General features: G+C 58.1%; 100 protein-coding genes and 5 pseudogenes (2 of these 105 cut by a window edge). 59 read left to right on the top strand and 46 right to left on the bottom strand.

Going from position 1 to position 115,343, the window contains the following annotated elements; all coding sequences use genetic code 11:
- On the top strand, window positions 1-36 hold the 3' end of the coding sequence (locus tag C471_RS10225; RefSeq protein ID WP_049909298.1) for an HIT family protein. The gene continues 384 nt to the left of window position 1, outside the view; the window shows 36 of its 420 coding nt (coding positions 385-420); the start codon falls outside the window, past its left edge; its stop codon occupies window positions 34-36.
- Between the two features lie 84 nt (window positions 37-120).
- Window positions 121-933: a cell division inhibitor gene (locus C471_RS10220; protein WP_004048700.1), complete on the top strand. Its 813-nt coding sequence runs from the start codon at window positions 121-123 to the stop codon at window positions 931-933.
- A 66-nt stretch (window positions 934-999) separates the two neighbouring features.
- Here C471_RS10220 and C471_RS10215 read toward each other — a convergent pair whose 3' ends face one another.
- Window positions 1,000-1,545 carry a DUF7858 family protein gene (locus C471_RS10215; protein WP_004048699.1) on the bottom strand — a complete coding sequence of 182 codons (546 nt, stop codon included), beginning with the start codon at window positions 1,543-1,545 and terminating at the stop codon, window positions 1,000-1,002.
- Window positions 1,546-1,707: 162 nt separating this feature from the next.
- Between C471_RS10215 and C471_RS10210 the strand changes: the two genes are divergently transcribed.
- Window positions 1,708-2,682: a transcription initiation factor IIB gene (locus tag C471_RS10210; RefSeq protein ID WP_004048698.1), complete on the top strand. Its 975-nt coding sequence runs from the start codon at window positions 1,708-1,710 to the stop codon at window positions 2,680-2,682.
- 125 nt (window positions 2,683-2,807) lie between these two features.
- Here C471_RS10210 and C471_RS10205 read toward each other — a convergent pair whose 3' ends face one another.
- Both C471_RS10205 and C471_RS10200 read right to left on the bottom strand, forming a co-directional pair.
- Window positions 2,808-3,797: an arsenic resistance protein gene (locus C471_RS10205; protein ID WP_004048697.1), complete on the bottom strand. Its 990-nt coding sequence runs from the start codon at window positions 3,795-3,797 to the stop codon at window positions 2,808-2,810.
- 377 nt (window positions 3,798-4,174) lie between these two features.
- Window positions 4,175-5,023, bottom strand: coding sequence for an HFX_2341 family transcriptional regulator domain-containing protein (locus C471_RS10200; RefSeq protein ID WP_004048696.1), 849 nt, complete (start codon window positions 5,021-5,023; stop codon window positions 4,175-4,177).
- A gap of 263 nt (window positions 5,024-5,286) precedes the next feature.
- Here C471_RS10200 and C471_RS10195 point away from each other — a divergent pair, with 263 nt between their 5' ends.
- Complete coding sequence (locus tag C471_RS10195; protein ID WP_004048695.1) at window positions 5,287-6,951, top strand: GTPBP1 family GTP-binding protein; 1,665 nt, start codon at window positions 5,287-5,289, stop codon at window positions 6,949-6,951.
- 41 nt (window positions 6,952-6,992) lie between these two features.
- Here the strand turns inward: C471_RS10195 and C471_RS10190 are convergent, their stop codons facing one another.
- The 7 genes from C471_RS10190 to C471_RS10160 all read right to left on the bottom strand — a co-directional run bounded on the left by C471_RS10190 (window position 6,993) and on the right by C471_RS10160 (window position 15,366).
- Window positions 6,993-7,559, bottom strand: a complete 567-nt coding sequence (locus tag C471_RS10190) for a DUF7529 family protein (RefSeq protein WP_004048694.1) — start codon at window positions 7,557-7,559, stop codon at window positions 6,993-6,995.
- A gap of 49 nt (window positions 7,560-7,608) precedes the next feature.
- Window positions 7,609-8,013, bottom strand: coding sequence for a DUF7555 family protein (locus C471_RS10185; RefSeq protein ID WP_004048693.1), 405 nt, complete (start codon window positions 8,011-8,013; stop codon window positions 7,609-7,611).
- Window positions 8,014-8,015: 2 nt separating this feature from the next.
- Window positions 8,016-9,383, bottom strand: a complete 1,368-nt coding sequence (locus C471_RS10180; RefSeq protein WP_004048692.1) for an ABC transporter ATP-binding protein — start codon at window positions 9,381-9,383, stop codon at window positions 8,016-8,018.
- The gene (locus C471_RS10175; protein WP_004048691.1) at window positions 9,380-10,741 is read right to left on the bottom strand and encodes an ABC transporter ATP-binding protein; all 1,362 of its coding nucleotides are present in this window, start codon (window positions 10,739-10,741) and stop codon (window positions 9,380-9,382) included. The genes C471_RS10180 and C471_RS10175 overlap by 4 nt, the downstream gene beginning before the upstream one ends.
- A complete protein-coding gene (locus C471_RS10170) occupies window positions 10,741-12,483 on the bottom strand; it encodes an ABC transporter permease (RefSeq protein ID WP_004048690.1) in 1,743 nt (580 codons plus the stop codon). The genes C471_RS10175 and C471_RS10170 overlap by 1 nt, the downstream gene beginning before the upstream one ends.
- Complete coding sequence (locus C471_RS10165) at window positions 12,480-13,550, bottom strand: ABC transporter permease (RefSeq protein WP_004048689.1); 1,071 nt, start codon at window positions 13,548-13,550, stop codon at window positions 12,480-12,482. The genes C471_RS10170 and C471_RS10165 overlap by 4 nt, the downstream gene beginning before the upstream one ends.
- A 994-nt stretch (window positions 13,551-14,544) precedes the next feature.
- Window positions 14,545-15,366: an IS5 family transposase gene (locus C471_RS10160; protein WP_004048688.1), complete on the bottom strand. Its 822-nt coding sequence runs from the start codon at window positions 15,364-15,366 to the stop codon at window positions 14,545-14,547.
- Between the two features lie 253 nt (window positions 15,367-15,619).
- On the opposite strand from C471_RS10160, the gene C471_RS17150 reads away from it, so the two are divergent.
- Complete coding sequence (locus C471_RS17150) at window positions 15,620-15,907, top strand: hypothetical protein (RefSeq protein ID WP_160163145.1); 288 nt, start codon at window positions 15,620-15,622, stop codon at window positions 15,905-15,907.
- 1,068 nt (window positions 15,908-16,975) lie between these two features.
- Window positions 16,976-18,250, top strand: a complete 1,275-nt coding sequence (locus C471_RS10155) for an AAA family ATPase (protein ID WP_049909296.1) — start codon at window positions 16,976-16,978, stop codon at window positions 18,248-18,250.
- A gap of 831 nt (window positions 18,251-19,081) precedes the next feature.
- Here C471_RS10155 and C471_RS17460 read toward each other — a convergent pair.
- Window positions 19,082-19,351 carry a hypothetical protein gene (locus tag C471_RS17460; protein WP_143421036.1) on the bottom strand — a complete coding sequence of 90 codons (270 nt, stop codon included), beginning with the start codon at window positions 19,349-19,351 and terminating at the stop codon, window positions 19,082-19,084.
- Window positions 19,352-19,765: 414 nt separating this feature from the next.
- Between C471_RS17460 and C471_RS10150 the strand changes: the two genes are divergently transcribed.
- From C471_RS10150 to C471_RS10130, 5 genes are all read left to right on the top strand, one after another.
- Complete coding sequence (locus tag C471_RS10150; RefSeq protein ID WP_004048685.1) at window positions 19,766-20,119, top strand: helix-turn-helix transcriptional regulator; 354 nt, start codon at window positions 19,766-19,768, stop codon at window positions 20,117-20,119.
- Window positions 20,120-20,238: 119 nt separating this feature from the next.
- Window positions 20,239-21,213, top strand: coding sequence for a deoxyhypusine synthase (locus C471_RS10145; protein WP_004048684.1), 975 nt, complete (start codon window positions 20,239-20,241; stop codon window positions 21,211-21,213).
- 232 nt (window positions 21,214-21,445) lie between these two features.
- Window positions 21,446-22,540, top strand: a complete 1,095-nt coding sequence (locus C471_RS10140; protein WP_004048683.1) for a hypothetical protein — start codon at window positions 21,446-21,448, stop codon at window positions 22,538-22,540.
- Window positions 22,537-23,433, top strand: coding sequence for a hypothetical protein (locus tag C471_RS10135; protein WP_004048682.1), 897 nt, complete (start codon window positions 22,537-22,539; stop codon window positions 23,431-23,433). The genes C471_RS10140 and C471_RS10135 overlap by 4 nt, the downstream gene beginning before the upstream one ends.
- A gap of 183 nt (window positions 23,434-23,616) precedes the next feature.
- Window positions 23,617-27,429 (top strand): helicase-related protein, encoded by a 3,813-nt coding sequence (locus C471_RS10130; protein ID WP_049909270.1) that lies wholly within the window; start codon window positions 23,617-23,619, stop codon window positions 27,427-27,429.
- Between the two features lie 42 nt (window positions 27,430-27,471).
- Here C471_RS10130 and C471_RS10125 read toward each other — a convergent pair whose 3' ends face one another.
- The gene (locus C471_RS10125; protein ID WP_004048679.1) at window positions 27,472-31,101 is read right to left on the bottom strand and encodes an Eco57I restriction-modification methylase domain-containing protein; all 3,630 of its coding nucleotides are present in this window, start codon (window positions 31,099-31,101) and stop codon (window positions 27,472-27,474) included.
- A gap of 143 nt (window positions 31,102-31,244) precedes the next feature.
- On the opposite strand from C471_RS10125, the gene C471_RS18115 reads away from it, so the two are divergent.
- A complete protein-coding gene (locus C471_RS18115) occupies window positions 31,245-32,057 on the top strand; it encodes a uracil-DNA glycosylase family protein (protein ID WP_004048678.1) in 813 nt (270 codons plus the stop codon).
- A gap of 413 nt (window positions 32,058-32,470) precedes the next feature.
- Here C471_RS18115 and C471_RS16585 read toward each other — a convergent pair whose 3' ends face one another.
- Window positions 32,471-35,728 (bottom strand): KAP family P-loop NTPase fold protein, encoded by a 3,258-nt coding sequence (locus C471_RS16585; protein WP_004048677.1) that lies wholly within the window; start codon window positions 35,726-35,728, stop codon window positions 32,471-32,473.
- 265 nt (window positions 35,729-35,993) lie between these two features.
- Between C471_RS16585 and C471_RS17145 the strand changes: the two genes are divergently transcribed.
- The 3 genes from C471_RS17145 to C471_RS10105 all read left to right on the top strand — a co-directional run bounded on the left by C471_RS17145 (window position 35,994) and on the right by C471_RS10105 (window position 42,495).
- Entirely contained in the window at window positions 35,994-36,665 is a 672-nt protein-coding gene (locus tag C471_RS17145) for a hypothetical protein (protein ID WP_152421888.1), read from the top strand.
- Window positions 36,666-37,063: 398 nt separating this feature from the next.
- A complete protein-coding gene (locus C471_RS10110; protein ID WP_049909267.1) occupies window positions 37,064-39,649 on the top strand; it encodes a PD-(D/E)XK nuclease family protein in 2,586 nt (861 codons plus the stop codon).
- Window positions 39,646-42,495 (top strand): UvrD-helicase domain-containing protein, encoded by a 2,850-nt coding sequence (locus C471_RS10105; RefSeq protein ID WP_004048675.1) that lies wholly within the window; start codon window positions 39,646-39,648, stop codon window positions 42,493-42,495. The genes C471_RS10110 and C471_RS10105 overlap by 4 nt, the downstream gene beginning before the upstream one ends.
- A 114-nt stretch (window positions 42,496-42,609) precedes the next feature.
- Here the strand turns inward: C471_RS10105 and C471_RS10100 are convergent, their stop codons facing one another.
- The 4 genes from C471_RS10100 to C471_RS16580 form a co-directional block, all read right to left on the bottom strand.
- Entirely contained in the window at window positions 42,610-43,284 is a 675-nt protein-coding gene (locus C471_RS10100; RefSeq protein WP_004048674.1) for a helix-turn-helix domain-containing protein, read from the bottom strand.
- A 213-nt stretch (window positions 43,285-43,497) separates the two neighbouring features.
- Window positions 43,498-44,004 (bottom strand): hypothetical protein, encoded by a 507-nt coding sequence (locus tag C471_RS10095; RefSeq protein ID WP_004048673.1) that lies wholly within the window; start codon window positions 44,002-44,004, stop codon window positions 43,498-43,500.
- Window positions 44,004-44,996 (bottom strand): ParA family protein, encoded by a 993-nt coding sequence (locus tag C471_RS10090; RefSeq protein WP_049909292.1) that lies wholly within the window; start codon window positions 44,994-44,996, stop codon window positions 44,004-44,006. The genes C471_RS10095 and C471_RS10090 overlap by 1 nt, the downstream gene beginning before the upstream one ends.
- Before the next feature lie 1,615 nt (window positions 44,997-46,611).
- Window positions 46,612-47,433 (bottom strand): IS5 family transposase, encoded by an 822-nt coding sequence (locus C471_RS16580; RefSeq protein WP_004048671.1) that lies wholly within the window; start codon window positions 47,431-47,433, stop codon window positions 46,612-46,614.
- A 67-nt stretch (window positions 47,434-47,500) separates the two neighbouring features.
- Here C471_RS16580 and C471_RS17140 point away from each other — a divergent pair, with 67 nt between their 5' ends.
- The gene (locus C471_RS17140; protein WP_152421887.1) at window positions 47,501-47,992 is read left to right on the top strand and encodes a hypothetical protein; all 492 of its coding nucleotides are present in this window, start codon (window positions 47,501-47,503) and stop codon (window positions 47,990-47,992) included.
- Between the two features lie 88 nt (window positions 47,993-48,080).
- Here the strand turns inward: C471_RS17140 and C471_RS10080 are convergent, their stop codons facing one another.
- The 3 genes from C471_RS10080 to C471_RS10075 all read right to left on the bottom strand — a co-directional run bounded on the left by C471_RS10080 (window position 48,081) and on the right by C471_RS10075 (window position 49,361).
- Window positions 48,081-48,281: a hypothetical protein gene (locus C471_RS10080; protein WP_004048670.1), complete on the bottom strand. Its 201-nt coding sequence runs from the start codon at window positions 48,279-48,281 to the stop codon at window positions 48,081-48,083.
- A gap of 94 nt (window positions 48,282-48,375) precedes the next feature.
- A complete protein-coding gene (locus C471_RS17455) occupies window positions 48,376-48,885 on the bottom strand; it encodes a hypothetical protein (protein ID WP_160163144.1) in 510 nt (169 codons plus the stop codon).
- A gap of 182 nt (window positions 48,886-49,067) precedes the next feature.
- Window positions 49,068-49,361, bottom strand: a complete 294-nt coding sequence (locus C471_RS10075; RefSeq protein WP_049909290.1) for a hypothetical protein — start codon at window positions 49,359-49,361, stop codon at window positions 49,068-49,070.
- A gap of 182 nt (window positions 49,362-49,543) precedes the next feature.
- On the opposite strand from C471_RS10075, the gene C471_RS10070 reads away from it, so the two are divergent.
- The 4 genes from C471_RS10070 to C471_RS10055 all read left to right on the top strand — a co-directional run bounded on the left by C471_RS10070 (window position 49,544) and on the right by C471_RS10055 (window position 53,989).
- Window positions 49,544-51,214 (top strand): transposase, encoded by a 1,671-nt coding sequence (locus tag C471_RS10070; protein ID WP_049909263.1) that lies wholly within the window; start codon window positions 49,544-49,546, stop codon window positions 51,212-51,214.
- A 499-nt stretch (window positions 51,215-51,713) separates the two neighbouring features.
- A complete protein-coding gene (locus C471_RS10065) occupies window positions 51,714-52,295 on the top strand; it encodes a DUF7342 family protein (protein WP_004048667.1) in 582 nt (193 codons plus the stop codon).
- 3 nt (window positions 52,296-52,298) lie between these two features.
- Complete coding sequence (locus tag C471_RS10060) at window positions 52,299-52,757, top strand: hypothetical protein (protein WP_004048666.1); 459 nt, start codon at window positions 52,299-52,301, stop codon at window positions 52,755-52,757.
- Window positions 52,754-53,989 carry a phage integrase SAM-like domain-containing protein gene (locus C471_RS10055; RefSeq protein WP_049909261.1) on the top strand — a complete coding sequence of 412 codons (1,236 nt, stop codon included), beginning with the start codon at window positions 52,754-52,756 and terminating at the stop codon, window positions 53,987-53,989. Before C471_RS10060 ends, C471_RS10055 begins: the two co-directional genes overlap by 4 nt.
- A 36-nt stretch (window positions 53,990-54,025) precedes the next feature.
- Here C471_RS10055 and C471_RS10050 read toward each other — a convergent pair whose 3' ends face one another.
- Genes C471_RS10050 through C471_RS10040 form a run of 3 tightly spaced genes read right to left on the bottom strand, consistent with a single transcriptional unit; the run spans window position 54,026 to window position 56,847 of the window.
- Window positions 54,026-54,679, bottom strand: a complete 654-nt coding sequence (locus C471_RS10050; RefSeq protein WP_004048663.1) for a hypothetical protein — start codon at window positions 54,677-54,679, stop codon at window positions 54,026-54,028.
- A 28-nt stretch (window positions 54,680-54,707) separates the two neighbouring features.
- Window positions 54,708-56,627: a heavy metal translocating P-type ATPase gene (locus C471_RS10045; protein WP_004048662.1), complete on the bottom strand. Its 1,920-nt coding sequence runs from the start codon at window positions 56,625-56,627 to the stop codon at window positions 54,708-54,710.
- 4 nt (window positions 56,628-56,631) lie between these two features.
- Window positions 56,632-56,847, bottom strand: coding sequence for a heavy-metal-associated domain-containing protein (locus C471_RS10040; RefSeq protein ID WP_004048661.1), 216 nt, complete (start codon window positions 56,845-56,847; stop codon window positions 56,632-56,634).
- Window positions 56,848-57,048: 201 nt separating this feature from the next.
- Between C471_RS10040 and C471_RS10035 the strand changes: the two genes are divergently transcribed.
- Window positions 57,049-57,573: an ArsR/SmtB family transcription factor gene (locus C471_RS10035; RefSeq protein WP_004048660.1), complete on the top strand. Its 525-nt coding sequence runs from the start codon at window positions 57,049-57,051 to the stop codon at window positions 57,571-57,573.
- Window positions 57,574-57,602: 29 nt separating this feature from the next.
- Here C471_RS10035 and C471_RS10030 read toward each other — a convergent pair whose 3' ends face one another.
- Window positions 57,603-59,069, bottom strand: coding sequence for an amidohydrolase family protein (locus C471_RS10030; protein ID WP_049909259.1), 1,467 nt, complete (start codon window positions 59,067-59,069; stop codon window positions 57,603-57,605).
- 328 nt (window positions 59,070-59,397) lie between these two features.
- Between C471_RS10030 and C471_RS10025 the strand changes: the two genes are divergently transcribed.
- The 7 genes from C471_RS10025 to C471_RS10005 all read left to right on the top strand — a co-directional run bounded on the left by C471_RS10025 (window position 59,398) and on the right by C471_RS10005 (window position 64,114).
- The gene (locus C471_RS10025; RefSeq protein ID WP_004048658.1) at window positions 59,398-60,786 is read left to right on the top strand and encodes a permease; all 1,389 of its coding nucleotides are present in this window, start codon (window positions 59,398-59,400) and stop codon (window positions 60,784-60,786) included.
- Window positions 60,787-60,911: 125 nt separating this feature from the next.
- Window positions 60,912-61,493, top strand: coding sequence for a helix-turn-helix transcriptional regulator (locus C471_RS10020; protein WP_004048657.1), 582 nt, complete (start codon window positions 60,912-60,914; stop codon window positions 61,491-61,493).
- Between the two features lie 33 nt (window positions 61,494-61,526).
- Complete coding sequence (locus tag C471_RS17135; protein WP_152421886.1) at window positions 61,527-62,231, top strand: DUF7546 family protein; 705 nt, start codon at window positions 61,527-61,529, stop codon at window positions 62,229-62,231.
- Window positions 62,232-62,503: 272 nt separating this feature from the next.
- On the top strand, window positions 62,504-62,821 hold the full coding sequence (locus C471_RS10015; protein ID WP_004048656.1) for a hypothetical protein: 318 nt from the start codon (window positions 62,504-62,506) through the stop codon (window positions 62,819-62,821).
- A gap of 63 nt (window positions 62,822-62,884) precedes the next feature.
- Complete coding sequence (locus tag C471_RS16570) at window positions 62,885-63,232, top strand: SHOCT domain-containing protein (RefSeq protein WP_049986201.1); 348 nt, start codon at window positions 62,885-62,887, stop codon at window positions 63,230-63,232.
- A 105-nt stretch (window positions 63,233-63,337) separates the two neighbouring features.
- Entirely contained in the window at window positions 63,338-63,754 is a 417-nt protein-coding gene (locus C471_RS10010) for a DUF302 domain-containing protein (RefSeq protein WP_004048654.1), read from the top strand.
- Between the two features lie 6 nt (window positions 63,755-63,760).
- Window positions 63,761-64,114: an SHOCT domain-containing protein gene (locus C471_RS10005; protein ID WP_004048653.1), complete on the top strand. Its 354-nt coding sequence runs from the start codon at window positions 63,761-63,763 to the stop codon at window positions 64,112-64,114.
- Between the two features lie 420 nt (window positions 64,115-64,534).
- On the opposite strand, the gene C471_RS10000 is transcribed toward C471_RS10005, so the two are convergent.
- Window positions 64,535-65,791: an RNA-guided endonuclease InsQ/TnpB family protein gene (locus C471_RS10000; protein ID WP_004048652.1), complete on the bottom strand. Its 1,257-nt coding sequence runs from the start codon at window positions 65,789-65,791 to the stop codon at window positions 64,535-64,537.
- Between the two features lie 144 nt (window positions 65,792-65,935).
- Here C471_RS10000 and C471_RS18225 point away from each other — a divergent pair.
- Both C471_RS18225 and C471_RS18105 read left to right on the top strand, forming a co-directional pair.
- Window positions 65,936-66,091, top strand: a pseudogene (locus tag C471_RS18225) (plastocyanin/azurin family copper-binding protein); the annotation flags it as partial.
- 171 nt (window positions 66,092-66,262) lie between these two features.
- Window positions 66,263-66,502 carry an SHOCT domain-containing protein gene (locus C471_RS18105; protein WP_239638656.1) on the top strand — a complete coding sequence of 80 codons (240 nt, stop codon included), beginning with the start codon at window positions 66,263-66,265 and terminating at the stop codon, window positions 66,500-66,502.
- Window positions 66,503-66,637: 135 nt separating this feature from the next.
- Here C471_RS18105 and C471_RS09995 read toward each other — a convergent pair whose 3' ends face one another.
- From C471_RS09995 to C471_RS16555, 7 genes are all read right to left on the bottom strand, one after another.
- Entirely contained in the window at window positions 66,638-67,390 is a 753-nt protein-coding gene (locus tag C471_RS09995) for an ABC transporter permease (protein ID WP_049909288.1), read from the bottom strand.
- Window positions 67,387-68,124, bottom strand: a complete 738-nt coding sequence (locus C471_RS09990) for an ABC transporter permease (protein ID WP_004048650.1) — start codon at window positions 68,122-68,124, stop codon at window positions 67,387-67,389. The genes C471_RS09995 and C471_RS09990 overlap by 4 nt, the downstream gene beginning before the upstream one ends.
- A complete protein-coding gene (locus C471_RS09985) occupies window positions 68,117-68,848 on the bottom strand; it encodes an ABC transporter ATP-binding protein (protein ID WP_049909257.1) in 732 nt (243 codons plus the stop codon). The genes C471_RS09990 and C471_RS09985 overlap by 8 nt, the downstream gene beginning before the upstream one ends.
- 339 nt (window positions 68,849-69,187) lie before the next feature.
- Window positions 69,188-69,559 (bottom strand): DUF411 domain-containing protein, encoded by a 372-nt coding sequence (locus tag C471_RS16560; protein ID WP_239638655.1) that lies wholly within the window; start codon window positions 69,557-69,559, stop codon window positions 69,188-69,190.
- A 374-nt stretch (window positions 69,560-69,933) separates the two neighbouring features.
- Window positions 69,934-70,935: a DUF63 family protein gene (locus C471_RS09980; RefSeq protein WP_004048647.1), complete on the bottom strand. Its 1,002-nt coding sequence runs from the start codon at window positions 70,933-70,935 to the stop codon at window positions 69,934-69,936.
- Window positions 70,936-71,173: 238 nt separating this feature from the next.
- Window positions 71,174-73,780: a heavy metal translocating P-type ATPase gene (locus C471_RS09970; RefSeq protein ID WP_004048645.1), complete on the bottom strand. Its 2,607-nt coding sequence runs from the start codon at window positions 73,778-73,780 to the stop codon at window positions 71,174-71,176.
- Between the two features lie 94 nt (window positions 73,781-73,874).
- Window positions 73,875-74,465 (bottom strand): AsnC family transcriptional regulator, encoded by a 591-nt coding sequence (locus C471_RS16555; RefSeq protein ID WP_080505591.1) that lies wholly within the window; start codon window positions 74,463-74,465, stop codon window positions 73,875-73,877.
- A gap of 134 nt (window positions 74,466-74,599) precedes the next feature.
- Here C471_RS16555 and C471_RS16550 point away from each other — a divergent pair, with 134 nt between their 5' ends.
- On the top strand, window positions 74,600-74,797 hold the full coding sequence (locus C471_RS16550) for a heavy-metal-associated domain-containing protein (RefSeq protein ID WP_080505595.1): 198 nt from the start codon (window positions 74,600-74,602) through the stop codon (window positions 74,795-74,797).
- A gap of 54 nt (window positions 74,798-74,851) precedes the next feature.
- On the opposite strand, the gene C471_RS16545 is transcribed toward C471_RS16550, so the two are convergent.
- Entirely contained in the window at window positions 74,852-75,367 is a 516-nt protein-coding gene (locus C471_RS16545) for a S16 family serine protease (RefSeq protein ID WP_160163143.1), read from the bottom strand.
- Window positions 75,368-75,766: 399 nt separating this feature from the next.
- Here C471_RS16545 and C471_RS09965 point away from each other — a divergent pair, with 399 nt between their 5' ends.
- Entirely contained in the window at window positions 75,767-76,300 is a 534-nt protein-coding gene (locus C471_RS09965; protein ID WP_123624173.1) for a hypothetical protein, read from the top strand.
- Window positions 76,301-76,356: 56 nt separating this feature from the next.
- Here C471_RS09965 and C471_RS18385 read toward each other — a convergent pair whose 3' ends face one another.
- Entirely contained in the window at window positions 76,357-76,992 is a 636-nt protein-coding gene (locus tag C471_RS18385) for a cupredoxin domain-containing protein (RefSeq protein ID WP_004048641.1), read from the bottom strand.
- A 164-nt stretch (window positions 76,993-77,156) separates the two neighbouring features.
- On the opposite strand from C471_RS18385, the gene C471_RS09955 reads away from it, so the two are divergent.
- From C471_RS09955 to C471_RS09935, 6 genes are all read left to right on the top strand, one after another.
- The gene (locus C471_RS09955) at window positions 77,157-77,507 is read left to right on the top strand and encodes an ArsR/SmtB family transcription factor (protein WP_004048640.1); all 351 of its coding nucleotides are present in this window, start codon (window positions 77,157-77,159) and stop codon (window positions 77,505-77,507) included.
- Between the two features lie 2 nt (window positions 77,508-77,509).
- Entirely contained in the window at window positions 77,510-77,803 is a 294-nt protein-coding gene (locus tag C471_RS09950; protein ID WP_049909250.1) for a DUF7521 family protein, read from the top strand.
- A 3-nt stretch (window positions 77,804-77,806) separates the two neighbouring features.
- Complete coding sequence (locus C471_RS18470; protein ID WP_049909249.1) at window positions 77,807-78,082, top strand: DUF7521 family protein; 276 nt, start codon at window positions 77,807-77,809, stop codon at window positions 78,080-78,082.
- Between the two features lie 96 nt (window positions 78,083-78,178).
- Entirely contained in the window at window positions 78,179-80,959 is a 2,781-nt protein-coding gene (gene acnA, locus C471_RS09940; RefSeq protein WP_004048637.1) for an aconitate hydratase AcnA, read from the top strand.
- A gap of 119 nt (window positions 80,960-81,078) precedes the next feature.
- Window positions 81,079-81,474, top strand: coding sequence for a hypothetical protein (locus C471_RS16535; protein WP_080505588.1), 396 nt, complete (start codon window positions 81,079-81,081; stop codon window positions 81,472-81,474).
- 209 nt (window positions 81,475-81,683) lie between these two features.
- Entirely contained in the window at window positions 81,684-83,699 is a 2,016-nt protein-coding gene (locus C471_RS09935; RefSeq protein WP_049909247.1) for a copper-translocating P-type ATPase, read from the top strand.
- A 320-nt stretch (window positions 83,700-84,019) separates the two neighbouring features.
- Here the strand turns inward: C471_RS09935 and C471_RS09930 are convergent, their stop codons facing one another.
- Both C471_RS09930 and C471_RS16530 read right to left on the bottom strand, forming a co-directional pair.
- The gene (locus C471_RS09930; RefSeq protein WP_004048634.1) at window positions 84,020-84,907 is read right to left on the bottom strand and encodes a hypothetical protein; all 888 of its coding nucleotides are present in this window, start codon (window positions 84,905-84,907) and stop codon (window positions 84,020-84,022) included.
- Between the two features lie 53 nt (window positions 84,908-84,960).
- Entirely contained in the window at window positions 84,961-85,257 is a 297-nt protein-coding gene (locus C471_RS16530; RefSeq protein WP_004048633.1) for a PadR family transcriptional regulator, read from the bottom strand.
- 134 nt (window positions 85,258-85,391) lie between these two features.
- Between C471_RS16530 and C471_RS09920 the strand changes: the two genes are divergently transcribed.
- The 4 genes and pseudogenes from C471_RS09920 to C471_RS09910 all read left to right on the top strand — a co-directional run bounded on the left by C471_RS09920 (window position 85,392) and on the right by C471_RS09910 (window position 87,434).
- On the top strand, window positions 85,392-85,559 hold the full coding sequence (locus C471_RS09920; RefSeq protein ID WP_004048632.1) for a DNA-binding protein: 168 nt from the start codon (window positions 85,392-85,394) through the stop codon (window positions 85,557-85,559).
- A 75-nt stretch (window positions 85,560-85,634) separates the two neighbouring features.
- On the top strand, window positions 85,635-85,766 hold the full coding sequence (locus C471_RS18220; RefSeq protein ID WP_275039942.1) for a hypothetical protein: 132 nt from the start codon (window positions 85,635-85,637) through the stop codon (window positions 85,764-85,766).
- Window positions 85,767-86,060: 294 nt separating this feature from the next.
- Window positions 86,061-86,207: a DUF2080 family transposase-associated protein gene (locus C471_RS17130; RefSeq protein ID WP_139246813.1), complete on the top strand. Its 147-nt coding sequence runs from the start codon at window positions 86,061-86,063 to the stop codon at window positions 86,205-86,207.
- A 3-nt stretch (window positions 86,208-86,210) separates the two neighbouring features.
- Window positions 86,211-87,434, top strand: a pseudogene (locus C471_RS09910) (RNA-guided endonuclease InsQ/TnpB family protein).
- A gap of 29 nt (window positions 87,435-87,463) precedes the next feature.
- Here C471_RS09910 and C471_RS09905 read toward each other — a convergent pair.
- The 5 genes from C471_RS09905 to C471_RS18380 all read right to left on the bottom strand — a co-directional run bounded on the left by C471_RS09905 (window position 87,464) and on the right by C471_RS18380 (window position 91,257).
- Complete coding sequence (locus C471_RS09905; RefSeq protein WP_239638653.1) at window positions 87,464-88,084, bottom strand: MarR family transcriptional regulator; 621 nt, start codon at window positions 88,082-88,084, stop codon at window positions 87,464-87,466.
- Window positions 88,059-89,108, bottom strand: coding sequence for a hypothetical protein (locus tag C471_RS17875; protein WP_004048629.1), 1,050 nt, complete (start codon window positions 89,106-89,108; stop codon window positions 88,059-88,061). The genes C471_RS09905 and C471_RS17875 overlap by 26 nt, the downstream gene beginning before the upstream one ends.
- Window positions 89,095-89,796 carry a hypothetical protein gene (locus tag C471_RS16515; RefSeq protein WP_080505587.1) on the bottom strand — a complete coding sequence of 234 codons (702 nt, stop codon included), beginning with the start codon at window positions 89,794-89,796 and terminating at the stop codon, window positions 89,095-89,097. The genes C471_RS17875 and C471_RS16515 overlap by 14 nt, the downstream gene beginning before the upstream one ends.
- On the bottom strand, window positions 89,793-90,179 hold the full coding sequence (locus C471_RS16510) for a DUF7344 domain-containing protein (RefSeq protein ID WP_204365939.1): 387 nt from the start codon (window positions 90,177-90,179) through the stop codon (window positions 89,793-89,795). The genes C471_RS16515 and C471_RS16510 overlap by 4 nt, the downstream gene beginning before the upstream one ends.
- Before the next feature lie 646 nt (window positions 90,180-90,825).
- The gene (locus C471_RS18380; protein ID WP_394295192.1) at window positions 90,826-91,257 is read right to left on the bottom strand and encodes a winged helix-turn-helix domain-containing protein; all 432 of its coding nucleotides are present in this window, start codon (window positions 91,255-91,257) and stop codon (window positions 90,826-90,828) included.
- Between the two features lie 629 nt (window positions 91,258-91,886).
- Between C471_RS18380 and C471_RS16500 the strand changes: the two are divergent.
- Window positions 91,887-92,111, top strand: a pseudogene (locus C471_RS16500) (IS5/IS1182 family transposase); the annotation flags it as partial.
- 1,421 nt (window positions 92,112-93,532) lie between these two features.
- Here the strand turns inward: C471_RS16500 and C471_RS09885 are convergent.
- Together C471_RS09885 and C471_RS09880 are read right to left on the bottom strand one after the other, a co-directional pair.
- Window positions 93,533-93,952, bottom strand: a complete 420-nt coding sequence (locus C471_RS09885) for a hypothetical protein (protein ID WP_204365938.1) — start codon at window positions 93,950-93,952, stop codon at window positions 93,533-93,535.
- A gap of 350 nt (window positions 93,953-94,302) precedes the next feature.
- Window positions 94,303-97,782, bottom strand: a complete 3,480-nt coding sequence (locus C471_RS09880; protein ID WP_204365937.1) for an ATP-binding protein — start codon at window positions 97,780-97,782, stop codon at window positions 94,303-94,305.
- A gap of 196 nt (window positions 97,783-97,978) precedes the next feature.
- Between C471_RS09880 and C471_RS09875 the strand changes: the two genes are divergently transcribed.
- From C471_RS09875 to C471_RS09860, 6 genes and pseudogenes are all read left to right on the top strand, one after another.
- Complete coding sequence (locus tag C471_RS09875) at window positions 97,979-98,269, top strand: hypothetical protein (RefSeq protein ID WP_004048621.1); 291 nt, start codon at window positions 97,979-97,981, stop codon at window positions 98,267-98,269.
- Window positions 98,269-98,364: pseudogene (locus tag C471_RS18465) on the top strand (DUF7558 family protein); the annotation flags it as partial. The gene C471_RS09875 and the pseudogene C471_RS18465, both read left to right, overlap by 1 nt.
- A gap of 137 nt (window positions 98,365-98,501) precedes the next feature.
- Window positions 98,502-99,794, top strand: a complete 1,293-nt coding sequence (locus C471_RS09870; RefSeq protein WP_049909237.1) for an RNA-guided endonuclease InsQ/TnpB family protein — start codon at window positions 98,502-98,504, stop codon at window positions 99,792-99,794.
- Window position 99,795: 1 nt separating this feature from the next.
- Window positions 99,796-99,975 (top strand): annotated as a pseudogene (locus C471_RS16495) (DUF7558 family protein); the annotation flags it as partial.
- A 49-nt stretch (window positions 99,976-100,024) separates the two neighbouring features.
- Window positions 100,025-100,618 (top strand): DUF7437 domain-containing protein, encoded by a 594-nt coding sequence (locus C471_RS09865; protein WP_004048619.1) that lies wholly within the window; start codon window positions 100,025-100,027, stop codon window positions 100,616-100,618.
- Window positions 100,615-101,124 carry a hypothetical protein gene (locus tag C471_RS09860; protein WP_004048618.1) on the top strand — a complete coding sequence of 170 codons (510 nt, stop codon included), beginning with the start codon at window positions 100,615-100,617 and terminating at the stop codon, window positions 101,122-101,124. The genes C471_RS09865 and C471_RS09860 overlap by 4 nt, the downstream gene beginning before the upstream one ends.
- Before the next feature lie 2 nt (window positions 101,125-101,126).
- On the opposite strand, the gene C471_RS09855 is transcribed toward C471_RS09860, so the two are convergent.
- A complete protein-coding gene (locus C471_RS09855; protein ID WP_004048617.1) occupies window positions 101,127-101,387 on the bottom strand; it encodes a MarR family transcriptional regulator in 261 nt (86 codons plus the stop codon).
- 121 nt (window positions 101,388-101,508) lie between these two features.
- Between C471_RS09855 and C471_RS09850 the strand changes: the two genes are divergently transcribed.
- Window positions 101,509-101,769 (top strand): HalOD1 output domain-containing protein, encoded by a 261-nt coding sequence (locus C471_RS09850; protein WP_049909235.1) that lies wholly within the window; start codon window positions 101,509-101,511, stop codon window positions 101,767-101,769.
- A 482-nt stretch (window positions 101,770-102,251) separates the two neighbouring features.
- Here the strand turns inward: C471_RS09850 and C471_RS17120 are convergent, their stop codons facing one another.
- Complete coding sequence (locus C471_RS17120; protein WP_152421885.1) at window positions 102,252-102,641, bottom strand: hypothetical protein; 390 nt, start codon at window positions 102,639-102,641, stop codon at window positions 102,252-102,254.
- A gap of 256 nt (window positions 102,642-102,897) precedes the next feature.
- Here C471_RS17120 and C471_RS17695 point away from each other — a divergent pair, with 256 nt between their 5' ends.
- From C471_RS17695 to C471_RS09835, 4 genes are all read left to right on the top strand, one after another.
- Window positions 102,898-103,074: a hypothetical protein gene (locus C471_RS17695; RefSeq protein WP_004048615.1), complete on the top strand. Its 177-nt coding sequence runs from the start codon at window positions 102,898-102,900 to the stop codon at window positions 103,072-103,074.
- Window positions 103,071-104,312, top strand: a complete 1,242-nt coding sequence (locus tag C471_RS09845; RefSeq protein ID WP_004048614.1) for an IS200/IS605 family transposon protein TnpB — start codon at window positions 103,071-103,073, stop codon at window positions 104,310-104,312. The genes C471_RS17695 and C471_RS09845 overlap by 4 nt, the downstream gene beginning before the upstream one ends.
- A gap of 861 nt (window positions 104,313-105,173) precedes the next feature.
- Window positions 105,174-106,253, top strand: a complete 1,080-nt coding sequence (locus C471_RS09840; protein ID WP_004048613.1) for a transcription initiation factor IIB — start codon at window positions 105,174-105,176, stop codon at window positions 106,251-106,253.
- A gap of 361 nt (window positions 106,254-106,614) precedes the next feature.
- A complete protein-coding gene (locus C471_RS09835) occupies window positions 106,615-107,034 on the top strand; it encodes a hypothetical protein (RefSeq protein ID WP_152421884.1) in 420 nt (139 codons plus the stop codon).
- Window positions 107,035-107,616: 582 nt separating this feature from the next.
- Here C471_RS09835 and C471_RS16485 read toward each other — a convergent pair.
- The gene (locus tag C471_RS16485; protein ID WP_080505585.1) at window positions 107,617-107,868 is read right to left on the bottom strand and encodes a sporulation control protein; all 252 of its coding nucleotides are present in this window, start codon (window positions 107,866-107,868) and stop codon (window positions 107,617-107,619) included.
- 287 nt (window positions 107,869-108,155) lie between these two features.
- Between C471_RS16485 and C471_RS16480 the strand changes: the two genes are divergently transcribed.
- The 5 genes from C471_RS16480 to C471_RS17115 all read left to right on the top strand — a co-directional run.
- Window positions 108,156-108,620: a hypothetical protein gene (locus tag C471_RS16480; RefSeq protein ID WP_080505584.1), complete on the top strand. Its 465-nt coding sequence runs from the start codon at window positions 108,156-108,158 to the stop codon at window positions 108,618-108,620.
- A 422-nt stretch (window positions 108,621-109,042) separates the two neighbouring features.
- On the top strand, window positions 109,043-110,071 hold the full coding sequence (locus C471_RS09825) for an outer membrane protein assembly factor BamB family protein (protein WP_004048611.1): 1,029 nt from the start codon (window positions 109,043-109,045) through the stop codon (window positions 110,069-110,071).
- The gene (locus C471_RS09820) at window positions 110,064-111,353 is read left to right on the top strand and encodes an outer membrane protein assembly factor BamB family protein (protein WP_004048610.1); all 1,290 of its coding nucleotides are present in this window, start codon (window positions 110,064-110,066) and stop codon (window positions 111,351-111,353) included. The genes C471_RS09825 and C471_RS09820 overlap by 8 nt, the downstream gene beginning before the upstream one ends.
- Window positions 111,354-113,198: 1,845 nt before the next feature.
- Window positions 113,199-114,098 carry a hypothetical protein gene (locus C471_RS09815; RefSeq protein ID WP_004048609.1) on the top strand — a complete coding sequence of 300 codons (900 nt, stop codon included), beginning with the start codon at window positions 113,199-113,201 and terminating at the stop codon, window positions 114,096-114,098.
- Between the two features lie 213 nt (window positions 114,099-114,311).
- Window positions 114,312-115,343: the 5' portion of a homing endonuclease associated repeat-containing protein gene (locus tag C471_RS17115; RefSeq protein WP_152421883.1), read on the top strand. 102 nt of this gene lie beyond the right edge of the window; 1,032 of the gene's 1,134 nt are visible here — the first part of the coding sequence; its start codon is at window positions 114,312-114,314; its stop codon lies beyond the right edge, outside the window.

Here is a 115,343-nt window from a genome sequence, read left to right as displayed (position 1 = left end):
GAGCTGGACGCGGTCGCCGAAGCGATCGCCGAGTGAGCCGGCCGCGCCGCGACCGGTGAGCGGTCGGCCGGCGACCGGCGTGCAACAGAGTTAACAGCCGAACCGCGAGTAGCCGAGCGCATGCAGGCGACGACGCTCGCGCTCGTCGGTGCGACCGGCGGGGCGGGGACGACGCGAACCGCGGTCGAACTGGCGGCGCTCGGCGCGCGCGACGGTCGCGACGTGGCCGTCGTCGACGCCGCGTTCACGACGCAGGGGCTCTCGGAGTACGTGTCCGGCCGGATCGGGACCGACCTCACGACGCTGATCACGGACGAGACCGGCGCGTCGCTGTCGGCGGCGGCGTACCCGATCGCCGCGGGAGGCGGGCACACGGGGACCGCGGGGGACGCCGGCGGCGACGGCGACGCCCCGGACCTTCCGGGCCGCGCCGACGCGATCCCGGCCCGCGCTCCCTTCGAGCGCGTCGCGCGGGCGAAGACCGCGGAGGCGGCCCGGAAGCTCGAGCGCCGGATCGACGAGGCCGCGACGAGCTACGACGCCGTGATCGTCGACGCCGCGCCCGTCGGCTCGAACGAGGCGGTCGCGGGAGTCACCGCGGCGGACCGGACGGCGGCGGTGTACCCGGCGACGACGCATGGACGCGACGCCCTCCAGCGGCTCCGCGGCCGCGTCGCCGACGTGGGCGCCGGGGTGGACCGGTCGATCGCGGTGGCACGCGGTGACGACGGGGAGAACGCCGACGGAGGAGCCGAGAGCGACGCGGACGTTCGCCTCCCGCCCACCGATCCCGCGGTGGCGAGCGCGCCGACGGCGGCGACGGGGGACAGGGAATACGTGCGCGCCGTCGCGGCGGCGTTCGAGGACGCCTTCGACGCGACGGTCGGGCTCGAGTTCGAGGAGCCCGGACTGGTCGATCGGCTGACGCCCTGAGCGAAGCGGGCGGAAGCGAGGAACAGGAGGGTGAGGCGAGGGAAAGCGACCGGGTGAGCGCGGCGCTCAGCGGAGCCCGTCGGGCGACCCGAGCGCGCCGCCGAGCGCGTCGTCGTCGCTTCCGGCGGACCCGGAAGACCCGGCGGAACCGCCGCCGATCGGGGCGGACCCGGCGACGTGGGCGTCGACCGCCTCGACGATTTCCGACGGCGGGTCGTGGGTCTCGACGTACGTCGCCAGCGCGAAGTCCGCCTCGTCGCCGCCGGCGAGCGCGACCGCCTCGCTGCGCGCGATCCGACCGTCCAACCAGTCGCGGACCACCTCTCGGCGGGTCGGCGCGAGCGGGCAGATGCCCTCGACGCCGCAGCGGTGGAGGGCCTTCGCGCCCGTCATCGGCGTCACGCCCGCCTCGCGGGCGGCGTCGCCGACGCTCCGCCCAGCGGTGTAGGCGTCGACGAGGGTCGCCGTCGCCTCCGGGGTACACGGGAGGGCGTCCGCGTGCTCCGCGAGCCGGTCGACGAGCGGGGTCTCCGTGTCGTCCGCGACGGCGACGCCCCGGTCGCGCTGGCTCGCGGTCACTTCGAGGCCGTCCGCGATCTCCGACAGCGTCATGCGAACCACTGGCTCGCTCGGGTGGTTAAAACCACCGTACTGCGGCGGAGTGATCGGGAGATCACCGATCGGTTACCGGTCGGTTCGAGCGCGCCGATCCGGCCGATCGACCCCGAATTCTCCCGGGTTTAAGTAAGGTATCGGGCCCGAGTTCGACGTGTGATGAGTGAGGCACGCTCGACCCAGACTCGTTCGCCCCGCACCGAGACCGACGACGCCGCGACCGCGGACCGCGCCGCGGCGATCGACACCAGCGAGGTCACCGACACGGACGAGACCGCCGCCCGCGAGACCTGTCCCGAGTGCGGCGGTCGGACGCGCGTCGACGCCGCGGAACGCGTCTGCGCCGACTGCGGGCTCGTCGTCGAGGCCGACCGGATCGACCACGGCCCCGAGTGGCGGTCGTTCGACGACGACGACACGAACCCCAAGCGCACCGGGGCGCCGCTGACGCGCTCGCGCCACGACCGCGGGCTCTCGACGGAGATCGGCCGCTCGACGAAGGTGAAGGGGCGCAAGCGCCGCCGGCTCGCTCGGATGCGGACCCAGCACAACCGCGCACAGATCTCGACGAAGCGCGACCGCAACAAGGTGTACGCGTACACCGAGATCCGGCGGCTGACCGGGGCCTTGGAGCTCCCCGACAGCGTCCGCGACACGGCCTGCACGCTGTTCGACTCCGCGCAGGACGAGAGCCTGCTCCGCGGCCGGTCGCTGGAGGGGTTCGCGGCCGCCTGCCTGTACGTCGCCTGCCGCACCGCGGACGTGGCCCGCACCGTCGGCGAGATCTGCGCCGAGGCGAAGGCGACGGAGGCCGAGCACCGGGCCGCCTTCGACGCGATGAACCGCGAGCTCGGGCTGCCGATCGCGCCGACCGGCCCCGCCGAGTACCTCCCGCGGTTCGCGAGCGACCTCGACTGCGACGCCGCCGTCGAGCGCCGCGCCGGCGAGCTGGCCGAGCGCGCCGTCGAGGAGGGGATCGCGAACGGCCGCAACCCGGTCGGCGTCGCCGCCGCCTGCCTGTACACCGCGGCCCGCGAACTGGACGCCGAGTGCACGCAACGGGAGGCCGCCGACGCCGCCGACGTGACGCCCGTGACGGTCCGTCGGACGTACGTCGATCTGACCGAGGAGTGAGTCGGAGGAGAGGTGCGGCCGTGGAGTGATCGGAGCGATCGTCATCTTCTGCGCCGGGGGTCGAAATCCGCCGAGCGCGTGAGCGCGAGCCGAACGGAGTGTGCGTACCAGCGCGAGCCGTCGGTCTATCGGTCGCTCCGCGAGGCGTCGAACCCGGCCGTCCACCGCTCTCTGACCGCGAGGTGAATCTGCGAGATGAGCCCTAAGAGCGGGAGTTCAAGCAGGGGGCCGATCACGAGCGCCAGCGGGATCAGCGGCTCGTCGGGGAACGCGACGACGGCGATGGCGAGCGCGGTGGGAGAGTTCCGCGAGAGGATTGTGTTGTTGAAACACACCAGCTCGCCGTACGAGAAGGAGAGCGCGCGGCCGGCGGCGAACCCGACGGCGAGGTTGATGGCGTAGAACAGCGCCACGGGGACCGCCATCAACGCCAGCAGGCGAGGGTTCGCGACGATCACCGCGCCCTGCGACGCGAACATCGCCCCGATGGCCAGCGCGAGGAAGACGATCTGGACCGGGCTCAGCCGCGGGAGGAACCGCTCTCTGAACCACGCCGCCCCCTTCGTCCGGGTGAGCCACCACCGAACGACGCCGCCGAACAGCAGCGGGACGACGAGGACGAGCAGGACGCTCTCGGCCAGCAGCGCGAGCGGCAGGTCGACGAGCGTCCCCGCGAACGCATAGAGGTACACCGGGAGCAACACCAGTTGGAGGACGAGGTTGTACGGTAACACCGAGGTCGCCAGCGGCACGTCGCCGTCGGCGACGTCGGTGAACACGAGGTACCAGTCCGTACACGGCGTCACGAGGAGCATGACGAGCCCGACCCAGAGCGCGGGTTGGTCGCGGAGGAAGAGGGCGCCCAGCCCGACCGCCAGAAGCGGGCTCCAGACGAAGTTGACCAACAGGCTGGATCCCGCGACTCGGCGGTTCCCGAACGCCTCCCGAAGCCGGGAGAGAGGGATCCCGACGAACGCGGCGAACAGAATGACCATCAGGAACGGGACGATGAGCCGGTCGGCGACCGGAGGGACGCCGTCGATCTGCCCGACTGCGAGGCCGACGGCGATGGCGGCGAGGACGAGCGCCGACTGGTACTTCTCGACGAGATCCATCGTCTCCGTCCTACGTCGGCGGCGTGCTAAGGCTGTGGATTCGCGTCGATCAGCGCGTTCGGGAAGGAAAAGCGACGGCGAGGCCGTCGTTTCGTGACGGTCCGCGGGGCGACCGCGGCGGCGTCAGCGGGACCGTCGCCGGTCGAAACCCTGCGACGGGGTGCCGGGGGCGGTCGGCCGCCACCGAGAGAGAGGCGGTGACGGCCGACAACCGCCGGCGGGCGAACGCGGTGGAGGGCGGGAGGGCACCGCGACCGCCCGGCGGGCGTCACGCATCCGAATCGAGGAGTGGAACCCCATTCTACGTTAGCCGTGTATAGTCCGGATCGAGCGTACAATCCGGGGCGATCGGAGGAAGCGCGTCACCGGTCCCTCGCTCACTCCTCGCCGAGTTTGTGCTTGAACGCGAAGAAGACGCGGCGACCGGTTTCCGTCAGTCGGACGGTGTCGGAACGCCCCACGTCTTCCAACTCGACGTAGCCGCGGTCGCGGAGCGGCGAGAGCACGTGCGTCTCCAACGCGCGGTACTTCGCCGTCCGGCTCGCGCCCGCCTCGCGCAGGAACGAGAGGTCGCGCTCGCGCGCCCACTCGATCAGATTCCACTTGTCGGTCGTCACGTTGTCGTCGGCTCGCTCGTGGAGTCGGCCGAGCACCGCGACCTGATCGGTCGTCGGCGCGTCCATGGGGTAGAGGGGGAGGTCGACGGTGCGGTCGACGCCCTCGGTGAGCGGCTCTGAGCGCACGTCGTGGCGGTGGCGCTCGGGCTCGACGCTGTAGGGGCGGGCGCCGACGATCATACACGCCATCGCGACGCCGACCGCGGCGATCCGCGGCCCGGTCGAGACGTTGGCGAACAGCCGGTCGCCGTCCTCCTCGCCGGCGCCGTGGCGGGCGGCGACCGTCGTCGTCACGCCGAGCACGTCGTACACGTCGGCGAGCTCGACCGGGAGCGCGCGGACCGACGCGAACTCCGCGGCCGCGGTCCACGCGTCCCGCTGATAGTCGGTGAGCCGGTCGAGGTCGACGCGGGTGTCCACCGGGTCCGCGGCCCCGGCCGCCTCGAAGTCGACGGCGCCGCGCGGGGCCTCGCGGTCGGGGGCGTCCGCGAGCAGGTACACCACGTCCGCGCCGTGGCGACGGAGGGGCTCGACGATCCGGTCGCGCTCGTGGCCGAGCGGCGCGACGTGAACGCGCCGTTCGGCGACGCTGGGGACCGATGTGTCCATACACCCGTTCCCTCCGGCGGTCGCTTAAAGGGTGCGTCGCGGACCAACGATCGGCGGCACTCGGGAGCGGTCCGGAGAGCCCGTCGGTGCTCGGGAGGGGTCCGGAGAGCCCATCGGTGCTCGGGAGCGGTCCGGAGAGCCCATCGGTGCTCGGGAGCGGTCCGAACGGCCCCCAGCCGACCCCGAGCCCTCGGCCCCACCCGAGTGATGTGGGGAGCCATACCACGAAAACCGTTAAGCCCGACTGTCGCCTACGAGCGGACATGAGCGCTGACCGGTCCGCCCTCCGGCGGGCCATCGAGCGCGGCGAACGGGACGGCGGAGAGATCGAGTTCAAGGAGCGGCTGACACGCGAGGTCCACCTGGCCGAGGGCCGGATGGAGTCACTCGTGGCCCAGCTCCGCCATCGCGTGCTCTCCGGGGACGGCGAGGCCACCTACGTCCTCGGCGTCACCGACGACGGCGGGCTGGCCGGGATCTCGCCCGCCGCCTTCTCCGAGACGATGGACGTGCTCTCGCTTCTGGCCGACGAGGCCGACGCCCACATCGCCGACGTTGAGACGTGGAGCGCCGGCCCCGCCGGAAACGGCAGTTCGGAGGGGCTCGTCGGCCTCGCCACCCTCCGCGACGGCGGGATGTTCGAGACCGACGACGATCACCTCGTGATCGGAACGGCCGGCCACGTCGACCACGGCAAGTCGACGCTCGTCGGCACCCTCGTCACCGGTCGGGCCGACGACGGGCAGGGCGGCACGCGCGGCTTCCTCGACGTGCAGCCCCACGAGGTCGAACGGGGGCTCTCAGCCGACCTGTCGTACGCCGTCTACGGCTTCGACGACGACGGCGACGAGCCGATCCGGATGGACAACCCGCACCGCAAGTCCGACCGCGCGCGGATCGTCGAGGAGGCGGACCGGCTGGTCTCGTTCGTCGACACCGTCGGCCACGAGCCGTGGCTCCGGACGACGATCCGCGGGCTCGTCGGCCAGAAGCTCGACTACGGGCTCTTAGTCGTCGCCGCGGACGACGGGCCGACGAAGACGACCCGCGAGCACCTCGGGATCCTGCTGGCGACCGAACTGCCGACGATCGTCGCGATCACGAAGGCGGACGCCGTGAGCGACGAGCGGCTCGCGGAGGTGGAGCGCGAGACCGAGTCGATGCTGCGGGACGCCGGCCAGACTCCGCTCCTCGTCGACCGCCACGGGATCGACGCGGCGGTCACGGAGGTGGGCGACGGCGTCGTCCCCCTGCTCCGGACCAGCGCGGTGACGAAGGAGGGGATCGGAACCCTCGACCGGCTGTTCGAGGCGCTCCCGAAGCGGGCGACCCCGGAGCGCGCGGAGTTCCGGATGTACGTCGACCGGAGCTACAAGGTGACCGGCGTCGGCGCGGTGGCGTCCGGAACGGTCAACTCCGGCACCGTGGAGGCCGGCGACGACCTCCTCTTGGGACCGATGGCCGACGGCTCCTTCCGCGAGGTGGAGGTGCGCTCGATCGAGATGCACTACCACCGGGTCGACAAGGCCACCGCCGGCCGGATCGTCGGCATCGCGCTGAAGGGCGTCGACGAGGAGGAGATCGAGCGCGGGATGGCCCTGGTTCCCCGGGGGAGCGATCCCGATCCGGTCCGCGAGTTCGAGGCGGAGGTGATGGTGTTGAACCACCCGACGCGGATACAGGAGGGGTACGAGCCGGTCGTCCACGTCGAGACCGTCTCGGAGGCGGTCGTCTTCGCCCCCGAGGGCGGGCGGCTCCTCCCCGGCGACACCGGGCGAACCACGGTCCGATTCAAGTTCCGACCGTACCTGATCGAGGAGGGACAGCGGTTCGTCTTCCGAGAGGGGTCGAGCAAGGGCGTCGGGACCGTTCAGTCGATCGAGGGCGGGGGAGGCGACGAGGAAGACGTCGACGACCGCGAGGAGTGAGTGCCGCGGAGTGACGCCGTCGGTCGCGTCGTCGTTGTCGATCAGGCGTCGCCGTCGTCGGTCGCGTCGCCGACGGTGGCCACGCTCGTGACGCTCTCCTCGTTCGGGGGCGCGACGAGCGGCTCGAACTCCTCGTAGCGGAAGCGACCGAGGGTCTCTCCGGAGATGGTCTTGAAGTGGCTGTACAGCGCGCCCTCGTCGAGGGCAGACTTCGTCATCCCCTCCGCCATCGTCATGTCGTACTTACACGGGACGAGGATCGACCGCTCTTCCTCCGGGTCGATCAGCTCGATGGCGACGTACATCACCCCGTCGATGGCGTCCCCGTACACGAGGTACTCGGCGTACGCCTCCTCGTCGTACGCCTCGACGAACGCGTCGGCGTAGTTGTCGGGGACGACGTGCATCAGCCCGAACCGGTCGTGATCCTTCATGTCCCTGCTGACCGTGTCGGTGTGCGGGACCATGACGACGGTCGTCTCCCAGCCGTCTGCGCGGCGCTCCTCGGCGAGCATGTCGGTCTCTTCGAGGGTCCGCTCCCACGCGGTGATATGCTCCTCGCCGAACCGCTCTCGCTGACGGACGAAGGCGTCCTCCTCGGGGTCCATTGCTGTGTGCGACTGGTCGCGGGAGGAAGATAACTCTTTTCGAGCCCGCTCAGACGACGCCGAACGCCGTTTCCATCACGAGCGATCCCGCGAGCGTGACGACGCCGGCGAGGAACACCTTCCCGGCGACGCGGACCCGCTCCGGCGGCGCCGGGAGACGGATCCACCGGAGCGGCGGAACCGCGCGAACGAGCCCTTCGAGGCGCGTCCCGCGCGAGCTCACCGACGGGCCGTCGAGGTCGTCGACGGAGGTCGGCCACAGCCGCACCGTGGCGTAGCCGACGAGGAGCCAGCCGGCAGCGAACGCCAGAACCTTCCCCCGGACGAACCCCCCGCCCGTCGCGAGCCCGAGCGCCAGCGCACCGGAGGTCACGGCGACCGCGACCGCGACCGCGTACGCGAACGCGTCGAGCCACGCGCGAGCGCGCTTCGAGAGCCGCCGGGAAACGGGCATGGCTAGCTGCGGTTGTCGAGCACGGTCGCCGTCTCCCGGTGCTCGTCGTCGTGACGGTGACAGTAGCTCAGACGGCCGCTGTCGCTCACCTCGTAGTACTCGGGCTCGACGGGGTCGTCGCCGCCGTCGGGGTCGACGCCGTCACAGACGCTCCCGAACTCGGTGTTGAGCCGGTCGAGCGCCTCTCGTTCCTCGTGGTTCCCCGCGGCCTCGGCCACCTCGGTGAGGACGGCCTCGACGTCGTCCGGCACCGTGAGGTCGCCGAACAGCTCGTCGTACGTCTCGTCGATCGTGGCGAAGCGGGTCTCCCAGCCGATTCGCTCTCGGAGGCGCTCTCGGATCGAGCGGTCGGCGCGCATGCGCTCGCGGATGATCTCGCGGAACCCGTTGATCCCCTCCCAGACCTCGTCGTCGAGCTCCTCGTGCTCGTCGGGGCGAATACGGGTAGGACACCGAGTGCTGAACGGACAGCCGGCCGGCGGATACCGCGGGTTTGGTGGCGTTCCGTGGAGCGTGATCCGGTCGCGGCTCGCGGTGGGATCCGGCTTCGGGATCGCCGAGAGGAGCGCGTGGGTGTACGGGTTCGCGGGGTCCGTGAACAGCTCCTCGGTCGGACCGATCTCCATGATGTTGCCGAGGTACATCACCGCGACCCGGTCGCAGATGTGCCGGACGACCGAGAGGTCGTGGGCGATGAACAGGTAGGTGAGGTCGAACTCCTCCTGGAGGTCTTCGAGGAGGTTGATGATCTCGGCCTGCACGCTCACGTCGAGCGCGGAGACCGGCTCGTCGAGCACGATGAACTCGGGGTTCAACGCGAGCGTCCGCGCGATGCCGATCCGCTGGCGCTGTCCGCCCGAGAACTGGTGCGGATACCGGTAGTAGTGCTCGGGCGAGAGCCCGACCTCGTCCAGGAGGGACTTGACGCGCTTCCGGCGGTCGGCGGACGTCTTCCACTCGTGGACGTCGAGCGGCTCCCGGATGATCTCGCCGATCGTCATCCGGTCGTTGAGGCTCGAGTCGGGGTCCTGGAACACCATCTGGGCGTTCTGTCGCCACTCGTAGAGCTGGTCGCCGCGAAGCGACGTGATGTCGGTGCCGTCGAACAGGACCTCGCCGTCGGTCGCCTCTTCGAGCTGGATGAGCGTCCGGCCGAGGGTGGTCTTCCCGCAGCCGGACTCGCCGACGAGCCCGAGCGTCTCGCCTCGCTGGATGTCGAAGCTGACGCCGTCGACGGCCTTGACGGGCCGGTCGTCGAACAGGCCGCCGCTGTCGTAGTACGTCTTCAGGTTCCGCACCTTCACCATCGTGTCGGGCGCGGTCTCCGCGGCGTCGCGGTCGGGCGTCGTCGAAACTGTGTTCTGACTCATTCTCGATCACCTCGTCGGTCCCGCCCCCGATGGCGCGCGACGGCCTCCTCGGTCGGAACGTCGTCCGGGTACAGCAGACACGCGGCCGTGTGGTCGTCAGTCTCCTCGTCGACCGGGGTCGGGACCGGGTGGACCGACTCGCACTCGTCGAACGCCTTCGGACAGCGGGGCGCGAACCGGCAGTACGTGGCCGGCTCGTTCGGCGTCGGGACGCTCCCGTCGATCGTCGAGAGCTTGTCGCCGACCTGCCCGCCCGGGATCGAGTTGAGGAGGCCGTTCGTGTACGGGTGTTTCGGGTCCGCGAACAGCGGCTTCACGTCCGCGGACTCGACGATCTCGCCGGCGTACATCACGTTGACGCGGTCGGAGACGTCGGCGATCACGCCCATGTCGTGGGTGATGAACATCACGGCCACGTCTTGGGACTCCTGGATCTCCGCGATCAGGTCCAGGATCTGCGCCTGGATCGTCACGTCGAGCGCGGTCGTCGGCTCGTCGCAGATCAGCATGTCGGGATCGCACGCCAGCGCCATCGCGATGACGGCCCGCTGGCGCATCCCACCCGAGAACTGGTGCGGGTACTCGTTGACCCGGCGGCGGGCGTCCGGGATCCCGACCGCTTCGAGCAGCTCCGCGGCCTCCTGTGTCGCCTCCCGTCCGGAGAGGCCCTGATGGAGCTCCAGCGCCTCTTCGATCTGGTTCCCGACCGTGTAGACGGGGTTGAGGCTGGTCAGCGGGTCCTGGAACACCATCGCGATCCGACCGCCGCGCATCTTGCGCTGCGCCTCGCCGGAGAGGCGAGTGACCTCGATGAAGCCGTCGCGGATCGACTCGGGCGAACCGGCGTCACCGTCGAGGACGAAGACGCACTCGTCGCCGTCGGTGATCCCGACCTCGTCGGTGTAGCCGGCCGCGGCCACGTCGGTCACGGGCACGTCGGCGGGGTCGTCGTAGCCGAACTCCTGCGGGGTGGCGTCGGTCTGCCCGAACAGCTCTGCGGGGTCGTACCGCGCGTCGAGCGCCTCGACCGCGACCGTCCGCTTCGAGAACGTCCGGGCGAACTCGCGGACCGCGTCGAGGTCCCGGTAGCGGACGCTGCTCCCGCGGAGCACGCGCCCGGGCGACTCGATCAGTCCCATCAGCGACCGGGCGGTGACGCTCTTCCCGCTCCCGCTCTCGCCGACGATGCCGACCGTCTGGCCGGAGTCGATCTGGAAGTCGATCCCGTCGACCGCTCGGATCGTCTCCTTGTCGGTGAAGAAGGCGGTCTGGAGGTTCCGAACGTCGATGAGCGGGTCGTCGTCTCGACCCCCCTCGGTCGACGCGGCCGCGGACGTGGACCGCTCTTCGGCGGCCATCAGGCACCACCTCCGGTGGCGGCGGCCTCGCTCTCGTCCACGTCGGCCTCCGGATCGATCGCGTCGCGGATCGCGTCACCGAGCGCGTTGAACGCGATGACGACCAAGACGATCGCGACGCCGGGGATGGTCGCGACGTGCCAGGAGTCGGTCGAGACGTACGACTGCCCGCCGTCGATGAGCCGTCCCCACTCGGGGGTCGGCGGATTGATCCCGAGCCCGAGGAAGGTCAGCGCGGCGGTCGAGATGATCACGCCGCCGATCAGAAGCGATCCGTAGATCAGGATGTAGCCGGCGATGTAAGGTGCCATGTGTTTGCGCATCGTCTGTAGGGGCGTCTGACCGTAGCTCTTCGCGGCGTCGACCCACTCCTGTTCGGACACCTGCAGCGATGGACCACGTATCGAACGCCACATCCCCGGCCAGTAGGCGAACGCGAAGATCAACGCCAACAGCAGCCCGCCGTCGAGCGGTTGGGCGATCGGATGGTCCGCCTCCTGGAAGACGACGGAGACGAGCATGATGAGGAGCAGGGCCGGGACGGCCTGAATGGTGTCGCTCGCCATCACCGTCGCGATATCGGTGATCCCCTTGTAGTACGACGACAGCAGCGAGAGCACGACCGCGATGAGCGCCCCGAGCCCGATCGCCGTCACGCCGATGACGAGCGAGGTCCGGGCGCCGTGCGAGAGGTGCGTCATCATGTCTTGGCCCCTGTTCGTCGTCCCCAAGGGCGCCCACCTCCCGTAGTCGTCGTAGCTCATCGGCCCGATCGTGTTCTGGCCGTCGGAGCGGCTCTGGAGGTTCGCGAACACGTGGGTGGTGGAGGTGACCTCGCCGTCGTCGGAGAGGTACTCGAACTCGTGGGCGTTCGGCTCGTAGATGTTGTGCTGGGCCTCGACCGGGCTCACCGCCGGCGCCCACAGGGCCAGCACGACGAACACGAAGACGATGGCGAAGCCGAACAGCCCCCAGTAGTTGTTGCGGAAGCGCCGGACCGTGTCGTCCCGCGGCGTCCAGTCGGCGAGCCGATAGTGCGTCCGGTAGACGTCGAAGCCGCGCCACATCCAGGCGAGGAACGCGGTCGCGTACGCGAACACGAGCCCCGTTCGGATCGCCCAGGCGACGGCCGGCGAGAGGCCGAGGAACGTCCCCTCCCAGCCGCCCTCCGGCAGTCGGTGGCCCGTGTTCGGGATGAGGTCCCGGCTGGTGATCGCGGGAAGCGACGAGGCGAGCGCGTCGACGCCGCCGGTGATCGCGCCGATCAGCGCGGAGAAAACGCCGCCGAACGGCGTGTACGCGATGAGACCGGCGAGGGCGACGAGGACGAACGTCAGCTCGGCGCGCTTCGCCCAGCGGTGCCCCCGCCGCGAGAGGTCGAGCCCGAGGACATCGACGGCGCCGTCGGGGACGCTCCCGGCGACGGGAACCGTGATAGCGAACGCCATCAGGATCGCCGTGATCGCGGTCGCGACGAACCCGGCCGCGGAGCCGAGCGTCCCACCCACGTTGCCGCCGACGGATGTCGGGACGCTCGCGAGGAGCTCGACGGTGAACCCGACGATGCCGAACAGCTGGCCGACGCCGGCGAACACGCGGCCGATCTCGAGCAGGAGCAGCACCGCGAGCCCGCCGAGCCACACCATCGCGGGGCGCGGGTTCTCCCGGATTCGGTCTCGGGACAGCGTGTCGTCGTCCGGTTCCTCGAATTCGTCCGTGGAATCGCGCTGTCTCGTACTCATTGGTTGTACCCCACGCGGGGGTCGATGACGGTGTACAGGAAGTCCTGGAGGATGTTGAGTCCCAAGATGATCACCGTAAAGAGGAACAGCAAGGCCCCGGCCATCGGCAGGTCGCCCTGCGTGAGCGCCTGGAAGAAGATCCGCCCGAGCCCGTTGATGTTGAAGATCTGTTCAACGATCACGGATCCGCCGATGAGCAGGAACGCCTCGCTCGTGATGACCGGCAGCAGCGGGATCAGGGCGTTCCGGAAGATGTGCTTCCAGACGATCACCCGGCTGGAGAGCCCCTTCGCCTTCGCGGTCTCGACGAACTTCGAGTTGACCGTCTCCAGCATCGCGGTCCGTCCGATGCGCAGCTCCGCCGCCATCGACGCCGACCCGAGAATGAGCGCCGGCGGCAGGATGAGCTTGATGTCGATCGCCAGCGCCGTCCAGTCGCTAATGTACGGCACCGGGAACATGAGGATATCGGTGGTCGAGAACCACTCGAGTCGCGGGGTCCCGGTGATGCTGATGTCTCGGGCCGCGAAGTCCGGACCGAGGGTGTACCAGTTGATGCCGAGCAGCTCGCCGCCCTCGCGGGTGCGTCGGAGCACCGCCAGCGCGATCACGCACAGCCAGAAGTTCGGCAGCGCCTGCCAGATGATGCCGCCGAGGGAGGCCGCGTAGTCGCCGAGGGTGTTGGGGTTGAGCCCGGCGTAGAAGCCGAGAGGGATCCCGATGAACAGCGGCAGTAGGATCGCCCAGAACCCGAGCCAGAGCGTCGCCGGCGCGGCGCCGACGGCGATGTCGAGGATGTCGCGCTCGGCTTGCACCACCCACGACTGGCCGAAGTTGAAGGTGATGAAGTCGGTGATGAAGTCGACGTACTGCTCCCAGAGGGGGTCGTTGAGCCCCAGCCGCTCCCGGAGCTGTGCCCTGTCCGCCGCGCCCGCTTGAGGTCCGAGCCGCGCGGCTACCGGATCGATCGGTCCGGTCCGGAGCATGATGAACAGGAAGGTCAGCACGGAGAACAACACCGGGACGGTGAGCAGTAGCCGCTTGACGAAGTACTCCCAGCGGCTCATGGCGTCTTACGGTCTCTTGGGGTCGTGGTGGGCATGGATCGACTCAATATTTGAGGGTAACTCGTGCAATAACTAAATGCATCGATAACGGGAGGCCGAGACGGTCTATTCGGCTTCTTCCTCGAGGTGGGTCTGCCAGTCGAGATAGAACGGCTCTGTTGAAATCCTCTTCTTCAGACATATTCTTCGCAGGAACAGATGGTTACAAAGATCCGTACTCATCTAGATAGTTGACCGCCATTGTNGGCTCTGTTGAAATCCTCTTCTTCAGACATATTCTTCGCAGGAACAGATGGTTACAAAGATCCGTACTCATCTAGATAGTTGACCGCCATTGTCGTTATTATATCACGAGGAGGACATTTATATCGCTGTATTGAATACTTGCTGTTATGCGTTATCGATCCCTCCTCATTGGTGAATTTCCTTTTTCCATCTATACACTCATGGCAACAGCTCTCCTACTGGCTATCTTTTCTCTTGGGTTTAGTGCGGGCGTTGAGCTCGCGTCTGGCACGCTCCTCACGCTGTGTATGTCTACGATCGCGCTGTATGCTGGAGTCAAGTGCGGTGGATTGTTGATAGCACAGGTTTCCGTCTTCTCTGCTATCTTCTGGCGCGCTGTGTTTCCACCTCTTATCGGATACTTTCGGNAGTGCGGTGGATTGTTGATAGCACAGGTTTCCGTCTTCTCTGCTATCTTCTGGCGCGCTGTGTTTCCACCTCTTATCGGATACTTTCGGTGGGATGATTCTTCCCAGTACCGTACCATCAGAAGTGCAGATATTTACCTTGGGCCAGAAGGAGAACTTATGTGGGGTATTGAAGCTGGCATTCTGTATGGGGTTCTTGCCGGAGTCTTCCTTGGTAGTGCTGCCTACGGTATCGGCGCACTATACCGACATCTCCGGCGTGACGATCCATCCACCTATCCGGGGATTATATAACAACCACATCTGTAGATAATGCCACTTAGACACCCTGTATTAACCGCTCAGAGTGATCGGTCGATGTTGTGACTGAGACAGGCGATGGTGAGTTCACGGAACTGCTTCCACCAGCGTCGTGATCGGACGAACGCCCCGTACTTCCGCTTAAGCGTTGAGTTGACCGCCTCTGATTGACTCCGCTGGCCGTAGAGATCAGCGTCTAAGCGTGCGTTCCATGCTTTGTGGAGTGATGTGAACTCACGATGCTTAATCAGTGGTCGAACCTCGTGTTGCCGGGCGAGCCGTCTGATTTTCTGATCGTCGTAGCCTTTGTCTCCAAGGAGAATATCGATACACTCGGGGTTGCGCTTGATCAACGACGGAGCGATCTGGCTATCATGTTTTCGAGTCGTCGTCACGTGTAGATCGAGAATTGCGTTCACCTTCGCATCGACCAGCAACGTCACCTTGAGCTGCTGAATCGTGAGTTCAGCACGTTTCGTGTAGTGTTTCGAAGCGTGACTACGGTCGAACCCCGACGCATCAACACCAACAACTCCGCTTGTCGGAAGTAACGTCGCTGAGAGAGTCAAAATGATCCGCCACACAGCCATATCAAGCCGGTTGAACGCCTTACACAGCGTTGAAGCAGTAGGAAGCTCGGTTAGCCCGAGAACACGACGGATGCGTGGCATCTCGATCAGTTCGTCAAGTAGGCCACGGTAGGTCGTGTTCTTCCGCACTTTGAGACAGAGCAGAACAACGTGCTGCGGGAGTGTATAGCGGTGTTTGGAGAACTTCGAGGAGTATCGAGAAACTGCTCGGCGGGCCAGATGGATCGCCTTCTCAGTAAACCGGAGAATCTGCGACTTCGGGAGGGGCTTCATCTCGTCGAATTATACGGTGAACATGTAACTCTCTGAGGATTTCAACAGAGCCNTAAACCGGAGAATCTGCGACTTCGGGAGGGGCTTCATCTCGTCGAATTATACGGTGAACATGTAACTCTCTGAGGATTTCAACAGAGCCCGATTTCTGTATACCCTCCGGCACAGCGGGTTCTCAGGCCCGATTGACACGGCGATGAAGGGGCTTCATCGGGTCGTACTGAGTGAAATTCACTACGTGATTCGGGGTATTGTGCCAACCGGACTTCGGGCTCCGGAAGAGTTCGTGACGTATCTCACGTCGATGGCGACACAGACGCTCGCGTTACTCTGGGAGTTCACTGATCTGGGTGTTGGAGAGATTCGTGGAAAGGCTGAGGAGATCGTCTCTGAGTATCGAGAATTTGTCGGAGAGACGTATGAGGTGGTGGCTGCTGATGTGGATCTTGATGCAGTAATTAGAAACGTTGTCGCACAATTCAGAGGAGAGATCGATCTCTTCAGATTAACATCCCCGTATGCGGATGTGAGTACTGTGTAGATTTGCCTACCCCACTACTATCCCGCGCTCACCACCAAGTCTTAACCAACAGATCCGCAGTAGAACCCGTAGTGTTGGTTAAGAACCACGACCTCGAACACTTTTCGATGGTCGGTCGACGAACGGCACAATGGCCGAAACCTTCGACGTAGACTTCCTCAGCATCTTGCGTGCTGATGTCGACCGTCGCGCTGATCCCACACGAACAGTGGATGCCGACGGTGCCGGGGTGCGTCGTGATTGGGTCCTTCACCTCTCCACCCTCTGGGCAGTTGATGCGGAATACTCCGCCCATACACACCGATCCGTGTGCTCTGGGAAAGCCGCTCCGCTCACTCTTAACAACAGTCGGCAGTTCGATTGCCGAATGTATAATGAGAAAACAAACAGAGTATCTACTGTGAGCGGACAACAGGAAATAAGATCGGTAGCTTTCACACCCCATATTCGATATGAAATCGGAGATTGACGTAGTAGTAAGATGACCCTCACACACCGTCTTCGATATGAAATTGGTTCTTCCACAGCGAAAATTGCTCTAAATCGTATTTGTACGGTCTAATACCACAGTATTAGTGTTTTGTTCGAGCATTTCATCTCGAAGAACCTACTGCTGCTCCTCACGATGAAATCTCATGGCCGGGATCACACACAGTGTTTTTGTATTTCATTTCGATGACGGGGTGTGTGGACGGGGACATTTTCCGGGCTAAATGACTTCATATCGGCGGAGGGGTGCTCACTTCGAAGAAGATCTACTACGGCTAGGAATCTGAGGTGGGATTTCATTTCGAAGAAGGGGTGTCTGTCTTGGCGTCTGAGATTTCATATCGATGGAGGGGTCTTCACTTCGAAGTTGGTGTGTGATGATATGAAAGAGGCAGGAAATTCATTTCGACGGAGGGGTGTTCATATCGACATCGCCCATCTCATTTCGACTTTACCCCCTTCATTTCGACAAAGGTTATTATGGGTTAGATCGCAATGAACAGTATGGAAGGCGACGAGACCGACTCGGGGCAGCCAGATACCGAGTCTGGTGGGTCACAAGAGTCCGGATCATCTGTCGTGGATAACATCCTTGATGGCGACGTACAGACTGTTTTCGAAAACAAGGATCTTGTGGACTCGAGCACGATCGTCGATCAGGATCGGATCTACGGTCGGGACGAGCAACTCGCTGCCGAAGCTCGGGCGTTTCGGGATACTCTCGATGGTGAGCGACCGCCGGATCTGCTTTTATACGGTCCCAGTGGAACAGGCAAGACCCTGACGGTGAAAGCCGTCGCGAACAAAGTCAAAGAACGAGCCCAGGAGAGCGGTATTGAGTTCGACTTTGTAGCAGTCAATTTCAAAACGATGGAGTCTCACACGCTCGACCGTGCTGTGTGGAAGCTAGGCCATCAGACGGCACGGAAAGCGGGTGTGGTTTGGGATGTCCCTCGGTCGGGTGTGTCGACCGATATGAAATACACCCGGCTCTACGAGATTGTCGACGATCACTTCGACTCACTCGTGTTCATCCTCGACGAGATCGATGCGCTGACCGGCAGTACGGGCGCAGATGAACCGGCGTACTCTCGACTGCTCTATAGTTTGAGCCGAGTCATGTCGGAACAGCATGTTGATACGCAGCTGTCAACGGTGGTTGTGACTAACTACCCGAAGTTTCGCGAGAACCTGGACAGTCGGACTGACAGCTCCTACAACCCGAACGGGATTCATTTCTCGGATTACGATGCCAACGAGCTCATCGAAATTCTCGAACGACGTCGAGATGCGTTTAAAGACGACGCCCTCGAAGACGGAGTAATCGAGATCGTGGCTGCGTACGGTGCTCAAAACGAAGGTGACGCGCGTCGCGCGATCGATCTGCTCCGTGATGCTGGAGAAATCGCGAACCGAGCGGGCGACCCGGTGGTGACGCAGGACCACGTCAGATCGGCAAACGATTCTGTGGTGAAGAATCGGGTCCTCGAGATCGTTGGCGGGATGTCTGTCCAAAAGAAGCTGTCTCTGTACGCTGCCGCACTTGTCGCGAAAGAGAATGAAGGAGCGGCTCCGAGCCCCGTGGTGTACGACATCTACAAAATTCTCTGTGAGGGAAGCGACATGGAGATATACACACAAGAAACAGTCAACAGCCACATCAATAAGGCCGGAACGTACGGTGTTCTGGAAAGCGAACGGGTCAGTGGTGGATTCAAATCAGGCGTCCACTTGGTTTTCAAGTTCACCGAGCCCGTTGGGGCTGTTCTAGATACATTGAGCGAAGACGAGCGACTCCAAGAGATTCCTGCGAAAGAACTTGGGGAGGTTGTGAAGAGACGGTTGCGGGATTAGATGTCGTCCGAAATAGTTCGAAGTCCTCATCATTGAGATATGACTCAATATCCACAATTGGGTGCCCATCTCGGATGAACTGTTTGTAGTCCTCAAACGCGTCGTCGCGACCAGCGGGGAGGATCACGATTCCGGTCATGCTTGAGTGGAAATCATCGGTGGGAGGAAAATAATTGGCTACAACTTCATTGACTCTGTTGACTCGATGGACACGCTGCTACCCTAGGAGAGCGTGAAACAAGATATGGGGCGCAAGAGACCGACCTGGATTTCGTGCCACAGAGCACGTTTTGTTGACTGGTCCGTGTGCGAAAGAAGCCGAGCCATGGGCGCTACAGCCCAGATGCCGCGTCCGCGGCATCCGGGAAAGCCCGAATAGGTGAATCTCTGCTTCACGCACTGGGGAGAGACACGTTACGACCGACGTCAGTCTTAACCTGAGTACTTTTCAACGGTCGACGCGAGTCCCTCGAGGCTCTCCAGGACAGGGTAGTTTATCCGTCTGATGTGAGAATTGCTGTTATGGGGGACCCGGACTCTCCAACCGTCTCGGTATCTCTCTCTGGTCGCACGGATATCCCAGCAGTTCTGAACCGGGCTGGCATCGATCACGTGAGTGTCCATGACCACCGACTCCTTGCTATCTACCATACAGCAATTCTCAATGTAAGGACTGATCCGCATCAGCTATCGGATGCACAAACACTTGAGATTGAATGCTGGGAAGATCCAATTCCATCTCGTGCTGATGGAAAGTCGTCACACGATATTCTTCAGGACTTTAGTGACGTGTTCGACTGAAGATAGGGTATACACTGTTATTGTGACTACTCAGTCGGTGACTCGTTCGCGAGTCACAGCGATGAGTAGCCACAAGAACAGCCACGCGAACAGAAACACGACGAGGAGCCCAGTTGGAGACAGGGCTCCAAGCGGACTCATAAGATCGGCTAACACTGGGAGAGAGAGGAGGAAGATAATTCCAGCCCCCACGCTCCCACCGAGGCACTCAACGAGTGGCCAGACTGCAGTTTCACCTGTTTCAATGTCTCTATCTGGGTGGTGGTGCGACTCTGCCCCCGCATAGCTTGGTGTGGCCATACATACCACCTATCAAAAAATACATATTCGATCGTTATAAATTTGTCTCCGGAAGTCTCAGAGAGTGAAACGGCTTCTTAAGCTGATTTCAGCTCTGGATAAGCCGTACCGCGCTACAACTGGCGACGTGACGAGATGGACAGACAGGCCACGGTCGGTGTCGACTGTGGCGTGGGCTCAGCATTCACTTGTCAGCGATGCCTGCCGCCTCATGTAACATTTACCGCCCCCTATTCACCGGATTTCTACATAAGGCATTGATTTACAATATCGGTTGGATAAACCCGAAAAACGCCCGTTGCGGGTTTGTCGTGCTACCGAGTGGGAAATCAGCACAATAATCTCGGCCAATCTCATAACGAGTGTTAGCGACAGAAAGAACGATTATAATGGATACACGTTAGCTGTTGGAATATGAGTGCGTCACAGGGTGAAGCCGATCTATCAGCGGACGAGCGTGCGGGTCTTGAACTGGTCCGCGAGACGGGTGGGATTCACCAGAGCGACTTTTGGAAAGAGCTGGATGTCTCTTCGCGAAAGGGAAGCCGACTAGTCGAAGCGCTTGAGAGTGCCGAGCTGATCGAGCGTGAGGAAACGGTGTACGAAGGTCAACGGACCTACTATCTCGAACCAACAGCATCTGAGCTTGACTTTTCATTGCTGATGGCGGGTGATATGCTCTCGCCATTCATCGGTGAGGAAGATGTCGATCCGCAGTCAGACGCCTTCTCCCAGTGGCTGATGAACCTCGCGTACGAGAAAGAGTGACTCTGTTCTCAAGGGCTTCTGACGGCTCTTAGTCACCAACTCTCAATTGTTGAGGGTTTCATCAACGGCTTGGAGACCGATTCCGAGTTCTTCAAACCGGCGTCAGATTATCCAGTAGTATGGACAAAGATGACTCTCACAGCGACGTCGTTCCTGGGAGTGATGAGGAACCTGACACGCCGGATGTTCGTGGCTACGACTTTCGTGGAGAATTTGATTTTGGCGAGATGCTCGACGCCTATGGGACAACAGGGTTCCAGGCGACGCAGCTCGCAGAGGCAATCGACATCGCCGAACGTATGCAGGAGGCGGACGCCACTGTCTACCTCACGTTCACGTCAAACATCATCTCGTCGGGGCTGCGCGAGACCGTCGCGTATCTCGTTCGAGAGGGGTATGTGGACGTAGTTATTACGACGTCTGGATCGCTGACCGAGGACGTGATCAAGACGGCAAAGCCATTCAAGATGGGAAAATGGGACGCAGACGAGGCATCGCTCCGTGAGCGTGGGATCAATCGGCTCGGGAATCTCTTCGTTCCTTCTGACCGGTATGTGTGGTTGGAAGAGTATCTGTATGATTTCTTTGAGGACTTTTTCGCAGAGGAGAAAGTGAGAACACCGACGTCGTTCGCACGCGAGTTAGGTGAAACTCTTGAGGATGAGGATTCGGTTCTGAAGCAGGCCGCGGACAACGACGTACCGGTGTACTGTCCAGCGTTGACGGACTCCGAGGTCGGGAACTTCCTCTACTATTACCGTCAAGGGTACGATTCAGAAGTGGGTATTGAGGTTTTGGACGACTATGACTCGCTAATTGAAGATGGGCTGCTCGCGGACTCGACGGGGCTCATCGCGGTGGGGGGTGGAGTACCGAAACACCATGCAATCATGACGAACCTCTTTCGAGGAGGAGCGGATTACGTGGTGTATATCTCAACGGGGATGGAGGGTGATGGGTCATTATCGGGTGCACCGCCGAACGAGGCGGTTTCTTGGGGGAAGATCAAAGAAAACCAGACGAACTACACACAAGTGGAAGCAGAGGCCACACTTGTTTTCCCACTGCTTGTGGCGAAAGCGTTCAAACAATAACCACTCACACACCGGTTTCGGGCCTGCTATGATATCGAGTGGGAGGAATTAGCGCAATAATCACGACCAGAAGCGGGTTACTGTGCGTTGTCTCTCCCTACCCACCACGAATTTAAATAGCCCTTCCACAAACCAACAAAAGAACACCCACGCGCCGTAATGGATCCACTTTCACCGTGGATTGCCAATTACTAACACACCTAGTGAACTAGGATCAAATACGAGAACGCTGATGTCCACTTCGTCTATCCAGAGCAGACGAGACCTCTTCGACGTCTTCCAGCACACCATCGAGGGTACGTACGACGAGTTGGTGGAAGAACAAGAATTGCAACCCGGGCAGACAATGCTCAAGACCTTCCTCATTGAGTCCAATGTCACTCCGGAGGAACTCCACGAGAGAGTGGACATAACAGAGGCTCGCGAGGTAGACTTCGACTTACAAGAACTCATCATCCAACGCAACGCTACCAAGTACACCTTCTTCCTCGATCACAAGGACTCTCGATTCTGGACGCTCTACACCCTCGAAGAATCTGAGGACGCAAAGAAAGTCGTCCAAGACATGGTGAGCGGCGTCCGCAACGGACTCGACTACACGTGGATGCCGATCGAGCAACAGCGTGAGGTAATGGACATGGGCGAGTTCCGCGACGTGGGCGTCAGTTACGACGCTGACGACGTGTTCTCCGAGGACTACATCGACGAGAGGCTGGACTTCGGCGATCTCTCGGTGCGCAGCAGCGGTCGTGGAACCGGAACTCTGTTCGACATTCTCGACAGTCATGACGAACTATCCAGCTTCCTCTCCCTCTCCAGCGTCGGCATCAAACGGAACGTGAACGGCTCGTTCATTTTAGAGCGAGTAACCCACAATGGACGGTTTACCACTAGTGGAGGCGACTCTATCCAACTCCATCTTGACACCGTAGCTGAGATTAAGGAGCGATACGCAACGCTTCTGCGGAAGATCGAGGAGAACCACCGGCTCTCCTACGAATCTCAGGAACACGGGACGGGGATGGACGGTACCCCACTCGTGATCGAACTGGACAACGAGATCGAAGACGTCCGGCAGTTCATCGAGAATATCATTACGGCGAAGAACCCGCTTCGACTCTGGGGTGCGAAGACCAAACTCGATGACCAGTACTGGAAAATAAAAGGCGTGGATCTCCACAATAACGACAAATACACCATTGAGATTTGCCCCAAGTGGCTACGACTCTACCTCGGCGACGAGGCATGTGGGAACACCGCTCTCCGCATCTACTCGAATCTTCAACGGCACTATGACTCGAACGCTACGATGGAGGTGGAAGAATGAGTGTGATGGAGAACCTCTCCGATCACACCCTCCAGATTAATGCGTGGATTGGGCTGTGCCAGCTCGACAGGACGTTCCCCGACGCTCTGCGGAACCTAGGCTACACCGTCGACATCATTGATCCGAGCTTCGTCCATGAGGGCGACTCGGTGAATCCAGATTTGATTCTCACCAGCCGCGCCCATAACCATTCTATCATCATCGACTGTAAGTCGTACTTCATTAAGGAGGAACAGAACCAGAAGTATGAGTCAATACATCACTCACCCGAAGTCCTGCTGACTCGCGGTATCGTCTCTGCCGCCGATGCCACAGAGGACTTCGACGCTGAATTCTCGTACTCATCCTTCGAAGACCTCGACGAAAACCCACACCTACCTGAGAACGATTTTGCGGTCGTTCACTTCGATGAGGACGCGAACCAGTACATCATTCGGACGCTAGACAACTACGAATTCAATCTCGTCGATCTCCAAGACGAATTTCCCATCTTCACGAACACACGCCGTCTGCCAACGGACTACTTCCCATTTGACGTGGGGACTGGTGATGATGACTACCGCCAGTTCACCATCAGCATCCTCCAATCCACTGTTCACGTCGCACTCAAACAGAACACGTTTGACGCCGACGATCTCCTTGAAGACGCGCACCCGCTGTGGATTGACCTCGATAACAACCTAAAAAACGAACTACGAGCACACACGAAGACCATCCTCACGGAGTACCAGCGACAGGGACTGGATGAACACATCGAGAAAGTCCAGGCAGGGAGAAAAGACGAATGGAGGGTGGTCTCGAAGTCCTTACAGGCGCTCCAACGGAAGGTGGACGGATTCGTAGATGACGTTCAGGAGAAATTGGAGCAAACGTCGCTTGATGACTTCGAGTGACTATCAAGCAGCGCTAACGTCTCGGTTTCCACGGCATTGAAGAACGACTCGACCGAAGGATCATCTTGTAGGGTCGCTGAGCTCATCCACCTCAGCATTCACCCTGCTCTTTGGTGTGCTAATCGTTCTATGACACCCTCTCTACTAAACACTAAGTTGCCTCCCCCTGATCCTCTTTCCTAAATGATCTCTCTCCCTCCAATCGTCGACAATGCTGATAGGACGGTCGAAGATGTCTACAAAAAAATAATCCCACAGACCGAAGAAGCACGTATCGCTACTGGCTATTTCTATCTTTCCGGTTTCAATCTGTACCGCGAGGATCTCGAACAACTTGCTGACCCTGATGAACTCGGTCACGCTCCCATTCGTATCTTGATGGGCCGGCAGACGAATCGGAGTACAGCAGATGAAATCGGGGACGGACAAAATCTTCGCAGTAATCTCAAAGATGAGGTTGAAGAGAGTATTGAGGAGCTGAATAACGCCCAATTGGGGCGGTTGGATCGGCTACGAGATTTCATAGCAGAAGATCAGGTTAGCGTCCGCGTGCGAAATCCAGAAAACGGATACTTCCACGCTAAAGGAGCCTCGTTCAGAGCGCCACGCGACGATGATGATTGGGCGACTGATGACGATACAGACACACGTCCATGTGCGACTGTCGTCGGATCGTCGAACTTCACGGCTAGCGGACACCGGAACAACATTGAGCTGAATCTCACAAGTCAGGACAGACGCGAGGCGGAGGCGTTCGAAAGTTGGTACGACAACCAGTGGGCGAATGCTGAGGACTTTAGCGAGGAGATCATCCGCATCATCGAGAACAGCACGAAGTATCAAGACTGGCGGGACCAGCAAGAAGACGAGTCTGATGACGATGAGACACCCGATGACTTAGGGACGTACATCGAACCGTTCGAGCTGTACAAGCTTCTCGCGTACGACGAATTAAGTGGGAACGTCAACATCCGCGACAGTCCGCTATACTACTTCCAGACGCTCGGATACGAAAGCGCGAAGGAGAAACTCTCCCAGTTCAACGGTTGTATTATCTCTGACTCGGTCGGTCTCGGAAAGTCGTTCATCGGCGGTGAGCTCCTCCATGACTACCGCCAACGTGGGGATCGCTGTTTACTGATCGTACCCGCAAACCTCACCGAGCAGTGGGAAGATCTCCTCCAAGACGACACAGACGAAGACGGCAATCCGTACTTCGGTCTCGAAGTCGATGGAACGCACCTCGAGGTGATGAGCATCAGTAAGTTCCAGAATCTTGCGTACGGAGAGATTCAAGACCTCAAAGACGCGTTCGACGTCGTACTTATCGACGAAGCTCACCGGTTCCGGAATCACGGGAAGTGGCGGCCGAATCCCGACCACGATGACGATTACAAAGGGACTCGACGCCACGCTAACCTCCGTCAGCTCCGCGGAAAGACGATGATAATGCTGACGGCCACGCCAATCAACAACTCTGCGACCGACTTAGAGAATCTCATCAGTCTGTTCACCAGTTCGGAGGAGTTGCGAAACAAGGCGTCGCTGGATTTCAGCGCATTCGAAGAGTACATCGAACTCTCCGAGACGCGCAAGAAGATTGCTGCCGGGAAAGAGGAGGCGAGTGATGAAAAGCTTCAGAGTATCACCGAGCAGCTCCAGCGCCATTCGGAGGAGATCTCGAAGATTCTGAACGAGGTAATGGTACTGCGGACGCGGAAGCACGTCAAAGACCAGATCCAAGACGAGGAGGACTTCGAGATGAGCTTCAAGCCGCCGACGCTCAGCAAGGAGCAGTATTCGCTTCCTCCGGCGTACCAGCCGGTGTATCGGATGCTGCCGGATGTGATGGACGCACTCCATCTCCCGCACATTACGGTGAAGAACCCGAAGGCAGGCGGGACGCTGAAGGCGCTGTACAAGCTGAACCTGCTCAAGCGGCTGGAGTCGTCGACCTACGCGTTCGTTCAGTCGATCCAGACGCTACACCAGAGCGAGCGGCGGCTTCTCGGGCTTCTCGATGGACTCCCCGAAGAGAAGGAGATCGACCTGTTGCGGGCGGCCCAAGACGAGGAGCAGGCGGAGACGCTCGACGACTTCGTGGAAGGAGACGACGCCACCGAAGATCTCGAACAGACGCTCGAAGAGTTCGGGTTCGACACGACCGCGGTTCGTGCGGACGAAGACACGGAGACTGACGCGCCGGACGAATTGGCGGACGCGACAATCGGTGAGGTGAAGACGTACATCCGAGAGGACCTGACGCTGATCGCGTACTTCCTGTCGCAGTTCATCGGTGATATCGCACAGGACTCCGGCGACGTGAGCGATCAGGCCGTCTCGACGAGGCAGTGGCTTCACGAGCACAACGCCGGCGTCCTTCCGGACGTTCCGGAGGAGGAGCTGAACCCGATCCTCTACCCGCGGAGCGATCTGAGCGACGTCGACGGAGCGACTCGGGAGTTCTACGAGGCGGTGTTCTCGCTTCGGGAGTTCCGCGATCCGAAGGTCGAGCGGCTCACGAACGTTCTCAACGGCTACGACAACGAGAAGGTCCTCGTCTTCACGCAGTACCGCGCCACCGCGGACTACGTCCACCGCACGCTACTCGACGATCCCGACTCGCCGCTTACGGAGGCGAACAGCGCGGTCGTCAAGGGCGGCGACGACAACAAGCAGGATGTCATTCAGCGGTTTGCGCCGGAGGCATCGGGGTACCAGCAGACGCTAGCTGAATCCGGCGAGGACGAACTCCAGTACGTCATCGCGACCGACACGCTCTCGGAGGGGGTCAACCTTCAGGACGTGTCGGTCCAGATCTCCTTCGACCTGCCGTGGAACCCGATGCGGATCGTTCAGCGTGTGGGGCGTATCGACCGGATCGGGAGTACCGACGAGAAGTACGTCCACAACTTCTACCCCGACGGTGACATCGAGGCGGCGATTAAGCTGCTGAAACGGCTTCAGGCGAAGATCAACGACATCGCGCTCATCGTTGGCAAGGAGAACAACATCCTCGATCCGAACGAGGACCAGATCTTGGAACAGACCGGCGTGGAGACGGAGAAGACGATCGGCGAGCTCCAGGTGGACGAGATCGAGGACTCGCTACAGAAGTCGCGGGAGGTCGAGGACGTCAACGAGCTCGACGACACGAGCAAGAACCCACTTCTCCGTAACGCGGGGAGCAACGAACACGCCGCGTACGAGCGGTTCCTGCTCAAGAAGGAGCTGAACGAGGAGTTCGGTCTCTCCGAGGACGACTTCGAGTACGCCGCGGACTACTTCGAGGAGTCGCCGGAGGAGCGCGAGCGCCTGTACACGGACGTCACCGGCCACGAGTCCGGGCCGCGTCCGGGCGTGTTCGGGCTCGCGCACCTCTGGTTCGACGACGAGGACCGCGACCCGCCCTTGGGTCGCGTTCGGCGGGCATTCTACTACAAGCCGTTCGCGGACGAGGTGAAGGAGCGCCCCGTCGGCACGCTCAAAATCGATCCCGAGGTCAGGGGAGAACCGATCACGGGCGACGCCGACAACGTCCTGTCCAACCGAGAGGAAATTCAGGAGGTCCTCGACGAACGGTTGGAAGCGATTCGGGAAGGCCAGGTCGAGAGCGCGTTCAAGCAGGGGGATTCGTTCTCGAAGGAGCAGGAGACGATACTGGACTTTATCGCACACTACCTACGACCGAATCATGGGGAGAAATCGGTCCCGACTGACGAGTACGACACGCTCGACGAGTGGGCAGAGAGCCTGAGCGAGCGTCTCCAAGAAGTGAAGTTAGCCAACACCGATGAGGATCGGATCCTTCAGCAGACCTTCCGGCATAGTGAGCAGTATGACTCATTCCCGGATTGGCCGCCGGTAGAATTCTTAGAGGAGTTAGAAGCGTTCTTGGAGGAGAACATCGAGGAATCGACAGAGTACCAATCGAAGCTTGTAGGGGAGAGCGGGGTTCAAGCCCGTCTTATCTGTTGGGGAGTTGTTGGGACATAAGACGCGGTTCATCACTCCAAGCCTTTTTCCGAAGGTGTGAGTCTACTTCAGCGGGCCCTTGGCCACCAAGTCATCGTACTTCTCTAACACCACTTCGAAGTACTCGCCCGTCATGACTCGGGGGTCCTTCACCCGATGGAAATCATCGAGGATGAACTGGACCTCACGGCGTTCGAGGCCGTATACGTGGCAGGCAGCAGCGTCAATTTCGGCTTGGAGTTCACTGCGTACATCTTGGTCAACGGCCGGGTCGAGGCCACCCAGCCGTTCCCGCATCTCCGCAAACTCCTCACCGTAGCAGTTCAGCTTCGCTGCTCGTTCGGAGATGTACTGGAACCAGTCATCTCCAGCGGTGAGCCGGGGAACCTGCGACTCCTTGAACTTGTACTGGACGATGCTTGTGTCGATCTTCGTTCTCATCAAGAAATCGAACGGAATAGAGTTTAATAACCCGACAACGACGAACAACTCTTCATCTGTGAATATCCGCTGGTATGCGCTGTGAAGTGGGTTATCTGACAGGGATTCCTTGGTTGGTGCGATTTCGTACGGGTGGAGCGTATGGACCTTGTGATGGCAGATAACGCCTTTGGGAAGCACCGCCGCTATCATTGTCCGTTCGTTTGTGGAATTCGCAATCTCTCGATATCCGATTCGGTATTCCGTACAATCCAACAGCACGTCTCCCATGTGGAGTTCTTCGCCGCGTGTCTCATCAAGGAGGTCATTCACGAACGCTTTCTGAGACTTACTGGACCCCTCTCCCCCAAATTCATCATAAATGGCCTTCTTGAGATTGCCACTGTTGAAGTTCCGTTCTCGAACCCTGCGTTTAGCTGAAGCGTCGGGATTTTTCTCTTCCTCTACGCTGAACAGCTCTGGGGGTTGGATATCCATCTCGAGAGTGCTGTCATATACGAACTGGTAGATATTTCGTCCCCCATATACTGGATAGTCGCCCTCTTCTTCGGATTCCACGAACCGATCTGATGCACGGGCGCGGTCTAATTCGCGGCAGGGAATCGCTTTCCACGTATCCGCGATGTCCTCGCCTAACGAAGGGTGTTGGAAAATTTTGTGGAGGATATCTGTTTCTGCTTGGTTCGTCAGGAACGGGAAGATTCGAGCTTCAGGGGAGTACTCAGATAACACTGTCCTCGGAATGTCTACAGCCACTTCCTCAAGGTTCTGTAGAATAGCCAAGTCACTTTGATTGAAAATCCCTCGCAGACTCTCCGTACGACCGCTATTTTTGAAGGTCACCACTCCGAACTGGTATCGGTCGTCGATCCCCTCGAAGATGCCCTTGTTTTCGAACTCGACTAGGGACTCGATGGATGCTTCGTCCAACATCTTCATCCGAAGGTCCTTCGAGAAGGAGCCATTGAAGATCACGCCGGGTAACACCTGAGCGACATATCCGTCCTCCTTGACGAGGTCAAAGACTCGTTCAACGAACAGTCCAGCAAGATTGTTCTCGTTCGGGTCCTTCCGCCCGGCCACTACTGGGGTCTGGAGTTGGTATTCTGGCCCGTCGGTGAAGAACCGCATTTGGGTTTCAATATCGTCTTGGTACTCCTGCCAAGCCTCAGAAACTGCCTCCTGTTCGAGAAGTTCCTCCTCAATTTTGTCCTTCTCTGATGGGGGGCGTGTCCGAAACCGCTCGTCGTACCGTGGAAAGAAATCATCACGGCTGGCCCGGAGTTGATCCCATGGTGGATTGCCGATTAGCACATCGAATCCACCGTCAGCATAGACGGAGGCGAACTCTAGTACCCAGTGGAACGGAGAGTACTCTCGGACCCCGTCGATGGTGAGGTCGTCAACACCAGCCTCCTGGAATTGCGTTAGAATTTTATTATCGAGTTTCTCACCGTGCTCTTGAATACGGGATTCCGCGATTTTTCGGGCATTCGCGGCCTCCAAAGAGGATTCCGCCTGGCGGTGTCGTTTGACTGGCTTGATTACGTCGTCATACAGTTCCTCGACGCTCTCACCGATGCCACCCCCGTAATTCGTCAATGACGCGTCACCCTGATCGTTGGCGATTTCGTGGATGTCAGTAAACCCGATGAGTGAGTTCCCTTGGCGGATGTTGAAGTCGATGTTTGGGAGGGGTTCGACTTCGTTGGGTTCATCTTCGATGTCTGCAACCATCGACAACCAGAGGCGGAGCTTACAGATTTCGACCGCGCCTCCATCGATATCCACTCCGTACAGGTTGTTCAGGATCACTGTGCGCTTCGCGTACAGTGACGCCCCGCCCTGCCCTTCGTTGATTTCCTCCAGCTCGTCCCGGGTGCGAGAGTCCAGCTCCCAGCCTTTGCCTTCCTGTCCAAGTTGCTGGAAGTACTCAATACACTGTATGTAGATGTCCACCAGCACGTCCTGTACAGCGAGTAGGAACGCACCACTACCAACTGCCGGATCAAGAATATGCGCTTCTTTCAGAATATCGTGGTACAGCGTTTCGACATGGTTTGTCTCCACGTTCTCAGTGGGGACTTGACGGGTCATCGTTCCGCCATCCGCAACCGCCTGTTCACCACTGCCGGCTTCTACATCAGGGAATCCGAATACGTCGTCAATTTCGTCGTATTCGGTATCAACAGCGTCGTTGAGCTGATCAAGTAGGTACGGGTGGACTGTCCCGCGGGACATGAAGCCGGTAATCTCTTCGGGCGTGTAGTACGCGCCCATCTCCTTCTGGTTGACCGTCTGCTCGAAGATGTGACCCAGTATTGCGGGCGAGAGGTTCTTCGGGTCGACGATGTCGAGCCGCTCGTCGACGTTCCAGTTCCACCCCGACAGGAAATCCAAGACGTCGTCGAAGAGCTCGTTCGTCTCCTCGGTGGACTCTCCAAGCTTCGCGTCCGGGAACTCCTCCTCGACGGGGTTCTTCGCGAACAGCCCGCCGTTCAGGTACGGCAGGCTCCCGAAGTCGGGGTTCTGCTTGTCCTCCGCGAGGTAATCGAAGAACAGCGGCCGGTAGAAGTTCTCGTACCGGTCCTCGCCGTCGTCGACGACGTCGCCGGGCTGCTCGTGGAGGTAATCCGGATTCCGGTCCAACAGGCGCTTCTCCTGAATGAAATACAGGAAGATCATCCGGTCGAGGATGACCTGGACGTAGCGCTGCTTCGCGTCGCCGCGATCGTCGGGGATCCCGGACACTTCCTGAACGAGGTTCGTCCGGAGTTCCTCGAACTCCTCGTAGAATTCCTTGACGACCTGTTGGGTGTCGTAGAGCGTATCGTAAATCGCAGCAGAAGAGCCGTACTCGATAGAGTTGAGCTTCTTCAGAACTGTGTTCTTCTCGCCGCTGTCACTCGTGAACTGCTCTTTGGTAAACGAGATCTTCTGGTGCTTGATCCGCCCGTGCTGCTGGCCTTCCCAGCTTCGCATCCGCGTGAGGAAGGTGAACTCCTCGAAGTCGTTGGTGGCGACGAGATTCGTGTGTCGAGATCGGTTGTCCGGCTTGAAATCCGTCGCCGTCTCACCGGGGCCCGCGTTGACGAGTACGACGAATTCGTCATCGGCGAGTTGAAGGACAAGTTCGTTGCTTTCCCCGAGGTTTGGACGCGGTTTCAGACCGCGTTTCGCGAAGGAATCGGCGATATCTTGGAGGGAATCCCAGCCTGCGATGTCCTTCGCAGTAATCTGCTGGACTGACATACATATTGGGACACCCGTTACTTGTATGAAAGTATGGGAATCCTCCGCTAATGTCCCAATGTTAATGATTTCAACGGAGCCAGATTTATCCTAATTGGACAACCTGAACTATCAATTAGCCCGCTATATACCACACAGAGACGATGGACGAAACGACCGCTCGCAAGCTCCTCTCGGAGATCGACGAGCCAACGGAGCCGACACTCCGAGAGCTACAGCAGACGGCCATCGGTAGCGTTGAGACGGTTCTCTCAGATACAGGCTTTCCTACCCGAGAGGAGGTCAGCCGGCGGCTCTCATACACGTTCTACTACGACTGGGAGACTGACGATCCGGACATCGTCCTCCTCGTTCAGGATCCAGGGAACCTCCATGAACGTCACTTGTCGGAACTGCGTCCGCAGAACCCACTCGCCGGCGAATGTTCGGCTCGCGACCAGATCGGCGTCTACCGCGAGTTTGCCAAGAGCTGGCTGACCGGGCGAAACGCCGATTTCGCAGAGCGTTTTTTCGGGACGCTCGCCCGTCACGATCTCATTTCGCTCCCGAACGGCTGGCACCAGTACGTCGAATCCGGGCAGTTCTATCGAGACTTCTACCTCGGCGACGTCGTGAAGTACCGCGTCGACGGCTTCGGAGTTGCCGCCGAGCGCGCCTCGTATCAACACCTCCTCAAGCAAGAACTCCGGGCGTTGGATCCGGATCTTGTGATCACCTTCGGCGGAAATGCGTGGCCGGCACTCCGACGCTCGACCACGCCGGAGCCCGTCATGGAGACGGACGCCGACCCAGAGAGTATCATGGCCATCCACGGGATACTCCACCGTATCTCCGAACCGGTCAATACCCACGTACTCCCGCTGGCTCACATGAGTGGGCAGGTCTGGTGGCGGTTCCCACCTGACGAGTACATCTCGCGACTCAGCAAGGCGCTTGAAGTGCTCGAACGCCAGTAGCGAAAACGACGGAGCGTGACACGCATCGTCTCGATATGAGATAGCGACTCTACAGATTGTGGGCAGTCACGAGTTTGGGCGGACTACATGTCGAGATAGGGGCCGCAAGCCCGAAACGTGGCACTACAGCCGATCACCCGGTTGGAGTACGAGCCAGGGCATCATAAAATATTTACTAAGGGTTTAGTGTTATGTCTGGGTTAAAAGTGAGAACTTGGCTGCTTGTAGGATGGTTGTTTCGTGGAAGATGGAGGTGATCAGAACGGGATTATTGCCGGCGCTATGGCGATGTTCTAGTGCGAACTCCTTCAAATACTTGCTCGACTCTCCTCCATTTCCACGGGTTGGTCGCGGGCCGATGGCCTGCTTCTGGGCGCGCCGACCGCTTCGTAGGTCGTTCGTTCTCTCTCGCCTTAGCTAGTCAAATGGGCCTTCATAAAATCGTTAATTCTCTCTTCATCAACATTTCCAACTTGCTCAATCTGATCTAGTAACTTCTCTGACTCTTCTTTGAGAGATTCATTACTACTTGAATTCAACATCGCCTCAAGCCGATCAAGAACTTGTTCTTCTTTATCATAAAATGTAGTGAAGCCAGATAACTGTTCGACAACCGTCTGCTTCCGACTATCTCGTAGGTTCTGATCAGTTAAGCGGTCACTCAGCCTTTCAATAAAGTTGCGCCCTTGACTTCTCTCAATGCTCTCCGGTATCGACTGTAGAACCTTGATAACTGGATTGATCTGGTCTGGATTACTGTTATCTAACCTGTTCGTTAAATCTTCCAAAATATCACCCGCCACCGCACTTTTACGGTCTTCATCAGTATCACTTTCAAACTCTTCCCAGAGTTCTCTATACAATTTATAGTCTCCTGTATCACCATTTAGTAGGTTATCGAGTTCATCAATGTATTTTTCTTGATTGGGGGCGCCCAATTTGGAGAAATGAACAGCAATTGGCTTTAACAGATTGCGCTTACGATTGGAGTTTCGCTCATTTCTGGCAGAATGACCACACGCATCAATAATAGTACCCAAATCTAATTTTAATCTATTGATGTGTTCTTCAATAATCCTCAGACCAATTTCCTGCTGATTGTTGTTGTTTGATCTGATAAGCTCTCTCGTCTTGTCCACTATCTTTTGATCGTACTCGCTCGGGATCTCTGGGATTATCGTTTCAGATATGAATGATTGATCGTTGATCTGCCTTGGAATCCGAGAGAACAGTTTATCTATCTCTTTCTCAGTCTCAAAGGTAGGAACCTCTCGCTCAATCATCTTCTTAAGTATTTGTTGTATATTCTGAGGATTCCATTGTCCATATATTGAACTAATCCATTCTCTGAAGTCAGACTGACGCTCTTCTGGCAACGAATCATAAAAATGTATATTAACTTCCACTAATTCAACCATCTCATTATTCAAAGAATTGAGTATTTCTCTTATCGACTCAAAACTCTCAATTGCGGCTGCCTCAGTAACTTCTGGATTCAAGTTAGTGAGATTTCTGGCCAGATCTCGGTTGATTTGTTCATGTTGGTTGTTCCTGTATCCATCATAGAGTTCCAGCAGTTTTTTGACGTATTTGCTTCGTTCCTCTACTCCAGCTACTTTATCAAATTGACCATATGATGCGGTTTGAATAAATTCGTGCTTCTCAGAGTCTATCTCAACTACTGTAGTTGAAACTGATATTATTTCAGATGTAACCAAATTCTCAATAGAACCTTTTGACTGACGTAATAGCTGAATAGCTTCCACTAAATCATTGTCCCGGAGATTACTAATCTTCTCAGATAATTCACTGACTGCTGTGTTGGGAACACTTTCCGCATGTTTCACGAAGGCAGAAAGAATATCTTCGTTAAGTCCGTCGTTGTCCTTGACTTTCTTTGCATATTCTTCAAACAAAGCCTTAGACTGGTACTCGTACATCTGAAGCATAACAGGGAACAGCAAGTCTGGCTCAAGAAACCTCAGAAAATTCTGATCAGGGCTATTAGCAACGTATCTCCCGACGACAGGCGCAATACTCTGCTGCTCCTCTTCACTCAGTTGTTCAAAGATTGTAACTAAAGAATTGGTTATTGCGTACATAGGCTGGTCCCTATTGGTGGACCGATAGCCACGAAGTTCTTCATCGATCGCATCGGTATATTGGGTAAAAGACTCTCCCCTGTCTCGGATACTCTCGATACGATTCAAGAGTTTTGATGTCTGCCCAGTTTTCAAGAACCTCATTATATCGTCGAAGTCTTCTAACCCTCCGGAATATGACTGCTCAGAGAGATTTAGGAACGGTCTAACGTTCTCGACAGTCACACGCTGTGTTGAGTCAAGAAACGCTTCTAGCCGCGACTCTCCACGAGACTCTGATTCTAGAATTTCTTCTACTCTATTACTCCTTGATTCGCCGTTTAGATAGTCATTGATATCATTTAGGAGGTATGGATCGTCCTCAAGTTTCCTATAAAAATCTGGGAAATCTTCTTCCAATATCGAGACCTTAGCAAGGAATGGCAAATTTTGAGTGACTCGATTATTACCAAGAATTCCTTCTTGTTCCCGTTCACGAGCAATACTGCGGAGGGTAACGAGCCGATTGATCGCGTGTTTTATTCTTCGGGGATTCTCAAAGTAGGCATTGATAATTATATCAATTGCCTCTGGGTCTATCGGTTCAGTTAATTCTCCATTCTTTCTATGTGCGTAATTCTCTACGTCGTCTTTCTGGAACGTAGGAATGCGGATGTGAGTCTGGAAGAATTTCCTTAGAAATTCTCTTTCGGTTCTGGTTTCCCCGAAAAACTCCTCATCGTTAACCGCTTTCAGGTGGCTCTCCAACGCCTCATCATCACAGGGAATCAAGTATACGCATCGATCATCCTCAAGAAACGTCTTTAGCGATACCAATACATCATATACTGTGCTACTTTCACACCGATCTAGGTTGTCAACGCTAATTACTACTTTCTCAGCATCTACTTCTTGAATAATTGAGTCAAAGATGTTCTTGTGAGCGCCAGACCATTCTTTTCGAGGATATAGGAACTTCCGCTGGACAGTCCGAGTGACGGTATCAAGCTGCTTCAAGACATATCCCAAGACCGGCAGAAGCAAACCGGTCGCAACCAGAGAAGCGGCTGCCGAATGTCCAAAGTATTCCAGCAGTAGCGCAACTATACCCAGTGAAACGAATGAGATTGAAAGTATCGGGCTATCGTTCCAGAAATCCCTGATAATTTCCGACGGGTTACTACTTTTAGTAATCGACTCATCTTCTTCCACGTCGTACAGACGACCTGTAATCTCCTCTTCTCCCAATACTCCGTTATCTTCAGCATTGATTTCCTCTCCAATCCTCTGATCTAGTTCTAAAAGCAATTCTGTACGAATTGAGTCTTCAGCATGGGCCCAAGCGTCAAATTCAACACAGACCACATCATCAAATTGCTGATCACTTCTGATCCGGTTGTAGAGTAGATTAATTATTGAACTCTTACCTGAACCCCACTCGCCGAATATTCCGATATGCCACGGCGGATCAACATTCCGAATCACCTCAGAAAGAGTATCAACATACTCGATATGGCCGAAACTGTCCTCGTCTTCAGAATCAATCGGCTTATCAATAAGATACATCTGATCTTCACCAGATTCGGACATTAACAATTAATCCGTACTCCAATTACAAAAAATCGGCTCTATTGAAATAATATTATTCAGACAAATCTCCGTCTAAAATAGCCTTGCGATGAGAGTTGTATATCGTCAACTAGTCAATGTGCCATAGAGCGGCGGTTTGATTCGGGCGTGAAAGTACACAGCGTGACTGTTAGATAGGGAGCTGATCGGAGCTGGGCGGCAGCTTGGTCAGTTATATCCCCCCACCCAGCATCTTATTTCGTCTTAGCCCGACTCAGCAACGTATATGCAAGTGTATATCTCGTCAGGAAAACATATCGACAACGTCACCAAGCGCGTTAATGCGATCAACCAGCACGTTGAGTCTCCCGAAGTCGTTTTTGGTGAAGGGGGTGAATCAGACACGGTAGAAACACTCAGACGTACTATCCGAATTGCCCCATTAGCCCCGTTGATTGCCTTTGTAGCGTTCATTCATTTGTTCATCGTTATGAGATTCATCGGGAGGATTGTGGCTATCGCCACCCGTGGAGAATTTGGCCAAGACAGAGTTATAATGCGAAAAGTTGCTGACCAACATGGCGCAACAATCCAAGAGATAGACACGTTTTATTCAGCAACTCCAATCGATGAACACCCAATATCATATGGTCTGCTGAATTGGGGAACAATCATTTTGATTCCGACGATATTTTGGCGATTGTTCCCTTCTATCGGTGGAGTACTTCTTTCGGGGCTATTGTTGCTACTTATTGGTGTAATCCTGCTGTTCGCTATGCTTTACCAAATTAACGAGGAGCGAGAAAAGAGAATGGTCGATGAGATACTTAGTGAAGCTAACACTGTAGATTCCGCCTGTATTGTCATAGGGAAGGGTCACCATCAGGGCGTTGAAACTGGTTTAGAGTCTCACGATGAGGTTGAGGTGATCAACTGGACCCAAACGAACGGAAACTGAATCACCTGTACTGACCGAACTGATCAGGTGGTTTTCCGAAGCGCTTCCTTGTGAGATACGCGCGCTATATCCAAGACATCATCTGTGACATTTACAGAGGTTTTCAACAGAACGATTGCCTTTATGATTTCTTCAGCACGGGCCAGCTCATCCCAACTGTGTTGAGAAGGAAGCCCTTTTCGAATTATTTCTCAAACCTCTGCTATTTATATACTACCTCGAGTGATCCAGAACTCGGTCCCATTAACCCGATCAACGGTTCTCAAAGGAGCCAGATTGTTAGCGATCACTACCATTTCGAGGAGCGATTTCTATGTGAGAACCCGAGGGAATCACAGATACTCAGAGTGGATGAGATCGTAACAAAGATTTAACCGATACCGCCGACTCCACGTGTTGTGCCATTTCCCCGCGCAAAATCATCCCGTCAACTCTACGACGAAGTCAAATCGTACGACCGGGTGATTACTCCAGACGGACCGCTCGCGAGTGCCCTCAACCGCCAGCTTGATCGGTCACACCTCGGTCCGTTTGCTATACCCCCACGTCGCCTTGCGGTCGGTCGCCGGCAAGAATCTGAGGACCGCCTCGCGTTTCTCGGCATGATCGCAAATGAAGATATTTCGTGGAAACGATGTGCCTACGCAGTCGGGAATATCCTCCAGTGTTGGGAACACCAAGGATCTCACGAGGCTATTTTCGAGTACGACGCCTACATCGACGAGGCCACCGAACGCGCAGTTGAGAGAATCGGTGACCTTGAGACGGCCTCGATGAAGCTCACGAACGACACTATCGATTCGGATCTCGATGTGGTCGTTGTCGAGCCGGAGATGCTCACGCAACTCGAACGAGCGTATCTGCCTACTGAGTACGATACGGTCAGTCTCTTTGCCGACACAGAGTTTGAGCTGCCCCCGTTTCGGATCCATGATTCACCGACAGCGATCATCGAAACGGTGGTGAATGCGGTCACCGAGACAAACGCCGAAAACGTCGGGATTGTCCTCGATCAGGAAAGCGAGTACTCGCCGCTCATTGAGTCCGCATTCGAGGCAGCAGACATCCCATTTTTCGGCGGACCAGGCTTTACTGATCGCAGCGAACACCGCTTGTTCCTTCATCTCCTCCGGACTGCCCACCGAGGAACTGACACCCGGATCAGCGAAATTCGGTCGCTACTGACAGCTTTTGACTGCGATGTTACCGACCGTGAGGCGGACAAGCGGCTCCACGAACTCGATGATGGTGACCTTTCGTGGCTGATCGACTTCTGTCACGAGATTCAGGAGTACACGTTTTCGGACGCGCTCTCGGCGTTCGAACACCGTGCCGACGACACGCTTGATGCCTTTCGAGCGGAGCTAAATGAGCTTGGTATCGCCGACGAGCCTGTTACGGAGGCGCGCCTCGACGAGCTGTCGTTCTATCTACAGACGTATGAGGTCCCTGTTGATCGGGATAACGAAGGCGTCCTGCTCGCCGACGCGAAGTCGGCATCATACGTCGGTCGTGAGGTTGTCTTCTATCTTGGCCTTGATGATCGGTGGACTCACTCGGCACCGCGTCGTCCATGGGTTGATCAGGATGCTCAGTTCACGCGGAATCTCAAGAGCTTCCAGTTGCTGTTACAGAGCGGGAGCCAACAACACTATCTCGTTCAGGATGCAACCGGCGGATCGCCGGTTACCCCGTGTCTGTACTTCGAAGAGCTCCTTGAACGAGAATACGATCGTTTCTCAGAACTGCCGTCTACCACCCATCAACTCCGATCTGAACCACATTATGGGGCTGTATTCAACACAGAGTCAGTTGACGTGTCTCCTGACCCAGTCGAGACGATCAGTAAGTCGAGTCTCAACACCTACGTGAACTCACCCCGAGACTACTACTTCAGCCGGATCGTCGATGGCCCAGAGAAAGAGTATCTCACCGAAGGCAACCTGTTCCATGACTTTGCGGAGTTCTATGTCACCCATCCTGCGGTCGTCGACGACGCGGCGCTGACAGAAGTCGTTGACCTCATGCTTGATGAAGTCCGTCCGCTGATCCGCTCCGTTGATGAACAGACTCGCCGGACTGAGTACCGTCTAAGCCTCGAAACAATCGTCTCGTACCTCGACGACAACCCCCCGAAAGACGGAGCGTTCCTCACGCCCTCCAGCAGTACTGAGAACGCGATTGCCGACTACTTCGGGTACGATATCGCGTCGCCGGTAACTGAACGCCGGTTTGTTGATGAGGATCGTGGTATCAACGGAATGATCGACCTTGTCCAGTCGCAAACCGAGCTGCTGGATTACAAAAGCGGGAGTGAGAACGACGCCAATTCAATTGTCCAAGACGCCGCGATTGACGAACCATCCGACGAACCGGATTTCCAAGCATTGCTATATCTCACCTACTGGCGCTCACAAACGCCCGCTCAACAGCTCTCGTTCACGTTCTTCTACGTCACTGAACTCGTCGACGACGCCATCGCCGGTGACATCGATCTCGACGACGCGCTGACGACGGTGACGTACTATCCCGGATCTCTCACAGATCACGTCCGAACAGAGGAGTTCTTCGAGTACCTTCGTGAGGAGGGGGCGAACAAGTGCCAGAAGATTCTCTCGAAGATCGACTATCAGACGTACGCTGCTCTCTTCGATGCCGCACCACTCGTTGAGACAACTGACAGCGACGAACTCATCGAGTCAGAGTTCGGCCGGACGATGATTGAACGACTCGAGGCAGAGATTGGAGAGTACAAGTACGTAAAGACGGGGAGCAAACAGGTTATGCGGGAAATCGCCCGCCAACAGAAAGGTGCGTTCTTTAAACCTGACTTGGATGCGTTTGAGTCGTTTGTTGAGGAGCGACTGACAGAGCTCAACCGACGTCGTACAGGTGACGAGCCGTTTCCCATTGAGGGACTTGCCGGCGAGCCGAATTACCGGCGGGTGGATAATCGTGATTTGCTCTTGGAGGGTGAACAATGAGCGACATCGAACCGAATCCGGAACAGCGCGAACTCATTAACGCGATCGAGGGCCTGTACCTCGTCGATGCGGGCGCTGGCACTGGGAAGACCTTCACCGTCACCCGCCGATACGCGAATATCGTCGAACAGGATGGGATTGCTCCGTCCGACGTCTTGTTGGTCACATTCACGAACAACGCTGCCGAGGAGATGCGCGACCGGATTGTGCGGAACAGCGAGTACGGAATGCGGGAGCTCTCGAACGCCCCAATCCAGACGTTCCACTCGTTGGCGCATGATATCCTCGACGAACACGGCCATGATGCTCCGACATATCTCGGCGTGGAGGAGACGATCACCGGCTCAACGCGGATCATCGAAGACGACATCATCGAACAGGCGCTGTTTCGAGAGTTCATCGGCCAGTTCATCGACTCGCACCCTGAGTACAACGAGTTCTTCACAGCGATTTCGGAGACGACAGAACTACTCAATCTCATCAAAGAGCTATCTGCGAAGGGTGTGTTTCCCACCGCAACCGGCTGGTACCGCGACGGTGAGTCACACCTCGACGGTGACTTTGCTGCGTTCGAGACGCTGTTCGCCGATATAAATCAACCTCGAAACGGTGGCAGCAAGCAGTCGAAGCTCCGGTCGAAGCTCAGCAAATATGGGAAAGAGAAGACCTACCTCCCAGAGGCACCTGAGAGATGGGAGCTTCGCGGGAACGGCAAACAGATTCCAGCGGATGTCGCTGGACGCGTTTTCGAGGACGATCGAACAGCACTCAAGCAGTTCGTCCACGATGTGTATCACGCCTACCTTGAGTTTGCGCTTCGACGGAACTACCTGAACTTCGGGTTCCTTCAGCTGTTTGCGTTCGTCCTTCTGTGTGAAGACCACGATCTTCGAGATCGACTGGGCTACGAGTATGTGATGGTTGACGAGTTCCAGGACTCTAGTGAGATCCAGTTCAAACTCATGCTTCTTCTGGCCGGCACAGAGAATATCTGTGTGGTCGGTGACTGGAAGCAAAGCATCTACAGCTTCCAATACGCCGACGTCGACAACATCCGAGAGTTCGACGAGCGACTCGACCGGTTCGCCGAAGAGCTGAATCGGGACGCAGATCGCGTCACATTCCCGACGACGACAGCTGCCAGCAAACAACTGACACGGAACTACCGGTCGACCCAATCTATCCTACGGTTCTCGACACAGGCGCTGACGGCTCGTGCGACGAACAGTGAGTTACTCGATGTTGAGGCAATCTCCGAGGCGGTCACACGGTTGAAGGCGGACACAGACCATGACGAGAGCCGTATCGAGGCGCTCACGAGTGAGGATGAACACGAGGCGATTCTCGCGAAAATCGACGACATCGTCGACAATGATGACTACGCCGTTGAGGGTGATGACGGCGAGTACCGCGCGCCGAAATACGGCGATATCGCCGTTTTGACCCGGACTCGCGATTTCGGCCGGGACCTACTCGACACGGCGAACGCGTACGACCTCCCGATGGCGTATGAAGGTGGCATTGAGGTGTTCCGAACGGACGCCGCAAAGCTACTGTTAGCGTGGCTTCGGATCCTCGAACGTAACGCCGATCGCGGCTGGGCGCTCGTCTTAGAGGAGGCCGGGTACACAATCGACGAGGTGAAAGCGATCATCGACCGCGACGCATACCCTGACGCGATGGTTGCCTTCCGCGAAGAGCTCCGAGAGATGGAGACATTCGGGGGTGTCGCCCGTCGCGTGTTCGATCGGTACGACCGGAGTGGCCCAACTGCGGATGTCGTCCTTGACACGGTCCAGTCCGTCTATGGGACGACAACATTCACCCGTGGAGAACTGATTCAGTTCATCGAAGCGGCGATCGAAGATGGTAGTACCCACGAGGTAGACGCTGGTGCGGGGACGAATGCGGTGACTGTTCAGACCATCCACGCAACGAAAGGGCTCGAATATCCGATTGTCATCCTCGCGAATATGAACACGAACAAGTTCCCATCAACCAGTGGCAGCGGGAGCGATATCGCGTACACAGACCCAATCGGACTCCGACAGAGAAAGGTGTACTCTGAGGAGGCTCACGATGTCCCACACGTCTACGACAACTGGCAGACAGACGTTCTCAATAAGTGTCTCTCCCAGAACTACGATGAGGAACGCCGACTGCTCTACGTGGCTATTACGCGTGCTGAGAGCCACGTCATTCTAACCGGCGGTGAGAATCCAAATGTGTTCCTCGACGAACTCCCCGTTAATATCGAAACAGTCGATCCAGATCTGTCGTCCTTCAGCGCAGTAGACAACGAGTCTTCACCGTTTACCGTTGACATTCCGGATCCTGATGGGCCAGCAAGCTACTCCCCGCATACGTTCATCGACGATGCCGTGTTCGAAGGAGACACCGGTGGTCGAGGGATGGAATTTGGGTCGGAAGTTCACGAGTTCGCAGAGAGGTATGTGCTCGAGGAGGCTGTCGACACCGACGGCAACACTGATAAAGAGAATGTGAAGAAGTTCTTAGATTCACTCGATGGCGAGAAGAAAGCCGAAATCGATGCGTTCCTTCCGTTGACTGTCGATGACAAGGAGGTGACGATCGGTGGGATCATCGACTTGCTCCATATTACGCCTGACCAGGTCGATATCATCGACTACAAAACTGACCTCACCACCCACGCCGAAGACGAATACGAGAAACAGCTCAGTATTTATTACCACGTCGTTGCCGACCAATATCCGGATCGGTCGGTCTCTGCTTCGATTTTCTACACCGATGATGGTAACCGACGCAGGATCACCCATCTCAGCAAATCCGATCTCAGAGAGATGGTCCGAACATACCGTGCGTGACTCCTTCCACTCTTGAACGCTGAGAAAGCATAGCTACCGACAAGAACGGACTCGTGGCCCTCTTAAGGAATTACTCGAGCGATTCGATGAGCGCGTCACTTCTACCGTTGAAGCCTACCTTTGGGCCCGTTCCGTCTCCCGGTACGTGACGCCGAGGTCGAGGTCTTCGTACATCCGGTCGAGCATCGCCAGCCCCGACTGGAACTGGGCGTAGTTCTCGCGCATATACTCGATTGTCTCTGCTCTCGGGATCACCGGGTACCCTTCGACGTGCTCGATATCGAGGGACGCGCGTGGCTCGAGGACGATCTGTAGCGGTCCGTCCAACTCGTCTCGGGGCTGTCGGTCAAATGCGGTAGGGAGGCCGAACGACTCGAAAAACGTCTCCCAGGCGTCGACGTCTTGCTCACGAACAGCAAGGAACAGCGGATAGTCGTCGGGCTCGCGACCAACTTGGTAGCCGCCTTGGGTCCACACGTAGACGGCGTCGATCCGTGTAAATGCGAACGGCCAGTCACCGAACTGTGGGATGACGTAGGCTTCCTCGATGGATGGTGGACTGACGCCGGCGCTGGCAGCGACGAGCTCTCGTGCTGCGTCTCTCACGTGGTCATCGACGACTGAGAGGCCGTCGTCATAGGTGACGTAGCCTGCGTCTTCGAGTCGGTTAACGGCCTGTCTCACCGTCTCGTACGGCGTGTGGAGGTGTTGGGCGACACGACGGATGGAGTCACCACTCTCGATAGCGAGGATGATTTGCGCCGCCGTGTCGTCGAGAACCTCGTACATCTGGCAGTTACCAATAATCCGGTAACCGTTAAAAGCCTTACTAGAGGACTGGGTAGAGCGGCTCTGGCTGAGTTCCACCACTCAGAACTCTCCTACTGAATGACTCGTCTGTATATATCAAACGCCGTCGAAGTCTCCCATCGAGTATGCGCCACCTTGGGGGACGGAGAGTGAAACCTCAACGGTTCTAGAGTGAGGGAACGAAAACAGCCGCTAATCGAGTTCGCCGTACCCGTCTCCTCTCATGAGTTCTGCAACGTCTTCCACGTTGTCGAACGCAGCGAGAAGCGCATACTCACGGGCGTCCGTCTTCGCGATATCATCGGTCCCTAGCTCCGAAGCGAGTTGGCTGCGAAACTCCGCTTCTCGGGAGACGACTTCATCGCGAGCGAACAGTTCGAGCCGGTTGTCTCGTTCGTCCCCGACGTTACTCCGACGCACGAAGTACGGATACTGATGGCCACCCGTCTGGTGTGCTCCGGTATCGCTGGCCGTCGAGGTGGTCGTCGTGCTCTCTTCGCCGGTACTGTCCGCATCCTTCGCTCCTGGGGAGGTCCGGCGTTCGTCTACTTCGGCAGAGGTGGCTGCCTCGGGTTCCTGATCATCTGCTTCTTCGTTCGCGACGTCACCGGTTTCCTCTGCTTCGTCATCTGCTTTTTCCTCCTCGCTGTCTCCGAAGTTGAGGTTCCCTGACCCGGATTTGAATGAATCGCCCCCCATTAGTCAGCCACCTCCGGTTCAGTCGTGAGGTCGAACCGCACCGTCTCGGTCCCGTAGTCGTCGATGTCCAGGACGAGTTCATCGTTGATGTCGACGTCGAACGTCTCCGTCGCAATGAACCCCGCCAGCTGCCATAGCTTCTTCAGGGTCTCGAGCTCACGGTCGGGCACTCTACGTGGCCCCTTCTCTGTGATCATTTCACCGTCCTCCTCGTATGTCTTCCACCGCTCTTCGACTACTTTGAACGCAGAGCCACGGGCTTCCCACATAGCGTCCATCAGACTCTCTCGTGACCCGATAGAGACTGGCGTTGCGAAGGCGTCCGTATTTTCGAACTGATCGCGATACTGCTTGTGGGCGTTCGTCTGCCCGACTCCGGATGGAACCACGCACGAAAGCCCGATTTCGATGTCCAGCGCAGTTTCCATGTTTCCGACCATCTCCTCGAGACCATCGAGGCTGAGACTCCCCTTCCCAGCCGGCTTAACTGGCGCCACCAGTGTTCGAAGCGCGTAGATAGCATTGTAAAGGAGGTCTTCAGCGCGCGCGTTAGGATCGATGAGGACCGCGTCGTACTTTTCGTTCAACTGCTCTCGCTCCCAGAGGAGATTGTATAGGAGCTCGAAGCGGGGGTACTCGTCCCGAGAGATCCCCTTCATCCCCGTTTCGTAGGAGATTTTCTGTTCGAGATTGGAGGTGAAGTCCCCCAGCATATCGTGGCTCGGAATGATGTCGACGCCCTCCTCAGAGGTTTCGATGAGGTCGTCGAAGTTGCCATCAGGCATTTCCAGAATGTGCTTTACGAGATTGTCTGCATCCGGGTCCCCACGGTTCTCTCCGACGTCGAAGAGTGAGGTGAGGTTGCCTGTCTGTGGGTCTAAGTCCATCACAAGGACGTCAAGCCCCATCCGCTTGAGCGCGACCGCGAGATTCGCCGTCATGGTCGTTTTGTATGTCCCCCCGGACTCAGCATAGATGACCGTCGTTATCATACACACACTCATTTGAACGCCTGTTACATATATCTGTGTCAGACACTCGGGGCAATAATCTGTAACGGATATCTGTAATAACCAACTGTACTTGGTGGCGTGGTAGTGAAGATACAGGGATATCAGCTGTAAAGACGCAATCATAGCGAGTAGAGTGGTGCGCCAAAATAGTGTCTGTAGTAGTCGTCTGTAATCCCTATCTGTTTTGTTTGTCTGGAACCGGTGGCTGTACTGAAGGGGTGTTCGATCTGGAGGGTGTGTCTGGGGCGACTAACTGGGATATATCTGTTACAGGTATCTGTTACAGATACTTGACACAGGTTTTTGTTATAGATCTCTATAACAGAAGTTTGAGGCTGAGTCTCGTACGGGTGCAGTAGGAGGTAGTCTCAGTTGATCTCAGGAACAGACATCTGTTACAGACACATACTACAGTCTCCTATCTGGAATTGATGTGTGCTGGACATCTATAAGTAGCGAATGGTGGGTCTATACTCCAGAAGGCCTCCCTAGTCCACTGATACAGATTCACGTTACAGATGTCTGGAACAGATAATGGCTACTCTGAAAGAGGGGCAAAAATTCTGGCCTGCACTGACTCTTGGATGTCACGGGGCCCCACCTGGTTCTACTTAATCTCGAGACCGAGCGGCGTCAATAGTGGTCATCTTGAAGGGGTCGACGCTCTGGGGGGTTCGCAGTATGGTCTGTGATTCCGTGTTCTTGGACGTAGTTGCTAAAGCACCTGTAGTAGCCATACCAATTGCCTCTAGGGAATGGCGACAGACTGGGCGGGACTCGCCATCGACAGCGCTCGGCCAACTGAAGATGAGACCAACTATCTCAATGTATATGGTCACAGCTTCAGAAGGTGGAACCGATGCATTCCTTCTCTTCGACGTCAGTAGGGGGTGAGTCACCCGTTCAGTATGTCTGCGTGCCGACCGCACGTCTATCCGGTAGAGTTGTATACTGGTCTGCGAGCGTAGCAGATACGGGGACCAATTTAGTATCTACCACTTGTAATTTTAGAATAGCAGGCTCTGTTGAAATCCTATTCATTAGGTATATTCTTGCCTGAAACAGTTGGCCGATGAGGACTGCGAACTATTCAATAGAGTATCTCGGCTTCTTGACGGTGACTTTATGACGCTTTGGACGAGAGAGTTTAGCATGGGTAAGACGGTTTCCCGCTTCCCGCGTCCGTCGGCCAGTAGCGTCGAACGTTCCCTTGCGGTTCTCTTGGTGGGGTTGCTCGGAGTATACGCTCTTGGGACACTTATGAGAGACATTATACCAGCACTCAACATGGCAGGCGTGGTTGCAGTTCATTTCGCGGTCGTGGTCGCAGGCGTCTTCCCTATCGCTGTGCTTGGACACGCTCTGTATAGCCGATTCCGTACTGGGACTGCCAAGCCACGTCGTATCGAAATCTTCAGCTCACTCGTCGCGCTCAGTTGCTTGGGTACTGCGCTCTGGCTCACAATTGATTCGACCTCCAGTCTCAGCACCCCGCTGTTAGGGATTTCGTATAGTGCATTACTCGTTCTCGCGGGTCTCGTGACTGTCCGATAATAGTCTGGACTGAACAGTGTGTGGAAACTATCTTGACCGGTCAGAGTGATCGGTCAAGATTGTGAATGAGACAGGCGATGGTGAGCTCACGGAATTGCTTCCACCATCGTCGTGAGCGGACGAACGCACCGTACTTCCGCTTGAGTGTTGAATTGACGGTTTCGGATTGACTTCGTTGGCCGTAGAGATTAGCCTCTAAGCGTGCGTTCCATGCCTTGTGGAGCGATGTAAACTCACGGTGCTTAATCAGTGGACGAACGTCGTGTTGACGGGCAAGTCGTCTGATTTTCTGGTCGTCGTACCCTTTGTCACCGAGCAGGACGTCAATATGCTCGAGATTGCGCTTGATCAACGACGGAGCAATCTGGCTATCGTGTTTTCGTGTCGTCGTCACGTGTAAATCGATAATTGCGTTCACCCTCGTATCGGCCAGTAGAGTCACTTTGAGTTGCTGAATCGTGAGTTCGGCTCGTTTCGTGTAGTGTTTCGAGGCGTGACTACGATCGAATCCTGACGCATCGACTCCAACGACGCCACTTGTCGGAAGTAGCGTCGCTGAGAGGGTCAATAAGACACGCCATACGGCCATATCAAGCCGATTGAACGCTTTACAGAGCGTTGATGGCGTGGGAAGTTCGACTAAGCCAAGAACACGACGGATGCGTGGCATCTCGATCAACTCGTCAAGCAGGCCACGATAGGTCGTATTCTTCCGAACTTTGAGGCACAGCAGAACAACGTGCTGTGGGAGTGTATAACGATGTTTGGAGAATTTTGAAGAGTATCGAGAAACCGCTCGGCGTGCCAGATTGATCGCCTTCTCTGTAAATCGGAGTAACTGTGACTTTGGGAGGGTGCTCATCTCGTCGAATTACAGGACGAACCTGTAACTCTCTGAGGATTTCAACAGAGCCGAATAGCAATACAAAATGAGCAAGGATAACGAAAACGGTCGTGGAAATTCGAGGCAGCAGGTGGTTGGGCAGAAACGAGATATGCTCTTGGAGAGGGTCTACGATACCACAAAATTCGCAGATCTCGACAAGAAAATACGCGAACGAGGATACGAGGAGACAGAATCTATCGTTCAGCGCGGTATACGTCCGGAAGATCCATTCGATTTCTACCAAGTTATCCGCCACTATACTAACGAGGACGATCAAGCGATAGCCACGTGGATTGGCCTAGACCCAGAAAAAGTCGAGAACGGTGAAGTATCGTATGATATGATAGAGGTGCCAGATGAGATTCAGGACACAGAAAGGGGTCAGGAACTTTACCCACTCATTGTTGCTTTTCTGAACGACGAGGGAATCGGATTCCGAGCAACCAGTAAGGGGATTGAAGAACATGAATTAGATAACAGCATTCTTCGAAACGCGCTCAAAGAATCGTTCCGGACATCCAGAGAGGAAGAATAGGCTCTGTGGCTTTGTTAAACTCTTCTTCTTCAGACACATTATCGTCTGAAACAGCCTGTCAATGAGAACTGCGTATTGACCGAATGTGTCAGAACCAGTCCTTTTTCCTGAGATAGAGCATCGTAATTCCACAAACGAAACCGCCGCCAGTTCCCCTGATGACCGCACCAGTCAACTCACCGTCGAAGAGAACCGTTTGGATGGTACTAACGACTACGACCCAGACAACAATGTTCGTGAATAGGTATACCCACGGATTCTCCAAGTCGAAACGGAGGACCTCGTTCATACTTCAATTACTGACTTCAATAGGAAATACGTTCCCTGTACTGAACGATTTACAGTCGATACTTCCGGGGTTGCGCGGCTGAAGTCAAAAAAAGTTACTCAAGATCCTCACGATATTTCACATTCAACCCATTTTGGACTAAAATATCTTCAACATCTGATAGAGTACCTGTTTCACTCTTAGACCACGTCGGCATCAATTGAACTACTCGGAGTTTTTCAGAGTCATTCTCCTGATACTGTATGATCATGTGTGGGTGACCGATCTTATTTGATTTGGATAAGATGATCTGTTGGATTGTTCCAAGCTCAATTTTAGTTTTGTCAGAGACTCCAAAATACCTATTGTAAATGTATTTTCCTGATAATAATAAGACTCCTAAAAGTACACCGCTAACTAAGCCATTTACCGCGACTTCTCGGATAAATATACTAGAATTAAAAACAATAGACAATATCAGATAGAGAGCTGTTGTTGACAGAATTATTTGTAGTGTATAGCTATTTTTCAGGAGACGCTTAGCTCTAGTGATTTTGTTACTTTCGATCTCGATATGGTTATCATGTACCACACAATTTCCCGGAAGAATTTGGAATTGGTTCATAAGCGAGATTATAACAGCCGGTTAAATAAGAGGATGAATTACCCAATCAAAACGGTTTGGATTTATGACGCTCGGCTCTGTCGAAATCCTCTTCTTCAGATAGGTTCTTGCCTGAAACAACTGGTTGTTGGAAGGTGCGTATTTAACACTCAATACAGCTCGTTACCGCGAGCCGTACCGGTCTACTGACTGTCAGGGTCTACAACGATTACAGGATCTGCGATGGTCAGCGCTATGCCGAAAATGAATAGCCCGAATCCCACAATTCCTACTGCGACTGACTGTTGTAGCAGGCCGGTTGTGCTTCCAGCGCTGATACCGGCGCCAATCATCCCTATCTTCCGTGACTCGCCACGCATAGTTTGTTGAAATTTTGTGAGATTGTCGAGCATGAGCTCTGTTGTCGCCCCGTATATGAACGGAATCGCTACGAGGACGCTGAGGCTACTGCCACCGACAATTACCACCGGCGTCATCACTCCCAGACCGACAACCGTCGAGAGGGCGTACCGAATAGACCGTCGCATAGTGGTCGTTCGCTCACACTACACTTTACTGGCCGGGTTGTGCGTCAATCCACGCAGGTGCTGTATTGAGCACTGTCGAGTGGGTGTTTCACCAAAGTAGCTTTTGTCGTCGGTTACAGTAGCGCTGTCCGATGACACCGACACGATCCTCTCGACGTGCTGTGTACCGTCGCATCGCCCAGACGTCCTACTACGACTGGCCAGCCTATCGTGCGACGCCCCTCTACGACCGGAGTTCAACAACCGGCCTTGCTGAAGATGTCCGGGTCCTCGCGACCGTCTGGTTTGACCACGACGCCCACGACTCTATCGAAGCGTTCGTCGCTCACTGGCCACTAGCCTACGTCGAATTCGACGCTCACGATCGCTACGCTGGGAGTACGACCTACGAGATGAAGGCGCTATTCCGGGGGTTTCTCCTCAAGGAACTCTACGGGTGGGACCACGAAACGGCACTCTGCTCGTATCTGGGAGACCGACCCTCTCTCCGCCGTCGCCTCGGGTTCGAGACTGTGCCCGACCAGTCGACGCTCTGGCGGAGTTGGCACTATCGGTTCACCTCCGACCTCCGCGAGTGTATCGAAACTGCCGCGCGGACGATCCTCTTCAAGGCGTCCGACGCTGGGGTCTCGGTTCCACGCACCCCGCCGCGTACAATTCCGCGTCGCCAGACCGATGACGACGAGACGACCGGCCCATCTGCGTTCGAGCGCAAACAACAGCTCACAACTCACGTCAGCCACCTCGTCTATCCGGTGTTTTCGCTCGACCGCGCGAGTGGTTGTGCTATCCACGAGAACGCGTTTTGGAATCTTCAAACGTATCTCGGCCTTCAAGAGAACCTCGCTGCCAATGAGGGCGCCCGCAGCTTCCGCTACGACACGACACGCGAGCGGACGCCTCTCGGCCATAATCATCGAGACCAGATACGATCCCTGTCTATCGAGCGCATCCGTGAGATGTATCGCGAGGCTGCCCAGCGACTCGTCAATCGGACGGCCCAGATGCGAAGCCTGTACCAGCGTAGCTGTATCGCTATCGACACGACGGAAGCCGACCCGTTCACCGGTGACCGGACGGGCCACGAAGACAAGATTATCGGCACGAAAGAGAAGACCGCCGAGTACGCCTATCAGTGGGCGACCGTCCAGCTCGTCGGTGATTCCGTACCACTGGTTCTCGACGCACGTCCCATCCGGAAGGGTGACACCCGCCTAGAGATCGTCGAGGATCTCCTCGATTCGGCAATGGGGCTTGTCGACGTTGACCGCGTGTTCATGGACCGGGAGTTCGACAGCCAGCATATTCTCGAAGCGATAGCCGACCGGGGCGTCACGTATGTTGTGCCAAAGCGGATGCACACCAGCGAGAAAGCTCAGGCCAAACGATTGCTTCAGCGCGACCAAGACCGCTACGTCACCGACCGCAAACTCCATCTGGGCAACAACGAGTGGCACGAGACGACGCTCCAGTACCGTCGAAAGAAGAACTCAGACCGGACGGATCACGGGCAGTACGCCGTGTTTATGACCAACGGCGACCCCAGCGCCATCACAGAATATGGGAAACGCTGGGACATTGAGCGAGGCTACAAGTCGATCAAGCGGTTCATGGCAGCGACAACGTCGAAAGATTTCGTGCTGCGATTCTTTTATTTCGCGTTTGCGTGTCTCCTGTATTCGATCTGGCGCGGGATCGATATGCTGTTTCAGTGTGAGAATGGTGGTGTGTACGATCGTGAACCCGTTGTAACGGCGCAGAACACGCTGACATTGCTCCGGCAGGAGACAGGGATCGGGTAGCGACCATCTGAGACTCAGAGGGTGCCCCGACTCGTGAGCGGCAGCGCTCTTGCGAACTTCGGTCATTTCCCGAAATAGTTCGATGACCGACATGAAACCGATCTCGGAGGCATCATCCAACCGATATCTGCGCACCGATTCAGTCGAAATCACGCATCTCACACCCGCTAAACCCGCTGTAGTCTCAACTTCCCCCGGCCAAGTTTCTGTATAGCGCTATAGGATATATAATCATTCTATTGTACGGTAATCGGTCATCTGAGGCACCTACACTCCGAAATCTATCGATACCTCTGAATTCTAAAGTGATACTGATTACGCTGGTAATCACGACCACTTTGAAGTACCCCGCCGCCGTCGGTGAAGCACGAATGCTGCAACCGGCTCAGAACGGCGCTTCCCCCAGGGTAGAGCCGCCAAGACCGGGCTCCGTGTTTACTCTGGCTACCCACAGCTGAGATCGGGGCGATGGCGAAGAAGTCGATTCGATATAGAACTAATGGCCTCAACCTATATTAAGACAAAGCCCGAACGATGTTGTATGACCGAAGATGAATCGAACTCCGAGGGTCTGATGGAACGCCAGACCACGGGTGAAGACCGCGTGCGGATGGTTGCTCGGCAGCTGTCGGAGCCGCGGACAGCCAACTGGATCGCTTCCGAAGCGGGCTGGTCACACGAGCCGACCAAACGCGTCCTCGAACGGCTCGTCGACGATGGCATCCTCCATCGTGACGAAAGCGGTACTCACACGACGTATTACCCTGATTATCGCCGCCAAGCGATGCAGGAGGCGATGCGTCTTCGAGACAGCGGCCACACTGTCGAGGAGCTCACGGACCGTCTCGCCGATATGAAGACGCAGATTCGCGACTGGGAGGACGAATTCGGCGTTGAGTCACCGAACCAGCTTCGCGGGACGCTCGCTGACGAGTCCCTTGACGCTGAGGAGGAAGATAGTCGCCGTGAGATTGCCCGTGAGTGGGAGCATCTTCAGCGGCGTATCCAGATCGTTGGGTTCGCCATCCGAGAATGGGACTTCCTCGCTCCGACAACAGAGCCTGCCGAGGCCAGTAGCTGACGGATGTCGGTCCCGCATCCCGGTGGTGACCCGAACGCAAACTTCTACGCCCAGCTAAAGCGGGACGTCCTCGACCGTGTGCCACAGATCACGACAGTCGAGTTCGTTCCTGATGATATCGAGGCCAAACAGCTGCGGGCACGGTTTGATCCAGCCCGTCTCGACCCTTCGACAGGGCCTGAGTCGCCGGAACTGTCCATCAAGTGGTACCGGCAGGAGCCACATGATTGGTTCCGTATCAATTACACCGATCCGAACACGGGCTTTCACGCCGGCTGGCACCAGGACGAAGACCATCCCGATCTGGGACGGACGCATTTCCAGTACTCAGTCGCCGATACGGAGGACCGCTGGGGGATCACCTTCGAACACGAGACTCCCTCCCTGATTCTCTGGGAAATCGTCGAAGAGCTCCTTGAGGACGTCCGTCCGACCTACCAGTACGCGAACGAGGAACCATGACACCCCGAGAACGCGCCGATCGGTCACTCGCGAGCTCCTTCGAACGGTATCTCCAGGACAAGGGGAAGGGTCGCGGTGGCGACGGTGGGAACTATCGACGAAACGCAGCCCGCGAGCTCGAGCGGTTCGCCGAGTGGGCCGCCGGCGACCGCGGCGACGACGACTGGACCGGGATCGTCCCCGACGACGTCGACCGGGAGCCCACCTTTGACGATCTCGACGAACGCGTGTTCCGGGAGTACGCTCGGCATCTCGGGGGAGATCGGGGACTCAAGCAGAACACGGTACAAACCTATTACCGCTATATCTCTGCGTGGTGTGGGTGGTGTGTCAACGAGGGATATCTTGAGGCCCACTACGCGCAGCGGGCCAGTGCGATGGCGCCGCTGCCCGAGGATGACGGCCGCAAGCCCGGTGACCAGCAGGCCTGGACGTCCGAACAGCGCCACGCCCTCACCCGCCACGCCGACGAACGGGCCCGCGACGCCGTCGAGGCATTCACGACACTCCCGGAGGATACTGATCCCCTCGACAAGCAGCGAGCACGCTACGCGGCGCTGAAGGCGGCTCGTGACCGGGCTCTGGTGTTCGTCCTCGCGTACACCGCCGTCCGCGTTGGCGAACTCCTCCGAGATCCAAACGACCCGCGCCGGCGCGGCGTCCGCTGGGAGGACCTCTCCCTCGACGATGGGAGTATGGACGTCTACCGGAAGAAACAGCAGTGGGACGCCGCCAGTCTCCCCGATCCGGTAATCTCGCCGCTGCGGAGCTACCGAAAACTGATGGACCCACCGACGGAGCGCTGGCCGGTGTTTCCCACGTTTGACCAGCGGACGCTCGCAGGGCTCGTCCAAGATGAGCTCGCCGACCGAGGGGAACATACGGAGGCAATCGCCGAACGCCGTGGGGAGTACGCTCGCGACCTCCTCCTGGCGCTCGATGAGGATATTCGACCGCCCTCGATTACGACGGACGGCACACGATCGATTCTCCAACGGCTCTCAGAAGCTGCAGAGATAGACATCGACCATCCGAAACACGATTACCTTGCTCCACACGGCGGCCGGCGTGGAATGGGTGAAGTTCTCGTTCGAGCATTCGGATACACGGTTGCCGCCCGGTATCTCGACAATTCGGAGGAGATGGTGAGAGAGCGGTATTCACATATCGAGGCCGGAGAACTCGGTGATGTCGCTACTGAGGCGCTCGAGGAGATCGATAGTATACCGTAGTAACATATTTCGAGTGTGAGGGGTAGACCGTCGCGTTCACACCGCGTCGACGGTGAACAGCGAGTCGTCGCTGAGGACGACCTGTACCCGGCGGTGCCAGGCGTCAGCAAAGGCCTCCCGTTGCTGGTCGCTTGCCGATCCGTCGAGAATCCCCTGGAGGTTCCCGATCGCGGGTCCACCGCCAGGAACGTCGCTGACGTGGTAGGCCACTTCGACGGTCTCGTCCGTGTCGGTTCGCCGGAACCGGAACGTCGGGTCCGCCGTGTCCGGGTCGAACGCGTCGAAGACGAGGAGGTCGCGGCGGCCGCCATGGCCGCCGGCGAGCCCGCTGAATCCGTCATCGCCGGTCGCGCCAGTCACGTACGAGATGATGCGGCTCATCACGCCGTACGCGGCATCGTCCTGCGGGCCGGCCGTCTGGACCTCGATTTCGCTCCGGACTGGATAGCCGTCGGGATACAGGGGGTCGAGCCCGAGCTGGGCGATCCGGTAGGCGCCCGAGGCTGTCGGACAGGAGTGGCCCGCTTCTTTCACCGCGTCCCGATAGGTGACGACGAACGGCTCGCCCGGTTCGAGGACGCCGAGGGCCTCCGCGACGGGGTCGCGGATTTCGATCGGGTCGACGTCGTAGTCGACCTGCCAATTGGTTCTCGTCTGGGTCGTGTCAGTCGCAGTCGAATTCGATGTCATGAGTTGTGGTTGTGATCGTGTCTCGTGGTCAGTAGCGGAGCAGTCGCATCCCGTTGAGGATGACGAGGAGGACGCTGGCCTCGTGGACCAGCATTCCCGACGCGAGAGTGACGTAGCTGGTGAGCACGCCCGCGAGGAGGACGGTTACGGTCAGCACCGCGAGCCCGACGTTCTCGAGGACGTTCCAGCGCGTCGCCTTGCTGAGTTTGACCGCGTACGGGATCCGTTCGAGATCGTCGGCCATCAACGCCATGTCAGCCGTCTCGATGGCGGTGTCCGTCCCCGCAGCACCCATCGCGATGCCGACGTCGGCGGTCGCCAGCGATGGCGCGTCGTTGATGCCGTCGCCGACCATCGCGACGACGTGGCCGTCGGCCTGGTAGCCCTCGATGACGGACTGCTTGTCCTCAGGGAGGAGTTCGGCACGGTACTCGTCGATACCGACCTCCTCGGCAACGGCAGCGGCCGTCCGCTCGTTGTCGCCGGTGAGCATCACCGTCTCGATGCCAGCGTCTTGGAGCGCCGCGACGACCCCAGGAGCGGCCTCCCGGAGCTCGTCCCGCATCGCAATCGCGCCGATGATGTCCCCGTCCCGAACGACGTGGACGACTGTCTCGCCGCGCCCCTCACGCTCGCGGACGTAGTCGGCGACCCGATCGGGGACATCGACGTCGCGGTCGTCCAGCAGCGCGCGGTTGCCGACGACGACTTCCTGGCCATCGGCATGGGCGATGACGCCCTTGCCGGCGACCACGTCGAAGTCGTCGGGATCGGGGACCGACCTGCGCCCCACGTCCGTATCGTCCGCTTGGGCGACCGTCGCTCCACCGTCCGTCGCAGCCGTCTGGCGTTCGCGGGCCATGTCGACGATGGCGTCCGCGAGGTGGTGTTCGCTCTTCTTCTCGGCGGTCGCTGCGAGCGAGAGGACGTCGGCGGCGGCGACGCCGAACCCCTCGATGTCGGAGACGGTGGTCTCGCCCTTCGTGAGCGTCCCCGTCTTGTCGAAGGCGACGAGATCGATCTTGCCGGCGCGTTCGAGGTGTTCGCCGCCCTTCATCAGCACGCCCGACCGGGCGGCGTTACCGATGGCCGAGACGATGCTGACCGGTGGCCCGATGACCAGCGCGCCCGGACAGCCGATGACCAGCAGCGTCAGCGACAGGATCGCGTTCTGCGTGACCGCGTACGCGCCGATAGCCAGGGCAATGACGGCCGGCGTGTAGTACTTCGCGAACCGGTCGATGAGACTCTCCGTGGGCGACTGAGCCTCCTGGGCCTCCTCGACGCGACGGATGATCCGTTCGAGAGTCGTATCCGATCCCGCTCCCGTCGTCCGGATTTCTAGCGCACCCTCCTGGTTGACCGTCCCGGCGTACACCTCGTCGCTGTCGGCCTTGTGGACGGGCGCGCTCTCGCCGGTGACCGGCGCCTGGTTGACTGCGCTCTCGCCGTCGACGACGGTTCCGTCGACCGGGATCTTCCCGCCCGGCTTTACGACGACGACTTCGCCCTCTTCGACATCGCGGGCGGAGACCTCTTGGAGTGTCCCGTCGCGACGGACGGTCGCCGTGTCGGGCGTCATCTCCAGTAGCTCCTGAAGTGCCGTCCGGGTCTTCCGCATCGTCCGGCCTTCGAGGTAGCTGCCAAGGCTGAACAGGAAGACGACGGCGGCGGCTTCCCAGTACTCCCCGATGACGATAGCACCGATGGCGGCCAGCGTCACCAGCGTCTTGATGCCGAGCGTCCGGTTGGTGACCTCGTGGTAAGCGGTCTTGGCGATGTCGTAGCCACCCACGACCGTCGCGAGGACGAGGATGGCGGCGCTTGCCATCTCGAAACTCGTGAGGTAGCCGAGACTCCAGCCACCGCCGTACAGCAGGCCGCTCGTCGCCGTGACGATGGCCTTCCGGTGGTTCCGGTAGTACTGCGTGATCGATTGTTTGTTCATAGTGTTAGGCGGGCTGGGGAGTGTACCCCTGGTTTTCGATGGTCTCTGCGAAGGCGTCGGGGTCAGTGACGCTGTCGTCGTACTCGATCTCGACGCGGCCGGTCGCGTAGTGGACTTCGACGTGCTGGACGCCGTCGACGTTCGACAGGGCGCGTTCGACGGTACTCGCGCAGGTCGGGCAGTCGAAGTCGAGGACGCGGAATTGGGTTGTGTCGCTCATTACAGTTTGAGATAGTGCCCGTACCTCAATAAGTATTTTTTAGATGATATGTTTGAATTCGGATACGAGTCGTTGGAACAGTCAAACGGGTCGTCTAGGGCTTTCGCTATCGCGGGTCCATCCTGTACTGGATACCTCGACAGACACCTACCCGACTCCTGCCCCGCTACCTTTTCCCGCGTGCTCGCGCTCAGTCCTCGTATGAGTGATTCCGATACCGACCACCGTCTCGACGACATCGCGGTGCGAGACACTCGGATTTCGGACGCCATCGACGAGCCGATGCGGGCGATGGTCCTCGACATTCTGTCCGAGGAAGCCCTAACTGCGACCGAGGTCCACGAACGCCTCGACGATCGCGGCATCGACCGGACGGAGAACACGGTCCGCCATCACATCAACGAGCTCCGGGATGCGGGCCTCGTCGACGTCGTTCGCTTCGAGGAGGGGCGTGGTGGGACGACGAAGTACTACCACGCGAACACGATCGTCCTCTCGTACTCACTACCAGATTCGGCCGACGCCGCCGTCGAGGAGATGATCGACGCTGCCCAGCCCCAGATCACGGACGCGCTCACTACGCTCACCGACGAGTACGACGACGCTATTGAGGAGATCGTCGAGGATATGCAGCCCTGCGAGCACTGCCAGACCCAGAAGTACGAGACGTACGTTCTTCTGACCGTCCTGCGACGTGCGTTCGTTCGCGCCCACAGAAATTCCTGAGGGGGAACCACCCCTACGCTGGCAGGGTCTTAGAAGGAGAACCGATCACGCGCGGATTGCATCGCGAGGCGAGTCAGGAGTCGCGCAGGGCCACGCTTTGGGAGGTCCCGTACAGTCTCGATGCTGGTCGGCGGTTCACTACCACCAATGTCTAACTCCCAGCCTGTCTCGTCCATGAAGCGTTCGACAGCCTGATTTACTCGCTGTCGCACGTCGTCCGAGTCCATTGTCTCGGGCACACCATTCCGGAGGACGACGTCGCCGTCAACGATCACTGTCTCGACGTCGGCCGGGACCGCGTTGTTCACGACGTGTGCGGGAACGTTGGTCAGTGGCGTGAACTTCGGTTTGTCGACGTCGAGGAGGATAATATCCGCGCGCTTTCCCGCTTCGATACTGCCGATCTCGTCGCCCATCCCCAGCGCGCGTGCGCCCTCGATAGTGAGCATTCGTATCAGTTCCATCGAGTCGAACTGCCCGGCTGAACGCTTGAGATTTGCCGCCAGCCGAGCTTGCCGCGCTTCACCGAACATGCTGTACGAGTCGTGCCAGTAGTGGTCGTCAATCCCTACTCCGACGTCGACGCCGGCGGCTCGAAGCTCGGGAACGGGCGTCCACTGCGTCTCCCCGTCCGGATTCCAGTAACAGAAGACGGACGGGCAGTGCGCAACACCCGCGTCCGCCTCGGCGGTTCGCTGGATGTCCTCTTCGTCGCCGAGGCGGAAGTGAGCAGCGACCAGTCGGTCGTCCAGGAGTCCAACGTCGTCGAGCAATCCTACCGAGTCCTCGCCACCGTTCGCTCGTGCCATCGTGTTACTCTCCTCGAGTTCGAGCAAGTGCGTGTGGACGAGCAGGTCCGGATACTCTGCGGCGAGGGATGCGGTCCGTTCCCACAGCTGCCGGGTACACGACCAGTCGTCGTGCGGGCAGATCGTCGCCCTGATTCGGCCGTCGTACGTGTCGTGGTACGTTTCGACGAACTCGCGAGCACGGGCGAACTGCTGATCGACTGGTTGGTCCCAGAAGAGGTCCGAGATCGCCGGGCCGAAAAATCCGCGGAGCCCTGCTTCCCCGAACGTCTCCGCACCTGCGGCAGGCCGTGCGTCCATGGAGTTCACGGTCGTGACACCGCCCAGGAGGAAATTGAGCGCTGCGAGCTCGACGCCTGCCTCGACGAGGTACTCGAATTCGCCGTTCCCTAGTCTGTTAAACAAGGCCGTCCCACTCCCGAGCATCTCCGTCAGCTCGAGTTCGCTAAACGCACCGATGAGCGGTGTCATCTCCAGGTGCGTGTGGGCGTTCACCAACCCCGGCATCACCAGTTTCCCGTTCCCGTCGATAACGGTGGATGCTTCTAATTCTCCGTCTCCTGCACGTGATGGTCGGACTTCTTCGATACAGCCATCGGTGATGCATACTGTGCCGCGCTCGTACAGGCGGTTCCGCTCGTCGGCTGTGAGAACGAGTGCATCATGGATTGCCAGATCGACAGCCATCGTAAATTAGGAAGTGGATGTGACAGTTACCGTACTGGACAACCGAGCAGGCCGGCGAAGGCTGTTCTTCCAGGTGGTGTTCCCCTCATTTGGGATATCATCGGTCTCTACTGGTCCCATTAGCCTCTAATACGTCGGCGTGATTTAATCAGATTCCCCTTTTGAATCTGAAGTCGGATTCCGTGGAGCTTGTGGAGGTTTGCAATGTTTTCCCCTCTTCACGATAGATCATCTATGGCCGACGGTTACGATGCCATAGTACTGATACCCTCATAGGCAGTATATTCTAACCAAAACCGCAATAGATGATCCCTACAATGATACACCTATGCAGGCGACGATAATCGACGGAGTTCTTGAATCCCTTCGTATCGGTGTCGGATTTCTCTGGACGGCGGCGTGGGCGATCATCATGGGCCTCACGATTACGAGTCTCGTCCAGGTCTACGTCTCGAAGGAGCGGATGGCACAGGTGCTGGGTGAGGGCGATCTAACTGGACTTACCAAGGCGACTGTGTTCGGAGCAGCAAGCAGTGGCTGTAGTTTCGGCGCCGTCGCCATCGGGAAGGGCCTGTTCAAGAAGGGGGCGCACGCGGTGAACTTCCTCGCGTTCATGTTCGCGTCGACGAACCTCATCGTCGAACTAGGGCTGATGATTCTCATCCTGCTTGGCTGGGAGTTCCTCGTCGCGGAACTGCTCGGCGGCCTGATTCTCATCGCCGTCATGGCCGCCATCGTCCACCTCACGCTTCCCGAAAACCTGTTTAACGAAGTCCGCGAGAAGCTCAACGAGCGCGACCGCCAGGCGGGCGTCACGGAAGATCCCACCTGCGGGATGGAGGGGAAAGACGAGTACACGCTCACGACCGACGGCGGTGAGACGCTCAAATTCTGCTCGGAGGGCTGTATGGAGACCTATCGCCAGGAGACGTCGAGTAGCGGCGGGTGGCGTGACGAGTTGCTGTCGTGGGGTGGCTGGTACAAGGTCGGGAATCAGTACCGCAAGGAGTGGTCGATGATCTGGAAAGACATCGTCGCCGGCTTCCTTATTTCTGGGTTCGTCATCGTCTTCGTCCCGCAGTGGGTGTGGAACACGCTGTTCATTCAGGGCGACGGCCTGCTCGTGACCGCCGAGAACGCCGTCATGGGCGTCATCATCGCCGTCCTCAGTTTCGTCGGCAGTATGGGCAACGTCCCGTTCGCCGTCGCGCTCTGGGGTGGTGGCGTCAGCTTCGCCGGGATCATCGCGTTCGTCTACGCCGACCTCATCACCGTGCCCGTCCTGAACGTCTACCGGAAGTACTACGGCTGGAAGGTGATGCTGTACATCCTCGGCGTCTTCTTCGTCACGATGGCGTTCTCCGGCTTCCTCATGGAGCTGCTGTTCGACGCGCTGGGTATCGTTCCAGATCTGGCGGGCGGCGAGACGGCGACTGAACAGACGTACTTCGAGCTCAACTACACGTTCTACCTCAATATTATCGCCTTTGCGCTCTCCGGGTTCCTTCTGTATGTCTACCGGCGGGGACTCGGCGCACCAGGTCAGTATCGAGATCCGGTGTGCGGGATGCGAACCGACGATGAGGGCCCGAGTGCGTCCCACGATGGGACGACGTACTATTTTTGCTCGAAGACCTGTAAGCGGGCATTCGAGGAAGAGCCCACGGAATTTGCTGATCAAAGCCCGCAGATAACAAACCACGATCACGATCACTGATAGATGTACTGTGGTTCATCCGCTGTGAAGCACTTCATCATCGCACCTTCAATCCGCAATTGTCACACCTGTCGCGCCAAAATTGATTGTATGAGCAGTCAGATATCGAAACAAGGGGATGTCATATGAACCAACGTCCAGCGGATACCGTCGTTGGTGTGCTCCTTGGGTTCGTCCTCTTGGCTGGCGGACTACTCAGTTGGCGGGCCTATCAACAGCGTCGCGCTATCGAGCAGTCGATGGGGCCGATGATGGACTCGTCTATGGGGGCGATTCACGGTCCAGATCCTCTCTGGTACGTGGTTGGAACCCTTCTGGTCGCAGGCAGTATCGGTGGCATCTATTACGTGGTTCGAGGGAATCTCATCGATTCGACAACCGACTCAGCGGATCACATCGACCCCGATCAGGTATCGGAGGCAACGCCTACATCGATAGACGATGACGCCTCGCCGGCGACGCCTATCAATCCTGAATCGGATCCGCAAGCGCGCGTTCTCGATCTCTTACCGGATGATGAACGACGCGTCCTTGAACCCGTCCTGAACTCGCCTGGAATCACGCAGATCGAACTTCGGGATCGATCTGAGTTCTCAAAGAGTAAAGTGAGCCAGACCGTGAGTTCACTCGAGGAGCGCGGGCTGCTGTATCGGGAACGACAGGGTCGAACCTACCGCGTGTATCCGAGTGATGACCTGCAGAACTAACAGACGTAGAAATTCATACTAACACTACCCATCATGTCACAAGCAACACTCGAAACTGATCGCATTAGCCGGGTTCTCAAGTCAAGCACGTGGCTCAATCTCCTCCTCGCCGCACAGTTGATCGCCGGGTTGGTGTACGCATATTTCACAGGAGATATGGGGAGCCGGTGGACCCATTTCGTCCTTCCATTTATTTGGTTCACCGCCTCAGTCTGGGTGATCTGGCACACTCGACCTGTAACGAAACGTCGAGTGTATCGTATTGGTGCCGCACTTGTCGTTGCTCTATATCTCATCGTGATGTTTTATTTTTCAGGATTACTTGGACCGAGCACCTCTCATTTCGGGCAACTCACTGGACCAAGCGGCTTCGGAATAACGTGGGGTCGATCTTTGGGATGGAGTCCGGTCTTCGTCTATACAGGTAACCTGATCACGGTCTCGCTCATTCCTTACCAAGCGGTTGGCCTGTTCGCGCTGGCGTATCTCGTCTATGATGCATTGCTTGATTTCTCGCAGTCGGCAGTCGGAGGAATAGTCGGGATTGTGGCGTGCCCTGCCTGCGTTAGCCCGTTGTTTGCCGTACTACTTGCAGGCGGACTGAGTGGTTCTTCAACGATGTTATTGCTTGGTGCGTATGGCTACGAAATTGCGACCGTTCTGTTCCTCATGACAATTGGAATCCTCTACCATCGTCAGGCACTCACGAGGCAGTATCACCAGTTCCGAGGGAACTGATCCATCTCGTTCGTGGTCAGCAATACCCGAGCCTCCCTCGCCGCCTGAACCGTGGTTATTGTCTGGATCGCCGCAATGAGGTGAACAGTCTCGACGGATCCCCTTTGCTCTCACCATTCCTCTGATCCTTTCGAATTCGGCAGGTATGAACGATCCCGTCAGTAGAAAACGTTTAGATGGCGTTATAGACGTTCTTGAACGCTCTCCTGTTTGAGTTCACTCCCACGAAGATAACTCCGAACCCACCGTATGACTACTTGAGGCGAAAAACAATGACCAACCGAAACCTCGGACGATGGCTGCTCGTGGTGCTCGCGATTGTCGGACTCGCGTTTGCCGCCCCGGTAGTTAGCGCACACGGTGACGAACCGATCCAGGGGAACGAGACGGCAGCTGAAGGGACGCCAGCCGATGGTAGTGCAGCAGACTGGGCGGCCTGGATGGAAGGTCACATGACCGACTACATGGGCCCGAATGCCGTTGACGAGATGGAAGCGCACATGGGCGTGACCGTCGACGAGATGGCCCAAGATATGGCGGACGACAATCACACCGCGACGGGGATGAACGGACAGGGGTACGGCTGCTAACGATCCCTGTTCGGATCCTCGTCTGACACGATAGATATTCGACTTACTGACTCAACGATCACAATGACACACTACACCAACACTCTCGGGCGGACGACTCGTCGAATCGCAATACTAGCGGTTCCGCTGTTGATTGTAGCAACGGGCACCGCAGCGGCTCACGGTGGTGGAGGCTACGGCGGCGGTATGATGGGTAGCGGCGGTTGGGGGGTCTTCAGCGGTGGAATGGGCCTCTGGAGCTTCCTTTGGATGGGGCTCCTAATCGTCGTCCCGCTCTATCTCGTCTACTCACTCCTCAACAGAGATTCTGAGAGGAGTGATAGTCGGCCGCTTTCGGTTCTTCGTGAGCGTTACGCTCGCGGTGAACTCTCCGATGAAGAGTTCGAACGTCGACGAAAGCAACTCGAGTAGTGCCCATGACCGAAATAGAAGGAGCATCGTCGAGAAAAAATTCTCGTCTGCCAGTTGGGGCGACGGGACCGAACGCTTAAGTGCGTAAACAGGATACAGTATTACATGAGTTACACAATACAAACCAAGATTGATGGAGAGTTCGACGATGTCGTCGACGCAACGAATGCCGCGCTCAAAGACGAGGGATTCGGTGTTCTCTGTGACATCGACATTCAGGCGACGCTCAAGGAGAAACTCGGTGAGGAGTTCCGCCAGTATCGCATCCTCGGTGCGTGCAATCCTCCGCTGGCATACGAAGGGTTGAGTGTAGAAACTGAACTCGGTGCGCTCTTGCCCTGTAACGTCATCGTCTACGAGAACGATGACGGCGTCATCGTGGTGAGTGCGGTCGACCCGGAACAGTTAGTCGGGATCGCTGATAACGACGCGCTTGACTCCGTCGCGACCGAGGTCAGCGAACGATTCGACCGCGTACTGGCAGCCGTAACTGACGAGTTCGGATCCGCATCGGAGGCCTGATCTCTGATGGCATCATCGGATCAACTGGATACGACGACGATACTGCTCATCGTCCTCGGAGCGTTCATCCTCCTTCCCTTGCTCACAATGGGTATGGGGTTCGGAGGGATGATGGGATACGGAGGAATGATGGGCCAGTACGGTACCACAGGTGGTTGGTGGCCCTTCATCGGTATGCTCGTCCCGCTCATCTTCCTCCTTGCGCTTCTGGGCGGTGGATATCTTATCTTTCGGCAGATGAGCGAGACACAGACGTCTCATAATCCCGCGATGGAAGAGCTCCGTCTGGCGTACGCTCGTGGCGATCTCACGGACGAAGAGTTCGAAGCCCGACGAGAAAAGCTCGAACAATCAGAGTGACCACTACCCAAACCGCGTTTCACCCGTTTGAACACCTGCGGATCGACTCGAGGGTATCGAAACCAACCGTTCGGTAGCATCGTTCCGTTACATCGAAATGATGTGCTCGATTCAGCATATGGTTATGAGTAGTAATGGGAACAAGCGACAAGTTCGGAGTGAGTCACGTCCGAAGTCTTCGTACCAGTATCGCGCGTAGCTACCCCCTGACGAATGATACAGACCACATGACACATCACAGCCGACGTCAATTCTTAGGCATTGTCGGTGCCAGCGCGGTCGCCGGCACCGGCTTTGCTCAGTCAGCGAACGCACAGGAGACGCCCATCGTGGAGATGGGAAACAATTATTTCGACCCAATCGGTCTACGTGTTGATCCCGGGACAACCGTTCAATGTCAACAACCCCACCCTACTTCGCTCACCCTGACGGGTTCGCTCGTTGAGGGAGGGGCTTGTCCGTGAACTCAGCCTCAAACCCGTCCGGGTGGGCGGTGAATCCGCCACTTGGCGTCACCGTTCCAGACTTTAGGGCGAGTTGACTGTCGCCCGTCCGCCGAGGCGACTGTTGGCCTCGACGGACATACCGCATCCCGATGTTCTTCGCCGCATTGTAATCCGCATTCGCTTCCGATTCGCACTTCACACACCGGAAGTCCGTGCGAGTTTGGCGATTCTCGTCTGCCGTGAATCCACACTCGGCGCACCGTTGCGACGTGTACGCCGACCCCACTTGCTTCACAGAGATGCCGACTGCTTCGGCTTTGTACTCCACTTGCTCGTACAGCGTTCGGAACGCCCACTTGTGCCCCCACGACGCACCCGTTCGGTCGCGGATGTCAGTCAAGTCCTCGAACGCGATCACGTCGCACTCGTATCGAAGTGCTTCATCCACAATCGCGTTCGACGCTTGGTGAACCACGTCACGAACGTATCGTAGTTCGCGTCCACTTGATTGTTCGAGCGTTCTGTGGGCGCTTCGCGTGCCTGTCTGTTGGAGTCCCGCACGGACTTTCTCGAACTCGCGGAGGTTGTGTGAGAGTTCGCGCCCATTGATGAATCGTGCTGTGCTGGTGACGGCGAGGTTTTCAATACCGAGGTCGACCCCGAGAACCGTTCCGTCCTCGGCGGTGTCTCGCTCAGTGTCGGTCTTGGGTCGGCGGAAGCCGATGTGCAAAAAGTAGTCGCCGTCACGAGCGGTGAGTGTGCTTTCCGTGACGCTCCAGTGGTCGGCGTCGAGGTACTGCCGTTGGTAGCCATCCTCGGCTTCAGGGAGGGCAAGTTCACATCGGACGCGACTCTCCGTCGTGGAGAGTGACACTGTATCGTCATCGAACAGCGTCATCGTTCGAGTGTCGTACGTTACCGTGGGTGCGGTGAACGTGGGCTTGCTGACCTGCTTGCCGTTCGAGCGGCGTTCGAGACAGCCAGTGATGGCTTGGGCGGCTTGGTGGGTGGCGAGAATCGCGTGCTGACTACCGAGGTCGGTTTCCTCGCGCACGTCGTCGTAGGCGAGGGGTTGTACGTCGCTCTTGGCGTTACACTTCCCCCACGCCATGTCCGTGGCGAGTTGGCACCCACGCTTCCACTCGGAGATGGTTTCCTCAAGCAACTCGCGTTGCTCAGCGTCTACCGAGAGACGAGTGATTGCCGTCCGACGCACGTAGTCGTCTGCCACAGTTTCAATGTGTATGAGTGGCTATTTATAAGCTGGTGTTTGTGACAGATACGAACGCGCTCCTCCCCTCCCTACTCGCTCCCTTCGGTCGCTCCTTGAGGAAGGGGACTCCGCGCTACCGCTTCAGTTGAACTCGCAGCGGGGGCACATTCCGCTACGGCGTACTCTGATCGTATTCCGGAGGGCGCTTCCACATTCGATAGTGGGACGATCTCAGACGGGAGCTTCGAATATACGTTCGAAACGCCAGGGACGTATGATTACTACTGTATCCCGCACAAGTCGATTGGGATGGTCGGACGGATAGTGGTTGGCAGTCCTAGCGGACCGGCAGAGGAGGGGCCAATCCCGGATGGTGAGGTCCCATCGAGTGAGGCGATTGTTGACCAGGGTACAGTCGCCTACGGCTCAAGCAGCGATAGAAGCGGGAATACTGGTGGTGGAATGATGGGACGAGGTGGTTCTGGAATGATGAGTGGCCGCAACGGAGGAGTTGGAGGGCTACCAGCTGTTGGTGGTGTACTCGGAATGCTGGGCGTTCTCGGTGGGGGGCTCTACTGGCTTGGAAACCAAAATTCTCCTCGATCGGCTACCGACGACTCAGCCAGAAAAACGCTCCAGAACCGCTATGCCAGGGGCGAAATTGACGAGGAGGAGTATAGACGTCGCCGTGAGCGATTAGATGCTACTGATGAGGACATCTCCAACTGATTGCCACCGTGAGAGGGTGAACTCACCGGGGTCAAGTGATTCGGGGATTAGAGAATACCGCCCTCACCGATACCTTTGATTTCAGAACGATCCCGTGACCTGTTTTGTTCCATTTATGACTGATTTCTCTTGTGATCAACTCGCCTGTGTGGCTCGGTAGTAAACACCAATTGCGAGCACGGCTACGAGGAGAAGATATCCAGTAGCCCACACCAACGAGAGAGCCGTATCTACGTCGGTTGTGAGTCCGGTATCGACCATTACACGGACTGGCCAATAGCCCGGAAAGAGTTTCATCCACCAATCAGGTTCAGATTGAATAAACAGCGGATCCTGAAACAGTCCGATATCGAGCATCGGGAGAATCAGCATCAGCCACATCCCGGCTAGGCGGTTGAAGACGGCCCCGACGAGCATCCCGATGAGACCATACGTGACCGAGACGACGAGCATCGCTGCGACGAACCACCAGAGATACTCGGGCTGGAAATCGACGAGCATCACACCAACTGAGACACCGGTGACGATGAGAGTAATTGCTGCGAGAACCCCAAACCGGGCAGCGATTACCTGCCATGCACGATAGCCAGCGACTGCCAGACGACCGTCCGTGTCTTTGGCTTCTCGCATCAGGAACAACCCGGCGAGTCCGGCGATGAGAGCACTCGTAATCGGCGTCATAATCACGCCGTGGACCTCAGGCATCCCCCGCATGACCGTCGCCGTCTCACCGTCGACGAGCGTCCGAACCGGCATCTCGACATCCTGGGTGACTGCGAACGCCAACGTGATGAACGAGACCGGTAAGACGACCAGCAGAGCGACGAGGACGTAGTTACGCGCCTGTTCTTTGATGCCGATCGAGAACGCCGTTGTCGTACGGTTCATGCGGACCACCCACCACTGGTGCGCATCGTCACTCCGAACACTACGGTGACGAGCACGAGCAAGACGAGCAGGTATCCGGCAACGAAGCCGAGGTCGCCCGTCGTATATGTACCTTGGAACATCGCCTCCTGAAGGAGTTCCTTCGGATGATAGAGCGGGAAGTATTCCACGAACTCAGGAATGTCAGCAGCCAGCGGGCTGTCGCCACTGAGGAACGCGTCCATCATCGCGAGGAACACCACGACGAGCGAGCCTTCGAACAGTCGCGGAAGGAGTGCACCGACGAGCGCACCGAGAAACGCATAGACGAGGCCGGCGAGGACGAGGAATACGAACGTCAGGACAGGGGCTTCCGGTGAAATCGTCAGCCAGAGCACGCCGTAGTTCACGGCAGCCACGACGACCGTGACCCCTCCGAGCGTCGCTAATCGAGTCGCAAGCAGTGTTCGGGGTGGATAGCCTGTCTGAACGAGTCGTCGATCGGCTGCACGCGCACTAATCATCTGGGCGAGTCCCATCAGGCCGGCGATGATGGCGACACCGAATATCGCTCCGAGGAGGCGACCCAGATCGATCGGAATCGCCTCAACTGTCGGCAGAGTTGGCAACCCCGCCATCGCTTGTCCCCAGCCTTCGATAACGACAACCGGAAGGAGGAGTGCTAAGACGACATTCAGGGGGGTCCTGAGGAAGGTGGAGACGTTCGTCCGGATCCCCGTTTGAATTCTATTCATCGGCCTTTCTCCTCCGTTCACCGGTCGTCGCTTCGGTCTCACTTTCCCGCTCAGTCACGTCGTAGACGTGTCCATCACGAACCTCGTAGATACGGTCGAGACGGCTCTGCTCCTCGATCAAGTGTGAAATCATTACGACAGCTGTTCCGTCGGCAGCAAGTTCGTCGGCGAGGTCCCAGAAGATGAGATATGTCTCCCAGTCGAACCCGGTGTAGGGCTCGTCTAGCATGAGGACGTCCGGATCATGCATTAGGGCGATACTGAGATTGATTTTTTGTCGGTTTCCACCGCTGAGTTGGTCGATTCGATAGTCAAGGTACTGCTCGAAATCGAGTTTCGATGCGAATCGGCGTTTGGCCTCGTCGATTTCTTCGGCGGTCATTCCGTATCCGGAACCGAACAGGCGGAACGTCTCTGTGACCGTCAGGCGGTCGTAAAGCAGTGGTTCTTGTGGACACCAGCCAACCGTCCCTGTTCGTTCAACTGCTCCGGAATCCTGCTTGAGGACGCCGACGAGGATGTTCATAAGCGTGGATTTCCCCGAACCGTTCCCCCCGACGATTCCGACGATTTCTCCTGCTCGGATTTCCAGATTGGCACCGGTGAGGACGGGAACCGATCGTGTAAATGGGAGGTTTGACCCGTACGTTTTTTCAATCTCATCAGCACGGACGAGTACCTCGCTGGTGGTAGCCTCTGTCGTGGAGGTTGTGGGCGCTTCCATAGATGAATACACACGCTCCTCATTTACTGCGATTACTGTTTCAAATCTAAACTATCAGTAGCAACCCCGTGAATAATCAGAGATTGCATACAGAGCTGACGCTGGACTCAACGTGTTAGATACCTCTTGATTTTCTGAATACTGTCTCCTATAAGCTGTTTCACAGTTTACACGGGAAAGCTTCTGAATTGGATCACCAACAAGCCAGAACGCGATACAAACCCGCTTCAAGACAGCTGTTGAAGTTTCGCGTTGAAAAAGATGAGACGCGCGAAGGTGTATCCGAACCCATAGAGAAGCCGTCTGAACATCAGTTGCAGATCTACTGTATCTCTGAATCTATACCTCAGTGTACTCAGCTCCGGCTTTATCGCCGTCAATAGCGTATATGCTTAACGAGCCATCTTTCTCTCCACCCATCCCCGGTGTCCCAGATGGCATACCAGGGAGTGCAACTCCATCTATCGGTGGGTTTTCATCGAGAAGCCGGGCGATTACTTCGACCGGGACGTGTCCTTCTACGACGTAATCTGTGAGGACGAGTGTGTGACAGCTCTGGAGGTCTTCGGGGATCCCATATTCCTGCTTTACTGCTTGGATATCATCCGGTACGGTCTCTGAGAGGTCACCAGTGATATTCTCACGAAGATATGATGCATACTGCTCGCAACAGCTACATCCTGGTGAGTTAAATTGTTGTGCTGATGCCACTGCTACTGGGTCATCAATATCCCATGAGTTCGTGCTTGAGCCACCTAGACAGCCTGTAAGACCTAGTATTCCGATTGTACCACTATGTTGAAGCACCCGACGACGATTCCACGGTTGCGGCATTATTAGACGATACAACAGTAGTTCCCATACGCTTTACCCCTGTTACTAATAACCCGGAATGTGATCACAGTCGCCTTCGGTAGGATTGTCTATTCTAGGACACGCCGGTCCCACACTCCACTCTGTTTTCTTTCGAAACGGGAGTGATCCAGCAAGGCTACGCGCGGTGAACGCCTCAATCCACCATCCCAGATACCGTTCGGCCGGTTTCGATTCTTAACAGAAAGCGCGGTACATCGCCGAGGCCGTTGTTAGGCCCCCAGTAGCATCCGAAGTGACCCGCGAACGCCCATCGGGAGCCCGATCGCTCCGATGAAGAACGTCATAAGCCACCACCATGTGTGGTTCATCTCCTCTTTCGCATCAGCGAGATACCACACGATGCCGACAGTCACGACGAGTTTCAGCACGAACGTCGATCCGGCAAATCCAGTCGCCTGGTATACGAGATTCGTGACGACCAGCTTGGGGGAGTAGCCGAGAAACGTCACACCGATGAGGTTCTGTGCAGCGTCCCACAGCTGGCCAAAGACGGCCAGCAGAATCAGCGGGTGTCGAAGGTGTGTGACATTGACGAAACTCGCTCCCCAGTAGTAGAGCGCGGTCGCCCCGAGAGCAATCCCCGTCGTTGCGACAGGAACCCACAGACGGAGCGGGGTCGACGTCGAGAGGCCGTACCAAAGCACCCACCCGACAGCACCGACAGCCCACACCGACCCGATAAGCCCGACCGTTGACGGAATGGAACCGGTATTCCGATCACGCGCAAGTGCGCCGATGCCGAGCGCGAGGACGGTGACAGCGGTAACGACAAAGTAGATTGACGGCGTGATGAACCACACCGCGTAGTCCCCGAGTAGGCCGATGTCCTCGAGGGCGCGCATCGCTCCGCCGGCGATAATGATCGGGGCGAACCCGTAGGCCAGTCGTGCGTCAAACGTGACGTCGAGTTGATCGAGATACACTCGTAGTCCGGGGAGGCTGTACACGACCGCCGCGAGGTAGGTTACGGTGTTCACCGCGTTGTAGCCCCGAACAGCACGAATCCCCTCATGCATGACTGGCTCACTGGCAGCGTCAGCGACGACTGGTCCCCAGAGGTACTGCCAAATGAACTGGTCGAAGACGAGGCCCGGGAACGCAAGGATTCCCGCACCGATGAGGACGGGCGGAGCAAGTAGGTACAGCGCCCACCACTCGCGTGAGCCTGTTTCCGGAAGGGCGGTTTCGACGCGTCGCGTGACAGTACTCACGACTCGTTCACCTCCAAGCGCCACGTCGTGCTCTTAGAGCGCCCCCACTGTTCGAGTGAGACGAGTGAGAGGTCGTCCTGAAGTTGGCTGAGGTATTGCGCGACAGCCCTCGGAGAGCCGTCAAGATCACCGGCGATCTCGTGAGCCCGGAGGTACGTCGGTTCGCTACTGGCTGTCTCGACGAGGTACCTCCGAACCGTTTGGCGGGAAATATTCGACATTGAGATAGAGGCGACGGTTAGCGAAGGAACCCGAAGAGCTTGTAGTCGTGATCGGGGGTGTACCGCCGGAACAACAGGCTGTTCGTCAGCACCGACACCGACGAGAACGCCATTGCTGCTGCAGCGAGCACCGGCTGGAGCAGCCCGAGCGACGCGAGGGGAATCATCGCGGTATTGTATCCGAGCGCCCACACGAGGTTCTGCTTGATCTTCTGGAGTGTCGCGTCCGAGATTCGGATCGCCTTCACCACGTCGAGCGGGTCGTCGCGCATCAGCGTAAGGTCTGCAGCCTCGATGGCCACGTCCGTGCCGGAGCCGATGGCTGTCCCCACGTGCGCGACCGCGAGCGCGGGGGCGTCGTTGACGCCGTCTCCGACCATCATCGCCTGACGGCCCTCGTCTTGAATACTGTCGACCGCGTTAGACTTGTCTTCGGGAAGGACCCCTGCTCGGACATTCTCCGGGTCGATACCCACCTGTTTGGCGACCGCACGAGCAGTTCGCTCGTTGTCGCCCGTAATCATCATTACGTCGACGCCCCGCTCTTGGAGGGCTGTAACGGCCTGCTTGGAGCTCTCTTTGATTGTGTCGGCGTCAGCCACTACACCAACCAGTTTGCCCTCGGAAGCGACAAGCATCGCCGTCTTCCCCTCGTTTTCGAGGCGTTCCATCGTCTCCTCGGCGGGTGACGGGTCGATGTCGTTGTCTCGCAGCAACTTGCGGTTGCCGACCAGTACCTCGTTGTCACCAACAACCGCTTTGATCCCGTGACCAGGAACGTTCTCGAAGTCGTCGGGCTCAGTCACGTCCAGCCCGCGTTCTTCAGCCCCGTCGACGATTGCCCGCGCGAGCGGGTGTTCGCTTCCGCTTTCTGCTATCGCCGCCAGCCGCAGCACGTTGTCCTCGGAGAGGCGCTCACGAGTGCTGATCTGTCCACCATCTGGCGTCGGCTCGCCACCGTCAGTCACTGCATTTCCATCGCTATCGAAGACGACCACATCGGTCAATTCCATTTCACCCTCCGTGAGGGTGCCCGTCTTGTCGAAGACGACCGTGTCGACGTCTTTTGCGCGTTCGAGGATGTCACCGCCCTTGAACAGGACGCCGTTCTGGGCACCAATCGTCGTCCCGACCATCGTGGCTGCGGGCGTCGCCAGCCCCAGCGCACAGGGACAGGCGATGAGGATCGAGGACGCGAAGACAATAATCGCGAACTCGAAGACGGAAACGGTCCCACCGACCGGGGCCGGGCCGCCAGCGACCTGACCCCACAGCGGGAGCCAGTCGACGAAGCCAGCCAGTACCTCCGGGAACAGGAACCAAACAATGCCCCAGAGGAGAGCGTTCGCGATGACCGCAGGCACGAAGTACGCGGAGATACGGTCCGCGAGGTTCTGGATGTCGGGCTGGCGCGACTGCGCCTCCTTGACAGTCTGAACGATCTGTTGAAGAGCCGTATCTTCTCCGACCTTTGTCGCCTCCACGACAAGGACGCCGTTCTCGTTAATCGTCGAGCCGACGACCTCATCGCCCTCTTCCTTCTCTACAGGGACGGATTCACCAGTGACCATCGACTCGTCGACGGCGGACTGACCGTCGACAACGACGCCGTCTGTGGGAACCTTTTCACCCGGACGGATTTTCATCCGGTCACCCGTTGTGACTTCTTCGAGCGGAACTTCTTCTTCACTGCCGTCCTCGCGGATAATGGTCGCCGTCTCGGCTTCCATTTCGAGGAGCTTCCGGAGGGCCTCGCCCGCTTGCCCCTTCGACCGAGCTTCGAGGTAGTTACCGAGCGTAATGAACACGAGGATGAGCGCTGCCGTGTCGAAGTAGAGCCCACCTGCAATGAGTTCAGACAGGACTGCCACGGAGTAGAGATAGGCGGTTGTTGAACCGATTGCGATTAACACGTCCATATTGGCGCGGCCGTTTTTCACGATCGCCTTGTACGAGTTCTTATAGAACGGCCAGCCGAGGATCGCCTGCACCGGTGTGGCGAGGAGGAACTCGAGCCACCCGATTTCAACGCCGAAGACGGCATCAGGGACGATCGCGCCACCGAGCAGAAATTTGTCGATGAGGAAGAAGAGCAACGGAGCCGACAACACTGCCCCAAAGAGGGTCAGTCTGAGTTGCTTTTGGGTCTCAGCCTGTCGTGCGGCATCTCGTGCGTCTTGGCCCGACTCGTCGTCATCACCATCTTCGCGGACGGGCGAGTAGCCAGCGTCCTCAATAGCATCATACAGCGTATTGAGAGACACCTCTGCCGGATTGTAGGTGACCTGCGCTTCGTCAGTCGCGTAGTTGACTTCGGCGGTGACGACACCCGGTGTATTCTCGAGAGCAGTTTTGTTGGTCTCGGCGCAATTGGCACACGTCATATCGGAGATGGCAATAGACACCGTCTCCGAGACTATGCCGTAGCCCGCCTCATCGATCGCTTCATAGATTTCCTGGAGTGATACCTCATCGGGATCGTAGGTCACGGATCCCTCGTCGGTGGCGAAGTTCGCATCCGCCTTCGATACCCCGTCAAGGGATTCAAGGGTGTCCTGGATCGTTCCTGAACAGTTGGCACAGGACATCCCCGTAATATCGAGATGGGTTGTTCGGCTTGTCATGCTCATCTTACTATACGGGGTCTATGTTTAGGCGGTTTACTGTTTCGAGAAGGTGGTTATTGACACCAAGAAAATTTGGAATCCAAAGAGCGTACTATACACCCTCTTCGAGCCGCTGATAGCGGTCTTCAAACCGTGCGAGACAAGATGGGCAACAGAAGTGATAGATCTCGCCATCGATGCGCGTCGTCTCACCTTCATTGTCGACGGTATTGTTACATTCAGTGCAGGTGAGAGCAAATTCGACGCCGTCGATCGAAGGCGTCCATTCAGCTTCGTCGATCAAGGTGACTGAATATCCAGACATCCCAAGCCCATCAAACAGACTGTCTACCCACTGACGGACGTTCTGTGCCTCAACGCGGGCATAGAACCAGAGATCGCCTTCTGAGGTCGTGAAGACGTGTTCGATGCCGTCCGATTCCCGGACTCGCGTACGGGCCTCCTCGAGTGATTCCGGTTCGATTTCTGTTTGAATGAATACTGGAACACCGGCCCGAAGGTGCGCCCGGTTTACATCGATCGTGAAATTGTTGATAATATCTGCTTCCTGTAATCGTTGGACTCGATCGGAAACAGCTGGCCCGGACAAATCAACTTCTTCGCCGATGGCGCTAAATGGACGACGGGCGTTTTCGGCTAGTAACGAGAGAATCTCCAGATCTGTTTCGTCTAGGTTGCGCATACAATAGCGTCGCACCGCAGGATACATTATTGTTTCTCAAAATAAACCTTTGAGAGTGCGATTTTGAACTCAGAATGACTTTGGATTCTAAGCAGAAAAGCACATAGAATAGGGGGCCCTAATCATGTATGGATATGAGTCAGACCATCTCGGTCGAAGGAATGACCTGTGAACACTGTGAGCAAACTGTAGAGGAAGCACTCAAAGAAGTCGACGGAGTCACATCGGCGACTGCGGATCGGGACTCGGAATCCGCGACAGTCGAAGGAACAGCTGAATCAGATGACCTCGTGACTGTGGTCGAAGACGCCGGGTACGACGCCTCTACGTAAGCTATCACGTCACGACAGAAGGCGAGCGACGCCCCATCGTAGCGTATCTCGCCTTCACTGCTCCGAACGTTGAGTTTGTGCCAAGTGGCTAAGTGCGTCTGAGATCGATTCAACGGGTGTCACGCGTAATCCCTCGATAGTTACATCTGAATCGGTATCGCTGGGAACAATCAATTCGGTCGCTCCGAACGCCCGGGCACTCCGGGCCTTTGCTTTGATTCCGCCAACCGGGAGCAGCTTGCCATCGTCGGCAACGATTCCAGTGATGAGGGTTTCAGACGACAGCGACTGCTGGCGAAGACTGGCAATAAAAGCAACCGTAAGGCCGGCTTCCCAGCTTTTTCCACGGAGTGTAAGAGTGCCCGTCTCAGGTGAGACGAATGATACGTGCGTAGCCGTATCTCCAAGTGAACGACCAGTAAGACGGGTAGCAGTTTGTCTCGCCTCATCCAGTGCACGCTGGAGGTCGTGGCGGATCTCGATACCGTTCAGATTGACAAACAGCTCACCGTTGCCATCAGAAAACTCGAAATTGGTCGCGATAATGAGACCCGAGTTAGCTGCATCCACTGCCGGAAGATGGAACTGTGTGTCCGGGAGAGAGGCCGCCCCGCCTGCCAGTGTCGCTAGTGACTGGAAATCGGTATCTGACCGCGTGAGAGCGACTGCTCCACCGGCACCGCCTATCGATCCGAGACCCAGTCCGGCAAGAAATTCTCTCCGCGAAAGGAGGTCTCGCTCGATGCGAGAGACGATGTCGTCACTTGAGTCAGACGTGGATGCGGACGTTGTCTCTCGTTCGGTAGGTGGCATACTCTGGGAGTGTTTCGTGGGTAGTGATGGTACTATGTTACTTGGTAACGATTGTGAATATATAAGAATGGTGTCGGTCAGAAATTCGGCGCAAAAACGAGTATTCCCGTGTTAGATTCCACACGACTATCTTGACGCATCCCCAATTAGTCAGCCGTGTCCACCAGGTACCGCTCTCTCTTCGCACTTGTGGCGATCAGTGCTGTAGTGACAGGTGTCGGTGTCTGGATCGCGTATCAGGTTGAGCTTGTACTCCTACCGGCTACGACCTCTCGCACCGGAATACTTCTTGTCGGTTTTATCGAGGAAACGTTCGTCCGACTGCTTCCGTTGATCGTAGTCTTCTATTTCTGGAGCTACTGGCGAAGCCAACTACTCTCGAAAACGGAGGGGATCTTGGCGACCGCCGCATCCGGGATCACTGTTGGGGGGCTGGAACTAATCTTCAAACTCGAATACTTGTCCCGGCTTGAAGCCACCGCCAGATTCGATGCGATGGTTGTCCCGATACTACTCGTGTATCTTCCATTCGCATTGGTAGCCGGTCGGTTCGTGTATGCCCTCGGTGAGCGTATTCACGGATCCGACACGATTGGCCTGCCATCACTGCCTCGAAGAACTCTTCTCTTCCTTTTGGGAGGGTATCTTACCCTCGCAATAGCACACGCTATGTATAACCTACTGGTATGACTCCTTAAACCGCGTCCGGCAGCGATAGAAAAGATGCCGGGAGCGTTCGTCAGCAATTAGTGGTCATCGCCAAGTGCACTCGAAACCATTCCGTTCAGTTCGGTGAGCTTCTCTCGGACAGTATCTGGTTTCTCCTCGGGTGGCTCTTCGAGCGCGATCTGTTCATGTGGATCTGGGTCGCCGACGATGACGCTCCCGAGCATACCGACCGTCTCGTGGGGCGTACAGTAGTAGTGGTAGACGCCCTCGGTCTCGAAAGTGTGCTCGAACGTCGCTCCTTCCTCCGAGCGGAGACCACTATCCCATGCTGCAGCACCATCGGGAACGAGCTGGGGTTGGTCGTTGTCTGGATGGTAGGCCGTCGCGGAGTGACTGCCGCTCTCGTTAGTCCACGTTACCGTCCCACCGACATTGACGCGGACGACGTGCGGTTCGAAGTGATATCCTCCGTCTTCGGTGACCATCGCCACCTCAGCTGTATCGCTCGGTTCCTCGACGGCTTCATCGTGACCTTCCTCGTCGTCATGCCCCGATTCTCCTTCGCTACTGTTCTCTCCTTCGTCATGCCCCGACCCGCCTCCGTCTTCGGTAGATCCCGCAGTGCTTTCGGCCCCACTATCACTGCCGTCTGATTCCGATCCAGTACATCCTGCGAGTCCAATAACCGCTGTACCACCAGTTAACTGGAGCACTCGCCGCCGGGTGAGTCCTGAATTGGTTGTCATAGCGTAGGTCACCTCACAGGTGAGAATACGAGGGGTGGGAAAATAGACGGGTGAGCTGTTTTGCGTGCGACGCAAAACTGGTCGTTACATACGTTTCGGCAGGGCATTAACTTGTATTGCGAGGAACAGCTGTGTCCACGGACCATCGCGCTGACGAGCTATTAGACCTCCTCGGGGAGGAACGGGTTCGTCAGATTCTGGCCGCGACGAGCCGGGACCCCCTCTCAGCGAAGGAACTGAGCGAGGAATGCGACGTTGCCCTCTCAACGATTTACCGCCGGGTCGAAGATATGGTCGCTAATGATCTGCTCGTCGAACAAACACAGATTGAGACTGACGGGAGCCATCATAGCGTGTACGAAGCAAACGTTGACCACGTCGATGTCGACATCGAAGATGGAACGATCGACATCAAGATGGACGTTCGTGAGGACGCCGCGCAGCGGTTCTCGCGTATCTGGGGCGACATCCGAGACACCTAACCATGCACACCGCACTCGTCATTGCAAAGCTCATCGCAGTCGGACTAGGGCTGTCGATAACGTATCAAGCGTATCGTGGATACAGGGTCTACGGTAGCGAACCAATGCTGTACGTCGCTATCGGATTCCTATTCATCAGCGTCGGGTCCGTAATCGAAGGCATTCTCTTCGACGTGGTTGGGTTGTCCATCTTCGTTGCTGGGACCATCCAGACTACACTTGTCGCGGCAGGTATGCTCATTATCCTTTATTCGCTACACGGACAAATGTCCCAGCCAACACAGGGGGGGCGATGAATCGTGACTACTGGATGGGAAGTCACGCTAATTGGAGTCCGTGTCTTTCTCCTCTTCTTGGGTATGGCGACGACAGCGATCAGCTTTCGCGCGTATCGTCAGGAACGGACTCGATACCTACGTGACGCAACGATCGGCTTCGGGTTCATGACGCTCGGTGTCCTCATAGAAGGTTTTCTCTACCAGCTCACAGCATTAACGCTCACGCAGGTGCATGTTGCCGAATCCGCTGCGTTGGCGTGTGGGTTTGCCGTCCTCCTCTGGTCTTTCATTCGGTGAGTTCTGAAACGCCGTCACAGTATTCAGGATCCCGATTCCCATCGGAATGAATTCGGAGGGAGATTAATATCGCTCCCGAGCACATATTCAGATACTATGACTGACACACTCCCGTTCGATGCCGTCCGCGAACTTGACGTCGACGGGACGACGTACAAGATGGCTGACCTTCGAGCACTCGAAGAACATGGACTCTGTGAACTCGACACGCTCCCGGTGAGTATCCGTATCCTCCTCGAATCGGTGCTCCGAAACGTCGACGGCGAAACCATCACCGCGTCAGACGTCAGAAATGCTGCTGGCTGGGAGCCGGACGTTCCGGACGCAGAGGTGCCGTTCTCTCCGTCACGGGTGGTCCTACAGGACCTTACCGGCGTGCCCGCAGTGGTCGACCTAGCAGCCCTCCGCTCCGAAGTCGATCGCAAAGACCGCGACCCCACTCTGGTCCAACCGGAGATCCCTATTGATCTCGTGATCGACCACAGCGTCCAAGTCGACTACTTCGACTCCGAGGACGCCTACGAGAAGAACGTCGAACTGGAGTACGAGCGCAACGCCGAGCGGTATCGCGCGATCAAGTGGGCGCAAAACGCCTTCGAGGACTTCAACGTCGTCCCGCCGGGAACCGGGATCGTTCATCAGGTAAATCTCGAACATCTCGGCCGTGTCGTTCACGCCCGCGAACAAGATGACGAGAACTGGCTTCTGCCGGACACACTCGTCGGCACGGACAGCCACACCCCGATGATCGGCGGTATCGGTGTCGTCGGCTGGGGCGTCGGGGGTATCGAAGCGGAAGCAGCGATGCTCGGCCAACCGATTACGATGAAACTCCCCGAGGTGGTCGGCGTTCGTCTCGAAGGCGAGTTACCCGAAGGCGCGACGGCAACGGATCTCGTGCTTCACATCACCGAACAACTCCGCGAGGTCGGCGTCGTCGACCGGTTCGTCGAATTCTTCGGGCCCGGTGTACAGAACCTTACTGTCCCGGACCGGGCAACGATCGCTAATATGGCACCCGAACAGGGGTCGACGATCAGTATGTTCCCGGTCGACGATCAGACGCTCGAGTATCTCGAACTCACCGGGCGCGACCCTGAACACATCGACCTCGTCCGCGAGTACCTCGAATCCCAAGGCCTGTTCGGGAAACAGGAACCGGAGTACACCGAGGTCGTCGAGTTCGATCTCTCAACTGTCGAACCGAGTCTGGCCGGACACAAGCGACCACAGGACCGAATCCCGATGGGGGACGTAAAACAGAGCTTCCGAGGACTTCTCCACGGGGAGTTCAAGCACGACCTCAACGATGTCGATGAAGAGGCCTTGCAGCGGTGGCTCGGTGAGGGGGGTGTAGCCGACGCAGAGACTGATGGCGGCGCTCAAGTCGAGGCCGAGTCCGAACTGCACCCGTTAACCAAACGCGTTGAGGTCGACCTCGACGGTGAAACGGTCGAAATCGGTCACGGTGATGTCCTGGTTAGTGCCATCACGAGCTGTACGAACACCTCAAACCCGTCGGTGATGATCGCCGCTGGTCTGCTCGCCCAGAACGCCGTCGAAAAAGGCCTGGACGTCCCGCCGTACGTCAAGACGAGCCTCGCACCGGGCAGCCGCGTCGTCACGCAGTATCTCGAAGAATCAGGGCTGCTTCCGTATCTCGAAGAGCTCGGGTATGCCGTCGTTGGCTACGGTTGTACCACCTGTATCGGTAACGCCGGACCACTTCCGGACTCCATCGAGCAGGCGATCGACGACCACGACCTCTGGACGACGAGTGTCCTCTCGGGGAACCGCAATTTCGAGGCGCGTATTCACCCGAAAGTCCGAGCGAACTACCTCGCGAGCCCACCGCTTGTGGTCGCCTACGGGCTCGCAGGGCGGATGGACATCGACCTCGAGAACGAGCCGCTGGGCACTGACGCTGAGGGTGACCCAGTCTATCTGGCGGACATCTGGCCGGACGCAGCCGACGTGCAGGCAGCAATCCACGAGAACGTCTCCCCGGAGATGTTCGAGGAGAAGTATGCCTCCGTGTACGAGGGTGACGAGCGGTGGGCTGCTCTCGACGCGCCAAGTGGTGACGTCTACGAGTGGGACGACGACTCGACGTACATCCGAGAGCCGCCGTTCTTCCAAGACTTTCCCCTCAAGAAACCCGGCGTCGCCGATATCGAGGACGCACGCTGCCTGCTGACGCTCGGCGATACCGTTACGACCGACCACATCAGCCCTGCTGGCCCATTCGGATCTGACCTCCCTGCCGGCCAGTGGCTGCTCAATCACGGCGTCGAGCCCCACGAGTTCAACACGTACGGCGCGCGCCGGGGCAACCACGAGGTGATGATGCGAGGGACGTTCGCCAACGTCCGCATCGAGAATGAGATGCTCGACAATATCGAGGGTGGCTATACGATCCACCACCCAACCGACGAGCAGACGACCGTGTTCGAAGCCAGCCAGCGCTACCGCGAGGAGGGCACCCCACTCATCGTGATGGCGGGCGAGGAGCTCGGAACCGGGTCGAGTCGTGACTGGGCAGCGAAAGGAACGGACCTACTCGGTGTCCGCGCAACCATCGGCGAGAGTTACGAGCGCATCTACCGCGACAACCTCGTCGGGATGGGTGTTCTCCCCTTACAGTTCGATGACGGCGACTCATGGGAATCTCTCGGACTGGACGGGTCGGAGGTCTTCACAATTCACGGTCTCGATGACGGTCTCGACGTGGTAGATGAATTGACAGTTATCGCCGAGCGCGAGGACGGTTCGACTGTCGAGTTCCCGGTCACGGCACAGGTCGGTACGCCGGCCGCCGTGACCTATATCGAACACGGCGGCATCCTCCACTACGTCCTTAGACAGCTACTCACGTAGTAACTCTGCATCTTCGTCTATTCTGTATAATTGGACTTCTGAATACTGCGTTCCGGCTCCGTTCTCGGACGTGTAGATTTGTGGAGAATATTAAATCCGAATAGGTCGTACCGTAGCGTATGATACGGATACTTATCGGCGTCCTCGGAGCTGTTACTACATTGTTCCCGGACAAGATAGTTGCGCTCTTTGAGAAACATGCGATCACTAATCCCAGTGAAGGCACCCTAAGGAAATGGGTAAACCCAGCTATACGATCAGAAGGAATTCTGATAGTCGTGATCTCCCTACTTGGTAGCCGATTGTATGCGTGGATGATGAATCTCACCGGGGCGTTCGGTGCAGCTGTCCTCATGTTTCCCGACCTGTATCGCAAGTTTGCTTCCACGGTCCTCTATGAGCGCCCAGATGCTATCGAATGGAACGAGCAATTCACGACAGGTGTACGAGTTATCGGCGCAGTATACGTTTTTCTGGGGGCAAAAACTTACAGAGACCGCCACAAGGAGACGTAGGATCATCCCCGACCACATCAGTCTCGCGAATGTTCGGTAGATGCCAGCCTGTTCAGAGGGCGTGTCAACTCACAGTAGCCCCCACGTTGAAGCATCCTCGGTTCAATTGCTCGGTAATGGACGATAAATCCCAAAGGGAGGCCGACGAAGCAGACCACGGCCCACACAGTCAGCATGATGGGCACGACGGACACGACGACCACGGTGGGATGCACGAAGGCCACGAGCAAATGTTCCGGCGGCGCTTCTTCGTCTCGACGCTCCTGTCGATTCCGGTCCTCCTGTACAGCGAAATGCTACAGGAGTGGCTCGGGTTCTCCGTTCCCGCGTTCCCGGGTAGCGAGTGGATTAACCCCGCCTTCGCGGTCATCGTCTTCGCGTACGGTGGGGTGCCGTTCCTCCAGATGGCGGTCCCGGAGCTGAAAGACCGGTCGCCGGGAATGATGACGCTCATCTCGATGGCGATCACGGTCGCATTTGTCTACAGCCTCGCGAGCGTGGTCTTCCCGACACAGTCGGCGTTCTTCTGGGAGCTCGTGACGCTGATCGACATCATGCTGCTGGGCCACTGGATCGAAATGCGGTCCGTACGACGTGCCTCGAGCGCGGTCGACGAGCTGGCGAAGCTGATGCCCGATACCGCCGAGCGGATCAGCGACGACGGTGACACCGAGGAAGTCCCGGTGAGTGAACTCTCCGAGGGCGACCTCGTACTCGTTCGACCGGGCGCGAGTGTTCCTGCTGACGGCATCGTTGAAGAGGGTGATTCGGACGTCGAGGAGTCGATGATCACGGGCGAGTCGAAACCAGTTTCTAAGAAACCCGGGGATGAGGTCATCGGCGGGACGATCAACGGCGACGGCAGTCTCCGCATACGTGTCGGTGCAACGGGCGAGGAGACGACACTCGCAGGTATCATGCGACTCGTCGAGGAAGCCCAACAGAGCAAGTCCAAAACGCAGGTGCTGGCCGACAGAGCGGCTGGCTGGCTGTTCTACGTTGCCCTCGGGGCAGCAGTCGTGACAGCAATCGCGTGGACCATCGCGGTCTCGTTCAACGCGACTGTCATCGAGCGTGTCGTCACGGTACTCGTCATCGCCTGCCCGCACGCGCTCGGGCTTGCCATCCCGCTGGTTGTCGCCATCAATACGTCACTCGCGGCTCGCAACGGAATGCTCGTCCGCGACCGGATTGCGATGGAAGAGGCACGAAATCTGGACGCCATCATTTTCGACAAGACGGGGACGCTCACCGAAGGCGAACACGGCGTCGTCGATATGGCGACCGTCGACGGCGTCGACGAGGACGACGCACTCACGCTGGCGGCGGGTGTCGAGAGCGACTCCGAACACATGATCGCTCGAGCTATCCGCGAGGCCGCCAACGATCAGGACCTCACCGCGCCTGACGCGACCGACTTCGAGGCGATCAAAGGACGAGGGGTCCGGGCGACCGTCGACGGAAACGAGGTGTACGTCGGCGGGCCGAACCTGTTGACCCAGCTCGATAGCAAGATCCCCGCCCATCTCCAGCGTTTCGCTGACGAGGCGGGACAGAACGCCCAGACAGTGGTGTATCTCGTTCGTGACGGAGAGCTGATCGCCGCGTTCGCGATGGCCGACGTAATCCGTGAAGAGAGTTTCCGCGTCGTTGACGCCCTCCACGATCTGGGCATCGAGGTGGCGATGCTGACTGGGGACTCCCAAGACGTCGCCAACGCCGTCGCCGACGAACTGGGCATCGACACGGTGTTCGCGGAGGTCCTCCCCGAAGACAAAGACGAGAAAGTACAGGAACTCCAGGACCAGAGCAAGCTCGTGGGGATGGTCGGCGATGGTGTGAACGACGCGCCGGCGCTGACACGAGCCGACGTCGGCATTGCGATCGGGAGCGGCACCGACGTTGCGGTCCAGTCGGCCGACGTCATCCTCGTCCAGAACAACCCGATGGACGTCGCCCGGCTGGTGAAGCTCAGTAAGGCGAGCTACCGGAAGATGCAGGAGAACATCGTCTGGGCGGCCGGCTACAACGTGTTCGCGATTCCGCTTGCAGCAGGCGTGTTGGCACCGGTCGGGATTCTGCTGTCTCCCGCCGTGGGCGCGCTCCTGATGTCACTGAGTACGGTCATCGTTGCCATCAACGCTCAGCTGCTCCGCCGCGTGGACTTGTCCATTCCCGAGCTTCCGGGCGGGACACCAGCGACTGACGCACAACCTGCAGACTGAAACGCTCCCGATCGCTTCGGTGCTTCTTTCAATTGAGTTCGGTTGGTGGACAGCAAATGGCGACACTGCGTAATTTCGGTGGGTATCGCTACGTGGTCACCGGTTCCACAGTTTTCCCGAAGGGTGCATAGTTCGGTATACACAGACGCTCGTCTGATGGGCTACATTGCTGCGTCAGCACTAGGTTTATACCGCTTGACGGACTTCTTTCCAATATGAGCCTCGAAGAGACGGTTGACTACCTCGCCGAGGAACTCGACCTCGAGCGAAGTGAACACGTCCGTGAGGTTGGTCAGTCAGTCGCCGAGCTTCGCGACTGATCAGAACATTTCTCTGAAGTCCCGTTCGACCAGTCCGTCCTCCAGATACGTGATGAACTCTTGTTTCGTTGGTCCTTGACGGTCGAGCAGATCGTCCCGCTCTGCTCGTTCGAGAACTGACTGTGCAAAGTCCGTACAGTGGGATTCGTGCTGCTCAGCGTACTCTGAGAGGGCTTCTCGCCAGTGCATATCCAGCTCGAACTCGGCTAATCGGATTTGGATTCCGTCTTTCCGTTCGACGAGGTCGACGTTCAGCTCTTCGAGTTGCTTGAAACGGAGGTTGTTCCGGCGGACCGTGATGAGCCGCTTAGAATCAACAATATAAGGATCAACCCACTCTCGCCAGGTATCGTCGTCGACGTGCGTTCGTGGCATCTCAAAATCCGGCTCCACACTCTCAATACAGAACTGCAGCATCGCGATGCCAGTTCGATGATTCGCATTCGGGAGGGAATGTCGTAGGATCAAATTCGACATCACCTCTCCAGCGACGGTCGGAAGTGGTGCTCCCCAGGAGACGTGATCGAGTGCCTGCTGGATCTTTTGTGGTTCGAACTCCTTGTAGAGCCGGAACTCATCCTCATCGCGAACATCGACCGCGGCTTCGAGCAACTCTACTAATCGGAATGCGACAACCTGCCCAGCACGGGGGAGGTCACGAATACGGTCGCTCAGCCATTCCTGATCGAAGTCGATGTCTTGGGCAGATTCGATCTCTGACTCGCCTTCATAGAGCACATAGACCGGTGTTTCAAAGGGATACCCGATGAGCTTTGTCGACTCGTCGGATTGCTCTCGCTGAGACAGGATTTCTGCCACCGATGCCGAGCTAAATTTGAGGGAGAAATTCTCGGCCTGGGGGTGGTGATAGAAGACGAGCCGAGCCATCTTACTGTGGATTCGTGGGAAGTGGGTAAAGCAGTCCCGCTTTTATAATGATTCTACGACGTAGTGGGTGCGTTCACATCTTCTAAATACTGACTTTCCCACTCACGTCGCGCCTCGATTTCCCGCAATCCGCGTTGCGTGACTGTGTACACGTTCGTCCGCTTGTCGAGTTCGCCCTTCTCCAGCAGTCCTTTGTTGACGAGATCGTCGAGATTCGGATAGAGGCGGCCATGATTGATCTCCTGCTCGTAATAGTCGTCGAGTTCATCCTTGATTGCGAGGCCATGTGGTTCCTCGAGCCCGGTGGTTACGTACAAGATATCCCGCTGGAACCCAGTCAGATCGTGCATCTGCCTGTTGCCTATTTTTGAGGGGTGGCATATGTTCTCTCTGGTACTCAGAGGCGAATTCGGCGTGACTGGCGAGGAAGACTACGTGAGAACTTCGAACCTTTATATGGTGGACAAGAGAAGTCCGCGATGGAATGTCTGACCTCATCGTCAAAGCAGCCGTGAAGGACGCACTCTCGGACCACAACGTCTCGGCAGATTTCTACGACGCCCTCAACGAAGAGGTCGCCGAACTGCTCGACGACGCCGCAGAGCGTGCCGAGGCCAACGACCGGAAGACGGTCCAGCCCCGCGACCTGTAGGCCTGCGTAACGCAGCCCACCCCGGCACTCGAACGTAGCTTTTTGAGGTTCCTGTTCAGAAGTTAGGCAACGGAGATGGCGGACGCACCGGATGCTGAACGACAGGCAGTCGAACCCGATGCGAGAGAGGTCCTTAGCGTGTCCCAGCTGAACGACCGGATCGCGTCGGTCGTCCAGGACACGCCTGCCCTCAACGGCGTCCGTTGAATTGGCGAAATCACTGGCCTCCACTAAGGCAGTACGGCACTCTATTTCACGCTCACCGGCGGCGACGACGAACTCCCCTGTATGGTCTTGGAAAGCCGGAACTGAGACATGGACGCGGAATTTAACTGGAATTAGGCGCTAAGTCCCCTTCCTCAAGGAGCAACGTAGGGAGCGAAGCGACCGAGTAGCGCAGTAGGGAGGGGATACAGCGCCGCACGGTTCTCAAACACGTTCACCGCCCGGCTCACAGGCCCACCGCCATTCTTATGTTTATCCAAAGTCTATACATCGGTGATGGATAGATTTGAAATCGAAGGCGAAGAAGTCCTCGACGGAACCGCAAAACCGTCGGGGAATAGTGCCCACGTCATCGTCCCGAAACGCTGGCGCGGGGCCGACGTGAAAGTCGTCCGCGTCTCCGACCCCGACCCAGACGAATAGGCCATGCAATACAACTACAAGTATCGACTCGACCCGCCAGAACCCCTCGAAGAGGAGCTTCTGTCTCACGTCGATACTTGTAGGCAACTCTAAAACCACGTCCTCTACCTGCTCAACGAGGAAGATGGCATTCCCGCCCGCTACGAGGTGCAGGGGCAGCTCCCCGACCTCAAATCGTGGTGGGACGACCTCGGAGATGTCCACTCGAAAGTTCTCCAGATGGTCGTCAAGCGCGTCTACGACAACCTCTCCACGCTCAAAGCACAGAAGGAGAATGGACGCGCCGTGGGACTGCTCAAGTGGAAACCACCTCGGGAGTATCGGTCGCTCACCTACAACCAGTCCGGCTTCGAACTCAAGAATACGAGTGGTCGGCCTACGTTGTGGTTGAGCAAGATCGGTGAGATTCCGATTCACCTCCACCGCGACATCCCTGAGAACGCGACCATCAAACAGGTCGCGGTCAAGCGAGAACCCACGGGCGAGTGGTATGCCACGTTCGGCATCGACGTGGACGAGGATACACCAGAGAAGCCGCAGAATCCCGAGCGGGTCGTCGGCATCGACGTGGGGATTCTCACGTACGCTCACGACACCGACGGGTACGCTATCGAGAGCCCCGACTTTAGGGAGGAACGTGAGCGACTCGAACGCGCCCAACGCGACCTCTCGCGGAAGGAACACGGGTCTGCGAATTGGGGGAAACAACGCCGGGTTGTTGCCGAATGCCACGCCGACCTCAAGCGGAAGCGTCGGGACTTCCTTCACAAGTTGTCGAACTACTACGCCTGCGAGTACGACCTCGTGGCGGTTGAGGACTTGGACGCGAAGGGCTTGGTCGAGCTGCCGGGCAACTCGCGCAACCGGGCAGGAGCGGCGTGGGGGACGTTCCTGCGGATGCTCGAATACAAGTGCGAGCGCGAAGGAACGCACTTCGTCGCAGTTGATCCGAAAGATACGACGAAGGAGTGTGCGTCCTGCGGCGTCAAGACGGAGAAGCCGCTGTGGGTGCGCGAACACTCGTGTCCGGCGTGTGGGTTCGAGGCGGACAGGGACGCGAACGCGGCGTGGAACATCCTTTCTCGCGGTCTACAAGATGTAGGAGTGGGACACTCCGAATCAACGCCTGTGGAGACTGCGCTCCCTGTGGATACACCCGTATCTGCAAAGCGCGTCGTGGAAACAGGAAGCCCCACCCTCAAGCGCGAGCCGTCAGGCGAGCGGTAGGGTGGGGTAGTTCACACACGGAAGCGAGGTTATTCCGTTCTACGACAATCTTCGATATCAGCGATGAGGGCTTCTGCTTGTGCTTCTGCCGTTTCGGAGTTCCCCTCCGGGGCATCTGCTTTTCCATCTGGATCGAAGGTCGGGAGTTCCTGTTCCCAGCCCTTCTCGGCGTAGCTGTCGTCGGGTGCTGACTCGAAGAATTGAACGAGTGAATCGAGCGATTCGAGCCGTCGCTTTAGCTCACTGGCTCGGCTTGGATCAACGTAATAGACGTTGTCTACTCGTTCGATAAGCCCGTGCTCGAAGAGACGATCCATCGTGTTCGACACGGCGGTTTTGTTGAGGGCTGTTCGATTTGCGATTTCGCGTCGGGTGAAGCCGTATTCGCGGTGTGCGACAAGGAAGCCGAGAACGTGGTACTCGTTCGTGTCCGGCTTGATCGGGAACCGATCGTCACTCGTGAGTTCGTCAACCGGAACGGGCATCCGTACCAATATCTGTCGGCGGACGATAATACGATTTTCGCAGATGGATATGCGCAGATCTCCGAAGGATATTTCAGAGAATTTCGCTCCTGGCCAGTAGAAGTATAATTCGACACTCGGTGTCCAATCCTGTAGAGAGTTAATGACCAGCAGCGGGATGCGCATCGTCATCCCGATCATTCTCGATCGGTTCGTAGTCGGCGTCGTTGCCGACTGGCTTGAACCCGGGGACGTAGCTGAAGCGTTTCCCTGGCTCGCTGCGGAACATCAACGGGAACATGCCACGATGCTCGCGAGCGCGGTACTGTGGCTCCCATTCTCGGAATTCCATCGTTGGTTTGGCAATCTGTGGGGCAGGCAGCTCTGCACGCTCTAAGTCTGGTAGCTCAAGCACGCGCACTTCGAGTTCGCGCGCCAGTTTCTCGGTTCGAGGCGTCAGCTCGGTCGTGTGACAGAGCACTGGCATCGCACGACAAGCGAACGCCACCGTACACAACCGGAAGAGAGCCGTCGGGGTGATTGGGTCGTCTGTCCAGTTTTTACACTGGGCGACAATCCAGTCGCTGGGCTGCTGCTGTTTCTCCCTCCGTCTGGCGACTACATCAATCTCCATACTATATAGGTGTTGGCGTGTCGCTGCACGGTATCCCCAGCGTCCGAGTGCACGCTCAAGTTGATACTCGAGCCACCGCCCATCACCATTCCCACGCCCCCCGACGTGCGGGTCAACGTTGTCAAGGTTGATGTCCTCTCTGTCGGCGAGAACCGGACTATCTTCCGGAACCGATGACAGAATGTCTCGAAGGGCTGTCGCGTACTCGAGGGCTGTTGTGAACTTCTCAGTGGGTGCTTCGTCGTAGTGGTGGGCTGCCGGCTCTCCAGTTCGGAGTGAACAGATTAGCCACGACAGTTGCTGTTCGATGGTCGTGATTGCCTCCGGATACTCCACCGTCGAACCAGCGGGCTGGCTATCCACCGAATCATCTTCTTCGGCTGGGTCGGGGAGCAGGCGGACGGCTTCCGTGATCGGTTCGTTCGCCAAGTACAGCAGCCGGCGTGCGAACAGTCGCTGGTCGGTCGACAGTGTGTGGTCGGCTTTGAGCGTTCCACGGAGTGCCTCGATTGTCTCCGTCAGCAAGCGGAGGTGGTCGGCGTACCCATCCGGGAGTGGGGATTCATTCCCCGTCATTGGTGAGTGGGCTGGGGGTGAAGTGGTGGCGCGTCAGCGACGTCTCCGAGAGCGACTGGACGACCGGCTGCCCCTGTTGCTGCAGATGATGAGAGAGTTCCGCTTCGTCGGTGACGGTGTACCACTGGTGGCTATCAGCGTCTCGATACCGGAGTTCGCCGTCAACAGCTACGAGGACGCCCTGTTCAGTCATCCCGGCCGTATCGAAGACGAAAACATCCGGGTCCGGATTCGTCCAGGTGCCGCGAATCAAGGCGAGAAGCGTGTCGAGTGTTGGCGGATCGACGGGGTCTGGGTAGCGTGGTTCCGCGGGGGCGCTGATCGCAACATCACGGATGGTGTCGCGACGACAGTTGCGCCACCCGGCGCCTGTCCACTCGAGTTCACGCCGCGTCCAGCTATCGCCGTCGCCGTCGGGCTCAAGAACGAGCCGCCGCGGTGGAGACGTAGTTGGAGTCCACTGGAGGACACACGAGCCGCCATCTGGGAGTGGGTTGTCGTCTGTTCGACGGTGCTGGTCTAAGAGCGCAGCGTCGATCTGCGAGCGTGCACGTCGGAGTGTGGTGATTGGGTCTGGGACTGGCGTGGCTGCTGTCTCATCCGCAGTATCGACCGCCTCAAAGAGCCGGTGGAAACGGCCATCGATGTCTCGAAGCGTCGCGAGGGCGTGCGCTTGGGTGTCTGTCATGTGGATTCCTCCGACTTGGGCTTGTAGCAGGCCGTCTGGAGTCGACGAATGTATTCGGCGAGCGGTTCCGTCGCGTCCGTCGAAGTCACAGTCTTCGAACGGTCATCATAGTCGACCGCGCCGGCCTCATTGAGAGTCTCAAGATGCCGTTGAGTCAATGCGATATAGACTGGGACCCGGTCGTCGCTCCCGACATTGCTGGGATCGAGTTCGTTTTCGATGGCCGCGATTTCGACCGCAAGATCGTCAGCAGTGACTTCACCCGGAGCCCGTGACAAGGACAACAGGACGCGACGACGGCGACTATTCCCGATTGCATCGAATACACTATCAGGATCCAGTGGGATGGCAAGTGACGCCGAATCGCTGGGTGTCGCGGTCATGCAGCTCGCCCCCCTCGTCGGTACGTCGTTCGATGGAGCTGTCGCGTTCTCTGGAATGCGCCTTCGTCAAGGCGGGCCTGCTGGCGTATCTGTGACTTCGTGGTCGCTTCACGGAGTTGATGTGCGAGTTGTACGACTCGGTGTGTCTGTGGGTCGGTGTCTGGAGTGGTGTTCTGAGAGACAGAGTTATCACTCCTGACACGGGTATTCTGGCTTGCTGTCATCCGTCTGGCAGCACGAACCCTCCGGCGTCCTGACGCCGGGGGATTCCGCTGGACTCGTGCTAGTCTGGCGTAGGAGCGATTGTAGCTTTTATATCAGCACCACAAACCTCGCACGCCGAATTCCGGTCTTTGAGCGCTTCTACAGCTCGAATCAGTCCGTATGCTTAATCACTTGGTAAATCACACTCCACTCCCACCGGTAGAAAAAAACAGACCACTCACAACACGAGTGATCCGGGGAGGCGCATGCGCTCCGGAAGTATGGAAACAGATTGTCGGCTAAGTCCACATCGACAACATCAGCACGTAAATCGCGCTTGCTGACTTATCCGCAAGTGCCTAATAGTGGTTACGGGAGATTCGTTCTCGGACGTGACGAGTACGGCTCTCTAGCCTTGGGAACGTAGAATTTGATTTTAGAACTATGTGTTTGCCGATTCCAAATAATCTGGTTTGTTTTCCCCATTAGCTGCGAATTTGAAGAGCGTTGATTGATTTTCAGGATGGGTTTCTAACCTGTTATGCAAGGTTGTGTGTTCACTGTGCGATAGCAATTCGAGATTAGTCGGACGATTATCGAACGCAATCTTCGTTTGATGATGGACATCACGGTTGTACACAGCTTTGGTGCCATGCTCAGCGACCATAACTAGTTGATGGATGTCGACTGATCTGTGTGATCCGGACGCTTCCTCGTTGCCATCAGTATTCGTCCGGAAGGTACTGCGTCTGGTCCATGGTCCGGGGCCTCGAGTTGGAACTTTGCGGTCTTTCATTCGCCGGTGGACCGTTGTTATCGAAACTCCCACCTTCGTTGCGATGTCTTTGAGGGTCATTCCGTTGCCCCAATACATTTCTCGTAGGTTTTCGGCTGTATCCCAAACCCAGATTTTACGATTCATCTGAAGGGTCTGTTGTCGTGGGTCATCTGGTTCCATGTTATCGTTCTAATTAGTAGTCAGAGCCGAATTATTATAATATTTTCTTCATATTCCAATTGATTGAAGGGTATCTTCAGTTATTTATTTAGATTGGGCTGTAATCTGCCATAGATCTTTCCAGAGACCACTAATGGCCGGAATTTTAGCCAAAATTTCCAACCCTCTGCGAAATAGAATCACCCGCACTCAGGCCTCTTATCTAGTGATACTGTATACTTAATATAAATTCAATACACTCCATGCGATTTGGAGACGAGCATAATAACCACACTCACAAAATCAGTTTGACATTTCAATTCGTGATTTGGCGAGAAAATCATATCGTACGCCCAGTCGGAGTTGTGACAACTGGACCAGTAATTCGCCAGATAACCGAACAACACCCTGCAATACGGTAGTCGGCTATCAGAGAAGTCACCACAAAGGAACTGTCCGAATCGTTCTGAACCACTAATAAAAATAGAATTTTTGGCTCTGTAGTTTCGCTAGACGCAACGGCTACGACTGCGTTATTGCCGTAGAAAGCGAAGAGACAGATCGGTGTGACATCCGAAATCCGTCTCTTCACGCGTGTTACGGTGGCTAAGGCTAAATCAGTTGTCGCTAATCCGGACGAACCCGCCGACCCCGAAGGGGGAGGCGGGTTCGCAGAATGGGCGATGCTCACCGTGCATGCACTCCGCATCGAGCTGGCCAAATCCTACCGCGTCGCCGTGAATTTGCTCTCGGGAATGCCCGGCGTTCTTGAGGAGATCGGACTCACCAGACGACTCCCCTCGCCGCGCTGCTCGCCAGACGATCTCCTCGAGATGCCGCCCCCTCGCCAGACGACGTCCATCGCCAGCCATCCGAATTCGCCCGGCCGCCTCTCGATGCCCTGGACCCAGTCCAAGTCCTCGCCCATCGACGTCGCCGACCTCGCCAAGACACACTCCGCCGCCAACGCTCCTCGACCCCCGTCGCCTCGAGTCGCTCCAAGTCTGTCTCCACCCGTGCGCTCCCCCAGGGTTCCACTCCAGTATCAACAATCTGGTAGTCCTCTCTCTATCCGCTCTCTCCCTCCCCCTCTCTCCGCCGCCGGCCCCTCGGCTCTGCCTGAATCGTCCGCCACGCGACTACCCACTGGAACTTCAACTCCCCTGAACCCTAATTGTGTAATTTCGGCTGGTCATCGACAATGGGACGAAAGGGCTGTATAGGCTCTATGAATCAATCTGAGGACGTGACTGAACATCGACGCCCGATTTCGACCCTTTCAGGTTATGACCTGGCCCCGTTAATCCTGCCGCCGTACCGTAATTAGTGGTAATGTAGGCTCAAACGCATAAGATAATATGGGTGGGCTGGATTCGCCCGCTATCTGGTAATTAGGGGTGGTCTGAGCCGCTGGTTGATGGGTTGTTACGACCACCCCGAACCCCGCAGCCGTCCCGTAATTAGCCATCTAATGAGTGGGTGTGCCAATCCTGCCGCCGTCCTGTAATTACAGCTGTTGTCGTCGCGGGTAGATGCCGAAAATCCCGGTAATCACGAACCCCCAGTAATCCGCATCCCGTCGTGTAATTAGCCATTTGATTAGGAACGGGCGCAAATCGGACGCCGTCCTGTAATTACGGCTTGGCTCGGGGCAGTCACCGATCGGGCTTCGAGTGTAATGAGAAACCATCCAAACTGGGGGTGCGTCCGGTAATTACACATCTAATGAGATACTTCGATGATTCGGCCGCTGTCTGGTAATTAGAGCGTGTTCTGACTGCCGTTAATATAATAATCTTGATATGGGTGGTGTTGTCCGGGGAGGTTCGGAGTTCGATCGACGGCTGGTACTGGTTCAGTCTCATGCTCACGCGAGGAGCGCGCCACCAACTACGTGGTATCGACGAGCCCCCGAGGTTTGTCGTGTGTATGCCGAAGCGGAGACGTTCCCCAACCGGTGCGAACAAAATCTGCGAAGACTGCGAGTAGATCGCGGGTAGATTCTGCGAAGATTGCGAAAACGCCGGGGGTGGGAGGCACCAGCGGTCGCGTGCCAAGGCTCGGTTGACGGCTATGGCGGTGCGGTGGCTACCGGTACCCGAGATACTGACGTGTCCGAAAAGAATGCCTGTTGTGGAGTGTCGCTGAGCTTCGCGTCCACGTAGTTCGAGCAGATGCCGGCCGAACTGTGGAGCCAGTCCAACGACTCTGGTTACGCTTCGGCTTCGCCAGCTTCCTCGTCCGATCCGTCGTTCGCTGCCGGAGAGACCTCACCCTCTTGGTCGAGGTCAATGACGAGCGCACCTGGAACCTGTTCGCTGCCGATGTCTTCGTCCCACTCCGGCGGATACCGAATCGTCTGGTCTGGCTTGATGTTGTTCTGCTTGAGGAACCCGCTCACCGACATGGAGACGCGGTCATCGTTCCACTGGAGCGAGTAGACGTCCGTTCGGTCGTAGTCTTCCTCTAGCGGAATGATCGCGATTTCGTTGTCGTCTTCGTTGTACGCCAGGATGACGGCCTCTTTCCCCTTGAGGTACTGCTTGGACACCGTCAAGTTTGGTGCGAGCTGGCCGTTCTCCCAAAGCGTATATGAACTCACGCCCGTGGAAAACACCGAACCTTTCGCCACTGAGCAAGTCCGAGATTTCGTCGATGAACTCGTCACCCTGTGCAGAATCCTCGGAAGTATTGTCGGGCTCAGCGGAGTTGCTCGGGGGAGATTCTGACTCCCCTGTTGGTTGTTCTGGTCGATTGCTGTCGTCACCGCTACTTGCCGCTCTGTCTTCTGCCATTTTCCCAGAAGTTCTTTCGCAGGAGGCTGGCTGATGTTTTTCCCGTACACTAGGGGCTACGAGCTACCCGTGCAAGAGCCTATTTGGGGGCGGTTTCGAGGTCTACTGGAAGAGTCTCCGGCGTCAGGCGAGAGAAAGCTGTTGGGAATTGGTGGGAAAGTTAGTAGCTCAGAACCAGAAAAAGTCCTTACTCAATCTGCTTCCGAAGCGAGTTCAGCGTGTGGACTTCCGCGACGCCTTCGTCATTGAGTTGTTCGTTAATCTTCTCGATGTTGTCGCTTCGACCGGAGGGTAAATCGTCGACCTTCTCTCCGAGTTTCTCGAGAAGTGTCTTGAGCGCGTCGTGGTTCTCCACGACCCAGACCATATCACCGTAGGCCTCTTTGAGGGCTTCGTAGTCCTCGTGGACGTGCCCGATGTGTTCTGGCGTCATCTCGACTTCGACGAGCTTGTTCCTGTCAGTTGGGGACTGTTTCGTAGGTTTCGAGAAGACGTCTGTTTTGTTTTCTCCGTCGTTGATGTCGCCGTAGAGCGTAATATCGTAACCCTGCTGTTCGTAGTAGGTGCTTGCGAACCTCGCTCCGAGACGGTGTTCCGCACTTTCATAACCCAACTCACCACCTTCATCCGGCGACAGTGAGTTCCCGTCGACGTACAGTTCGGCTTTTTTCGTCGGGATGTAGTAGACCTTGTTTTGGCCGATATTGACTTTCTCGAGGAAGTCCCAATCGTCGAGGTCTTTCGCCGCATCGCTGAACGGCAGCTGTGTCATCGGCTCGCTGAGACTGTAGTTCTTCGCCCCGTCCGTCAGCGCGTCGAAGACGAGTTCAAGGAACGCCTCATGCTCAGTCTCCAGTTCGCCGTCGACCTCCACCTCCTCTTCTTCATCGTCAGCCGAGGAGTTGCTACCGCTGAAGTCCGCCCCCGCCGAGGAGATGTACTCGGACTCCCGGTTGAGCGTGTGGTGCTCGCGGCTCTCTGCCCTGACCGATTCGGACATCGCAGACACGTCGAACGGCCCCTCGCTGTGCCCCGGCGGAATCGGGAGCGGTTTCAACGTGAGAATCTCTGGCTTCTGCTTGTGGAAGCCCGTCGACGGTAGTTGCACCACCCATTCCCCACGCCGTAGACCGGCGATTCTGTCCTTGATCTCGTCCGTGTCGAGATCTTCGTGGAACAGCGAGTCCGCCAGCATATCGTCGGTCGCGATGTTCCCGATGATCTTCGTGTTGACGTTGTTCAGGATTTCCTGGTACGCTCGCCGGTTGCCGCGTGGGTCTTCGCCGAGGACCTGCTCGGGATACTGCATGATGAGCCCGAGACTCAGGTTGAACTCGCGGCCCTTCGGCAACAGCGAGTCGTAGACGATCTCGTTCCGCGCGATGTTCGCTGACTCCTCGATGATGACGTTCGCGATGTAGTCATCATCGTTCGGCGTCCACAGCGACTGCACGGACGTCCACAGGTGGGAGAGGAACAGCACAGCGAATATCTCGCTGCTTTCCCCGTGGAGATTCCCGGTGTCGATCAGGAGAACCTTGTCTCCGTTGAGGATGTTCTTCAGGTCCAGCATGGGAACATCCGCTCGCTCGTACCAGCCTTTCTCGTCGTTCCAATGCTCTTCAGGAATCTCGAACGACAGCATATCCCAGATGAAGTCCCTCTCCTTGAGCTTCCGAATCCGGTTCATGACTGCGTCCGTCGTGTTCATGAACTGCCGCTCTTCCTTCTCCAGATGAGACTTCAGGAACCCGCGAACCTGCTCGTCTTCAACCAGTGGCAGTGCCTTGTCGATTTGTTCCTGGCTGGTCTCCTCGAGGTTTTCGATGGAGCGCCCGTAGTGCTGGAAGTTCTGCGCGGCGTCCAAGAGATCGCCGACCGTGAAGTAATCGGAGCCGTTCTTTTCGTCGAACAGCGCCTTGATGAGGTTCGTGAGGATTTCGTTCGCGACGAATGCTTGGTCGACCGTGTCTCGACCGAGGACGAACCGCAGGAGCTGGAAGTAGTGGTCGATGATGTCTTGGATGGCTGTTTCACGCTCACGACCAGCCGAGCGCACCAGCGGCCGCAGGTCGAAGAACGGAATACCGGGGATGTTGCCGCCCTCCTCAGGCACCTTCAGGTACTCGACGTCCTCGAGGTCTCCGAAGAGTGTCCGGTGGCACCGCAGGTAGTTCCGACACATCTCCCCACCCTTCGAGTCGATGAGAATGGTCGGCCCTTCCAGACTCTCGTGTGTTGTGAGCATATCGTTCAGGGTCGCGACCGTCTTCCCACTCCCAGTTGTCGCCGCGCGGATGTAGTGATGCGTCAGGTCGCCGGCGGAGAGTGCAAGCGCATCTCGCTTGTTGAGTTCCGTCCACCACTCGTTCACGCTCTCGATCGCACTGATTTCCTGCGTATTCTCAGTATCCTCGCGTAGGGCTGTGACCGCGTGGCCGATGGTCATCCCTTCCGAGAACTCACGGAACACTTCCTCGTTCGGCGAGGTCAGCGCAGACTGCGCCTTCGGTTTCCCGCCGGTCCCGCCACGGCTGGCCTTCGGGAGCGCGTCGATGGATGGAACCGTGATGAAGCTGGCGAGCTCCTCAATGTTACAGACGAGCATCGGCTTCCGGCGAGTCATCATCTCCCAGCCGTTCGAGTACGTGATGCCGTGGTTCAGCATTCGCTTGTACTCGTTCTCGTTCTGCCCGAGGTATTTCCCGTCGACGGAGTAGAACTGCCCACTCATCTGGTTAAGTGAGTCCTGTAGGTTTTCGGCGACCCGCTGGGACTGTGCTGCCGCACGAAGCGACACGTTGTACGTGTGGCTCGGGTTCTTCAGGTCGATTTGGGCCATGCGACTCTGCCCAGCGCGCTGGCCATCGACCTGCGAGTCCATGATCGTCCCACCGACTTCCTCAGGCGTATTTCCGCGATGCCGCTGGCGTTTTTCTTCATCAGAGACCCCCAGCACTGCGTCGAGGACACTTCGAACAACCATCCCAGCAGTCGTGTGAACACCGCGCTTGAGTCGGCCTTTCTGCCGTTGGGCTTTCGGCGACCAGTTGGCACGCGGCTCGAACACGACCTGAAAGAGGACAGCACCCTCGGCTTGGATAATTGTCTCGAGCAGGTTCGAGAGTTGGGAACGCTCGGTAGTCTCGGTGTCGAAGCGAGTGAGAACCGTCATCCAATCCTTCCGACATTCCTCGACGCCCTCATAACGAACCATGTGCGGGACGTCGTCGAAGACTTCCGTGATGTCGAACTGCTTCCGGTCGAACTCGAAGTTCTCTGGGTACTGCGAGCGTGTCGTACTCTCGAGGCGGTCACAGTTCGCGTCACCACGTTCACCCGGTCCGAGGAAGAACTTGAACTGGGCCGCATCCTCCGGCTTGTAGATGATGAACTCGAAGTTCGATACGCCTTCGATGCTGTCGATGTGGAGTTCCATGTCCAGCGGGAGTTTCCGCCCAGTCCCGTACCGGTGGAGGCCGTACAGTTCCCGAGTCACTGTCTCCGAATTCACCTCCTCCCGCACCGGCGTGATCTGGATATACTCCTGACTGGCTTCGATCTCCTCGATGAAGTCTGCTGGATCTTCTATTTCTCCATCTATATTTTTGCGCTCGTTTGGGGGAGTATTATGTGGCCCCTCAGATTCCTTTGGAGGGTTTTGCATAACCGGCGAAACAAAACGAATTATAATAAATCTCTCTTCACCCTCAATCAAATATAATATCTTATGTTATGAATTTGGGGGGTTTGTCGATAGTATATGGTGAGGTACCCTCCTAAACGCACGATTTCGAGGAACACCTCCTCAGGATGCCGATGGAGTATTCCAGACACTTTTTATTGTTTCTCTGTAACTCACCATGCCTGGTCCCGATCCTCACGACGCCACGAGTCGCGACTACGAACGGTTCGAGAAGGAACAGCTCGCCCAGGACCGCGATGCCGCCAGCGTCGACACGGCGGACGTCGACGACAGGACAGCCCAGAACCTGATCAACGACCTCGTCGACGCGGACATCGTCACTCCGGTTCCTGAAGACCACGTTCTGGTTCACGAGCCGAGCGGCACCACGTTCGACTCATCGACGCAGCTGGCCGTCTTCCATCGTGGCTGGACGGCCGGCCGCGACGCCGACGCGGAGGGCGAGTGATGCAGCAGACCCTTGTCGGCTGTGCGTTTTGCGACGCGCCGCCCGGAACCGAGACTGGCGCGGCCCACACCTGGGGGCAGGACGAGCGGGTCACAGCGGTGTAGGGCGGAATTACACGGCTTTAGCCGGCGGAGGAAGCGTGTCCCCTCCCTGAAGCATACTACCGACGATAGCACAGACTATTCCCGAACGGAGAAATAATAATAAAGGTAAGTACGTCAATGTGACGTGGATGACGTGGGATGTCACACGTACCGTGCGCGTTCGTCTTGACGTGCCCGACGACCGCAAGCGTGACCTCCACGCCACTAACGGCCGCTTTCAACACTGTGCGAACCGCACCAGCGAGTGGGCGTGGCGCTACCCCGACGAAGACTGTGTGACCAGCAGAAGCGCCGCCGAAGACGCGTTGTACGCTGACCTCCGCGAAGAAACCGATGGACTCCACGCGAACCTCGTCCAGAAAGCGATCAAACGCGCCATCAAAGATATTGACAACGCCGTCAATAGACTCGCAAACAGCGAAAACACCAGTCAACCCGAGTACGATACGTTCAGCATCGTCTACGACAAACGAGCTGCCACCTACTACCGCAACAAGGTGAGTCTCGCCACGGTGAACGGCCGTGTCGAGTGCGAGTACGACCTCCCCGAAAATCCCAAGGGAACACCGCACGGCGAGTACCTCCTAAACGAAGACTACTCCTTCTCAACCAGTACGGTCCACTACGATAGCGATGCCGACGAGTTCTACCTCCACGCGACGATGGAACGGGAACTTGATGTGGACAGTCCTGAGAAAGCCGAGGATTCGAGCGTCCTTGGCGTGGACTGTAATGTCGACGACCACATCGCCGCAACTAGCACGGGACGTTTCATCGGTAGTGCTGACTACCTCAACCACCAGCGCCGCGAGTACGAAAAACGGCGTGCTAGCCTCCAGCAAATCGGGACGCGCAGCGCCCACTTGACTTGCCAGCGCATCGGTGACCGCTTCGGGCGGTGGAGCCGTGACTACCTCCATCGATGTTCGAAAGCAATCGTGGAGGAGGCTCGTCGGCATGAATGTACGCACATCGCGTTCGAGAACTTGGAACGGATTCGAGAGCGTATCAGCGACGGCAAGAAGTTCCAGCAGTGGGCATTCAACGCGCTGCAAACGATGGTTGCGTACAAGGCGGAAGCGTACGGTGTCGTGGTGGACACATTGAATCCCCAGTACACAAGCCAGCAATGCTCGAAGTGCGGGTGTACGCTGGAGGAGAACCGCGACGACCAGCACTTCGAGTGCCTCGACTGTGGATATACATCGAACGCGGACTACAATGCGGCGAAGAACATTGCCCGGAAACTCGCACTCAAACTCCAGCAGGGGCAGAAGTCCCCTGCTGGAGGGGCGTTCTGTCAGTACGCCCTGAAGTCAGGGACAATGACCGTGAACGCGACTGCCGTGGCGTCCGATCAATACGTATCGGCAGAACGGGAGTCCACTGACAAGCCCACCGCTGAAGCGGTGGGTAGCTGACGTCGCCTGTGACAGCTGTGGACTCGTCGTCGACACGCTCGCAGCACTCACGCGATTCCGGGTCGAACTCGGGCATCTGGAAGGCCCGTTACAGCTGTGCGCTCGCTGTAGTCCGGGCGGACTCGCGACGTACTGGACGCGCGATCTCGAGGAGCATCTCGTCGCGACGCCGGCAGAGTGACCCCAACACTCTTTACTGATTCGCTGTAAACTGTAATCAAGAACGACCCGTGTCACGCACTTCAAATCGCGCCGACGGCGACATCGTCCAGGACTTCCTCTCGGTCGCGGACCTCCTCGAGGAGCCGCAGCTCGCCCAGCTGTACGCGTACCTCGCTCGGGAGGGCGAGGCGACCGTCCAGGACGTGATGGACGACCTCGAACTCGCCCAGGGGACGGCCTACAGCTACGTCAACCGGCTCGTCGATGCCGGCGTCGTCGACGTCACCGACGCCGAGCAGCCACGCCGGTACGCCGCCCGGGAGATCGACCTGACTGTAACGACGGCCGCCGGCGACCGCGAGTACACGATCACGCCGGCGCTGATCGACGCCGTCGGCCGCCGCGAGACGGACGCCGACATCGACACGTACATCGACCGCCACGGCGTCGCCGGCCTCGCGACCGCGCTCACCTACGCGGTCGCCCGCGAACGCGGCGAGGTGACCCACCGGCTGATGGCGGAGGATCTGGACATCTCGCCGCTGGCTGCGGAGATGATCTTGCAGGCGCTCCGGCCCGTCGTCCACGAGCACTACGATATCGAGGAGGGAGGGGCAGGACTCGACGAGTTGGACGTCGGCGACGCGGCTGACGACGCGTGAGCCGGCTCCACATCGCCGACACCGGCCTGTTCGTCGCGATGGGACAGCCGTCGAACAGCCGGTACAAGGCTGTTCGGCGATTCGCTCGCCGGAACGACGTCACCTTCGTCCTGCCCGAACGGGTGTACGCGGAGCTGACCATCGACGACCCCGACGTCGAGGCGCCACCTATCGACGCCGCGATCGACGAGGGCTGGGCGACGGTTGCGTCACCGCTCGAGTTCTCCGAGCCGGTCGTCTCGCGGGTGATGGATGGCGTCCAGCGGTACATCGCGAACGCCGACGACCGACCCGCCGACGAGGTCGAGCGGGCCGACGCCGCCCTCGCCGCCTTAGCTGCCCAGCACCTCAGTGCGGGGACGGCGACTGACGTGTATATCTACACGACCGATATCGCGGCCGGCGAGGGAGCCGAAACCGTGCTCGCGAGCGAGGGCTACGGGGACTCGGTGACGTTCGTGAACGGGTTCCGGTTTATCGAGGACCTGGTCGATGGCGACAGCTGACGCTATTCGGGGTCGAGGCCACGAGCGTCGAGGTCGCCGGCGAGATACTGTTCTCCCGTTCGCGTGATGTCGTAGACGCCGTTGCCGAGGTGGACGAGAAGGCCGTATTTGACCAGCGTCTTGCAGCGGGCATTGATGTGTTGACGGGAGAATCGGACCCGATCGCTGTCCGCCATCTCCTTCGGGGTGTCGGGGCCGGCTTCAGAGAGATGCTCTAGAATGCGGTCATCGGCGCGAGACATCCAGTCGGCGTCAAAGCGCATAATCGCTTGTGGTTGCGCCGACGCTATCCCGAACGCGCTAAGTCAAGTAGCAAAGCGCTGCGCTCCTGTGGTTGACTCCTAACGTTTTACAAGCCTGCCACTCTTAGCCCCGAGCGTTCAGATGCACTCCCCTCCATCGGACAGTTCGGATGGTTCGAGGGACCTCCTTGTGGAGATTATCGATACACTAGAGACGTGTGGACTCGAGGACGATTCCTACCAGCTCCACGATTACGTCGACCCCGATGCGCTCGAACAGTTGATCGACTCCGCCGATGAGAACATCGCCGTTCAGTTCACTGTCGAGGGGATCCCACTCGATGTATCACCGGACGGTGTGGACGCCATCGTCGAGGACGAGTCCCAGTCCGTCGGCGAATAACGACGTGCGGGTGCGAGATAGGGATCGTTCCTGAAAGCCCTCGGCCGCTCGACGTCCCGCGACCACCGCTGCGCGCCTCGTCCCTGCGGTGCTTGCGGGGTCGGGGGACGGCCGAGGCGGCCTCGCCCTTTCTGAGTCCGCCAGGACGGTAGATGCCTCACCGAGCGACGTAGCCGGCTGAGCAGGTGTGTACGTAGCGGCCCGCCCCGCTCGCCGCTGCCGCCCTCCGCGTCGCTCGCGACCGACCATTCCGGGCGTGCGGGCGCTCTCCGCACCGCCCGCGCCCGTTCCGGGCTAAAATGGATGTGCCCTCGGCGCCAGCGGGTAAGCGCGAGGGGTTGCGCGGCGTGGCTGCTCACCCCTGACTGTGAGGGTTCTAATCGAGGTGCCAAAGAACTGTGTACGAAATAGTTATTTTCGCCCCAAAACCAGCGAATCCGCTGGTAAGTAGATATGCTTACGTATCGGGTGGGGCTAAACTGCTATGCCTCTTGAATCAGAATTTCCTGTTCGAGTGACGGTTCGTACCAGATGTCCGCCTTCAACGCTATTCTTCCCAACTCGCTGTTTGATGCTGGCCACGGAAACGACATCTCTTCAGACGAATCTATTTCGAGATAGATCCGCGATGGCGTATCCCCTACTGGGACATTCTCGTTGGCTGTCTCAGCGTCCATTTCGAACACTTGTTCTTGAAAGTGCCCCTCCAAAGAATTTCCAATTCGAACTGTAATCGTATGAGAGTCCTGTGAACCATTATAGATTCCAAATTCATACTCTTGCTGCTGCTCGTCGGATATAACATCCGAACAGCCAGCGGTCAAGACAGTAAGAGTGGTTCCTGCCGCAGCCAGTAATGAACGTCTTTTCATACTTCAGAAGCTTCGTCTTCAATTTAAATGTCTTCTGGATAATAAGACTGCAACCGCAGAACACTGTACTTACCGATTCAATCCAAGTCTAACAACTGTTCTACGTAACCTCGTTCTAACTGTGTAGTGCGGTAGTGTTTTTGAGCGCCTGCGAAGGGTGCAGGCGCGTTCGGTCGTGCCTGCACAGCACAGGTGATTCGAGATGCAACACCACCACCAGCGACAGGTGTCCCGTCAACCGGAGGCGCGATGACCGATGGCGGTCGAACTGAACGAGATCGAGGAGGCTGAAGTCGAACTTGAGGAGTGGTTAGTCGAACAGGCCGAGAACGGTGTTCCGGAAATCGTCCTGATCGGGCTCCTCCGGGATTACGCGGACGACATCGAACAGCTCGGCTACGTGCCCCGAATGTGGGGTGAGTCAGAGCGGTGAGACGGACCAACACCTTCGAAGTCGTTCCACAATCGGAACAAGACGAGGCCGTCCTTCGACGCCTTCTCGATGCGTCAGCGATCCTCTGGAACCAGCTGACGTATGCGCGCCGGCAGCAGTTCTTCGCCGGCGAGAGTGTCTGGGACTGTGAGAACTACTACGACGAGTACGTCGACGTGTTGGGGTCGGCGACGACCCAGCAGGTCACCCGCGTCAACGACGCCGCTTGGCGGTCGTTCTTTGAGACGGTTGAGGAGGCCGACCAGGAGGTCAGTCCCCCCGGCTACTGGGGCAATCAAGCCGACGGGCGCGACCTGCGGACCTACATCCGCAACGACGCCTACACGATCAGTTGGGGCGAGCGCTCCCGGCTCGAAGTGCCCATCGGCAGCCAGCTCAAAGACGAGTACGGCTTCAGTCGGTTCGAGCGGCTCCGTGTTGCCGTCCGCGGTGAACCACACTGGCAGGGCGAGCAGGGCCGCCTTCACCTCACCTACGACGACGTCGACGAGACGTATCGCGCCCACCAACCCGTAACAGTCTCCGAGGCGGAACAGGCGACGCCGACGGGGACGGACGTCGCCGCGCTCGATATCGGCGCGAACGTCCTCGTGGGGTGTACGACGACGATCGGCGACCAGTACTGGTACAGCGGCCAGGAGCCGTTCCGACAGTTCCGTGAGACGACCCAGCGCATCGCCGACGCCAAAGCGAAGCTGCCGGATGGACAGCAGACCAGTACGCGGATCCAACGGCTCTATCGGAGGCGGTCCCGCCGGCGCGACCACGCCGTAAACGCGCTCCTTCGTGATCTGGTCGAGCGACTCCACGACAACGGCGTCGAAACCATCTATCACGGCGACCTCACCGGCGTCCTCGGCGAGTACTGGTCCGTCGAGGCGAACCTCAAAGCGCGTACCTTCTGGGCGCATCGGCAGTGTCTCGATCAACTCGGGAACGTCTGCGAGGAGTTCGGCATCGAGGTGGCCTCACTCTCTGAAGCGTGGACGTCCCAGACGTGTCCGGAGTGCGGGGAGCGCGAACGAACGCGCCGGCATCGCGAGACGCTGCGGTGTCCGTGTGGCTTCGAGGGGCACGCCGATCTCGTCGCGTCGCGGACGCTGCTCGAACAGGCAACGAACACCGAAGTCAGGCCGACGGCACGGCCCGTGCGGTTCCAGTGGGACGACCACCTGTGGTTCCCCGTCGAGGGGGACGTGGTGGGGCCCAACGAATAGCGCACAGACCCGCAAGGTGCCGCCGTGGTGTCACCGTGACACCAGCGAGCGGACGCTCCGTGACTTCGGAGTGGATGTCGATCCGCTGGTCGCTCGCTTTTCGTACCACTACGCAGTTGATCGACCCGAAGACTTTACCTCAAAACATTTGGTTATCCCGTGATTCAGACAGACTATGAGCAGTAAAACCGTCGAGACAGCTCGCTGGCTTGCCTATTTCGATAGGGTTGCCCGAGGGGTACTGCTACTTGGTGGTGCGTTTATTATTCTACGCACGATTGTCGCAAGCCTCCAGGTCTGTACTGCTGGTGAATCATGCCCCCCAATCATCACTTCTGAAGTCGTCGTCACAGCACTGTTCGGTGTGATAGTAGCTTACGCGGGATATCGATTTCAACCTGAGTAACGGAAATCGGGATCGGGGTTTGCTGAACAGACTTTGATAAGGCGCTAACGTCTCGATTTTCTCCAGTATCAAGCGTTTACGGCTCGCACCGCTCGCCGCATTCCGCCCTCCGCGTCGCTCGCGACCGACCATTCCGGGCGGTCTGCCTGCAGTAGCGGGCGGACTGCCGGGCTAAAGTGCATGTGCCCTCGACGCCAGCGGGAAAGCGCGGGGGGCTGCGCGGCGTGGCTGCTCACCCCCCACGCTTTCTCCGCTGGCCGCTCGCTCCGGGCGGGTCGGCGCGCGGTGCTGGTTGGGGCCACCTCATACAGGCGCGCTCTCGCTCGCGCCCAAGAGGGCGCTCGCGAAGGCGCGAGCGAGAGCGCGCAGCCGGTGCTGTCGGTCGTGACGTCGAGGAAACCGCGGTTTAGGGCCGCGGTGTCGGGCGCTGTGGTGAGCGCCTTCAGGAGACCGCAATGTCGAGTAACAACGCGAGCGAAAAGACGGTTTCGGACGGACAGCGTACAACCACCGAGGAACGCGGTCACGAGTCGACGGTCGCACACGAGCCGGCGGGGCGATCCGCCTGTCCGGAGTGTGCGGGCCAGGTGATCACCGAAGACGAACAGTCGTTCTGTACGGACTGCGGGCTGATCGTCGCCGACGAGTGGGTCGACCTGAGCCCGACGCTGACCGACCTCGGACTGGTCGGGGACGCGGACCAGAGCATCGAGACAGTAGACCCGCTGCGGACGGACAAGAGCCTCCACACGAAGATCGGACGGAGCACCGACGGTCAGGGGAATCCCCTCAGCAACGAGCAGTGGGAGACGGTCCAGCGCCTCCGGAAATGGCACCAGCGGATGCAGTTCGGCGGGACGCGCAAGCGGACAAAGCGGCTCAACGAGGGGCTGCGGGATGTCGAGATGATCGGCGGCAACCTGAGCCTGCCGGACCACGTCATCAGGCAGGCAGCGCAGCACCTCCGGAGCGCCTCGGAGGCGCGGCTCCCGGGCGGACGGATGGCCTGGGAAGCCCTCGCCGGCGGCGCCGTCCTCTTGGCCGTACGGGCCTCGTCGGTCGACCGGGACGACATCGACGTCGCGGTCGCGAGGTACACCAAAGCACCCCACGAGCGGGTGTGCGCTGCGGCGCGGAAGATCCGGTGCGAGTGCGGGTTCGACGTGCCGCTCATCAGGCCCAACGCCGTGATGGCGGTCGTCGACGCGCTCGATGCCGACGCCATCCCCGGAGCGCGAGCCGTGCGGACGTGGCGGCTGGCGCAGCACCTGCTGCAACTCGGCGACCAGGTGCCGGTCGGCTCGGGGACGCCACGGTGCACCGTCGCAGCGGCGGCGCTGTACGCGGCGGATCGCCTGCTCCCGGAGAAACACCTCACCCAACCGCAGGTCGTCGCGGCGGCGAGCACGATCGTGGCGACATCCCGCCACCGGATCGCCCGCTACAGTCAGGAGCTCGTCGACGCCTACACGGACGAACACGGCACCGACGACCCGAGTGTCGGCCTCGAAGCAGAGCGGGACACCCTGCGGTGAGCGGGGGTGGTCCCGATTTTTCTGTCGACCGCCGCCCGTGGACGCCCCGCCGCCCCGCCCACCGCTCCGTGCTCGCTCCCTACGGTCGCTGCGCGCGCAGCCACAACCTCGTTACCACCTGGATGTGGTCGCACCACTAGGGCTGAAGATAGGGTGTGGTGGCTCTGTTGAAATCCTTAAGGACTGACAGGATTGGCATACGAGATACAGAGGATGTAGTCAGCACGGGGACTGCGTTATTTTCTCAAAACGAATCCTGAATTAGCCGATAGAACGTGCCTGCGTATTGTTCGACTCAGTACAGCCGCCTACTTGAACAACTGGGACAAAGCATATACTTAGCACTCACCGTGTCTCATATATGAGACGCCGAGGGTTTCTCGCCGGTACCGGAATTACACTGGCTACCGTCGGTAGTGGGTGTCTCGGTGACACTCCTCCCGAGGTCTCGGCTACTGTTGAGATTGAATCAGTGACGGCCAATGACGATCCGGAGGATAAGGCGACGGTCACGGTGAACGACGACCACGCTACTGTGGAGGGGGCTTTTAGAGCGGACATTGACTGCGTCACGCTTGAGACTGCGGCGTTCGCCAGCAATGAGGGCGATGTGATTGTTGAACTCACCACAGAGACGACTGGTGACGATTGTGACGGCCCGGCAACGGTGGCATACGCCGGCGAGATCACGGCGAACTTCACTATCAACGATTTGGTGTTGAACCACGTCCATGAGGAGAACGACCGAAAGACGGTATTCTCGTATGAGCGGGGAGGTTAATCGGGTCGAAAGGCTCTGTTGAAATCCTATTCTTCAGATATATTATCGCCTGAAACGACTGGTCGCTAAAAAGTGCTTATACTGTGGTCAGTTGGTCCCGTTTTGTGTAGACAATGAGGGCGATGTAACCAGCAAACACTGTGTGTGCGGTATACAGCGTCTCTCTTTCAATCATGCCGGAATACCGTGTGACTGCTAAGATGAAGAATACGCCGTATAGGAGACAAGGCAGCGTAATGTATAGTGTAATAGCCTTCTTCGGGGTCATGTTGCTTCATTTTCAACAGCAGCATTAAAACCGTCAGATACGGGTGATTTCCACTTCGTCTATATTAACCACACCCGGGGCAGAATGTATCACTTCCTAAGGATTTCAACAGAGCCGGTCGAAATAAACAACTGATAAACGGTTAGACAAATCACAAGTTGTCTGTTCAGAACGTGCCGAGATTCCCCCGTACTGAGTGATTTGTGAGTCTCCTGTACTGACCGAATCGATCTATCTGGCTCTGTTGAAATCCTCAAAAAGTGATAGATTCTTCCCGGTTGTGGTCAGTACAAGAGATACAGGTAACAGACTGTTCAGGTGGGGAAGGAACGCCCTTTACCAGCGTGTACGCCGATAAGGTAGATGAAGATAACAAGAAGTTCGACCGCAACTAATCCGACGACAGTACTGAATATGAGTGCAAACCCCACTCCCAGTAAGAATACGGATATTCCTACGACTAACGGGGAGCGTGATCCATATTCTTTTGCCTCGGAGTAGACAAACGACGAGATGAGGGCTTGTACGATGAGGAATATCGGGGTTCCAATACCGAATGCGGGCATAGAAATTAGTTCCATCTAACTCTATAAGTACTTTCGGCGATGATTGGTCGTCACCGTTTGACAAAGAGATAAACGGTAATTACGCAGCTCTCATCGACCGGCTGTTTCAGGCAAGAATATGTCTGAAGAATAGGATTTCAACAGAGCCATCTATCTTAATTTCGTCACTGCGACGTGCCACATTCGCGTTCTGTATTCAGCAGGGCTCCGAGAACATATAATCAGTTGCGGATTTCAATAGAGCCGTTGTGGTTTGTCGGGCCCACAAGGGGGGGAGTGAGATCCGAATGAACGCACATCCATCGTACACGGTCAAGAGAGAAACCGCAGCGACGCTCCGCGACTGGCTCTTCGAGAACGCGGTTGAGACCCACGGCGACGCCGACATCTCCAAGCCGCTCGCCGAACTGGCGGCTGCCATCGACGGCGTGCTCGAGGAGGGGGCAGCGGCCGTCGCACTCGGTGCGTGGGCTCAGACGGAATCCCAGGAGCACTCAGCGCCGACGCAAGCCCACTCCCCAACACCGCCGGCTCGCGACACGCCGACCGCGGCATCGACCCCTTGGAGACGACCGCCGCAGCACCGGCCGGCAGTCCGGTATCGGACCCCCTTTGCGTGTTCCGTCTGCGGGAACTGTCGGGAGGTCGAACTCTCGCTTCGAGTCTGTGCGTTCGTCGACGAGTGTCCCCGCTGCGGAACGGTCGCCCGTTTTACCGTGTCTGGAATTCCCAGGCCGGTCAGGGATCGCTAAGGAGTTAGAGAGTGGGGCCAACGGAGTCACTCAGAGATCGCCAACTCAACGCTCACGTGGGAGTACGGGGCGTTCGTCCGGTCACGGTGGTGGTGGCAACAGTTCCGTGAACTCACCACCGCCTGTCTCCTTCATCATGTAGACCAATCACTCTGCGCGGTCACGACAGAGAACTCGGGAATCGCTCAGTACCGGTGAAATCTCGCCTTCTCGATTACAGATAATTTTCGCGATAGAAACAAGACTGATACAACCGTCGTCGCAACAGTTGAGTAATGCCCTCTCTGACCCGTCGGGTAGCCCTCGGAGTAATGACCGGCGTTGTCGGTAGTGTTGCCGGCTGTGCCGCACTTCGCAGTACGGAGTCGGGTCCGATTCAGCGATCGTGGTATACGGACGCTCGTGAGCCGTCATCTATCGCCATGACCGCGGCCAGGCACCTGATTGTCGGTTCCCGTAGTCCGTTCCGAGATCGACCAATCGTCGCCGGCCTCCGCACCCAGACTGGGGAAACTACCTGGACCGTGACGGTCGCCAAAGGCGAAAAATCGCCAGTCGGCCTCGGTAACGGGCGGGCGTATGCCATCTCAAAGGCCGAAACCATGGTCGCAGTCGATGCGACCACGGGGGACACCGTCTGGCAGCGCCCGCTCGCACCGATCGATGAAGCCGATCCAGGGGTCGTTGCGTTCGCTCCGATCCCGCTCGGTGACCGTATCGTCGTTCCGATCTCTGGCACCGAAGATGACGTCCCCGACCGAGTGGTCGGGGTTGCCCGGGCAGACGGAGAAACGCTGTTCACACACCAGCTGTCCGCGTCGTTGTCGGGGGCGCCCGGCGCGACGGCCGGTGGTGTCGTTGCGCCCCTCGTCGACGGTCGTGTGTGCTTGCTCACCCAGGACGGGACAGTCAGCTGGACGCGTGACGTCGGTGCTGCGCTGTCAGCGGTTGGCGTTGCCCACGGGAACGCGTATTTTGGTGCCGCGACTGAGGAGTTGCTGGCGCTGGATATCGCAGACGGGAGTATCGCCTGGCGTGGCTCGTTGGCGAACACGGTGTTCGCACGGCCGTTGGCAACCGAGGACCGGGTGTATGTCGGCGGCGCAGACTACACGCTCCGGGCGTTCGATCCGGCCACAGGCGAGCAGTTGTGGCGCGATGACCTCGCAAACGCCGTGACGCACGGCCCGTTCCGCATCGACGACCGCCTCGTGACACTAGTCGGTGGATCCCATCATATCCGCGGTCCAAGTGGCACCGTCCCGTTCTCCCCCACTGTGCTCTACGTTCATCAACTAGATGGAACACGCGTCCGAACGGTCGAACTCAGCGGAAGGCCCTTCGAGGACGGTGGCAGCATTGAGTGGGCGCAGGCGGCCGGTGAGACCGTGTATCTCGGGCAGACATTCGGGCTGACGCGGATCGCTCCGGAGGCGATCACCGATGCGTGACTCGACCCCACCTACCGAAACGCAGGCCCCGGAGCGACAGACGGGCAGGCGACAGTCCGGCCGGGCGGTGTCGCGCCGGCAGGCGCTCGCCTCAATTGCCTCGGTTGGTGTCGCCGGTCTCGCAGGGTGTAACGTACAGTCGCTCACGGGCGGCGTGCAACCGCGCTGGGAGCGTGACTTCACCGAGGCCTCGACAGCAGGTCCTCCAGCCGCGACAGCTGACCACGTCGTCGTCGGGGGACAGGATAAGCGACTCCACGCGTTCACGCCTGACGGGGAGGCAGCGTTTACCTTCGAGACCGGGGGACCAATCGAGACGCAACCGGCCGTCCCGGCATCGGGTGGCCCGGTTCACGCCCACAGCACCGACGGTGACCTCTACACCGTTGGACTGGAAGGAGGCGAGCGCTGGCACGTAGCGGGGCAGGCTCGCAACGGCTGGCTCGGGCGGCGGGGATCGCTGCTGGTCAGCATTGATCCGGTCGATGAGACGGTTGTCGGCTACGACGCCTACGATGGGACACGCCGCTTCCAGCGATCCGGCCCCCAGTATCCGGTCCCGACGCTCAGTGCCGCTGCGTGTCTGTTGCCAGTGCCGAATCCGGATGGGGAGACAAAACTAGTGGCGCTCGCGCCGGAATCCGGTGAGCTACTGTGGGAGTCGTCCGCTCGCGACAGCTATCCCCACGTGGTCGCTGCCGATAATCGAATCGTCACCGTTCGGGATTCCACTGTCCGGATGCGCCGAGCCGCCGATGGGCACGTGGTGTGGCGAACCGCGATCGCTGGCGAGGTGACCAGTTACCACGGGCCGCCACTCTGGCTCGGTGAGCACACCTATGTGCGGGCCGGCCGTCCCGATCGTGCGGACGAACTCGTTGCTCTCAGCCATGATGACGGGTCCGTTCAGTGGCGTCAAAACGTCGGCTACGAGCTTGAAACGGTGACCGCGACTCCACAGCGCGTGTTCGTCGCGAGCTCTGTCAACGATCCCGACGGCGGGATCCTGATCCGACTGGATGCGTTCACCCGTGATGGCACCCGCCAGTGGCAGACGACGACCGACATCGCGATCGGTGGAACCGTCGACACGCTGGCGCGTGTGGGGGCAGTGCTCGTCGTGGCTAGTGGAACTGAACTCGCCGCCTACGACCCCGCCAGTGGGACACGCCAGTGGCAGTACGACCCGGAGTCTTACCGAATCGGCGTGACAGCGGCCACTGACAGGCTATACGTCTCTTACCGCAGCGAGGGAGGAATAGCGCGCCTCCCAACGAATTAGGATGCCCTATCGGCATCTAATTGAGCAGCCGTACTGTCGTCGCATAGCGGCAGTGTCTCAACCACCCCGCAACCGTGTGCGAGGCGGACAGAGTTGGGTATGCCTATTCGCCGAGGTGTGAAACTCGCAGTCGTCTCCGGCGTGAGGCGAGCGCGAGCAGACGCTCCAAGTGGCTTGGGGTGGCTGTCGATGCCCTGGTCTCTGGCAGTTCAGCCATATATTCAGGGTGGACGGAGTAGAGCGTTCGACTATAATACAAACTGAGACCAGTTCACGAGAGAGTGTTCAGTCAGTATAGGGATGTCGCGAATCGCTCAGTACAGGACCAGTGCCTATCGAAATGAACCTATGACCGAACAGGAGGGACAAGACATTTGCTTGGGTACCTGCCACAATATCTTATGATCAGTCTTCCGGTGATCGGATTTGGAATTATATCTATATTTATAGGCGGGTTGTTCGCAGTGTATCCCCCTATTATGGATAAATACTATCGTATCGCGCAATCATGGGGAACAAAACAGACTGCGGCTGATGTCGAAATGACTCAACTATCGATTACTGTCGGCCGGATCGCGGGGGTTGTTATCGTGTTCTTTGGTATTAGATTTGTACTCCTCGGATTGTGATTCATGAGCCGGATCTCGTGAAAATGTACTGCTTAATATAACACGTACGGACTCTTTAGCGACCAGACGTTTCAGATAATAATATATCTGAAGAAGAGGATTTCAACAGAGTCGTAGCGACCTGCCTCGCCCACCGCTGGCCCCCCGCGTTGTTCGCGGCCCAGAGATAGGTCTGAGTTAGGCGGGTGCGCTGCTCCGACATCCGGGATACCAGGCAGCATCTGGGTCGGTTGCCCGGTGCGTGACTCCCGTACGTTCGGGGGTACCTCCTCGGGTTGCGCGCGCTCCGGCCGGCAGACCGTTCCTGCCGGGCCCGGGCTTTCGCGCTGCCGTTGCGTCTAACGACGGACGGGGCACGGTCACGGGACCGGGTCGGGCCGGGTGCAGTCGCCCGATACCGGACTCACCCGCAAGCGGGTCTGCGAGCACTCGGCCCGCGACCGGGTTCGACCGGAGCCGGACGACTGCATCTTCACCGGCCGGTGCGTCGGCGCTCCCTCGCTGCGGTCGCGCCGACGGCCGGCGGTTCAGACGTGGCCGCCTGCGCGGTCCGGGTCGGGCTGCTCGCCGCTCGGGCACTCGCCCTCGTCCCGATTTCCCGCCGGGCTGCCGCGGCTACCGGGGTTCGCCGTGCTCGCCCCGGTATGCCCCGGGTCCGGGCGTTCCTCGGGACCGGCTGCGCTGCCGGCCGGGCGTCCGCTCGACCTCGGTCGCGACGGGCTGTGCTGCCGCGGGCGTGCCGCACGGGGCGGGCGTGCCGCGCGAGGCGTTTCCGTTGCGTCTGGTGACGGACGGGACAGGCTCGCGCGGGTCCGGCCCCGCACGGGTCCGGCGGTGCTCGCCCGCTGCGTCCCTCGATGTGGCCGTATGCGAGGCCGTTCACCACCGTATACCCCCCGGCCGTGCCGTCTCGGCGCCGCCCGTTGCGTCTGACGACGGACGGCGGCGCCGACCCGCGGTGACCGGCTGGGTATACGGCGGTGACCGCGCGCTCACCTCGAGATTCACCCCCGCACTCGTCTGTGCGGGGAGCCGTCGGTGCCGCGCCGCGCCGGACAGCGTCCGGCGTGAAGGCGCGGCGCGGGCACCTCGGAGACGGCGTCAGTCGGTGACGAACTACTCAATGCCGTCGCTGGTGAGTGTGGGTCCGTGAGAACCCCCACTGTAAGAGCAGTGGGGCGGCGCGTCAGCGCCTTCGGAATCTGGTGTGATTCCAATGTCTAGTAACAACGCTAGCGGAAAGGTCGTTACGGTGGATGAACAGGCATTCGAGAACACGGACGAGCAGGCGGTCGATGAAGACGGCTTCCCGGTCGTCGACGAGACGCCGGCGTTCGAGGCGGCGGTCGAGCAGGAGACGCAGGCGAAGGTGGATGCGAACCACCCGGACGGGATCGCAGACACCAGCGAGGACCGGATTCACGGTGTCACTCTCGAACAGGAAGAGCGCATTCGGGCGCGCGAAGCCGAACTGGCGCGCATTAGTGCCCAGGCCGAGTTGGGCACGCAGGATAGTCGGGCGCAGCGCACGCGAGAAGTCGCCGCGCACGGGAGCAGGCAGCGCCGGCAGGAGTTCCAGCAGCGGGCCGCGAGCGTAGACCCGATGGCCGACCCCGAACGGGATGATCCCCGAGCGGAACTCTCCCAGGATGAACTGGCGACGGTGAACACGGAAGCGGACCGACTCGCGACGCGGTTGGCTGGCTGGTCGCGGGCGGCGATCAGTCGACGCCTGGCCGACGCGGTCGTCGACGGCCGGGACCTGACAAGCGCGGTCGTGCGGGTGTTCGAGGAGCTACAGACGGCGCCGGGACACGTGGTTCCCATCGGGAAACTCGAGGACGTCGATCGCAAGGAGGTGAGTGTCGACGGTCAAATCGAGGTGCTTTGGGATAGTGACTCTCCAGCCATCGCTCAAGTTGGCCTCATCGCAGACGAAAGCGGGCAAACGAAGGTGACGATCTGGGAGAAATCGAATGCCCCCTGGGTCGAAGAAGGTGAACGGGTGCGTATCCACGGAGCAGCGAGAAATTGGTACGATGGACGCGTCTCACTAGCCGTCACTGGCTGGTCAACCCTTCATTTCCCGGAGCGCGGCCGCTGGTGGGACGAATAGCCAATCGGAGCAGCCTCTTTTTTGCTGTGTGCCGGACCGACCCTGACCCCGCCGCCCCACCCTCCGCTCCGTGCTCGCTTCGCTGCGCGCGCAGCCACAACCTTGAGACCCGGTCTGAGATTTATCCCTGAAATCGGGGGAAACGGTGCGCGACCGGGCGTGTTTGTCCGACCCCACGAGGGGTGCGGGCGTGCCCAACGCTCGGAGCTACGCATGAAAGTCGAAGGAGACTACACGTGCGACATCTGCGGCGAATCGTTCGAAACGAACGTCGAGATTGCCGGCCACGTGGCAGGCCACAAGCGGTCAATCACACCGGATCACATCATTGAGGAGCTCAGACGCGTCGCCGAACAAAAAGGCCGAACGCCGATGCAACCTGAGGTTGAAGAAGAGACGGAGTTCACAGCTGGTGCCGTTCAATCAACGTTCGGGAGTTGGCAAGAAGGACTGCGGGAAGCTGGACTTGAACCACTCGATCATTCCTACTCAGAAACGGAGGTAATCGACGAGTTACAGCGCGTGGCTGAGATGCTCGGTCACTCTCCGTCAGTATCGGAAATGAAGGCACATGGGGAAGTATCTCCAGCGGTGGTGAAACGGCGATTCGGATCGTGGAATACCGGACTGGACGCTGCAGAGCTATCGACGACGAAATCAACCAAGGTCACACCGCAAGAAGTACTCACGGCAATTCAGGCTCTCGCAGAGGACCTTGGGCGGCCACCAACCGCCTACGAAATGGATAAACAAGGAGAGTACGCAACAAAAGTCGCACAGCGGCGATTCGGTAGTTGGAACGCTGCACTTCAGGAGGCGGGTTTTGACCCACATACGCGGCGAAATATTCCGGACAAAGAGTTACTGACCGAGCTCACTCGGCTCCGCGATGAACTGGGATATGTCCCCTCAACTGTGGATATGAGAGAACACGGGGAGGTCACGATCTACCCGTACATCCGACGGTATGGATCATGGAAGCAGGCTGTGGAGGCAGCCGGGATGGAATATCGCGGCCAGCCGAGTGGCCCAGAGCATCCCACTTGGAAGGGTGGTTATGGGGATATCTCATACGGCCCAAACTGGTACAAGCAGCGCAAACGTGCCCTAGAACGGGACGGCTTCGAGTGCCAGATGCCGGGCTGTCCCATCGACCGTAAGACCCATCGCGAGCGCTGGGACCGTGACCTGAACGTCCACCACATTACGCCGCTTGGCACATTCATCGACGCCGACGGCGTCCTC

It is taken from the genome of Halorubrum saccharovorum DSM 1137, from assembly GCF_000337915.1.
GTDB lineage: Archaea > Halobacteriota > Halobacteria > Halobacteriales > Haloferacaceae > Halorubrum > Halorubrum saccharovorum.
Note: the sequence above shows the minus strand (reverse complement) of the source record. Positions and strands in the feature narration are given on the sequence as shown.

What these genes read in the sequence shown, in the direction of transcription:
- C471_RS10190 (WP_004048694.1), bottom strand. Translation starts at nt 7,559, where the DNA reads ATGGACCCCGAGGAGGACGCCTTCGTCCGTCAGCGAGAGCGGTTCGGC.
- C471_RS10135 (WP_004048682.1), top strand. Translation starts at nt 22,537, where the DNA reads ATGAGTGTGATGGAGAACCTCTCCGATCACACCCTCCAGATTAATGCG.
- C471_RS16550 (WP_080505595.1), top strand. Translation starts at nt 74,600, where the DNA reads ATGAGTCAGACCATCTCGGTCGAAGGAATGACCTGTGAACACTGTGAG.
- C471_RS09815 (WP_004048609.1), top strand. Translation starts at nt 113,199, where the DNA reads ATGTCTAGTAACAACGCTAGCGGAAAGGTCGTTACGGTGGATGAACAG.
- C471_RS16555 (WP_080505591.1), bottom strand. Translation starts at nt 74,465, where the DNA reads ATGCGCAACCTAGACGAAACAGATCTGGAGATTCTCTCGTTACTAGCC.
- C471_RS17135 (WP_152421886.1), top strand. Translation starts at nt 61,527, where the DNA reads ATGTCACAAGCAACACTCGAAACTGATCGCATTAGCCGGGTTCTCAAG.
- C471_RS10125 (WP_004048679.1), bottom strand. Translation starts at nt 31,101, where the DNA reads ATGTCAGTCCAGCAGATTACTGCGAAGGACATCGCAGGCTGGGATTCC.
- C471_RS09835 (WP_152421884.1), top strand. Translation starts at nt 106,615, where the DNA reads ATGAGACGCCGAGGGTTTCTCGCCGGTACCGGAATTACACTGGCTACC.
- C471_RS10150 (WP_004048685.1), top strand. Translation starts at nt 19,766, where the DNA reads ATGAGTGCGTCACAGGGTGAAGCCGATCTATCAGCGGACGAGCGTGCG.
- C471_RS10045 (WP_004048662.1), bottom strand. Translation starts at nt 56,627, where the DNA reads ATGAACAAACAATCGATCACGCAGTACTACCGGAACCACCGGAAGGCC.
- C471_RS10095 (WP_004048673.1), bottom strand. Translation starts at nt 44,004, where the DNA reads ATGGGGGGCGATTCATTCAAATCCGGGTCAGGGAACCTCAACTTCGGA.
- C471_RS10025 (WP_004048658.1), top strand. Translation starts at nt 59,398, where the DNA reads ATGCAGGCGACGATAATCGACGGAGTTCTTGAATCCCTTCGTATCGGT.
- C471_RS18380 (WP_394295192.1), bottom strand. Translation starts at nt 91,257, where the DNA reads ATGTATTGGGGCAACGGAATGACCCTCAAAGACATCGCAACGAAGGTG.
- C471_RS10175 (WP_004048691.1), bottom strand. Translation starts at nt 10,741, where the DNA reads ATGGCCGCCGAAGAGCGGTCCACGTCCGCGGCCGCGTCGACCGAGGGG.
- C471_RS09850 (WP_049909235.1), top strand. Translation starts at nt 101,509, where the DNA reads ATGCACTCCCCTCCATCGGACAGTTCGGATGGTTCGAGGGACCTCCTT.
- C471_RS10070 (WP_049909263.1), top strand. Translation starts at nt 49,544, where the DNA reads ATGACACCGACACGATCCTCTCGACGTGCTGTGTACCGTCGCATCGCC.
- C471_RS16585 (WP_004048677.1), bottom strand. Translation starts at nt 35,728, where the DNA reads ATGTCCGAATCTGGTGAAGATCAGATGTATCTTATTGATAAGCCGATT.
- C471_RS10065 (WP_004048667.1), top strand. Translation starts at nt 51,714, where the DNA reads ATGGCCTCAACCTATATTAAGACAAAGCCCGAACGATGTTGTATGACC.
- C471_RS10030 (WP_049909259.1), bottom strand. Translation starts at nt 59,069, where the DNA reads ATGGCTGTCGATCTGGCAATCCATGATGCACTCGTTCTCACAGCCGAC.
- C471_RS18115 (WP_004048678.1), top strand. Translation starts at nt 31,245, where the DNA reads ATGGACGAAACGACCGCTCGCAAGCTCCTCTCGGAGATCGACGAGCCA.
- C471_RS09995 (WP_049909288.1), bottom strand. Translation starts at nt 67,390, where the DNA reads ATGAACCGTACGACAACGGCGTTCTCGATCGGCATCAAAGAACAGGCG.
- C471_RS17875 (WP_004048629.1), bottom strand. Translation starts at nt 89,108, where the DNA reads ATGACGGGGAATGAATCCCCACTCCCGGATGGGTACGCCGACCACCTC.
- C471_RS10050 (WP_004048663.1), bottom strand. Translation starts at nt 54,679, where the DNA reads ATGACATCGAATTCGACTGCGACTGACACGACCCAGACGAGAACCAAT.
- C471_RS17455 (WP_160163144.1), bottom strand. Translation starts at nt 48,885, where the DNA reads ATGAACCAATTCCAAATTCTTCCGGGAAATTGTGTGGTACATGATAAC.
- C471_RS16480 (WP_080505584.1), top strand. Translation starts at nt 108,156, where the DNA reads ATGAACGCACATCCATCGTACACGGTCAAGAGAGAAACCGCAGCGACG.
- C471_RS16530 (WP_004048633.1), bottom strand. Translation starts at nt 85,257, where the DNA reads ATGCACGATCTGACTGGGTTCCAGCGGGATATCTTGTACGTAACCACC.
- C471_RS17695 (WP_004048615.1), top strand. Translation starts at nt 102,898, where the DNA reads ATGGCGGTCGAACTGAACGAGATCGAGGAGGCTGAAGTCGAACTTGAG.
- C471_RS09855 (WP_004048617.1), bottom strand. Translation starts at nt 101,387, where the DNA reads ATGCGCTTTGACGCCGACTGGATGTCTCGCGCCGATGACCGCATTCTA.
- C471_RS10200 (WP_004048696.1), bottom strand. Translation starts at nt 5,023, where the DNA reads ATGGACACATCGGTCCCCAGCGTCGCCGAACGGCGCGTTCACGTCGCG.
- C471_RS16485 (WP_080505585.1), bottom strand. Translation starts at nt 107,868, where the DNA reads ATGCCCGCATTCGGTATTGGAACCCCGATATTCCTCATCGTACAAGCC.
- C471_RS17140 (WP_152421887.1), top strand. Translation starts at nt 47,501, where the DNA reads ATGAGCAAGGATAACGAAAACGGTCGTGGAAATTCGAGGCAGCAGGTG.
- C471_RS17145 (WP_152421888.1), top strand. Translation starts at nt 35,994, where the DNA reads ATGCAAGTGTATATCTCGTCAGGAAAACATATCGACAACGTCACCAAG.
- C471_RS10075 (WP_049909290.1), bottom strand. Translation starts at nt 49,361, where the DNA reads ATGACGCCGGTGGTAATTGTCGGTGGCAGTAGCCTCAGCGTCCTCGTA.
- C471_RS10060 (WP_004048666.1), top strand. Translation starts at nt 52,299, where the DNA reads ATGTCGGTCCCGCATCCCGGTGGTGACCCGAACGCAAACTTCTACGCC.
- C471_RS10015 (WP_004048656.1), top strand. Translation starts at nt 62,504, where the DNA reads ATGACCAACCGAAACCTCGGACGATGGCTGCTCGTGGTGCTCGCGATT.
- C471_RS10080 (WP_004048670.1), bottom strand. Translation starts at nt 48,281, where the DNA reads ATGAACGAGGTCCTCCGTTTCGACTTGGAGAATCCGTGGGTATACCTA.
- C471_RS10160 (WP_004048688.1), bottom strand. Translation starts at nt 15,366, where the DNA reads ATGAAGCCCCTCCCGAAGTCGCAGATTCTCCGGTTTACTGAGAAGGCG.
- C471_RS18220 (WP_275039942.1), top strand. Translation starts at nt 85,635, where the DNA reads ATGGCGGACGCACCGGATGCTGAACGACAGGCAGTCGAACCCGATGCG.
- C471_RS10100 (WP_004048674.1), bottom strand. Translation starts at nt 43,284, where the DNA reads ATGTACGAGGTTCTCGACGACACGGCGGCGCAAATCATCCTCGCTATC.
- C471_RS09970 (WP_004048645.1), bottom strand. Translation starts at nt 73,780, where the DNA reads ATGACAAGCCGAACAACCCATCTCGATATTACGGGGATGTCCTGTGCC.
- C471_RS10205 (WP_004048697.1), bottom strand. Translation starts at nt 3,797, where the DNA reads ATGGATCTCGTCGAGAAGTACCAGTCGGCGCTCGTCCTCGCCGCCATC.
- C471_RS10090 (WP_049909292.1), bottom strand. Translation starts at nt 44,996, where the DNA reads ATGATAACGACGGTCATCTATGCTGAGTCCGGGGGGACATACAAAACG.
- C471_RS10140 (WP_004048683.1), top strand. Translation starts at nt 21,446, where the DNA reads ATGTCCACTTCGTCTATCCAGAGCAGACGAGACCTCTTCGACGTCTTC.
- C471_RS16580 (WP_004048671.1), bottom strand. Translation starts at nt 47,433, where the DNA reads ATGAGCACCCTCCCAAAGTCACAGTTACTCCGATTTACAGAGAAGGCG.
- C471_RS10220 (WP_004048700.1), top strand. Translation starts at nt 121, where the DNA reads ATGCAGGCGACGACGCTCGCGCTCGTCGGTGCGACCGGCGGGGCGGGG.
- C471_RS10215 (WP_004048699.1), bottom strand. Translation starts at nt 1,545, where the DNA reads ATGACGCTGTCGGAGATCGCGGACGGCCTCGAAGTGACCGCGAGCCAG.
- C471_RS10180 (WP_004048692.1), bottom strand. Translation starts at nt 9,383, where the DNA reads ATGAGTCAGAACACAGTTTCGACGACGCCCGACCGCGACGCCGCGGAG.
- C471_RS10010 (WP_004048654.1), top strand. Translation starts at nt 63,338, where the DNA reads ATGAGTTACACAATACAAACCAAGATTGATGGAGAGTTCGACGATGTC.
- C471_RS16515 (WP_080505587.1), bottom strand. Translation starts at nt 89,796, where the DNA reads ATGACAGACACCCAAGCGCACGCCCTCGCGACGCTTCGAGACATCGAT.
- C471_RS16510 (WP_204365939.1), bottom strand. Translation starts at nt 90,179, where the DNA reads ATGACCGCGACACCCAGCGATTCGGCGTCACTTGCCATCCCACTGGAT.
- C471_RS09905 (WP_239638653.1), bottom strand. Translation starts at nt 88,084, where the DNA reads ATGCGCATCCCGCTGCTGGTCATTAACTCTCTACAGGATTGGACACCG.
- C471_RS10145 (WP_004048684.1), top strand. Translation starts at nt 20,239, where the DNA reads ATGGACAAAGATGACTCTCACAGCGACGTCGTTCCTGGGAGTGATGAG.
- C471_RS09880 (WP_204365937.1), bottom strand. Translation starts at nt 97,782, where the DNA reads ATGCAAAACCCTCCAAAGGAATCTGAGGGGCCACATAATACTCCCCCA.
- C471_RS18105 (WP_239638656.1), top strand. Translation starts at nt 66,263, where the DNA reads ATGAGTGGCCGCAACGGAGGAGTTGGAGGGCTACCAGCTGTTGGTGGT.
- C471_RS10195 (WP_004048695.1), top strand. Translation starts at nt 5,287, where the DNA reads ATGAGCGCTGACCGGTCCGCCCTCCGGCGGGCCATCGAGCGCGGCGAA.
- acnA (WP_004048637.1), top strand. Translation starts at nt 78,179, where the DNA reads ATGACTGACACACTCCCGTTCGATGCCGTCCGCGAACTTGACGTCGAC.
- C471_RS09825 (WP_004048611.1), top strand. Translation starts at nt 109,043, where the DNA reads ATGACCGCGGCCAGGCACCTGATTGTCGGTTCCCGTAGTCCGTTCCGA.
- C471_RS10055 (WP_049909261.1), top strand. Translation starts at nt 52,754, where the DNA reads ATGACACCCCGAGAACGCGCCGATCGGTCACTCGCGAGCTCCTTCGAA.
- C471_RS09990 (WP_004048650.1), bottom strand. Translation starts at nt 68,124, where the DNA reads ATGAATAGAATTCAAACGGGGATCCGGACGAACGTCTCCACCTTCCTC.
- C471_RS10035 (WP_004048660.1), top strand. Translation starts at nt 57,049, where the DNA reads ATGAGTGATTCCGATACCGACCACCGTCTCGACGACATCGCGGTGCGA.
- C471_RS10020 (WP_004048657.1), top strand. Translation starts at nt 60,912, where the DNA reads ATGAACCAACGTCCAGCGGATACCGTCGTTGGTGTGCTCCTTGGGTTC.
- C471_RS10105 (WP_004048675.1), top strand. Translation starts at nt 39,646, where the DNA reads ATGAGCGACATCGAACCGAATCCGGAACAGCGCGAACTCATTAACGCG.
- C471_RS10165 (WP_004048689.1), bottom strand. Translation starts at nt 13,550, where the DNA reads ATGAGCCGCTGGGAGTACTTCGTCAAGCGGCTACTGCTCACCGTCCCG.
- C471_RS16535 (WP_080505588.1), top strand. Translation starts at nt 81,079, where the DNA reads ATGATACGGATACTTATCGGCGTCCTCGGAGCTGTTACTACATTGTTC.
- C471_RS10005 (WP_004048653.1), top strand. Translation starts at nt 63,761, where the DNA reads ATGGCATCATCGGATCAACTGGATACGACGACGATACTGCTCATCGTC.
- C471_RS09920 (WP_004048632.1), top strand. Translation starts at nt 85,392, where the DNA reads ATGTCTGACCTCATCGTCAAAGCAGCCGTGAAGGACGCACTCTCGGAC.
- C471_RS09935 (WP_049909247.1), top strand. Translation starts at nt 81,684, where the DNA reads ATGCACGAAGGCCACGAGCAAATGTTCCGGCGGCGCTTCTTCGTCTCG.
- C471_RS10130 (WP_049909270.1), top strand. Translation starts at nt 23,617, where the DNA reads ATGATCTCTCTCCCTCCAATCGTCGACAATGCTGATAGGACGGTCGAA.
- C471_RS09870 (WP_049909237.1), top strand. Translation starts at nt 98,502, where the DNA reads ATGACGTGGGATGTCACACGTACCGTGCGCGTTCGTCTTGACGTGCCC.
- C471_RS17130 (WP_139246813.1), top strand. Translation starts at nt 86,061, where the DNA reads ATGGATAGATTTGAAATCGAAGGCGAAGAAGTCCTCGACGGAACCGCA.
- C471_RS09875 (WP_004048621.1), top strand. Translation starts at nt 97,979, where the DNA reads ATGCCTGGTCCCGATCCTCACGACGCCACGAGTCGCGACTACGAACGG.
- C471_RS09950 (WP_049909250.1), top strand. Translation starts at nt 77,510, where the DNA reads ATGCACACCGCACTCGTCATTGCAAAGCTCATCGCAGTCGGACTAGGG.
- C471_RS17460 (WP_143421036.1), bottom strand. Translation starts at nt 19,351, where the DNA reads ATGGCCACACCAAGCTATGCGGGGGCAGAGTCGCACCACCACCCAGAT.
- C471_RS10170 (WP_004048690.1), bottom strand. Translation starts at nt 12,483, where the DNA reads ATGAGTACGAGACAGCGCGATTCCACGGACGAATTCGAGGAACCGGAC.
- C471_RS17120 (WP_152421885.1), bottom strand. Translation starts at nt 102,641, where the DNA reads ATGAAAAGACGTTCATTACTGGCTGCGGCAGGAACCACTCTTACTGTC.
- C471_RS10210 (WP_004048698.1), top strand. Translation starts at nt 1,708, where the DNA reads ATGAGTGAGGCACGCTCGACCCAGACTCGTTCGCCCCGCACCGAGACC.
- C471_RS09820 (WP_004048610.1), top strand. Translation starts at nt 110,064, where the DNA reads ATGCGTGACTCGACCCCACCTACCGAAACGCAGGCCCCGGAGCGACAG.
- C471_RS09930 (WP_004048634.1), bottom strand. Translation starts at nt 84,907, where the DNA reads ATGGCTCGGCTCGTCTTCTATCACCACCCCCAGGCCGAGAATTTCTCC.
- C471_RS10185 (WP_004048693.1), bottom strand. Translation starts at nt 8,013, where the DNA reads ATGCCCGTTTCCCGGCGGCTCTCGAAGCGCGCTCGCGCGTGGCTCGAC.
- C471_RS09840 (WP_004048613.1), top strand. Translation starts at nt 105,174, where the DNA reads ATGTCGAGTAACAACGCGAGCGAAAAGACGGTTTCGGACGGACAGCGT.
- C471_RS09985 (WP_049909257.1), bottom strand. Translation starts at nt 68,848, where the DNA reads ATGGAAGCGCCCACAACCTCCACGACAGAGGCTACCACCAGCGAGGTA.
- C471_RS10040 (WP_004048661.1), bottom strand. Translation starts at nt 56,847, where the DNA reads ATGAGCGACACAACCCAATTCCGCGTCCTCGACTTCGACTGCCCGACC.
- C471_RS16570 (WP_049986201.1), top strand. Translation starts at nt 62,885, where the DNA reads ATGACACACTACACCAACACTCTCGGGCGGACGACTCGTCGAATCGCA.